This window comes from Alkalicoccus luteus (genome assembly GCF_052061695.1).
Classification (GTDB): Bacteria; Bacillota; Bacilli; order Bacillales; family Salisediminibacteriaceae; genus Alkalicoccus; species Alkalicoccus luteus.
In genome coordinates this window covers 1-94,522 of the sequence record NZ_JBPZEY010000012.1, presented here as the reverse complement: position 1 = coordinate 94,522, position 94,522 = coordinate 1, and the positions used below count along the sequence as shown (strand labels likewise).

Here is a 94,522-nt window from a genome sequence, read left to right as displayed (position 1 = left end):
AGTTCACGGCCATGAGACAGATTCGTTATTGCTTCTCCCAAATAAAACGCTCTCGACGACCCGCCTGGGTCATCGAAAGCGTTTTTTACGTGCTGGAGAAGTATTTTGTCCCAGCCTCTAACACAAATCTGTCCAGCTTCGTATGATTACGGCGAAATGCCCTGGTGCTGGTCAGAGGCTTCATGCTCGATCTCGAATCCGCCTCCTTTTTCTCTCTCCTCATACGAAAACCATCTCATATATATTTCCCGCTGCTTATCAGAAACGTGCTTTAGCGAAAATGTTTTTCCGATTATAGTCGTAAGCACAGATACGTGAAGGGTATGAAGATTATCGAGTCGCTGCAGCGGATTTTGGCTGTACTCCAAATCCTGAATTCGTCGTCTCGGTAAAAACACTTCCATAAGGGAAATGCTTCTGGAGCGGATAAATAAGTAGTCTTTTTCGGAAGAGATTCCAGCGGCTTTGTACTGCAAATAGCCAATAAGTCCCGCTGCTACCGGGAGCAGAAAGGCAATATAGCCGTAAGGGATCAGGTAAGTCGCCGCCCCGGCTGCCAGCATAGCCGGCACTGCCAGTCTTATCATATATCTGCGCATGCTTTCTTTAGGAAGACCTTCATATTCCGGCACAAACGCATACTCCGGTACTATTTCCTGAAGCAGCTTAACAGCTTCTTTTCTCCGGCAAAGCGGGAGCAAAATAGTCGATAAATCCTCATCCTTTGTCCCGCCGCCTGCGCTCTCCACATAAACTGCACAAAATCCCAACGGCTGCCGAAGAAGATTCGTTACAATACGCACGGCATGCACACGATCGGCATGAATCGTAAGCTGCCTGGTCTCAATGACCCCACGAGATATATAGATATCTTTCCCCTGCTTGAAAACGGTGAAAAAACCGTATTTCAGCACGGTAGAAATGATGGTAAACACCCAAGCTACCAGCAGCACGGTTACAATAAATCCACCGATGTAAACGATACTCGACTGAATAATCCAGCCAACTGCTATATTAATAATCCAGTCCGGTAAAAACTGGGGAACCTGTGAAATGACCGCTGCAGCAAAAGTCGCCGCTATTCCGACACCGCTCGATGTAATTGCTGCAATAAGCAGCATGCCTGGCGACAGCTTCCAGTTAAAGTCCGGAGCAGTCTTCGTGTCGCTCCACCCCTCCGATAACGCTTCATCCATCCCTGCACTGATTTCGCCGGCAAAGCTCCGGCTCTGCTTCTTCTTTAACAATTCACCGCGAATTTCTTCAGCTTCGGAGCGTCTCAGCGCAATGAGTCGGAATTCGGGCTCGCTGCCGCCTCCCGCCGTCTCTATTTTCACTTCCACCAGCCCGAAAATCCGTTGAATCGGACCTGCGTTAATATCAATACTTTGCACTCGCTCCCGGCGAATAAACCGGTTTCGTTTAACGATCAGTCCTTGCTTTACCTGAAGCTCATCAGGAAGCAGCATGTATTCAAATTTCCACCATGACACGAAACCCCCGGCTAATGCAAAAAGCAATATGACACCAAATATCCCTGCCAGCACAGGCGCGGGAAGTCCCTGGGCGGACTGACCGAAAACAAATAAAATGATGAGCGTGATCACCAGTTGTTTTAAACTGCCTAAAAAAGAAACGAAAATAGCTGCAGGGTGCTGACGCTTCCAGCTACTCATCCGGGTCAGCCTCCCTGGCCAGTCTGGCAATCCGGTCTCTCAGCTCATCTGCTTTTTCCATTTCCAAGCCTGGTATTTCGTGAATAGTCGCTGCTGTTGAAACGGTGACGCTCGCCAATTTATAGTGGCGCAAAATAGGCCCTTGCCGGGTATCAACGTGCTGGACACGAATCATTGGAATAATAACCCGCTCTACGATAAAGACCCCTCTCATCAATTCAACCTCATTCTCATAAACCTTATAGCGCCAGCGCCTCCATTTTAACGTCTGGATAACGAATATATTTAACACGGCAAGCAGCACGAAAAAACTTGCGATCACATACAGCGGCCACATTGGCAGCTCCCAAATGAAGGTAGCTCCCCAGTACCCGGCAGGGAGTAAAAACAAGAACAGAGATTCTGCTGCAGCACCTATCTTCCAGACACGAAGCGTCTTTCCAGCGAGAGGCTGATCCGGAAGCGGCCTCAACTCGCTGGATGCTGCCGTACTCAATTTTCTTCATCCACGTATATAATTTCGACTCCTTCGCTTTGGAGCACGTTTAACAGCGCCTCGTTCCATTCATCGTTTCGCAGCAACCCTAAAGAAGGCGCTAACTCCAATGCTGTCAAACTTCCTTTTTCAGCATCCTCAATCAGCTCGAGTGCCTCCGTCATGCCTTCCCGTTCCAATGTTTGAACTAGTTCGTCTTTTGTCATCGGTTCCCCTCCTCAGCTCCATTATCAAACGCGTCAGCCATCTGCTTCCATACAGATCCTTTCGCTTCTTCACCTTTTTCAATCCGTGCGAGCGCTATTTTAGCTTGAAGCGCTACTTCAAATTCCGGATCTTCCGTCGCACGTTTCAACGGTTCGGCTGCGCTGTCGTCGCCAAGTTCGTAAAGAAACATAGCGGCTCGCCAGCGCACTAGTCTGCTTTTATCTTCCAGTGCCCTAATCATAGCAGGAATACCTGCCTGACTGCCGATATCCGAAAACCCGTCCGCTGCAGTTCGTCTCACAGTAACAGATTTGTCTTCCATTGCTCTCTCAAGCACAGGAATCACCGATTCATCTTCCAGCATACTGATATAAACAGCTGCAAGTCTGCGGATTGACGACTTTTCATCCTGGAGTGCTTTTTCGAGTACGTCTAAATCTTTCATCTGCGGATCCATCTGTTCAAGCCATGCAAAACGCTGTCTCCAATCTTCATGGTCCAGCATTTCTGCCGTGACTGTAACCCATTCCCGGTCAGCCTTGAACGATTCCGGGTTCAGCGCTTTTTGGACAAGGCGGTCCAGTCGTTCCTGTGAATAAGCGGCTTCCAGCTCCTCCGCTACTGCTTTAGCAGCTTCTTCCCGGTCACCGTACCGGGGCTTTTGCTGCTCCCATGAACGCATCATGACAATGTTATCCTCGGGCAGTGCAGCTTTGCCGGCAGCTTCAGCAAAACGGGCTGGCAGCGCTTCCCGGGCCTCGCCCTCCCCGTCTGCTGCTTTAACCTGCATTGGAATTTCTTTAAAAACTTGTACTTCTATCGTCACTTCCCCGAAATGGTCATCACCTGCAGCTACTGCTTCTTCTTCTGATTCCTGACCAAATACTTCCCGGACTTGTGGAAGTATTTCCTTCCAGTCTGCTTTTGGATGACGATCAACAGCGATAAAGTCGGAAACATGGTAGACGCTTTTAATGCCATCAATTGCGAGCAGAGAGGTGACAAACTCAGGTGCCTCTTTCGTATCACCCTGTTTATAGTTATTCGCACTTCCTTGAGGAAGCGATTCACTCAATGTAAATTTCATTGTATTCGGACTTGGTGTTGGTTCTACAGATCGAATTTTCATTGACTATCAAACTCCTTCATCTATTTTCGTCAACATTCCGATATAGATCCGCTCCATAGCAGAGGAACGTTGTCTCATTATACGCAGCCTGGATACTCAGAAAGATAGCGGCGTGCGTTCCGGCCTTGCCACTGCCTAAACTGGTCGTTCTTCTTCATCCTATCATACCGCAGTCGAACAGCTCAAAAGACTCCCCTCTTATCTGTTTTCATGCCCATGATCTGTTAAAATAGGAAAAAGCGGCATTCCCGTTAAATTCCATTTTAAAGGAAGTGACAGAATGAGAACAGCATTACTTTCAGACGTACATGGTAATGAAGCAGCCCTGGATGCTGTGCTGGAAGATATTCAGTCAAATCGAGTATCTGCTATTGTTATGCTTGGGGATATTTCCTACCGCGGTCCGAAGCCTTCTGAATGCCTCGAAAAAGTACGTACTCACTGTGATTACGTCATTAAAGGAAATGCGGACGAATGGGCAGTCCGCGGCATTCACGCTGGTGAAGTACCGGCAGAAGCGATAGAGTTAATGCGTGCAGAACAAACTTTCACTGCAGGACACCTGTCAGAGGATCAGCGGGCCTACCTGCACCATCTGCCTTCATCGCTTGAGCTGCCCTTGAGCAATAAACGACAGCTTTATGCGGTACATGCAACTCCTGAAAGCTTATTTACCGTCATTCCAAAACATGCTGAAGACGAAGCGTTTCAGGCATTCGGTTCCGCAAATCCTCGTGCTGATTATTATGCATACGGGCATATTCACGATCCTCACTACCGAAGAATAAACGGAAAATCTATTATTAATACGGGCAGTGTTGGATTACCGTTTGACGGGTCGCCGGAAGCGTCCTATGTGCTTTTAGACCGTGATGACGATGTCCACGTACAATTTCGCCGCGTTCCGTATGACATAAATCGCGCCGTTCAGGACTTGTCTGACACCGGATACCCGGCTGAGGCGGTTCCGCTGCTGCGCTATATTTATGAGAACGGTTCCCGTCCTGTATAATTTTCTGTTTAGGCAGCGGACTCGCCGGTGGTTAACCGGCGGTCTCCGCTAACGCTCTCCAGATCTCCTCCGGCGATGCCTGATCTCCTCCGGCGATGCCTGATCTCCCAGAACATGCGTTACCTCTCCCTGCCTGCTAATAAATACTGTAGAAGGTACCCCGTTTAAATTCAAGCGGTCATATAACGCTCTTCCATCATCCTGCAAAGCAGGGATGGATAGACCTGCTTTCTCATAAAAAGCAGCCGGGTCCGCACCAGCTGCTTCTCTGCCAGGTACGTGAACGGTATACATATCAAGCTTATTTGGATCGGCTGATCGGTAAAGTGCCTGCTTCAGCTGCAAATCAGTCTGACTCTCAGGACACCAGGTCGTCCAGAAGGTCAGAATAACTGGTTGATCGCAGTTTGAAAGCACTACCGTTTCTTCACTAACCAGCCTGCGGATAGAGATTGTTTCCATCAAGAGTGCTCCCCCTTTGACTTTTGTATAAATTGAACAACACGAGGGACGTCGCGAAACGCATACATACGATCCTGCGGTTGTCCATCGATTACTTTCATTAAACAAGGGACACTTGTGATTTGCCATTTCTGGGCCAGATCTGGATGTTCGTTAATGTCCAACCGGCTTACTTTTTCGGTTCCGGGAAGCTGTTCTGCAATGTCAACAAACCTCTCCGCAAGTTTACATGTTCCGCAGACTGGCGTATAAAAGTAGGTAAACTCAGTCATACCGACTGCTTCCCTCCCGTTTCCGAAGTGCCGCTCTGACAGGGGAACCGTCTGCTCCGTGTAATTTTAAAGGGAAAGCGACAAGCTCATATAAGCCTGGCTCGATGTGCAGATTCAACCCTTCAAGAATGAGGATATCCTCTTCCAGACAGGCATGATGAGCCGGAAGATCTTTGCTTTCCAGCGGATCTACCGACGGGGCATTCGTTCCGATCAGTTGAACTCCCTGCTCACCCAATGCGTGAATTAAAGCAGGATCCATCACTGGAAAGGATTCATAGCTTCCCGGCTTTGCAGCAGTTTTAAATAACACATGCCGAACACCTGCAGGGAGCTGCTTCTGAAAAGCATTTATCGTCAGAACAGGCCATTCGTCTGTGCCAACGACAAGTGCCGGACCAGAGAATCGATTGATATCGATTTCGCTGATCCCGCTGCCTTCCCGACTGTAATGATAGGGAGCATCGGCGTGCGTTCCAGTATGGACGCTCATGCTTATCTTTGAGACGTTTACGCTGTCTCCTTTTTCCATAGACATTGTACCGCTTTTATGAAAAGGCGCATCTCCAGGCCAGACGTTCATGCCCTCGTGCAGCTCTCTTGATATATCCATCCATTTATTCATATGTATCTCCTTTCGACAAACACACAGGCTGCGCTCCCTCAGGGAAGTCAGCAGCCTGTGTTTGCAGCTCTATTGATTTTTCCCGTGATGCCTGTCATGCTGAATTTCTGACCAGTCAAATAAGACGCGTGCAAGCTCATCGACATCAAGGTCAAGCCCGTACCCGATCTTAAATTCCTGTTTGAGATTGTCATCAAGCCGCATGTACGAGTTTTTAAGCTCCTGGCAGAGATGTGCTACTTCTTCAAGCTGTTTTCTTGCAGATTGTAATTCCATTTTTATCCCTCCTCATAGCCGGTTTACCCGTTATCCGGAGGATGCAATCACGAAGATTCCCCTCTTACTTCCGCACCGAGCGTTTGCTTAAAATGTTCGAGCGCCCACTGATGCCCAGTCGGATTAAAGCTCTCCACAGCATTTGCATGCACGACAATATGAAAGCCTTTATTAAATGCATCTACCGCAGTGTGGAGAATACAAATGTCGGTACACACTCCGGCAAGGTGCAGCGTCGTGATCCCGCGCTCGCGGAGCTTCAATTCTAAGTCTGTTCCCGCGAATGCACTGTAACGAGTTTTATTCATCCAGTAATAACCCCCGTCGAGATTCTCCACATAGTCTCCAAGTATTCCGTACAAATTACGGCCTTTCGTACCTAAAATATTATGAGGCGGAAAGAGAGTTGCCTCCGGGTGAAACGGATCGCCTTCTTCATGAGCGTCTACTGCAAAAACGGTATAAGTTCCGGATTCAATAAACGATCTTGCCAGATTGGTGATGGCCTCCTCAATGCTGCGACCTCGTTCTCCACATGTTAAACGGCCATCCTCTGCAACAAAATCATTTGTATAGTCAACAAGTATCAATGCTTCTTTCATTGTAAAACCGCCTCCCTGAATACCTGCTTTCCTCTTTTAAAAATCGGGTTTATCAGCAACGATGCTCGGCAAAAGCTGTAAAGACTTGTGCAGACAGTTCATGTACTCTGGTATAATAGAACCAGCTGGCATACCCTGCCATCATTCCATGAAACACCCATAGACTTTATTCTATTATACCAGAAAGGGTGAATGAGCATTGAAAATCAAATATAACATTATACCTAAGGACGACGTGATCACCTGTAAAGAGTCTTATTCTGTCGGTCAGGCGCTGGATGTGCTGGAGAAAAGCGGATTTCGTTGTGTTCCCGTCCTATCGGATGACGGCAAACATTTTAAAGGCAATGTGTACGCGCAGGATGTTTATAAAGCTTTACTGTACGGTGAAATAGACAAGCAGGCTCCGTTGGAAACACTTCTGGCAGATCGGGATGTTCACCTGCAGGAATCTGCTTCTTTTTTCAGGATCTTTAAAAATATTAGAAGATACCCTTATATCGCCGTGACAGATCAGGAGAACGTGTTTACCGGTATTTTGACGCACGGCAACGTGATGTCGATTTTGGAAGACTCATGGGGCATCGAGTCCGGTAATTTAACATTTACGGTCTCAACGCATGAATATCAGGGTGCCCTGAGCGGAATTATGACAACTGTTAAAAAATACAGTTCTATTCACAGTCTGATGACTCTGGATACTGACAGTACCTTCTTCAGACGTGTCATTGTCACACTTCCGGCAAGCACCGGCCGGGAAAAGCTGGACAGCCTCCTGCAGGATCTCGAAAGCAATGGATACCGCGTATTTGACGTAGAAGAAATGTAGCAGCAGCTCCCATCTTTCGTTTCCAAGCGGAAGCTGCCTGCCACCTTATGATCAGAATGAAAAGCTTACATGCTGCTATTTTATAGAATCCGATCGCTCTTTTTAAGCCTGTTAAAAAAGGAGTGGATCAAATCATATATAAAACATCGCCAGACGACATTACTGCTGACATGCTTCACGGCTTCTTTGCCGGTTGGCCTGAGACGCTTGATACAAAACGCATTGGCGGCTTTTGCAGGACAGCTGGAAGGTTATCGTGGCATATGATGAGAATCATCAACAGGTTGCAAGCTTTATTAAGGCAGTCAGTGACGGCGTTCTCACTGCTTATATTCCACTGGTTGAAGTTCTTCCGCAATACAAAGGTCAAGGAATTGGAAAAGAGCTCGTTTCGAGAATGTTGAAAGATTGCAGTCAACTGTACATGATCGATTTGTGCTGTGACGATGATCTGACCGGATTTTATGAAGGATGAGGCATGACGAAGACAAATGGAATGATTGTGCGCAACTACGGCGCTCAATCAGAAACATGCCTAGTGCTTAATCCGCACCTTTTCACGCGTACACTTAAAAAGCTGAATAAACAGCATGGAACATAAACGAACAACCGTATGTCTTTGTATCCTTTAGTGATCAACCCGAAAAACCGTGTATTCTTTAAAAAGAATACACGGTTTTTCATCATCTATTTCACGGCGCGCCAGCTGCTATTGTTCCCGCCCTATTGCATCAATTTTAAATTCATCATTCTGCAATTGAAGGTAATAATAGCGTGTTCCTTCACGGCGTTCTTCTTCGCCGCCTCTGTCTGAAACAAACACTCCGGTCACTGCAATCCGCTCTTCTCCAAATTCATTCTCTTCCGCCTGAATCTCACGGATTTCATCGACTCGTTCAATCGTTCGTGATGCTGACAGCTGCTGATGCTGCCGTCTTTCCGTATGGTAACCGTGCGTGTTTAAGATATAGTACGGCTCCATATAAGAAAAGCTTTGGCGTTCCAAGCTTTCTTCCCAGGCTTCCATATATTCTATGACGAACTCGGTTTCTTGATCTTCCGTGTCGCGGTCGGCCGCTTCCCACGTTCCCTCTTCTCCGCATCCCGATAAAAGTATCAGCAGTAAACTGGTAAACAGCGCCATCACCCAGCTTTTCACGTTTGCTCCCCTTCTTTCTTCTGTTGATATTCCACAACGGCCTGTTTCACCATTTCCAGCGTATAATCGATCGATTTAACCTGCTCTCTGAACCGCTTCTTTTTGGTATCCTGCTGAAAACACGTAACAGCTACCATCTCCACATTTTCAGCAAGCTGATCAATTTGCTGGGCATGCACATATGCCGGCTTCGCCATCTCTAAAAATTTCAGCACATCTGGCACCCAGTTCTCTAAATCCTGCATTACTTGCTCAACAAACGGCTTCACGTCATCATAAAAATCTGCAGTTGCTCCGCCAATCCGGTACGTTTGAAAGTGTTCTTCTGCTTGACGATTCCAATCCTTCACTATATCTGTTCTCTTAAGTAACAATTCGAATTCATTCATGCTGCTCACCCCGGTATGATTGTAACAGATGGAGCTGGTCACCCGCCACAGGCACGTAGCATGTGCGTCTAAAATCTGATATCATATATCGATGCCTGTTTTAGCAGGCTCATGTGTTTCGCATAACGATAAGCCATTCAGGAGGCGTCTATTTATGGCCATCCGATATCCAAACGGTAAAAAATTTCAGCCGAAGCGTATCCCGACCGCTAAAAAAAGCGACTATAAGAAGGACAGCAGTTTCAGCAACCGAGGGATGCGGTTTGAAGAGCGCATTGAAGAATCTAATGAGTTTTATCTGTCCAGGGGAATTGCAGTGATTCATAAAAAGCCTACCCCGCTTCAAATTGTGAACGTGCATTATCCAAAGCGGAGTGCTGCAGTTGTGACAGAAGCTTATTTCCAAAAACCTTCAACCACCGATTTTAACGGCGTTTATAAAGGGTTTCATCTCGATTTTGAAGCGAAGGAAACCCGTAATAAGCAGAGCTTTCCGTTGAAAAACTTTCACGAGCACCAGCTCCATCATATGAAAGCCGTGGTAGATCATGGCGGGAAAGCATTTGTGCTTGTACATTTCACTGTTCATGAAGAAATTTATCTCATTCCAGCCGCTGTCTTTATCGCATGGACAAACAATGAAGAAAAACGAAAATCCATTCCGAAATCCTGGATTGAAGAATCAGGATTTCGTGTCAGCCAAGGATTCATGCCGAGCGTGGATTACTTGTCGGCCGTTGATGAATGGCTCAGCCTTTAGAGCTGATAGAAGAAAGGAAGATGCAATATGGCAGAAAATCTGTCACGAAGTCAGCGTAAAAAATCCCGCGGTCCAGAGAAACCTAAAAAGAAAACTTCCGGCCGCGGTTTTTTCAAAAAAGTGTTTATGGTGTTTCTCATTCTGATTATGGTTGGAATAATCGCAGGCGGGATCACCGCATTCGCGATAATCCGCGATGCACCGGAACTGGACCACGAGCAGTTAACGCTGTCACAGAATCCGGAAATTCTCGACATGAATGATGAAATTATTACGACGTTGGAAACCGGTGAAAACCGGCGCTCCGCGGACATCGAAGAAGTTCCTCCTGTAATGATTGATGCTGTGCTCGCTATAGAAGACGCTCGCTTTTACGATCACTTTGGTATCGATGTAAGACGGCTTGGCGGTGCAGTTGTCGCAAACGTCCGCAGCGGTTTTGGCAGCGAGGGTGCAAGTACCATCACTCAGCAGGTTGTGAAGAACCTTTTCTTTGACTTTGATAAGACAATTACAAGAAAACTGCAGGAACAATACCTTGCCCTTCAGCTCGAACAAAGCTATACGAAGGATCAAATACTGGAGATGTATTTGAACGCGATTTACTTTTCAGACGGGCGCTACGGCATTGTAGAAGCTTCCAGCTACTACTTCAACAAAGAGCTTGATGAGCTGGAGCTTGAAGATGCTGCCCTTTTGGCTGGTATTCCGCAGCGACCGAACGCACATAATCCTTATAACAATCCAGACTTAGCAGAAAATCGCCGTAATATCGTGCTCGACCGCATGGCACATTACGGCAAAATTACTGAAGAAGAAGCTGCAGAAGCAAAAAGCATTCCAGTTGAAGAACAGCTTGAGCGCACCGAACGGGAGCCAAATCAATTCCAGTCCTATATCGATCAGGTTTTAGATGAGGTCGAGGAAATTGAAGGTATCGAAGCGAGTGACATTTATACCGGCGGCTTGAAAATTTACACGAACCTGGATCGTGATCTGCAGGAACACGTGGAGCGCGTCATGCAGACTGACGAGTTCGTGCAATTCCCGGATGAACTCATGCAGGCTGGTGTCACGCTGATGGATACTGACACCGGTCAGGTGCATGCAATTGGCGGTATGCGCGAGCAGGCAGAAGGTGTGCGGATGTGGAACTGGGCAACGAGTCCTTCCAGACAAGCCGGTTCTACAAGTAAACCGATCTTCGCCTATGGACCTGTCATTGAACATGAGCAGTGGTCAACCGGCCAGATTATTGAGGATGAAGAATACGAATACACTACCGGCGATCCGGTTCGAAACTTCACCCGGACATTCCGGGGTGATGTTACGATGCGGGAAGCACTCCGCGACTCCTTAAACGTACCTGCGGTAAAAGCCCTGCATGAAGTTGGACTTGATTCTTCCGAGGCATTTGCCGAAGGACTGGGAATTCCGGTAGAAACGATGGTAGAATCAAATGCCCTCGGTGCTAATGAAGTTTCTTCCTTTGAAATGGCCGGCGCGTATGGCGCATTCGGCAACGGCGGCACGTATAATGATCCTCATACAGTGCGTGCAGTTGAATTTCCTGACGGCCAGGTCATCGATCTTGCTCCTGAAGGCACTCAAGCAATGGAAGATTACACTGCATTCATGGTATCTGACATGCTGAAAGATGTGATGACGGACGGCACTGCCGCCCGCCTGCAGATGAACGGTTTTGAAGCAGCCGGAAAAACGGGATCCAGTAACTTTGATGAAGGAGACAGAGAACGCTACGGTATTCCTGAAGGTGCCAACGCGATACCGGATGCGTGGTTTGTCGGTTATTCAACAGAGCTGACCGCATCTGTCTGGACTGGATACCCATCCTCCAACGACGGTTATATAGACCGGAATAACAATGAGCATCACATTTCTCAGGATATATTCCAGGAAGTGATGAACTATGCTCATGAAGGCAGAGATACTGCCGGCTTCAGCCAGCCTGATTCTGTCGTAGAGGTGGATATTGAGCGCGCAACCGGTCTTCTGCCGAGCAGCTTTACCCCTGACAGTGAAATCATCAGCGAGTATTTTGTCAGAGGTACAGAGCCTGGCAGCGTTTCTGATGAATTTGAAATGGAAGAAGCTTCAGGAATCAGCGGCCTTTCCGCCTCCTATAACGAATCCAGCAATACGATTGAAGCGAGCTGGAGCTTCCCGGAAGACGAACTTGAGTTTTTCAGTTTCCGTATTGAGGTTTCCGACTCAGAATCCGATTTCAGCACCGTTGATACGACGAAGAATACGTCCTACTCCTTCTCTAATCCGGCACCAGGTGAGACCTATACCATCCGCATCACGCCGGTTGACGATGAGGATGACTCTGAGGCTGGAGATGCTGCCACGGCAGAAGTAACTGTACCGGAAGAGGATGACGAGGAAGAGGAAGAAAATAATGAAGCAAACAACGACGAAAATAACAACGAAAACAACATGAATGAGAACAATGAAACAAACGAAGAAAACGACAGCAATGAAAATAATGAAACGAATGAGAATAACGAAGCTCCAGATGAGAGCGTAGAAGAAAATAACAGCGCAGGAAACGATAATAACACAGCTCCGGAAACTAACAATACAGAAAATGAATCAGAAACGAATGATGAAAACGAAGAGTCTCAAACGAATGAAGGGACTCCTGCTGAGAACAGTAACAGCAATAACGGTCCTCCTGAAGATACGCCAGGTGAAGGTGACCCTGGCGACGGTAATGAAGAAGAGGTTTCCAGTCAGGAAGCGAACGAACCAGATAGTCCCGAATCAGAAGACGAATAATCGTTTGCGGCAGGGAAAATGGTGTCTCAACCTAGGGACCCCCTGCCAGCCAGCGAGGTCTCTGCCACATATTCGGACCGTTTTCCAGCAACAAATAAGAGTGCCCTCAGAGATCGAGTCTCTGCGGGCACTCTTATTACCTATATACGTATAGTTGTCTAGTAAAGCCGGCCTTCGGCCTATCGCTTCATTCGATGCTTCATTTCCTGAGCCAGCTTGCACACTTCCAGTCTCCCCGTGAAATGTCCGGCTTTTTCTTGTACAAACTGGAAACGCTCCTTAGCATTCACAGGAGCGGCATGCTGATCAAAAACGGAAGCCGCTGCTTTTTCTTCGGCTGCGGTTTCGAGCATTTGCAGCAAGGCAGCTGCAGCTTGTTTGACTTCGTTATCATCTGCTGATTGGCGCATGTAGGGCTCATCCCAGTTTTCATAAAAGGCCTTGTGCATCTGTATCAGCTTATCGTTCATCCTGCCGCGGTTTTTTTCTCCCGCTTTTTGCCTTCCCTGCATAAATAGAGAAGCGGGCATTCCGGACAAGCAGGCTTCTGCGCTTTGCAATGATATCTCCCGAAGAAAATCATACGGTGGTGCGTATCTGACCATTCTGCTTCAGGTATTTTTTTCATAAGTGCCTTTTCCACTTCCAAAACGGAATCTTTCCAACGGCATAAACCGAGTCGTTTGCTGACTCGCTCTACGTGTGTATCAACCGCAATTGCAGGTCTTCCGAATGCCACAGACGTGACCACATTTGCCGTTTTTCGTCCCACTCCGGCCAGCTTAACCAACTCATCCCGTTCCTTGGGTATGTCACCGTCAAAATCATCAATTAAGCTTCGGCAAAGCTTTTGAATGTTTTTCGCTTTGCTTCGAAAAAGACCGATCCGCCGAATATCCTGTTCAAGTTCTTCAAGCGGGACCGCCAGATAATCCTCAGGCGATTTATACTTATCAAAAAGCGCCGGTGTCACTTTATTGACGAGCGCATCCGTTGCCTGTGCAGACAGTAAAACAGCGATCGTCAATTCGAATGAATTAGAGTGCGTCAGTTCACATTCCGCATCCGGATACATCGCTTCCATCGTATCCAATACTTCTCTGATTTGAGTCCGATTCAGCATCAGCTGTTTCCCCCTTCCAGCCAGTTATAGCCGGGATGAGGTCTGGCTGCTTTAACTGGCGGTGCCTGTATTCCTTTTCGCTGATGCCGGACTTCTTCCGACACCCTTCTGACCTGGTCTGGCGTTTTTACGCCTTTACGCTTCCACTCAAACAAAATACGATCAATGTACCGAAAATTGAGCTTTGAAGAGATCACTGCTTCTTTGAGAGCAGATTGAATCAACTCGCAAGAATGCTTATCTTCATCAAGCCACATCGAAATCATTTCCATCTCAATAGAAGAAAGCGGCCGTCCAAATTCTTCTTCAAATCGTTGAAATAAGCGGCCCTCTTCCATTTCCGACTGCTTCCGGCTTTCTGATTCCGCTGGCTGCCCTGCTTGCTCAGCCATTTTTCGATACAGAGGCTGCAGCGTCATTTCCTCCTGAATCATCGATGCACTGCTGCCAGGCTGTTCCTTGATTTCGAGAAGGCCTTTTCGCAAAAGCTGTCGCAAAATGGAGGATATCTCATTTTCATCAGTACTCATTCTGGCAGAGAGCATCGCTGGTGAAGGCAGCTTGATACCTTCTTCTAAAAGCTGATGGATATGAAGGGTCAGCAGAAATTCCTGATCCGTTAACCCGAGTTGTTTATAGGACTTAAAAAAAAGTGCAGGCAAAACAAATGGCTTTTCCTGAAGCAGATTCAGCAGCTTTTCATCCATGACGATCTTCCTTTCGTATTCTTGAAAATTCTCTTGTCACCTGAAAGTCGACGACTCGCTGAACCTGGCGATAAAAAGAAGCCGTCCACATGAATAAGGCGCTGGACGGCTCTTGGTATGAAATCGAACGGCACGGGTTCGTCGTTACGATAGCGCCGCTTTTCGCATCATTACGGATAAAGCCTGTTTAGAAGTCTTGGGAATGGAATCGTTTCCCTGACATGTTCCGTGCCCGAAATCCAGGCTACCGTTCGTTCAAGACCTAAGCCAAAGCCGGAATGAGGAACGGATCCATACTTTCTCAAGTCCATGTACCACTGATAAGCATCTGCAGAAAGACTGTGTTCCTCATAACGCTGCTGCAGAAGTGCTTCATCGTCGATACGCTGGCTGCCGCCGATAATTTCTCCATACCCTTCTGGTGCGATAAGGTCTGCACATAAAACGACATCGTCGCGTTCAGGATGCGGCTTCATGTAAAATGCCTTAATGTCTTTCGGATAGTTTGTGATAAACACCGGTTTGTCGTAAGCTTCGGCGATAGCCGTTTCGTGAGGCGCTCCAAAATCTTCGCCCCATGAAATCTCGTAGCCCTCTTTTTGTAAAAATGCGATAGCATCATCGTAAGAAATTCGCGGGAAAGGAGCCTGAATTTTTTCCAGGACGGCCGTATCTCGCTCTAATACAGCAAGCTCTTCTTTGCAGTTTGCCAGAACCGCCTGAACAATTGCGGTTACATACGTTTCCTGCACCTGCAGACTTTCTTCATGATCCATAAATGCCATTTCAGGCTCGATCATCCAGAACTCAATTAAATGCCTTCTCGTTTTAGATTTCTCTGCCCGGAAAGTCGGGCCGAACGAGAACACTTTGCCAAGCGCCATCGCTGCTGCTTCCATGTACAGCTGGCCGCTCTGGGAAAGGTACGCATCTTCATCGAAGTATTTCGTATGAAACAGCTCCGTAGTCCCCTCTGCTGAGCTTGCTGTTAAAATAGGCGGATCTACCTTCACAAAACCTTCCTGGTTAAAATACTCGTAAGTGGCACGAATAATTTCGTTACGAATCCGCATGATCGCATGCTGTTTTTTTGAACGGAGCCACAGGTGCCTGTGATCCATTAAAAATTCAGTGCCGTGTTCTTTCGGTGTAATCGGATACTCAGACGCTTCATGAATGACCTCTATATCTGTAACTGCTAATTCGTAACCGGAAGGAGCGCGGTCATCTTTTTTTACCGTGCCTGTTACGTAGAGGGAAGATTCCTGAGAAAGCTCCTTCGCCACCTTAAATTTTTCTTCGCCAACCTCGGCTTTAACAAGCACACCCTGGATAAAGCCGGTGCCGTCACGCAGCTGAAGAAAAGCAATTTTACCGCTTGACCGCTTATTTGCAAGCCACGCTCCTAGCGTTACTGATTCATTTTCGTGCTGTCCAATTTGTTTAATAGTCGTTTTCAATACGATAACCTCCGTCAAAAATTACCTCTCGTCTGCTAGAGAACCTATTCAGGATCCGTGTGAAGCTGTAAATGCTTCGATTCTGTTCAGCGCCTCCTCAAACTGGTCCAGGCTTGTCGCATAGCTCAGTCTGATATTATCCGGCGCGCCAAACCCGCTGCCTGGTACAACGGCGACTTTTGCTTTTTCCAGTAGGGCCGTCACCCATTCATCCGTTGTTTTATAAGGACTGGCGTCCACCGCTTCTTTTACGTTTGGAAACAAATAAAAAGCGCCCTGCGGCTTTTGACAGGAGAATCCGGAAATGCTGTTTAACCGGTCAAATACTTTATTGAGCCGCTCTTCAAATGCAGCGCGCATGTTCTCAACCGAACCATCGTCCTTCTCATAGGCTGCGATCGCACCATATTGTGCCATAACGGCCGGATTTGACGTAGTATGGCTGGCCAGATTCGACATCTTTTTGATAATTTCACTATTTCCGGCTGTGTAGCCGATACGCCATCCTGTCATAGAATGCGATTTAGAGACACCATTTACGAGCAGCGTCTGTTCTTTTAATTCCGGCGAAAGCTGGGCGATGGAAACATGCTCCGCTCCGTCATACAGAAGCTTCTCATATATTTCATCTGAAATAATCAGCATGTTGTATTTTAGGCACACATCCCCTATTTCACGCAGTTCGGCAGCACTATACGTCATTCCGGTCGGGTTGGACGGCGAGTTAATAATCACCGCCTTCGTCTTATCCGTTACTGCTTGTTCAATCTGAGAAGCTTCTGCTTTAAAGCCGTTTTCCTCGCGTCCTTCTACAAATACAGGCTTGCCTCCTGCAATTTTCACCTGTTCCGGGTAGCTTACCCAATAAGGTGTGATGATGATAACTTCATCTTCGTCCTGTAAAATCGTTTGAAAAATAGAAGATAACGCATGCTTGGCACCCGTTGACACGATAATTTCGTCTGGACGGTAAGAAAGCCCGTTGTCCTGCTTTAATTTTTCAGCTATGGCTTGCTTCAAAGCAGGAAGGCCCGCAGCAGGAGTATACTTCGTATGTCCTTCCAGCATGGATTTATAGCTGGCTTCAATGATGTACTCCGGTGTATTAAAATCCGGTTCACCTGCCCCGAGTCCAATGACATCATGCCCCTGTTCCCGAAGTTCCTTAGCCTTAGCGGTAATCGCAAGCGTAGATGATGGTGTGATCGATTCTACCTTAGGGGAAAATTGCATTTGTAATACACTCCTCTATTTATAATGAAGTAAGGTTATCTGGAAATACGCGGCGACAGTTCATATCTGCGGAGATAGTCACCATCTTCAAATGAAACGTAATAGTAGCCGAAGCGCCCTTCCGAATCACGATAACGGACCTCGTAAACAGCCGTATCACTGATAAAGCCCGGTTTAACTGAGATAAATCGGCTGATATCCGCGTCAGAAGCAGCGATTGATACAGCCTCGTCCTGCGCAATCCCATCATTCTTATTCAACACGATGATGTCACGTTCTTCTCCCTCAGCCGGTTCTTCCTGTTCCCCAGCCTCGTTGTCAGCTTCATCCAGTTCTTCTGCCGCTTCCTCTTCTTCAGGAAGCGGGTCTTCTACAAACACATAGACATCTTCTCCTGAAGCGTCGACTGCATCAATCACCTGGTAGGAGACTGCTCCATGAAAATACTCGATCTCCCGGATTTCCTGCAGTTCATATTCCTCTTCAGCAGCTTCAGCCGCAAGAGCCTGCCGTTCTTCCAGCGGGTTTAATGCAGAGTTGAGAACAGCGTATACAGTGACGCCTACCGCTGCCGTTCCGGCCAGGCCTAATATCATCAGTAATTTTTTCATGCATTATTCACCCGCAGTATCATATATCGTAAATACCATTCGGCTGCTGTCTTTATCATCCAGCGCAATACCAAACATTAAATCTCTCTCTTTTAACGTGCGATTTAAGGAATCTACCATTTTATACGCGTCCGGACATTTTTCTATCGTGACGCTGTTAAGTAATTTCACCTGATTGCTGCTCACGTTCCGTCCTCCTTTAAAAGCGACGCAGAGTATAGCCGTGTTCTGCTTGCAACGATTTTATTTTATCATACCTGGTCCTGTCAGGACGTTGATTCCGCAATTTTTCTCCACTCTGATTCTGCTTCGGCACGTACCTTCTCTTCATCGATCGTAAGAAGCGTTCCTTCACGCATCAACGCTCGTCCATTACACCAGACGTCTGTCACATCAGAGGATTCAGCTGCATAGAGCAGATGATCCTCAGCACGCTGTTCCAAGTCTGGCGACATGTGCAGCCTGTCTGTCCTTAATAGTACGATGTCTGCGGCCTTCCCCGTTTTTAGTTCGCCTGTATTGGAGAAACCGAGCATGGAAGCTCCCGTTCTCCACGCAGCTCTCAACCAGTCCGCCGGCTGCACTGCCGTGCTGTTTTCTTCTGCACCAGTATGAAGGATTGCTGCAGTCTGCATATCTGATAATACACTTAAACGATTGTTGCTTGCTGCTGAATCAGTGCCGATTCCGATCCGGATGTCTGCTTCCAGCATTCTGCTGACAGGAGCAATCCCCGACCCCAGCTTTAAATTGGAGCGTGGGTTATGTGATATGGAAGCTCCGCTTTCCTGCAACAGAATAGTATCTTCTTCCGTCACATGTACGGCATGAGCAAGCACTGTTTGAGGCGTTAGAAATCCAAGCTCATATAAATGCCGGCAAGGCGTGATACCATGCTTCGCGAGGTGATCGGAGACTTCCGATGCTGTTTCAGACATATGTGTATGCCGAACAACATCATATTGATCAGCCAGCTCAGCTGCCTTGTAAATAAAGTCAGGCGGACAAGTATAAAGGGCATGAGGCGATACCGCAGCCTGAACAAGACCGCTAGTATCAGCTTCAATGGTCTGTATAAGCGTTTCTGACTCCTTCAGCCTCTCTGTCCAGCGCCCATCAAGGGCGATCATTCCTCTGCCCAGTACAGCCTTCATTCCTACTTCTGTAACCCGTTCCGCAAGATGCAGCATATCCAGATGGTACATATCCATAAACATCGTTGTTCCACTGCGGATCATTTCAGCCATAGCAAGGTTGGAGGCCGCACGAACGGTATCACTAGTAAATTGACCTTCCGCCGGCCACATGACATTTTTAAGCCACTCTTGCAGAGGAAGACCTCCGCCTGCACCTCTTAATAACGTGCTGCCTGTATGAGTGTGTGTATTAACAAAACCCGGTGTCACAAGCCTGCCTGCAGCATCTACTACATGATCTTCATCTAACGGCTCTAAGTCCGGTTCAATCCGCGTAATGCTTGTTCCTTCTATCCGAATATCCTTTTTCTCAGCCGGTTGCCCAGGAGTCAGCAGAATACCGTTTTTTATGACTGTTGCCTTCATTCCTGCAGCTCCTTCCTGAACCAGACCTCGGCCCGGCTTTCCAAATCGTATATTGACTCTTCATACACGGCAACGTCTTCCGGAAGCGATTTTAAGAACTTCCGTCCGTATCGCGCTGTGATAATCCTTCTGTCCATAACGACAATGAGGCCCGAATCCTTTTCATTCCGAATCAGTCTGCCAAAGCCTTGTTTGAATCGGAGAACCGCTTTTGGAAGCGACAGCTTCATAAATGGAGACCCACCGCTTTCTTTCAGTTTATCTGCTTTTGCCTGAAAAACTGGGTCTCCCGGAGGCGGAAAAGGTAGTCTTGCCATAACGAGAACCGAAAGATCATCGCCTGGTATATCGACTCCTTCCCAAAAACTGCTCGTGCCAAAGAGAATGCTCCGGTCAAATTGCTGAAACATTTTAACCAGTTTTGTTCTGCTTTTAGACTGGACGCCCTGCCCGATTAGAAGATAGCTTTCGTCGAGCATTGGCTGCAGCAGACGGTAGGCACGGCGGAGCATATCATAAGAGGTGAACAATACCATCATTTTACCTTTAGTGACACTCGAAAGCCTATACACTGTTTCAACAAGTGCTTCAATATACAGCTCTTCTCCATCGTCTTTGATATGAGGCATATCCTCTGGAATCAAAATAGCTGCTTGTTCCTTCCAGCGAAAAGGAGATGCAACTTGCAGAGTCCTGATTTCAAAATCTTCCAACCCCAGCTCATCGATCATGTAGGCGAAGCTTTTATCGACTGTCATGGTGGCGCTCGTCAGCAGCACACTTTTCTTTTTACGAAAGAATCGGTCGGCAAGCAGATGGTCGACTTCAGTCGGGCTTGAATAAACCGTAATGGACTGCTTCGGTCCTTTAGCGGACTTTTCCAGCCAGTAAACATACCCGTCCTGCTGTTGGAGAATAAGCTTTTCCACGAGGTGGAGCTTATCCTCTAGCTCCTGAAAAAACGCTGTCAGTTTCGGCAGATCTTTCTCTGAAGCTTCCTGCTGCAAAAAAACCCATTCATCGAGAATATCCTGCATGACCGCACGAAACCTGGCTGCTGTATCCTGGACCTGCGCCCATCTGCGGTCCATGTGAACCGTTCGTGCTCTTCCGCCGCTTTCAGAGGTTCCTGCTCCATGCGACAAATACTGGTACATCATTAAAAATGTATCATGGTATTCCTGCTTTGCATCCTCAAAAGCAGTCGTTAATCTGCTTAGTTGTGCTGGAAGGTGCTCCAGCGCCCGCTCTAGCAAGCCTTTTTGATCCCTATCTCTGCCAGCGAATTCATTCAGAAGTCTGGCCATATCAGCATATTCAAGTGAAATCCCAAATTGTCTGGAAGCGGCCTCTGATAAATGATGAGCTTCATCAATCACGGCTTTCCGGTATGCCGGAATGACCTGTGTATCATGTGCGATATCTGTCAGAAGCAGCGCATGATTGGTGATAACAAGGTCCGCCTCGCGAGCCTGCTGCTTAGCGCGCTGGTAATAATCACGTGAGAACCAGGGGCAGTCAGGCGAAGAACACGACTCCGGGTCACTCGCAATTTCTTTCATAAAAAGCTGCGAAGCTGCAGCAAGGTTAAGCTCCTCAAGGTCACCTGTCGTCGTTTCCGTCAGCCAGATGAGGAGCTGGGAGCGAGCCAGCATCGTCTCATAGCTTTCATGCAGCTGGTTTTCCAACAGCCTTTCTACTTTCTGCAAGCACGCATAATGATGCCGCCCCTTTAAGAGTGCCGTTTTTGGTCTGAAAGGAAGCAGCTTCTCCAGCAGTGGTATTTCTTTTTTTAGAATCTGTTCCTGCAGCTGGATGGTTTCCGTGCTGATAACGATCCGCTCTTTATTATTCCAAGCATGAACGGCTGCGGGAATTAAATAGGCCAGCGTTTTTCCAGTCCCTGTGCCTGCCTCTGCTAATCCGGTCTCATTCTCAGAAAAAATAGTATCTGTAAATGTCATCATGTCCGCTTGGCCGGAACGGTAAATGTAGCCAGGAAAAATGGCCTCCATGGTTTCCTGCTGTTGAAAGGTAGCGAGTACTTCTTTAAGCTGAACAGGCTCTGTCCGATTTCTCCGCGGAGCTTTAGCTGGCTTTCTTACTGCTATGCCCCGATATGTTTCGGTTTCCGACTCGGCTTCATCTGCCCCGGATGCCGTTTCATAAGCTTCTGCTACGATCGGATACATGTCACTTTTCCAGCTGGTTGAAAGAGAAAGGAGATGCTTTAACGCTGCTGCGGGAAGCTGCTGTAATTTATTATGTATGCGGAGCCATAAATCGGCAGCCGCCTCCGCATCGCTGTCGGCCTGATGCGGATTATCATGAGAGATGCCCAGAGAAGCGGAGAGTTCACCCAGCCGGAAGCTGTCTTCTGAAGGGAAAAATATGCGGCTTAGTTCGACCGTGTCAGCGACCGGTCCTTCAAAAGAAGTGTATCCCGCTTCTTCCAGCGCTTCGTTTAAGAAGGGAAGATCAAAATCAGCATTATGGGCGACAAAACAGGCGTTAGATAAGTCCGTAAGCACTTCAGGGACAACATCCTCGAAAGCAGGCGCTCCCTCCAGATCCTCAAGCGATATGCCAGTGAGCTGCTGCACAAAGTCCGGAATGTATGCCGCACCGCTGATAAAGCTTGAGAAGGACTTTATTTTTTCCCCATTGTCAATCACCACATAGGCAATCTGGATAATCTGATCACCCTCTGCGGGAGACACGCCTGTTGTTTCCAGATCCATAACTACAAATTTAGACAACATCATTCCCTACCTTCTCCATAGTACTGTCAGCCTTTAGCGTATCGTTCCGGCAGGCTCTGTTCCCATTTTTTCTACAATCCGGTTTTCATCATCCAATATGGCGACATTCGGTACGTGTACAGACGCTTCTTCTTCTGTCATCCATTTATAGGAAATGATGATTACACGATCTCCCGGCTGAACAAGCCGAGCAGCTGCCCCGTTTAAACAGACGGTTCCGCTGCCGCGTTCACCAGATATAATATACGTTTCCAGCCTCGCGCCATTGTTATTGTTTACAACCTGAACCTTTTCGTTCTCCAAAAGCCCTACTTCATCCAGCAGATCCTGATCAATGGTAATACTGCCTACGTACTGCAAATTTGCTTCTGTTACGACAGCCTGGTGAAGCTTAGCCCCCATCATTTCACGAAACATGATCTTCTTCCTTTCTGGTCCACATAATATTATCAATCAGACGCGCCTGGTCATATTGAACTGCACAGGCAAGCAGCAGGGTTCCACGATAGTTCTCAGCTGGAAGCTCCAGCCCGGGATACGTTCTTACCTCCGCGTACTCTACCGTTCCCTTTACAAATTTCTGCAGCATCGTTCGACCCGACTCTGGAGAAAATGGTTCTTCTTCATAAACGTTTTTCATCGTTTGCAGAGCATAGTATATGTTAGGAGCATCCTTCCGCTCCTCGGGACGAAGCCGGACATTTCTTGAACTCATCGCAAGCCCATCCGTTTCGCGGACCGTTTGTACAGTGATGATCTTCACTGGCACATGATAATCAGACACCATGTTTTCGATAACAGCTGCCTGCTGTGCGTCTTTACGTCCGAAGTAAGCCCAGTCAGGTGACACGATCTGCAGCAGCTTCATAACGACAGTCGCTACGCCATCAAAATGACCCGGACGATGGGCTCCGCAGAGCACTTCCACCCCTTTGGTAACATGGATAAAGGTCGACATGCCTTCCGGACCAGCAGGGTACAGTTCGTGCAGATCAGGCAGGAACAAATGGGTGACCCCTGCTGCTTCCGCTTGACGGATATCTTCATCAAGCGTGTCGGGATAGCCCTCATAATCCTGCTTATCATTAAACTGCAGCGGATTTACAAAAATGCTCATTACGACTGCCACATGCCCTGATGCCGCTTCTTTGACAAGGGCCAGGTGTCCGTCATGAAGGGCTCCCATCGTTGGCACAAATGCTGTCGGGGAGGCTTCTTGATCAAGCGCTGATCGAAGCTCTTGAATCGTTCTCAGCACCTTCATTTTGATCCACCGTAAAGACTTTCCGGATTTTCCATCGGTTCGAACGTATGCGACGTTTCAGGAAAGGCGCCGGACCTGACTTCCTTGGCATAGCTGCAAAGCGCTGTTTCAATCATTTGGCCTGCATCTGCATATTGTTTAACGAACTTCGCCTGTTTTCCATTAAATTGACCGATAATATCGTGATACACAAGCACCTGCCCATCTGTGCAACGGCCTGCACCGATTCCTATCACGGGAATGTCCAGCTGACGGGCAGCTTCTTCAGCTGTCTCCTCCGTGACACATTCAAGTACGAGCATGAATGCCCCTGCCTGTTCTGCTTCAAACGCTTCCTTCATCAGCTTGTCCTTTTCTGCCTGTGTTCGACCGCGTACGCGGTACCCGCCATCAACGCCTACTGTCTGCGGGGTTAAACCTAAGTGGGCACATACCGGAATGCCGCCTTCCGTCAGCATGCGAATCTTCGAAAAAACTGTCCCTGCCCCCTCGATTTTAACAGCGTCAGCCCCGCCTTCCTGCATAAGCCGAAGTGCTGCATCAAGCGTTCGATCATCGGAGCCTTGAGCAGTTAGAAAAGGCATATCCGTGACGATGAACGTATTGCCGGCCCCTCGTTTGACGGCCCGCGTGTGGTGAATCATATCACTCGTCGTCACATGCGTTGTTGTGTCGTAGCCGAGCACTGTCATGCCGAGTGAATCTCCTACTAAAATCAAGTCTACACCGGCTGCTTCGGCTGCCCGTGCACCTGGCGCATCGTAGGCAGTTACCATGACGCAGCGCTCGTTCTGCTGCTTCAGTTTTTTAAAGCCAAGTGTTGTTTTTTTCATATTTTCCCCTCCGCTCTTAAAAGAGAAGGGCTGCGCAGACTGCGCACCACCTTCTGTCCCCGTCCGCTGAATGGATCGAGGCAGACATGTAAAATTTGTCTGGTCTTCCTGGTACAGCTCCAATTTATCGGATGCTGTCCAATCGTCATTATAGCAGAATCCCCTCTCTGCGTCGAAGTCAGATGCCTTCAATATCTCCGGAAACAATGGAATGGACTGTTCCGTCTTCAGCTTCCAAAAGCAGCGTCCCGTCCGTTTCAATTCCTTTCATTATACCGGTAACCCGCTGCCTGTTTTGCACGACTGTCACTGGCTTTGTATAGGAGAGCGCATGTTTTCCCCATAGAGGCCGGACAGCTTGAAATCCGTCGAGCTGAAACTGAATCATTCTCTCGTACAGCTCCGCTAGTAAATGAAAAGCTGTTTCTTCCCGGCTTACAGGGGCACCGCGCACGATCGCGAGTGACGTAGCGATTTCCTGGAGCTGTTCAGGAAATTGTTCGGTGTTAACATTGATTCCAATCCCCATCACTAATGAAGATACTCGGCTCGCCTCGCCCTGCATTTCCGTTAAAATGCCGCAAACTTTTTTGCCATTCAGCAGAATATCATTCGGCCATTTAATTTGCGGTCTGAAGTTCATCTCTTCCAGTGCTTCTGCGACGGCGGCTGCAGCGGTTAGTGTGGCCGTTGGCGCCTCACGCATGTCCATTTCCGGACGGAAGATAATGCTGATAGCTAATGCTGTACCGAATGGGGTACTCCAGGGCCGGCCGAGCCGCCCTCTTCCGCCGGTCTGTTCATCAGCAGATACCACCGTGTACGCAGGCGCCCCCTCCGCAGCTAATCGCATCGCTTTAGTCTGCGTTGAAGGAAGGGAAGGCGTGTGGTCGATAGTAACAGGCACCCCGGCTTCATCAAGCCGTGCCTGCAGCTTATCCGGAGATAAAACTGCTGTTTCATCCACCAGCAGATAGCCCCGGTTCCGGACCGCTTTAATGTCGTAGCCCATTGCTCGTAAGCTTTGAATATGTTTCCAGACCGCTGTGCGTGATAACTTCAGCGAGCTGCTTATCTTTTCTCCTGACACATATGTGGATGACTGCCTCAGCAGCTTTAATGTTTCCTCTGCTCCCATTCCATTTGTCTCTCCTTTGCATAGCGAAGCAAGCTTTCGCGTTCGTTCTTTCCGCCTTGGAGCACGTATCTTTCACAAGCCTCCAGTACTGCTTTACGATCTGATGCTGCGAAAAGGGAAATATCCTCTCCGTTAAGGGCAAGCTCTCTGCGGTGCTTAATTGGCAGAAGCTGATATCTCCTTTCGGTTAACGCTGCGCCGTTCTTTTCAGGAAGAAGTTCAGCTGCCGCAACTGCCGCTTCCTTTCCATAGTAATATAACGCTTCGTTTGACCAGGGATATGTATTTGCAGCATCGGCAGCTTTACCTGTCATTTTTCTTAAACGGCGCCCGAATCCTAACTCCCGCCCTTTTTTGTCATCCCCATCTGTGAGCATCAGGCTCCAGGCCAATGCGGAGAGTGGATAATCCACGAACTCCCTGTGTTGAGGATTGTAAGAGAAACGAAACGATTCAGGCAGGCTGGCTGCCCGCTGCTCATATGCTCCAAGCAGCTTTGACGATGAGATGCATGCCCGAATTGTATCCAGTTCTTTTTGAATTCGCTCTGGTACAGCAAAAAATGAATGTGCATGTACCTGAAAAGCTCGTTCAAGCAGGTCATCCGCTTTAAATCCAAGACAAATCTCAAAACGGATCATTCGAAGCAACCTGAGTTTGTCCTGTTGAAACATAACGGAAGGATCACCCGGAGCGGCAAGCCGCTTTTCTGTCACCGCACGTTCTGCTCCGAATGGATCAATCAAAGCTCCTTTTGAATCAAATGCTGCCGCGTTGCAGGAGAAATCACGCCTTGAAAGATCCTCTTCAATGGTCGCTCCTTTTAAGGGAGTAACTTCAAACGGGATTCGGCCCGAAAAAACGAGAAAAGTGTTATGGCGACGGCCAACACGAACCGTTCGTCCAAACAGCTTCTGCCACACAGCCTCTCCGGCAGAAGAGACTATATCCACGTCAGCCGGTTCTTTCTTCATGAGCGTATCTCTGACTGCCCCGCCTACTATCCAGGACTCCCAGCCAGCTTCTCTTACAGCGTTTATCATATCAACGGCAGTTGAAACAACCCTGCTCATCGGCTGCACGCCTTTTGATAGACCCTCACATAGTCATCTACGATTGCCTGTTTGTTGAATGCTACCGCAGTCCGTTTTACTGCTTCTTCCCCCATCTTTTTACGAAGCTCCGGGTTGGCCAGCATGTGAAGCGCTCTGCTGGCAGCTGCTTCTGTATCGCCGACTGGTACAACGTATCCTGTTACGCCCTCCTCGATTACTTCCGGAATGCCACCAGCACTGCTTCCAATCACCGGCACGCCGCACGCCATTGCTTCCAGGAGAACCAGTCCGAAACTCTCTTTTGAAGATAACAACAGCTTCACATCACTGATCGAGAGCAGATCCGCTACACGTTTTTGTGTACCTGTAATATGCACCCAGGGTTCAAGGCCTTCCTGTTTAACCATCGCGCGGATGACAGGGAGTTCAGGTCCGTCTCCAATTAACAGAAGGCGCACATCCATTTCCTGGCGGACCCGCATAAACGTTTTAACGACATCTTCGACACGCTTTACTTTTCTGAAATTCGATACATGCGTCATAACCGGCACCTCATCCGGTATGCTAAGCGACTTCTTCAAACCCGAATCCTGCCGCTTATAGTAAACACTGTCATCAACAAAGTTATATACAGGTGTAATTGGCTTGGTTATATCAAGCAATTCGTTCGTTTGACGGATTAAGTCGTTGGAAACCGCAGTAACTTCGTCGGATCGTTCAATTCCAAAACGGATGATGTCGCTTAGGGAAGGATCATACCCGAGCACTGTGATATCAGTACCGTGAAGTGTTGTTACGATCCGAACTGGGTGAGCGGTCATTTCGCTCGCAAGAAAGGCGCTTACAGCATGGGGCACAGCGTAATGTACATGCAGCACATCCAGCTTTTCCTGCTTAATGACATCCGCCATTTTGCTTGCCAGTGCGAGATCGTATGGCGGATATTGAAAAACGGCGTATGAATTCACCTGAACTTCATGAAAATAAATGCCATCCTGAGCTTCATCGAGCCGGTAAGGAATACTGGAAGCAATAAAATGAACCTCATGCCCGTTTCTTGCTAGTGCTTTTCCCAATTCCGTAGCAATCACACCCGACCCTCCAACGGTCGGGTAGCATGTAATACCAATTTTCATATAAAATCAACTCCCGTGCTCAGAAGCGGCAGTTTCTCTGACGTAAATCCTTCAGCAAACTGGACTCCTGCTTCTCTGCCTATCAATCTGTCTCTCGCCTCTACATCTTCCAAATAGCCGTTCGTTAACGGGGTCTTCACGCCCCCCGCTTGTTCAAACTGGGAACGATAGCAGCGCAGCGCCTCGTATTTCCGGTCTGCCCAGTCCGAGATATCGACTGCAATTTGAGGAGAGCCAGGGCCGTTTATTTGATAATAAAATAAATTATCCGGACGAAAAGCAGCCTCGTTTCCATATCGGCGTATGCCGCCCGAAAAGAATGCTTCGCGCACAATGTCCGAGCAGTCACGATGATCCGGATGCCTGTCGTGAACAGAAGGAGCAAAGAGCCAGCGCGGCCGCCATTCTCTGATCAACCTGACGATCTCATCATGGACATTTCGTTCCTGCAGTCGAAGTCCCCTGTCCGAAAAGGAAAGGCTGCTGGAGTTATGAACACCCAGAATATCAGCTGCAGCTGCAGCCTCTCTCTGACGAAGCTCCGGATTCCCGTTTGACGACATCTCTGCCTGGGTCAGATTAACAAAGATTACTTCTGCTCCAGATGCCGCCAGCCTGGCAGCCGTGCCGCCCATTCCAATTTCAATATCATCCGGATGGGCGCCGATACACAGATACGTATCAGTCATGCTGATCGCCTTTCGAACGCTCGGAAATAACGCGGCGCCACTCCAGCTCCCCGCGCTTCAGCGCATTTACGAGTATTTCAGCTGTCGCCATATTGGTAGCAAGCGGAATGCTGTATACATCCGACAGGCGGATCAAAGCGTTAATATCCGGCTCATGCGGCTGCGCGGTAAGCGGGTCCCGAAAAAACAGCACAGCATCCATGCTGTCTTCTGCGATCATCGCTCCGATTTGCTGATCGCCCCCTAGAGGCCCCGATTGGAAAGCATGAAGTTTCAAGCTCGTCGCTTCCATAATCCGTTTACCGGTCGTTCCCGTAGCATAGAGCGTATGCCCAGAAAAAATGTGCTCATATGCTGTCATGAACGCGACTAAATCATCCTTTTTCTTATCATGTGCGATACAGGCGATATTCATTTTTCGTTCCTCCTGTCTAATTTATCAGGCTCGTCAGCCCGTTAGTCAATCAGATTTTCAAGTCCATACACGAGCCCCGCAGCAGCGACCGCATGCTCTACAGCCATTTTTACTCCTGGCATGAACGAAGCTCTGTTCAATGAATCGTGACGAATCGTAAGCGTCTGCCCCTCTCCGCCAAAAATAACTTCCTGGTGTGCGACTCGTCCTGGAAGACGGACGCTGTGTATCTTCATTCCTTCATAGTCTGCGCCTCTTGCACCTTTCCACGCCTCTTCCTCTTCCGGATGTCCTTGAGAAGCTTCGGGCCGAACGTCTGAAATCATCTGTGCTGTCTTCATCGCCGTGCCTGAAGGTGCATCAAGTTTTCGATCATGGTGCTGCTCAATAATTTCCACCTCCGGCATGTATTTTGCAGCCATGACCGACAGCTTCATTAATAAAATTGCCCCTATTGCAAAATTAGGTGCAATCACAGCCCCGAGCTTTTTTTCCTGTGCAAGCACTGACAATGCCTCAATATCCTCATCTGTAAAGCCCGTCGTACCGACTACAGGCCTGATTCCGAGCTCCAGTGCCCTTCGTAAATGCTTTTTACCAGTTTCCGGATTCGTTAAATCGATGAGAACATCCGGCTTATTTTTCGCAGCGTCATCCAGCGTTTCGAAAACGGGAATGTCGAGAGACTCCATGTGACCAGTATCCTGCATGGTCTTCCCGCCAAATTTGTAATCGATCACGCCCGTGAGCTTCATACCCTCTTCCCGCTGCACGAGCTTTACAGCTTCTCTGCCCATATTCCCTCTCGGTCCTGCAATCATAACGGTAATCATGATTCATCATCCACCTTTGTCCATCTGTCTTTGTCTCTCGTTTCAAACTTATGCATAACAAGGTTAAACGCTTCCTCTAAATCAATATCGAGCGAGTTTGCGAGACAAATCAGAACAAACAATATGTCTCCTGTTTCCTGAGTCAGGGTTTTCTCTTCTTCCGATTCTTTTTTAGGCTTTTCTCCGTAGTAGTGATTCACCTCTCGTGCAAGCTCCCCCATCTCTTCGGTGAGCCTTGCCATCATAGCCAGCGGGGAGAAATACCCTTCTTTAAATTGACCTATGTACGCGTCTACTTCCGACTGCATTTGCTCTAATGATTTTTTCTCCATTTTTAACACGCCTTTCATTAAACTCGAAATCAGATTGCCAGCCGTCCGCAACTGTCATATAATTAACGGCGGCGGAGGTGATTGTAAGTGATTGCCAGAGTGCATATCAAAAACATCTTTTTTATTTTACTTGGTACTGCTATTTTATCTTTCGGACTCGTCTATTTTAACATGGAAAACAATCTTGCTGATGGTGGTTTTACCGGTATTACGCTTATTTTGTTTTTCGTATTTGATTTCAACCCTGCATACTCCAATCTGCTTTTAAACATTCCACTGTTTCTATTAGGGTGGAAAGTGCTTGGCCGGAATGCCTTCATGTATACGCTAATCGGCACCTTTGCCCTGTCGCTGTTTTTATGGCTGTTTCAGGCATACCCGATGATGTCGATTCCGCTTCAGGATGATATGACACTTGCAGCGTTATTCGCAGGTGTATTTATTGGAGTCGGGTTGGGAATCGTCTTTCGATTCGGCGGAACCACTGGCGGGGTCGACATTATTGCCAAGCTCGGCTTCAAGTATTACGGCTGGAGCATGGGCCGGACGATGTTCGTCTTTGATGCTGCTGTGATCACCACATCGCTTGTTTATTTAAACTACCGCGAAGCGATGTATACGCTGGTAGCCGTTTTTGTTGCTGCTAAAGTGATCGACTTCATTCAGCAGGGTGCGTATTCAGGAAAAGCAGCTATGATCATCAGCAGCAAAGTACCGGAAATTGCCGCAGCCATTTCAAAGGAAATGGACCGCGGTGCAACGCTCCTGCAAGGAAAAGGCTCCTTTACTGGCGACGCTCGAGAAGTTCTTTACTGCGTCGTCGGCCGCAATGAGATGGTACGTCTCAAAAACTTAATTGCCCGCACCGACCCACACGCATTCGTCACGATGCAGGATGTTCAGGATGTAATGGGCGAAGGGTTTACGCTCGATGAGAAAAAGCGGCCGATAGACATCTCGTAGCAAAAAGAGCCGTTCACACTTAAGCTACAGCTCTTCTCCGGCTGGATGGAAAACCCAGCCAAAGTGAAAAAGCGATGATGATATTTTTATAATTCGCGATGCTGACCAGCAGGGCTGGATTCTCTGTTGGATCAGCCCCTCCTGTTTGGCTGTCGACAAAGCCGTTCTGTTCAATCGACGTCGTTAGATCCGGCTCTGCTTGTGCGAACGCTTTTCAACAGCACCGCGGAAAAACACCTTTATACTGCTAGGCCTGTTCAAATAAGAACAGTCTACGATCCCGTAAGCTGCCATTATCGGAGGGCCACGCCTGCTGGAAGCTCAATACGAAGCGAAGATCCGGCGGCGAGTTCTTTTTCTCTAAAGTGATTGCCAGCAGATACGAAGGCATGCACGAATAAAGACTTTACCACTACGATGAAAGGAGGGACTCTTCCAGCGAAGAGTCCCTCCTTTGCTTACGTTTTTAACTCTGCTTCCGTGATAATCAGTTAATCATTGTTCATGAGTATATACATGTAAACAAAGCGGAGCAGCTCGAGAACGACAACGAGTGCACCAGCTACATAAGTGAGTGCAGCTGCGTTGAGCACTTTTTTCGTTTCGCGCTCTTCATCATTGCGGATAATTCCGCTTGAAACGATCTGATTCATTGCTCTTGAAGAAGCATTAAATTCAACTGGCAATGTGACAAGCTGAAATAAAACCGCAAATGACATTAAAACGATCCCGGCCAGCATCAGCTCGCTGAACTGGAGCAGCATGCCTCCAATGATGAAAAAGATCGCACTGTTTGAACCAAAGCTTGCTACCGGTACGAGGGCTGACCGGAATTTCAAAAACGAATAAGACTCCGCGTCCTGAATCGCATGGCCGACCTCGTGTGCTGCTACAGCCGCACCGGCTACGGAGTTTTTAAAATAATTTTGTTCTGACAGCCGGACTGTTTTTGTACGTGGATCGTAATGGTCGGTAAGCTTCCCTTTAACGGGTTCCACTGTTACATCAAACAAACCGTTGTCGTCAAGTATCTTTCTTGCCGTCTCAGCACCTGTCATGCCAGACGAAGCAGGTACTTGTGAATATTTTTTATAGGCACTCTTCACTCTGGAATTCGCCCAAAGCGGAATCGCAATCAATGCTGCAAAATATAGCAGGAACATCGTCATTGATCCGAACATGAATGAACCCCCTCCTCACATAATATCTAAGGTTAATTTTAGTCAGACTTCAGATGAAAGTCAAAACTTCTGCTCTGATTGGCCCCAAAAAATACAAGCACGATCGCTAGAAGCCCAAGCCAAAACGTGAAAAATCCAATTTGAGCTGAATAAGGCTGCAGAGATGCAGAAATCCATGGATGCATGCCAAATACATAATCGATCATATCATTATGGACAGTCCACACACCGGTTAAAATAAGGTGAATCGGTTTAATCTTATAAAACGGTAAATATAAAATAGCCTGAAGCGCCATTCCGGCATGTGAGAATACAAGCATCCAGTGTAAAATGTTCAGTGAATCTCCAGCTGCTCCGGCAGCCAAATTCATGACAACCGCCCACACCCCGTACTTAATCAGAGTGACCGCCGCCAGTGCTTCCATCAACGGCCACTGTCTGCCAGCGAGATAACAACCAAGCACAATTGTGAAAAAGAGGCTTGCTGTAGGGCTGTCTGGAACGAACGGCAGAAAATACCACGGTGTCTGCATCAGCTGCGCCTCATACCAAATATAACCATAGATCGTTCCCAGAAGGTTCACGATAAACAGCGCCCATAGAAAGCGACGATCTTTCAATATGTAAAATAAGTATTCCTTCACCATAGATCAGCCTCCACGAACAAAAGCGCAAAGCGCCTTCTTGTCAGAACGCATGCCCGAGCCGCTGCAGGATGTATGTACTGCAAACACGATCACTAACCTTGCGAATCAGCTTAGAAACTTGACGTTCCTCTCATTTCAAGTAAAATCATTTTATTGACTAACAGAAAAACATAGAAAAATGCCGGTGACACACACTATCACCGGCATTTTCTTACTTATTCTTCTTCATTATCTCCGGCATCTTCATTCTCTTCGCCGTCGCTATTTTCTTCATCTTCTTCATCGTCACCTTCATCATCGCCGCCGTCACCGTTATCCGGATCCTGGCCGTCATTTGCGATAAATGCAGCAAGTGTCTCAAGCTCTTCGTCAGAGCCTTCGAACTGATCGCCAGGCATTTCGCCAATACCATTTTGAATGATGTCGATTACTTCATCCGTATCATAGTCACTTTCGAAAATATTAGGTCCGGCAGCGCCGCCCATCATATCCCCGCCGTGACAGCCGATACAGGAGTCCTGAGTCTGATAAATCTCATAACCGGCAGCCGATTCGTCAATTTCCATGTCCTCCTGAATCTGCCCCTGCTGTTCTGCAGCTTCCCAGTCGTGCTGGTCAACAGACTCCCAAGTTAGGAAAATGATTGAAATAACACCTAAAATCATAAGTCCAGTACCAATTGGACGCTTATAGAAGCGGCGCTCTTTTCCGCCGTCCAACCATGGCGCGAGAAGCAGTGCCCCAAACGCGACGCCTGGAATAACAACTGCTCCCATTACCGTGTACGGTCCTGCAGCAAATTCATATTTCAGAAGCTGATACAGGAACAGGAAGTACCAGTCCGGCAGAGGAACATAGCCAGTTTCCGTCGGATCAGCAATCGCTTCAAGCGGAGCCGGATGGGCAACCGTCAGAACGAGAAAGCCAATCAGGAAAACGGCACCGACCATCCACTCACGCAGAAGGAAGTTCGGCCAAAAGGCTTCTGTTTTCCCCGGATATTCTGAGTAATCCTTCGGTATATTAGGTTTACGTTCTGCAGGCACTCGAGAGTCGCCTACAAACTTCATCCCTTTTCCGCGATGCATATTGTCCCCTCCTCATCTTTGTTTTTACAATGGTCCGGAAATACCCTGCTTACGGATCATAAAGAAGTGGGCCCCAAGCAGACCGAGCAGTGCTCCCGGAAGGAAGAAGACATGAATCGCAAAGAATCGAGCGAGAGTCTGCGCACCGATGATGTCACCGCCGGCAAGCAGTACCCTGGCAAATTCACCGACAAAAGGTGCTGCCTCCGCGATTTCGAGTCCAACTACTGTTGCAAAGTAAGCCTTCATATCCCATGGCAGCAGGTATCCTGTGAAACCTAGACCGAGAATGACGAAGAACAGAAGCACTCCGACAACCCAGTTCAATTCACGCGGCTTCTTATAAGAGCCGGTAAAGAATACCCGCAATGTATGCAGGAACATCATGACGATAACCAAACTGGCACCCCAGTGATGCATACCCCGGACGATCATACCGTGGGTAACTTCGTTTTGTAAGTAATAAACAGATTCATATGCATGAATAATATCAGGTACATAATACATCGTCAGGAACATTCCAGATAAGATCTGGATGACGACAACAAAAAACGTCAAACCGCCGAAGCAGTAGACAAAAGCTGAGAAATGATGGGCCGGATTAACGTGCTCAGGCACCTCGTGGTCCGCAATATCGCGCCATAGAGGGGTAATATCGAGCCGTTCATCCACCCAGTCGTACACTTTCTGTAACATAGCTGGCCCCCCTTATTTAACCACGCTGATTAATCTGACCTAAATAAATCATTCCGTCCCGAACTTCTACATCATACACGTCAAGCGGTCTTGTAGGAGGTGTCCCCGGAATGTTCGTACCATCCCGTTCAAACCGTCCAAAATGACATGGGCAGAAGAATTCTTCCGGATTGTCTTCGTTCGTGCCCCAGTTTACTGTACAACCTAAATGGGTACAGATTGGTGACAGCGCAAGAATCTCGTCTTCGTACCGGAGCACCCATGCCGATCGGCTTTGTTCCGACGTATACCAGCCGTCATCAAGCTCTACGTTAAAGTCAACACGCTGTGGCTCTTCGGTCACTTCATCTTCGCTGAGGCCGACAGAAACAAACTCTGAATCACCCGCTGCTTCGAGTGCTGGATCCAGGGCCATTCTCACCATGGGAGCGAGCATTCCTGCTGCCATGAAACCGCCTACACCTGTAAGCGTGTAGGTAAGGAACTGGCGTCTAGAGACTCTGTGGTTCTTCTCGCTCACAACCTTCCCTCCTCACTTCCGTTTCTACACACACTTTTATAAAAAATCATACTAAGACATACCAATCATAGCTTATTGGATTAAGCTGTGTCAATAAAATCAATGGATTCATTTTACAAGAATAATATTGTATGAAAGCGCTTTGGACTTCTTGAGCTGTAAAGGCTTTTTCGAGCCTGTTGATCATGCGGTCATCAGCTAGCGTTAGCTGTTATTTCTTCCTGCTGACGCCCATTTATCTGTCATAATTGGGATGATCTGCTGGGCTTGCTGCTCAATAGACTTAAGCTTATCCCTGCCGTCCATTCCTTTAAGCGGAAAAGACGGCACCCACACCATTTCCCCTTTTCCCTGCGTATCAGCTGCCCGCCACTCCATATCTGCTGTCAAATACAGAAAATGAGCGAATCCTTCTTTACTGAATGCCTCCTGCCATCCTAGCAGCCGCTCTGTACGGTCTGCCACTGGCTCAGACATCAGGTACGTAAACGGCGGGAGCAGAAATACTCTGCCGGTGTACTGTTGTTCAACGTATTCGGCTAAATAGTCGGTGAACTCGGCCATGGTCACAGCATCTTTCATTTTTTTCCCCGGCGCTGCCGGAATCAATGGAATCACCGCCGTATCGATATATTCAGCAGCCTGCCTGTATGTATCCATGTCCTTTCCAATCCATTTCATGAGTGAACCCTTCCTTTCGCTTTGTTTTAGTTACTCCAAGTGTTGGTAACGTCTTTATGAATAACTATCTTGGTTTCCGCCTTGGTCTGCGGACACCCGCTTTCCAGAGGAGGCGAATTCGGCTGTCTCTTCCGCTGTATGCCAGACCTTCACCTCATCTTGATCTTCCAGGTCCCGAGTTCCCCGTTTTCGGCAGCTGTCAGCTCGGATGAGACGGCTCACTGTCCCTAACTTATGTAACACCTCTTATATAAATAAGGATATGATTGCTTCGCCGCGGACGCCAAATGCGTAACGCTCGTTTTGAGGATGGCTAGCTGTACTTCGAAAAAAACGTCGTGACGGTCCTTTCCGAGGGGTTACAGGCCTTTGTTTCTTCCCTCTTCTTAATTACATCATATGATTTATGCCCTGAATAAAGGCCCTTAGCTTTCAAGGGCCTTTAATTCAGCATATTTTTTTGACAATCGTTCAAACTGTTCACGGTCTCCTTCAGATAGAGCCCGGTCAATATCCATTTCTAAACGTCCAATCTCCTGCGTTCTGAGCGACTGGTCCAACACAATCTCCGCGAGAAGCGATGTGACAGCATCTTCTTCCTTATTATCCGGCAGGTACGGATTTTCTTCCAGTACGGCGGCATACTCAGGAACGAGCTGCTTCTCCTGAAAATTAAGCTGAATGAAAATCTCTTCGCTGCGGTTCAGCCGGATATCGTGAAATGACTTCTCAGCGTCCATCGTAACGTGCTGATTTTTATGGAAAGCAAAGGGCACCTGGTCTACGTCATTAGCAGAAATCATAAGCGCCTTCGGACAAAATTCGGCTTTCTCGACGAAGTGAACCCTTTCCATCAAAACGTCATCACTCATCAAAAAGTTCAGGAGCCAGGCACACTCTCTCCGCTTCAGCTGATACTTATCTAAAAACCACTTTAAAAAGTCCTTTTTTTCCAATACAGAAATGGAAGCCACTGCATCTCCCTCCTTCGGGCGTAAGCGCTGTCAGCTTATAGTACTTATTCTACAGCGGCATTGAAATTCCTGCAAAAATTTTTGACTGAGGTTCGTGAAAAGGTTCGTCATTCTCGTTCAAACCGCGATCCAGCATACACTACCTGTCAGATCGAAGACGTTCTTCCATGTCCTCTATTTTTGTTTCCAAATCGAGTCTGTCCGGATCAGCCTGAAGCGCCGCTTTAAGCGCAGCAACAGCTTTTTCTGCTCTTCCCGCTGCGAAATATATGTCTGCTGCTTCTTCAAGCATCAAGCTGTCGTCTTGACCCAAACCATCTGAGAAGGCCGCATCCACTGCCTGTGCAGCTCCGGATACATCATCTTCTTCAAACAGCGCCTTAGCCCGAAACCATTCATAAAGCGGATCGAATTCGTTGTATTCATCCAGAAACCGGATCAGATCGAGCACTTCTTCAAAATCTCCGCGCTCCTCATACAAATACAGGGCTTCTTTTACAGCCGAAACATTAGACGGATTCATGGCAATAACACGGGATAAAAAGCTTCGCCCTTCTGTTTCTTCCCCTCTGGACAACTGCAGTCTCGCCATTTGTAAATAAAGCTCCTCATTATATTCGTCACGGGCTATGCCCTGCTTTAAAATGTCAGCTGCCTCATCCCATTTCTTAACCGCTATATAGACTCTGCCGAGCACGCTGTAGGCCGTCGTATAATCGGGATCCTGTTCAATCAGCTTTTCCAGCGCATCTGCAGCTTCCGTATAGCGCTCAAGCTGAAGAGACGTGACGCCAAGCCCGAACAGGCCGTCGGGGGTCTCGTCCTTTTCCATCCCTGACTTATAGTGATCAACCGCTTCTTCAAACTGTCCAGCTGCACTGTACGCTTCAGCCAGACGGACATGCGGATTAATAGGAAGGTCTTCAGGAAGCTTGCCGCCTAATACGGCTTTCCTAAACCAGGAAACAGCCTGCTGATAGTCGCCGCGGTTTAAATAAAACTCTCCAAGTCCCAGCTGCAGAAGCGGTTCTTCCGGCATCACTTCCTTCGCCTCCAGCAGCTTCTGTTCCGCCACTTCCTCCAGCCCCTGGCTTTCATACAAATCTGCCAGAAGCAGTCGCGCCTGCAGATATGCTTTATCTGAGCTGTCAATCTCATTCAGCATATCCAATGCTTCCTGTTCTCGCCCCAGCTCCATGTAGCACTCTGATGCAAAGGCAAAAAGTTCTCCATTCTCTGGATACTTAAACAGCAGCTCTTCGATAATCGGCAGTGAGCGGTCGACGAGCCCCAGCTCAAAATATAGTTCAGCTGCAGTCCGTTTCGTTTCATCATCTGCTTTTACCGTCAGTTGTTCCAGATCCGTTAAAGCTTCTTCATGTTCTCCATTTTCAATCCGGGTAATAATATTCCGGAGTTCTTCATTCATGGTGATCCTCCTCCGTTCAAAAGCAGACAGAAAAAGGCCGTCGAGCAGTTCGACCGCCTTTTTTTCTATCTGCCGTTTATCAATTTCTGCAAATCTTCAAAAAAGCCCGGATATGATACAGCCACAGCGTCCGTATCTTTCACGGTTACTTCACTTTTGGCTGCAAGACCGGCAAGCGCCATCGTCATACCGATACGATGATCATGATAGCTTTCCACCGTTCCGCCTGTCAAGCCGGTACCGCCATGGATACGCATGCCGTCCTCTGTTGCATGGCAGGACGCTCCCAGCTGATTAAGCTGGTGCACGACCGTATCAATGCGGTTTGTTTCTTTCACCTTCAGCTCTGCCGCATCACGGATAATCGTTTCACCTTCAGCAAACACCGCTGCGAGCGCGAGAGCTGGAACTTCATCTATCAGTCTTGGAATATCGCTTCCGAAAACTTCCGTTGCCTGAAGCGGTGCATAATGCACCTCGATATCCGCGACCGGTTCACCGCCTTCAATTCGTTCGTGATGCAGGCGGATATCGGCGCCCATCCGCTGGAGAACATCAATAATTCCTGTGCGGGTAGGGTTGACCCCTGTATTCTCCAGCATGACCCTGCTTCCCGGAATGATGGAGGCTGCCACCATCATAAATGCGGCGGAGGAAATATCGCCCGGAACATGGATGTCTGCGGCTTTTAGCGGCTGTCCGCCTTCAAGCGACACACTTGTTTCACGTCTGTCTATTTTCACGCCGAATGCATTGAGCATCCGTTCTGTATGATCTCGGGAAAGATGAGGTTCTGTCACGGTCGTGCGTCCATCAGCCTGGAGTCCCGCCAGTAAAACAGCTGATTTCACTTGTGCACTTGCGACAGGAGACAAATAATGAATACCAGTTAATCCGCCTCCACGGATAGAAAGCGGCGTCAGTCGGCCTCTGTCTCTCCCATCAATAACAGCGTTCATCATTTTAAGCGGCCCGGTTACTCTCGACATCGGACGCTTTGCGATGGAATCATCGCCTGCCAGCACAGAATAAATCGGCTCACCTGCCAAGATCCCGCTTAGAAGCCGAATGGTGGTCCCGGAATTCCCCACATCAAGCAAGGCTTCCGGCTCTGAGAAGCCACCTTCCGGCTTGCCTCCTACCACGATTTCATCCTGATTTTCTGTTATCGTTACGCCGAGCTGCCTCATGCATCTGATCGTGCTCAGACAGTCCTGTCCCCGTAAAAAACCGGTTATGGTAGTTGTTCCTTCCGCAAGTGAAGCGAACATAACCGCCCGGTGGCTGATTGATTTATCTCCTGGTACCCGGATGGTGCCTGTCAGCGGTCCATTCACGGGACTGATTGTTTCCTGCATCATAGCTGTATCTCCTCTCTACGGGGCTTCGTATGTTTCATACATGTGTTCTGCCAGTACCTGCTTGGCATAAACTAAGTCACTCTCTGAACGGAAAGACAAACGTAAAACTCCCATAATGCCCTCCCGTGCTTCAATAATGCGGATATTGGTAATGCTTATATTTTGCACCGCGAGCAGGCCCGTCACATCTGAGATAACCCCTGGATGGTCCGGGATATCGACAAAGAGGTCATAAAAAGGCAGCATAGCGCCTTTCTGCTTGGATGGAAGCTTATCACGGGATGATTTAGCTCGCTCGAAAAACGAATAAATGCCATCCGCATCATCACTGCGCAAAAGAGCTTCGATCCCTTCTAGGCGATTCTTCCAGCTGTTCAGCATCGGCAGCAGCGTGTCTTTATTGTGCACGAGAATATCCCGCCACATCGTTGGAGAGGCGGATGCAATTCGAGTAATATCTCGAAAACCGCCTGCAGCAAGCTGCTGAATCAACGGCTCCTCCTGTCCCGCTTCTTCGACTTCATGGACGAGTGCAGAAGCAATAATATGCGGCAAGTGGCTGATTAGACCAGCGTAACGGTCATGTTCTGCGGCATCAAGTCGCAAAAATTTTGCTTTCGTCCCGCGAAGCAGGTTTTGCAGCTTAATCAGCATAGAATCCGCTACATCTGGGCCGGGCGTCAATACGTAAAAGGCGTTTTCAAATAACCGCTCTCTCGAAGCTTCCACGCCGGATTTATGGGAACCGGCCATCGGATGACCTCCAATGAACACAACACCGCTGTCCGCAAATGCAGAGGCTTTCTCGACAACCGACTGCTTGGTGCTGCCAACATCCGTAATAACTGCACCTTCTTTCAACGATAAGCCGGCCAGCTCATCCATAACAGCCAGTGAGCTTTCAACGGGGGCCGCAATGATAATAAAATCTGCTTCTTCAGCCCCTTCGGCGAGAGTTTCAGCTGCGCGGTCTATAATTTGCAGACTCGATGCTAGCCGCACCGCTTTTTCATTAATATCAAACCCGATGATCTCAGCTTTTGGGTGGCCTGCTTTTACTGCCAGGGCGAGCGATCCGCCAATAAGCCCGAGACCTGCAATAAATATTTTTTTAGTCAACGCTTGCCTCCTCCTGACGAAGTGCAAGAAGTTCTTCCCGAATCCGGTCATTGTCCTCAGGACGGCCAAAGGTAATTCGTACGTGCTGAGGGAAGCCGAGAGCTTCACCGTTGCGAACGATAAATCCTTTTCGCTGCAGGTGGTTAAACACATCGCCTCCAGGCAAGTCCACGCTCATTAATATAAAGTTTGCCTGGCTTGGATAGTAGTGAAACTGATTTTCCTCGCAAAACTGTTCAAATTTGCGCTTTTCTGCTGAGTTGCTCTTCACACAGTCCGCAAGAAAACGGCTGTCTTTGAGAGCGGCAAGAGCACCCGCCTGTGCCGCACTGTTCGTGTTAAACGGCTCTCTCCCCGGCTCTACTGCAGCAATAAGCGCTTCCTTCCCGACGCCGTATCCAACGCGCAAAGATGCAATGCCGTATGCTTTGGAGAATGTCCGCAGAACGAGAAGATTCGGATACTCATCGATCATAGAAAGTGTATCCGGGTAGTCTTCCGTATCAACGTACTCGTGATAAGCTTCATCACTTACAACAATGACGTCTTTCGGAATCTGGTTCATAAACGCGCGAAACTTTTCTGCTCCTGTATGGGTGCCGGAAGGATTGTTTGGATTGCAGACGAATACAATTTTCGTGCTGCTGTCCACTTCCTCAGCCATCGCGTCTAAATCGTGAAAGCCGTCTTGTAACGGTACTTCCTTTATCTCTGCTCCCTCTATCAGAGCATTGTGGCGGTACTGCGGGAATGTTGGCCACGCGGTAACAATATTGTCTCCCGGTTCAAGCACTGCCCGGCACAGGATCAGGATGACTTCATCCGATCCGTTTCCAAACAGCAGCTGGTCTTCCCTGACGCCAATACGGGCTGCTGTTTCTTTGCGGAGGGCCCGTGCTGCTCCATCGGGATAAACGGCAACATGAGCAAGCGCTTCAGCGACCGCTTCTGAAACAGCCGGTGAAGCACCATAAGGGTTTTCGTTTGAAGCGAGCTTTACAACCCGCTCCAGTCCCAGCTCTTCACGAACTTCTTCAGTTGTTTTTCCGGGCTGGTAAGGTTTCAATCCTCTAATGGATGGTTTTACCTGCATTGTCATTCATCCCTTCTGCTTTGACGTCAGATCGTCAATAAATGCTTCTATTTCGTTGAGCGCTGCCTCCCGAGTATTCTGGTCCTCAAGCCTTTCAGCTCTTTCACTGATACAGCTGACGAGCGCACTGCCGACAATTACACCATCTGCAATGGAGTGGAAAAAGGAAACATGCTCCGGCTTGGAAATGCCAAATCCAGCTAAAACAGGTACGTCTGCAGCTTCTCTCACTTCTTCTATTGAATTCTGAAGGTTTTCTGAGAAATTTTCTCTCGTACCCGTCACACCGAGAGACGTCACGTAATAAATGAACCCGTCTCCTTCCCGGCTGATTTTTTTCATTCTTGTTCTCGAACTTGGCGCTACTAAGCTGATTAGTGAAATTCCTCGTGCCTTTGCTGCTTCGCGCAGCGGACCGCTCTCTTCAAATGGGAGATCCGGGATCAAGATGCCGTCCATTCCAGCATCCTGCATGCGGTCCAGCACCTCATCAGCTCCAGCTGAAAGAACAGGATTAATATACGTAAATAAAATCATTGGTATGGAAAGCCCTCGCGCTCTTGCTTCCTTCGCCCCTTCAAGTGCTTTATGCAGACTGGCTCCTCTCGCACGGGCGTAGTCTCCTGCTGATTGGATGACAGGGCCATCTGCGAGCGGGTCGCTGAACGGCACTCCCCATTCAAGAGCCGCTGCACCTGCCCGCTCCAACATCAGCGCAATTTCTACAGACGATTCGTAATTCGGGTGTCCGCTCATGATATACGGAACAAATCGTTTTTCCGCATGTAAAAATGCATCCTGTTTTAATCTGTTCATGACGGATCCTCCTCGAAAGCTTGTCTGATCGTATTTACGTCTTTATCTCCACGTCCGGAAAGACAGACGAGGATCGTCTCCCCTTTCTCCATTTTCGGAGCCAGTTTTTTAACATAAGCGAGTGCATGAGCAGTTTCTATCGCTGGCAGAATACCCTCAAGCTCACACAGATCTTTAAGTGCTTCCATCGCTTCGTCGTCTGTTGCAGGCACATAGCTGACTCTACCTGTGTCTTTTAGATGTGCATGCTCCGGACCGATTCCGGGATAATCCAGACCCGCGGAAATGGAATATGGCTCGGTAATGTTTCCATGCTCGTCCTGAAGCAGATAGGACATTGAGCCGTGCAGCACGCCTCTTCGTCCGCGTGCAAGCGTAGCCGCATGCTGTTCGGTATCAACTCCCCGGCCGGCAGCTTCAACTCCGGTAAGATGAACATCCGCGTCATTGATGAAGGGATAAAACATTCCCATCGCATTGCTCCCCCCGCCGACACATGCCACTACATGATCTGGAAGCTTGCCGGTATTCTCGATCATTTGACTACGGCTTTCCTCACCAATGACACTTTGAAAATGACGTACCATCTCTGGATAAGGGTGTGGTCCGACAGCACTTCCAATTAAATAAAATGTATCCTCTACGTGGGCGACCCAGTGCTTAATGGCTTCGTTCGTAGCATCTTTCAAGGTCATGCCGCCGGACGTCACTTCGATCACTTCCGCCCCGAGAAGCTTCATTCGAAACACATTCAGCTCCTGACGCTTAATGTCTTCTCTCCCCATAAATACTTTACATGTGAGTCCAAACCTTGCCGCGGCGGTAGCGGAAGCTACCCCATGCTGGCCGGCGCCTGTCTCGGCGATGATCTGTGTCTTCCCCATGCGTTTAGCAAGAAGGGCTTGTGCAATGGCATTATTAATTTTGTGAGCACCTGTATGATTAAGGTCTTCCCGTTTCAGGTATATATCTGCTCCACCGTAGCTTTCAGAGAGACGGGCAGCGTATGTCATTCCGGTAGGTCTGCCGGAATACGAATGCAGCTCTTGATGAAGCTCTTGCAAAAAGCCTTCGTCTACTGCCGTTTTCCGAAAAGCTTCTTCCAGCTGCTCTAAAGCAAACATCAGCGTTTCGGGTACATACCGGCCGCCATAATCTCCAAAACGGCCCAGCTCATCTGGTGCCTGATACTGATTTTTTACAGTTCGAACCATGCTGATCATCTTCCTTTCATCATTCTGTGCATTCGTTTCTATTCCAGAGGAGACGTCGATTCCATGAGGTCTGAAGGCAGCCAGTTCTGCAGCATTTTCCGGAGTAACGCCTCCAGCAATAAATGCCGGAACTCCTTGAGCTTCCGCCTCTTCCACGTAGGCGGGAACAGCATTCCAATCAAACTGGATCCCCGTGCCGCCCCATGCTCCAGACGCTTTCGTATCAATGACATATCCATCTGCTACACCCTTGTACTGCTTCATTTTTGTTAATCCGTCTGCGGCGTGGTGAATCGTCTTCCAAATTTGACAGCCGGTCTTCTCTTTTAATCGGGCCGCCTCATCAACCGATTCAGAACCATGCAGCTGAATAACGGAAAGGCCGGCTGTCTCAGCGGTTTTCGCACAGTTTTCAAGCGTTTCATTAACGAATACTCCGACAGGCCTCGGTGCCGCTCCTGGCAGGGAAGCGATCCATCGGGCTACAGCTTCGGGATCTACGATACGAGGACTGTCGGCGAAAATAAAGCCGACGAAATCCGGTCCTGCGGAAACGGCCTTCTCATAATCCTGCTTATTACGGGTTCCGCAAAACTTCAACATCATCGCAGGTCACCGAACAAGTTTTCAAGAAAGGCGGACCGGTCCTTACTCTTCATCAAGCTTTCCCCAATAAGCAGACCGTCAGCACCAGCTTCATAAAGCCGCTTCACATCGGCAGCTGTATGAATGCCGCTCTCGCTGATAAACATGGTTCCTTCAGGAATCATCGGCTGCAGGCGTTCAGAAACGCCTAAATCTGTGTGGAACGTACGTAAATCTCGATTATTTACTCCTATCATATCAGGATGGCAGGCGCGCAGCACTTTTTCGAGCTCTGCTTCATCATGAACCTCTATTAAAGACTCCATTTTACGTTCCCGGGCATGAAGGGAGAACTCCTGCAGCTCCTTTTCTGTCAGGCAGGCAGCAATGAGCAGAATGGCATCTGCTCCAATTAAATCTGCTTCTTCTATTTGCAAATGATCAATAATAAAATCTTTTCGCAACACAGGCAGGGACGTTTGGCTGCGAATGCTGGTAAGGTACTGGTTAGCACCTTGAAAGAAGTCCCGGTCTGTCAGCACCGAAACCGCCCTGGCTCCTGCTGTTTCATAATCACGTGCAGTACCTTCGGGATCAAAATGTTCAGCGATCAATCCTTTGGAAGGCGAGGCTTTTTTCACTTCAGCAATAACCCCGAGAGGCAGGCTGCCTGAAGCGAGCGATTGGGACATGGAACGTTTAGATCCGTCAATCTGCCTGTCGGGCAGCACAGTTGCTTTTACTTCCTCGTGTTTTTTTGCAACGATCGTATCTAAAATTGTCATACCGTCCCCGCTCCTTTCCTGCGCAGCTGTTCCAACTGCTCGAAAGCTGCATGATGTAATGCAGTTTCAGCCTGCTGCACTCCTTCTTTTATCGTCACAGTTTGTCCGGCGGCGTAAAGTGCTGCCCCTGCGTTCAATAATAGAAGAACCTTGGCATCCTCAGGCCCTTTGTTTTGAAGCAATGCTTCAATTAAAGCCCCGCTTTCACGTGCGTCGCGAACAAGAGCTCCTTCTAAGGGACGTGTACGCAGTCCGGCATCTTCCGGTGTATATACATATTCGTGCAGTTTCCCATTTCGGAGTTCAATAACATCCGTAGCCGCCGCTGCCGAAAATTCGTCCAACCCATCTCTTGCATGCACAAACAGCGCACGGTCAATAGGAAGCTGCAATGCTGCTTCAGCCATTTTCCTTGCAGCTTCCAGACTGTATGCGCCAATCACCCGTACACGGGCTCCAGCCGGGTTTGTTAACGGTCCAAGCACATTGAAAATAGTCCGTTGACCAAGCGCCAGACGAACCGGTGCAACGTGCTTCATTGCCGAATGATAGTGCGGAGCAAAAAAGAAGCTTAATCCGTTTTCAGATAAACGCTGCAGACATTCTTCCGGATTACCCTCAATCGGAACACCTAATATTTCGAGCACGTCCGCGCTTCCTGATTTAGATGAAACGCTGCGATTTCCGTGCTTCGCGACTTTCACCCCGAGGGAACTGACGAGCAGAGCAGAAGCTGTAGAAACGTTATACGTTCCACTCCCGTCTCCTCCCGTACCGCACGTATCAATTACATCAAATTCCGCTGTCACTTTCTGTGATTTTTCAATCATTGCCTCTGCAAATCCTGTAATTTCAGCTACCGTTTCTCCCCGGTACGCCATTATGGAAAGCAGCCCGGCAGTAACTTCCGGTGACAGCTTGCCTTCTATCATTTGAAGGGCCGTATGTCGCGCCTCATCTCTGCTCAACGTTTCTCCTCTAATGACTCTGCTGAACGTCATGATTCATGACCTCCTCTTTCTGCTTTCTCTGCTCTGCAAGCTTCACGGCATACAGCAGCGCGCTGGCCTTGCTGCGTGTCTCTTCCCACTCACTCTCTGGTACAGAATCCTGAACAATGCCGGCTCCGGCCTGCACGTATACGGTTCCCTTTTTCAAAATCATCGTTCGAATAGCAATACACGAATCGATTGCTTTGTTAAATCCATAATAAGCGACTGCGCCTGCATACACGCCACGGCGCTGCTTTTCCAGTTCTTGAATAATTTCCACCGCTCGGACTTTCGGAGCACCTGAAACGGTCCCCGCAGGATGTGTAGCAAGAAGCGCTTCAAACGGATGAACAGTGTCTTTTCGTGTACCGGTGACTCTCGTCGTCATATGCATCACGTGAGAGAAATAAGAGATATTCATCATATCGTGTACCTTTACGCTCCCATAATCACTTACTCTGCCGATATCATTCCGGGCAAGATCAACCAGCATCAGATGCTCTGCACGCTCTTTCTCATCTGCAAGAAGGTCTGCTTCAAGCTCACGGTCTTCAACTGCGTTTTTTCCTCGTTTACGGGTGCCTGCAATCGGATGGATTTCCAGCTCTCTGTTCCTGTCTGCTTTCACAAGCCGCTCCGGCGAGCTTCCGATTACTTCTTGATCGTGAAACCGGATGTAATACAGGTAGGGACTTGGGTTTACTTTGCGAAGTACCCGGTAAAGAGATAGTCCATCTGACTGGACCGGCATTTCAAACCGCTGCGAGAGGACAGTTTGAAATACATCTCCAGCTGCAATATAGTCTTTAATCCTGTTCACATCTGCCTTATATTCCTGCTTCGTATAATTGGAGGCGACGCCGTCAAATAAATCCCCTGTCACTTCTTCTTCAACAGGCAGCAGCGGCAGCTCTGCGGATGAGCTGCCCACGTTTGAAATAACCTGCTTCATTCGCTGAACCGCTTCCTCATAAGCAGCTTCCGGGCAGTCTGAAACATCTGTGAAATGAATGACGGTGAGTGTTTCCTCTTTATGGTGATACGCTAATATCGTTTCACAAAACATGAATTGCACGTCGTGCCCTTCAGCATCCATTTTGTTTATCCCAGGTTCATAGTTTCGGAACCCCTCAAATGAAAGATACCCGACAGCTCCACCTGGAAAGGGAAGATCCGGTAGATCCGGTGATGGATCCAGCTCTGAAAATACTCGCTCCCACGCATTATGAAGCGTCTCTTCTTTCCAAATTTTCCGTCTGTTTCGATCAAGACGGACGAACACTTCTCCTTCATCCTCCAGATAACAGAATGGGTCCAATCCAATAAACGAATAGCTGGACCAGGGTGAAAGCGGATCACGGCTTTCCAACAGGAAAGCGGCGCTGTCATTAAACTGATGGAAAAGCTGTACTGGTGTTTTCGTATCTGCTGTAATCGTTGCAGTCAGGGGGATCGTTCGATTTCTGGAGGCTTTGTCCAGAAACGATTCGCGGTTAAAATTGAACACAAAATCACCTCATCTTAAGTCAGATGAAGCCGGAGAGTAGCATGAAGAACATATCCCCTTATGATCGTATCTCTCCAGGGATATGGAATAGGAGGTTATTCAAACGTTCGGAACTAAACTCATCTCAGCTATACTCTTCGGACTCTACTCCGGCTCTGCTTCAGTCCCTTCGCGTGCGGGACCGCTCATCTCTATTAGCGCTATCCTACGTTATCCTTCATTGTTTGTCAAGGAAAGGTCCGGCCTCAGTGATGCTGCCTTGCCAAGATAGACGTGCTGAATATCCTTTTGCTCCAAATCTGTTTCAGCTGTGACCATCAGTCTGATGCAAAGCGGCATCGATCCCGGTACAGGAATTTCCCTCGAGCACATCACCGGAACGAACTGGTAGCCTTCAATATCTCTCAATGCTCTCGCTGGAAAGGTAGCATTAATATCTTCTGTAACCGTGACGATCACATGTGCGATCTGTTCCGGATCAAGCGCATTGCGGGATTCGATTTCCTTCATTAGCCGTTCAGTATGAAGCAATATCTCTGACTCCGTATTCTCATTAATCGTCGCTGCTCCCCTGATACCTCTAATCATCGGCTGTCACCTCTTTCATTGCCCGCTCCACCATCTCCGGATCCACCGGAACAAGTTTAGGCTCGCCAAGCTCTTTTAACAGTACGAAGCGAAGATTGCCGCCCTCTGTTTTTTTATCATGCATCATGCGTTTAAGCAGCTTCTCATGGTTGAAAGAGCGGGGCAGGGAAGTTTGAAATCCGTGGCTCTTAAGCAGCTGCTCGACTTTTTCGAGCGGAACGTCCGCCTCCAGCTTCATGCGGCTGAGGTGCATGGCAGCGAGCATTCCAAGCGCGACAGCCTCTCCGTGAGTCCATCCCCCGTATCCTGCCTCAGCCTCAACGGCATGTCCCAGCGTGTGCCCAAAGTTTAAATAGGCTCTTACTCCGGCTTCAAACTCATCTTCCTGCACTATATCAGCCTTAACTTGAATCGATCGGTAAAGCAGTTCCTCAAGCGCATCCTCTTGCAAGTCGCTCGGATCTTGTACGTGGGCATACAACCACTCTAACAGGCCGGCGCGGCTGATCAGACTATGCTTGATCACCTCAGCAAACCCTGAGCGCCACTCACGCTCAGGCAAAGTCGCAAGCATCGCCGGATCATATAACACAGCATTCGGCGCATAAAAAGAACCAATCAGGTTTTTACCGGCTTGATGATTAATTCCGGTTTTCCCGCCAACACTGCTGTCATGAGCAAGCAAAGTCGTCGGAATCTGTACGAAGGAAACGCCTCTCAAAAGCACAGCAGCTGCAAAACCGGCCAAATCTCCTGTGACGCCTCCTCCGAGAGCTGCAACAACACTTTTTCGGTCAGCTCCATGTTCCAGCAGCTCTGTTAAAACCCGCTCTAATTCATCAAACGATTTCGAGGATTCGCCCTGCGGAATACGGATGACATGCGGCGCTGCAGAAAAAGAGGATATTACATCATCCAGATGATGAGCTGCAGCTTTTTCATCAGCAAGCAAGAAGATCGTCGTAGCATCCGGGCAGACGCGCCGAATCTCCTCTTCTATGCGAAAGCGCAGACCGTGTTCAATTAAAACGGGATACGTTCCTCCGCTGTTGTTGATGTCAAGCCTTTTGGACATTTAAAATTCCCTCGCTTCTTTCAAGTAATGTTCGTAGGAATGACGAATATCATCCATCGTATCCGCTCCAAATTTATCTAGAAACGCATCTGCAAGTTCCCAGGCGACTGCTGCTTCTGCTACTACCGCTGCTGCCGGCACCGCGCAGCTGTCCGAACGTTCAATCGATGCTGTAAACGGTTCTTTTGAATCAATATCGACACTTTGAAGAGGCTTATACAGGGTAGGAATTGGCTTCATTGCACCATGCACAACAACCGGCATCCCGTTTGTCATACCGCCTTCAAAACCGCCAAGGCGGTTCGTTCTCCGCTGAAATCCGCCTTCCTCAGAATACGTAATTTCATCATGAACCTCGCTGCCTTTCATTCTGGCAGCCTCAAAGCCTAAGCCGATTTCAACACCTTTAAAGGCGTTGATGCTTAATACGGACTGAGCAATTTTCCCGTCCAGCTTACGATCGTAGTGAACATAGCTGCCAAGTCCGATCGGAACATTCTCAGCGATTACTTCTACAATACCGCCGATAGAGTCACCGTTTTGTTTTGCATCATCAATAGCCGCTTTCATTTTTTCGGCAGCTTCCCCATCCATGCAGCGAACTTCAGAAGCTTCCGTCACTTCTTGCAGTGCATCTACACTCTCAAAGGGAAGCTGTTCTGCTTTCACATCTCCTATTTCCAATACGTGGCCTGCAAGCCGGATATTAAATTGTTCTAAAATAACCTGCGCCAGCGCACCAACAGCAACTCTGACAGTTGTTTCTCTTGCACTGGAACGCTCCAGTACATTCCGCATGTCGCGGTGCCGGTACTTTATCGCGCCATTCAAATCAGCATGGCCTGGGCGGGGTCTCGTAATTTTACGCTTTACTTCTTGTTCTTCTTGCTCTGAAATCGGTTCAGCGCCCATTATTTTCGTCCAGTGCGTCCAATCCTTATTTTCGACAACGAGCGTGATCGGAGCGCCTGTTGTTTTTCCGTGTCGGACTCCGCTTAAAATCTGGACCTGATCTTTTTCAATTTGCATTCTGCGGCCTCGTCCATACCCTTTTTGACGACGTGCCAAATGTTTATTAATATCTTCAGCCTGAAGAGGAAGCTGGGAAGGTACTCCTTCTACAATCGCTGTTAGTTGTGGTCCGTGTGATTCGCCTGCTGTTAAAAATCTCATCCATGATCACCTTCCGTTTTCTTTATCGCTTTTATGCGTTAAATTGCCTTAGTGTCTATTCTTGCTGATTTTGCATGCAATTTCAAGAGGATTACACGATTTTTTCTGAAAACATTCTGATTTTACCTTTCAGATTGCTTCCTGCTCGTGCTATTGTAACGTTTTTAAAGCCGTTTATTCTACGCAAGTGCTTATAAATCTCCTTTATCAGATGAATTAATAAAAGAAGAAACCGTCCTGAACAGGAGGGTTTCAAACTTCCGGAAATATACTGAACCTCAACAGAAGCTCTTCCTGCAGATGCAGACTTATGGGAGGCATGCTAACCTCACTCCACCACAATCAGCATCAGCAAAAAACGTTTACTCGTAAAGGTAGCAGATGCCGAACGTAACTTTGTTAACAATAGCAACCCTTCATTTCAAAATAGTGTATACGTTTGGGAATTCGTATTGTTATTAAAAAGCGTAAGAGTCGATAAGGAATCAAAAGCCGTATCTATCAGCTTTTTCGATAAAAAAATGTATCTGCTGATTCCAGACCAAACTTTGCAGGATTGAATATTTGTTCGGTGCTTCCGACAAACAGAATGCCCCCAGTCCTTAATGAATCCGAAAAGCGGTTATAAATGTCTATTTTTGCTTCTTCGGTAAAATAGATCATGACGTTTCGGCACACTATTAAATCGAGTCCCGCAGGATACGTATCTTGAAGCAAGTTGTGTTTTTTAAAGGTTACCGGCTTTTTTATACGTTCTGAGATCTTCCAGCCGGCCAAGTCCTTAGTAAAGAATTGATCCCGCTGGGCTGGCGGGACTTCCTTCAAGGATTTTTCCATGTAAAGACCTGCGCGCGCCCTGTTTAAAATCGATTCGTCCAGATCTGTCGCCAAAATACTCCCCTTGACCTGCAGCAAATGGAGTAAGATTGATAACGAATAAGGTTCCTCTCCTGTCGAGCAGGCAGCACTCCACATTTTTAAGCTCCCTCTTTGCTTTACCAATTCGGGGAGGATGCGCGTTTCTAAAGTGTCCCATCTGCTTCGGTTTCGAAAGAACTCGGACACATTAATTGTCATACGCTCTAAAAATTCCTTGAAAAGCTGTTCGTCACTTCGGAGGGCTTTGTAATAGTCACTAAAGCTGATGAATCCCCGCTTATCTCGTAATGACGTAAGACGCCGTTTCATTTGTGACTCTTTATAAAGCGTTAAATCAATTCCGGTTTTTTTGTAAACAGCTTCCGTAAATGCAATATAGTCTGCGCTCATGCTATCTATCCCTCTTCTCTCGTGACACATTTAAGTACAGCTCTGTCTTTACTATCGGCAGATCCTGCTGCTTTTATTATCCCACAGTCCGGCTATTAATAAATAACCCGTCTTCTATCCTCACTGAAACAGATGTTGATATGGAATTCATTTACAGATAACCGCAGTCTCAAACCTTCGATTGCGTACACGTTTATTAGATTCTAATTTTTTTGAGGCAGGTCCAACCACTTGCTCCAATAAAAAAACGCTGATAACGAAGAAGCGTTATCAGCGCGCAGGCTGTTGAGACCATTCATCAACTTGCCTGTTTAGTCGTATTTCCTCTCTATTTATCTAGATGCCGCGGGCTTCTCATCTGCTATTTCTCCGGCATCCTCTCGTATGAAGGGAAAAAAGGCACGGGAGGAGGGCGCGGCTTTACTTGGACACAGGCTTCTCAAAAGAAGCCTTCAAGCGCCGGTCCGGGTCCGCACTTTGGAGTAAAACATCACGACAAGCAGAGAGGAGTGCGCTTCTGCTTGCAAGGGCAATGAAGCGAAGTGGCATCCCTTTTGGTCATCGAAATGTCGGATAAGGCAGGTTTCATCCGTCTTGAACCAGATCTTGACTCGTATCATCAGGCACTTAAATCGCACTGTCAGGTTCCGAATTCGGAAGACCTCGTCTCAAAAAGAGGCGAAGATCCGCCGGACAGCAGGAGGGAAAGCCGAGCCCCGTTCCCCCTAAAAGCGAGTGTCGGCAGATACAAGCAGATGCAAGGTGACTCCCTTAAAATGACGATATTAACACTCTGAGCGCTGCGAAACAGACCGCTTCTCTTTTAATGATTGATTAGGAAATAGTCTGTGGAGCTTCTACAAGCTCATCTGCTGAGAAAAATAACGCAATTTCCCGCTCTGCGCTTTCCGGAGAATCTGAACCGTGAATAATATTCTCAGATTTTTTTGTCGCATAATCCCCTCGAATCGTACCAGGTGCAGCTTCCAATGGATCTGTTGCACCAATCATTTTTCGGGCTTCAGCGATAACTCCTTCTCCCTCCAGCACCATAGTAAACACAGGACCCGACGTAATAAATGATACGAGTTCGCCGAAAAACGGACGCTCTTTATGCTCCCCATAATGCGTTTCAGCGAGATCGCGTGACATGGTCATCAGCTTTGCTCCCCGGAGAACGTAGCCCTTCTGTTCAAAACGGTTCATAATTGTACTTGCGAGACCGCGGCGAACGCCATCCGGCTTCACCATAACAAATGTTTGTTCCATCATTGATCATCTCCTGCATACATAATATGTAATTCTATCCTACTATAACAAAAACCCCGACATATGACAACGCTTTCAATAAAATAAACTATGCAGCCGGACAGGGGATATTCTGTCCGGCGCTGATCCAGTTAAAACCGACGCCCGCCGATAAAATGTGCAATCCGGATCAAGGAATCCGTATCCGCACTTGCGAAAGGTTTCAGCATCATGACTGCTTTATTCACATAGGAGTCTGCCAGCTGACGCGACTTGAAGATGGCATTTGTTTGCCGAAGGCGTCTGATAACATCGTCCATCGGCAGGTGCACTCGTTCCGGATCGTTCGTATAGTCACGGATCATCCGGTTAAGCTCGGCATCCTCCTCCATGGCGTAAAGCGCAGGAATCGTAATATTCCCTTGGATTAAGTCACTGCCGGCAGGTTTTCCGAGCTCCTTTTCACTTCCAGTAAAATCTAAAATATCGTCTGTTACCTGGAAAGCCATGCCTGCATAATAGCCATACCATTTTAGTGCTCTCCGCAGGTCATCATCCGCTCCGCTGACGACGGCTCCCAGCTCACAGCTGACTGAAATCAGGAGTGCTGTCTTTCGGCGAATGCGGCGCAGGTAATCCTTAAGCGACTGATCTGCATGATACTGATCCTGCAGCTGTTCGATCTCGCCAATACACATTTCTCTCATCGCCCGGGACAAGATCGGATGAACGTCCAGAAATTTGCTCTCCGCTGCTTTTTGAATGGCTTTGGCAAATAAAAAATCGCCAGTATACATCGCCGTCCGGTTGTCCCATCGTGATTTAATGGTTTCCCGGCCCCGTCGTGTGTCAGCATCGTCAATGACATCATCGTGCACGAGAGAAGCCATGTGTATCAATTCAAGCGGCACTGCTACTTTTTTAATCTCATCAAACTCGTACGAACTGCACTTGGCACTAAGAAGCACAAAAACAGGCCTGATTCGCTTTCCGCCTGCCTGCAGGATGTGTGCGGACGTCTGTTCCAATACGTCATGATCGGACGTTATAGCGGCTTCAATTTCCTTTTCCAGCTTGGCAGCCTCTGGTTTAACGTGTCTGTATAATTCTGCTAGCTTCATCGTAATCCCATCCTGTATCTGTCAGATGCCCAGACTTCAATTTTCGGCTTTTCCGGGATATAGTGCTCTTCATAAAGCATTCGGCAGAAAAGGCTGAGACCCGCAAATTCCTCTTCATTTAGCTCGTAGCGCAGGTTTTGAAAGTAGGATTCCCAAAACGATCTAGTAAGCCCGTGCTCAGCAGCAGATTTTTCGGTTAAAGCTTTAAAGCCAGTCGTTTGACATAGATGCAGACTGTCTGTCAGCTGCCGATGCAGTTTTTCTGTTCGCTGCGGATCCTGATCCGCTTTTTCTCTCCGCACCGCGAGCAGCGCATACGTCATCGGAAGACCTGTCCATTCAAACCAAAGACGGCCAAGGTCATACTGATAGCTTTCTTCCGCGGAATCTGCCGCTTTTATTGCATCATCACCAATTAGCAGACATGCATCATGACGAGCGAGCATCTGTTTGTAATCAGGTTCTTCTACTGTATAAACAGGCTGAACACCTTCCCGCCTCTCCAGTAAGAGCTTTAGCAGGTGTACAGAGGTAGCCGAACTCGAGGTCAGTGCTACCGAAGCATTGTCGAGCTCTTCAATTGGACGCTTCGAAAACAGAAAAATAGATCGTACGCTGCCTTTGGATGAAACAGACAGATCTCGTAAAATATAATATGCTCCTGGATTGGAAGCATATTCAAATGAGCTTATACCGCCAGCATCAACCACGCCGTTCCGCATTCGTTTGTTCAGTTCGGCAGGGATCGCTTTTTGAAACGTGAATCCTTGCTGCCTCATCGTAGCCCTATCCAAGAAATGAAACATCGGCTGAATATTTGTATAGGTAATTTCACCAATTGTAAAAGACATGTTACCGTCATCCTTTCAAGGGGTCGTCAGGCAAGAATCAGCAGATCTCCAATCGTAAACACAAGCATGAGCAGGCTGATGATCCCATTCATTGTGAAAAATGCTTTATTTACGTTTGAGAGATCATCTGCTGATACGAGTGAATGCTCATACACCATGACTCCGCCCGCTGCTAATGCTCCGACGATAAAGATCCACCCTAACGGTGTTACGAAGGCAAGCAGGATCAGTGCTGTAAAGCTTATGACGTGAAAGCTGCGGGAAAAAATCAGCGCTCGTGCAATGCCAAATCGGCTGGGAATGGAATGCAGGCCGGCATGCCGGTCATAGTCTGCATCCTGCGTGGCATAAATGATATCGAAGCCAGCTGTCCAGAAGGCGACTGCTGCAAACAGCACCACGGCCTCCCACGATAGAACGCCCGTAGCTGCTACCCATCCGCCTAAAGGTGCCAGAGCAATAGTTATACCGAGGATCACGTGGCAAAGCCATGTGAATCGCTTTGTATACGAATAAAACACAAGAAAAAACACTGCCAGCGGCAGCAGGTAAACAGCCAGCATATTCAGCTGGAATGCTGCAAAAAACAACACAAAAAAAGAAACTCCTATAAATACCCACGTTTCCACCTTTGAAATAAGTCCGGCCGGTATGGCTCGATCTGCTGTACGGGGGTTGGCTTTATCGATCGAGGCATCGATTACTCGGTTTAACGACATAGCAGCACTTCTGGCACCAACCATGGCGAGGGTTATCCACACCCAGTCAATAAAGGATGGGAAATGCCCTAAAACATAATAGCTCCCGAGCAGTGCCCCCAGAAAGGCAAACGGAAGAGCAAAAATAGTATGCTCAAATTTAATCATTTCCAAGATAACTTTAAGCTTTTTCATGTTCGGCTCCCCTTTCTGCCTTATAAGCGAAATGGGAGGCAGCTGTGCCGCCTGAGTACGACCGTACATCAACACTGGAAAAGCCAGCGTTCCGGAACATCTGTTTCAGCTTCTGCTTCGACGGGAAGTGCTTAGTCGATTCCTGAAGCCAGGAGTACTCATCGTACTTACCGGCAAACAAACGACCGAAAACCGGCATCACTTTAGAGAAATAAAACCAGTAGGCTCCGCTGATCAGCGGTTTTTCCGGCTGGGACGTTTCTAAGCATACGGCTGTTCCGCCCGGCTTCAATACCCGGTACATCTCTGCAAGAACGGTGTCATAGTCCGGAACGTTCCGCAGCCCGAAGCCGATAGTGACGAAATCAAATGCTTCATCATCAAACGGCAGTTCCATTGCATTCCCCTGAATAAGTTCGAGAGCCGGTATCGCAGCCGTTTTCTTTCTGCCGATATCAAGCATATTCTCACTAAAGTCGAGACCGCAGACGTAGCCTTCAGGACCCGCAGCCTTTGCTAGCTGAATCGTCCAGTCTGCTGTTCCGCAGCATAGATCAAGCGCATGCGCCCCTTTGAAAACCTGCATCCTGCGTCCAGTATCTCTTCTCCATGCACGGTGCAGCTGAAAACTAATAATCGCGTTCATTTTATCGTAATTGCCTGAAATAGATTGAAATACGTCATGTACCTTTTCTTCTTTTGTCCGGGTCATTCAAATCTCTCCTAATAAGGCATCATCATGAGCCTGCGCGCTTCCTGACGCAGAAATGTCTGCGTCTGGCCATCAGCTGCAGGCAGCTCCTTCAATCGCAAAAAGGCCCTTCCCGCAAGCTCGGACCGATCAGATCGTGGGAGTCTGCAGGAAAAAAACATTTCCTTATCCACATGCTCCTCTTTTAATAGCTGCAGGATAAACAGCTGCTTAAAAGCAGGAATCAGCTCGCTGCGTCCGATGTGAGCTGCAGCTGCGGCAGGGATACACGATGCTGCTTCTGCGAGCAGAGACAGTGTGCTCCACTCATCTTCTGCTTCGAGGGCCGCCATTTTATGCTCATTTATCTTTTGAACCGCTCCTGAAAATAAACTAATATAGGCAATCAGCTTGCGTTCAGCCAGAATGGAATAATACAGACTGCTGTAATAATCTCCTGATAAAACTGTAAGCTGACGTTCCTTGCGATGTTTTTCCGAGTGAACAGGTGTGCTGTCGATGCGGTCATGCGTATCCATCGCAGACTGCACCAGCGAAGCTGCAAGAGCTACAGCGTGCTTCTCCTCTGCGTGAAGCGCTGTATCTTCCAGCAGCAGCAATATCAGCTCGGCCTGCATCACGTTCATGACAGCATCAGGAAGGAATTTCTGAACATAGGAATACGATGCTTCCCTGTAAAAATCCTCAGTGAGTTTATGTAAATTGTTTACGTGATCATACGTTGCTGTCATGCTCAGAGCCCCCAGATTCGTCATCCGATTGGAAGACGGCGCTTCCATATCTGCTAGTCTAGTATAGCACATACGTTTCTAAACGAGAAAGGATGAGCAATAAGTTTTACCGCAATAATAATTGAGGTTCGTTCAACTAGAGTTCTACTAGATGAACCCTTCGAGCTGATGTAACTGAAACGAGAAAAGGCTGCAAGACCGCATATTCCTGCAGCCTAGCAGCCCGCTCAGAAGCAGGATCAGTCTTCTCCGCTCGTCATTTCGCCGTGTGCAGTCTGTACCTTCGCCCGGCCTCTGATTTTTATCGCAGATGTATGCTCTGTAAACTGTGCAATCATCATCTCATCTTTATCAAGCTTCTCAGAATGATGAAAGCGGGTATCCGTACCTCGGGTGAGCCCAATCACGTTTACCCCGTTTTCTTCTGCTTTGATGACAATATAATCATTCGACTGTGCCATGAAACCGCCTCCTTCCCAGTGGATGTTTTACTGTTTGATCAGCGCCATCACTTCAGAACGAGCAGCCGCATCGTCACGGAATGCCCCCCGGACTGCGGAAGTAACAGTCATGGAACCAGGCTTCTTCACACCGCGCATCGTCATACACATATGTTCTGCTTCAACGATGACAATGACGCCGCGCGGATTCAGCGTATCCACCATGGAATCTGCTATTGTTGATGTAATCCGTTCCTGCAGCTGCGGACGCTTTGTCACAGCTTCAACTGCACGGGCAAGCTTGCTCAAACCGGTAACCTGCCCGCCTTGGGGCAAATAGCCGATATGCGCTTTTCCGAAGAATGGAACAAGATGATGTTCGCACATCGAATAAAATGGTATGTCCTTTACCAGGACCAGCTCCTCATGATCTTCTCCAAACACCGTTTTAAAGTGCTCTTTTGGATCCTGATGCAATCCCTGGAAAACTTCTTCATACATTCTTGCTACGCGTTTCGGAGTATCTTCAAGACCTTCTCTGTCCGGGTCTTCACCGATGGCTTCAAGTATTAACGTCACTGCCTGTTCAATTTTTGCATGATCTACCTGGCTCATTTATAACAGCCTCCATTTCCTGTTGTCATCAGCCCTGTGTCCAGCCTGCATCTGCTTCTTTGATGAATAGATCGACGGACACCCTGCATATACAAGGTGTATATGCAGCTGAATGTGTTGATAATAGCACAGGGCCGTTCTACCTACAAGAAAACTGTTCCGATACAAAAAAGAATACCCGTTAAGCCCAGGGCCTGACGGGTATTCTCTCATTACATAAGGCTGTTACTATGCTTATGTAATCTATTACTTGACTGCATCTTTAAGCGCCTTACCAGGCTTAAATGCAGGCACGTTGCTGGCCGGGATTTCAATCTCTTCGCCTGTCTGAGGGTTACGGCCTTTACGGGCAGCACGCTCACGCACTTCGAAGTTACCAAATCCGATCAGCTGTACCTTCTCTTGCTTTTCCAGTGCACCAGTGATGATGTCGAAAACGGCATCTACAGCACCAGTAGCGTCCTTTTTAGAAAGGTCTGCTTTTTCAGCAACCGCATTGATCAGTTCTGTTTTGTTCATGGTATTCACCTCCCTGTAAGGTATACTTACCATTGCTTTAAAACGTAAAACATGTGTTAACCCTTATTGCGAAGGGGATAACAAGGCTTATGTTAAACGAAAAACCCTGTGAATTCAACAACTTTCGTGTATTTCATTGTTTTTTTTATTATTATTTTGCTAAATATGTAAAATATTTGACAAAAAGACCGGAACCCTTCATACTGCAAGGTTTCCGGTCTCACTTTCAGCTTAACTCTCCATCGATAAATTCAATCGAGCCATCTTCGGTTAGTGTGGTCGGTACAGAGTATGCAGGTACAAACGGAGCATGATCTGTCAGTAAATCGCGCATGTCTTCGCCATATTCATACCCTTCCAGCCCATATTCCTCTGCATAGTGCTGAATATCAAGTGAAAAATCAATGACGACGTCTCCTTGTGTCGTATACAGAAGAGGAAGCCGGTGATCAGGATGGAACGGACTGGCTACAGTTGGTTCTTCCTCATAGCCCAATGCTTCATAATCAAGCCTGATCAGCTCATTGCCGACGATTTCATCAACTGGCGCGTACTGATTGGAGCTTCGATAGCTGAAAACCTGTGTTTCCACCTCTTGAATCGTACGGACGGTGCGAAGGTCGATCAGCTTCACTTCCGGTGTCTCCTCAACGTTAGTAAGGACGTACTGATACGTTCCGCCATTTTCAAATGCATTAGCCGGCGGTTCGCTCAAATAGGATGGGATTAACTGCGTAAATTGCACCGGATACCTTCTGTACTGAGGTGTGTCCGCATCACGCGTTGCAATTGGCAGAACACCTGTGTTTTCCTGAAATTGCGCGACAGCGGTCTGCACTCTTTCAAGCTGCTCCTCGTTTGGTCCGTGCTGGGCATCACGCTGATCCTGCGGATACAGACAGCCGGTGAGCAGCGCCAGTGCCGCCAGGAGAATAACTGCTTTCATAACCATTCCCGCCTTTAACTAGAAATTATTCCGGTACGGGGCCGCTGAATGTTACTAAGAAAACGATCAGACCAGATACGATAATGCAAATAAAGCTTATTGTCAGCAAAGAATACCGGAGGACCCCCCTCAGCTTCTCTTTTGTAAAAATAGTAATGATTACAGAAACAAACATAAGTCCCATTGCAATAAAAGATACCCACATTTTCATTAAGGGATCCTCAAACATTCTCATTCCCCCTCTTGGTTCCATTCTGCATCATTATAGCACAATACTGCCCTCTCTGCCTTTGCAGGCAACTGGTTCGCGGTCAGGGATAATCACGTGTTCAGCAGATTGTCACATTTTCTCATGCTCGCTTTTTAAGATGAGGCAATCAGCTCGCCGTCCTAAAGAAATTCTGCAAAAAGACAGCCTGGAGAAAGCAATGCTTTCTCCAGGCTGTCTATAAGTCCGATAAGCTTTTTTTATGGCCATCAAGGCTCGAGGTGATCGAGCGGGTCTTTGCCGCCTTCCGGCAGTGTTCCGCTCATAATCCCTTCCACTTCCTTCTTTTTCACGCGGCCCATGAGTGCTTCCACCGCTTCTTTTACATCCTTCTCTTCAAACAAAACTGCATACAGCTCTGACGTGATCGGCATATCGATATCCAGCTTATTTGAGAGCTGATAAGCAGCTTTTGCGGTTCGCATCCCTTCTACGACCATCCCCATCTCACTCTCAACCTCATCAGCAGTTTTGCCTTTCCCAATCATGTTCCCCGCCCGCCAGTTGCGGCTGTGATGAGACGTACAGGTAACAATTAAATCGCCAAGACCTGAAAGTCCGGAGAACGTCAGCGGGTTGCCTCCCAGCTTAACACCAAGCCGGGAAATTTCTGCGAGGCCTCTCGTCATTAAAGCAGCACGGGCGTTATCACCAAAACCAAGTCCGCTCGTCATGCCGGAACCGATTGCAATGATATTTTTAAGCGATCCGCCAATCTCAACTCCAATCAGATCAGGGTTTGTATACACGCGGAAGAACTGATTCATAAATAAATCCTGCGCTTCTTCTGCGAGTTCCATATGTATAGAGCTGCACGTAACCGTAGTCGGCTGCCTTCTGCAAACTTCCTCTGCATGAGAAGGTCCGCTTAAACAAACGACGTCAGTGCGATCAAGCTCTTCTGCGATAATTTCAGAAACGCGAAGATGGGTTTCAGGCTCAATTCCTTTGCTCGCATGGACGAGCAATGTTTCTTCCTGTAAATGCGGACGAATATCCTGCAGGACAGCACGCATTGCTTTAGTCGGTACGACCAGAATGACGGCATCTGCGTGTTCTACAGCTCTTCTCATATCTGTAACTGCTTTAATGGTCTCAGGCAAGCTGATGTCTGGCAAATATTTGCTGTTCGTCGCATGTGTATTAATTTCTTCAGCAATTTCTGTTTTCCGTGCCCAAATCGTCACGTCGTGACCATTATCAGCCAGAACACCAGCTAATGCTGTCCCCCAGCTGCCTGCTCCTATAACGGCTGTTTTCTTCATACAAGCGCCCCCTTACGAACTGGATTCTGCTTTTTGACCGAGCCTGCTCTCTGTTCCGTCTTTCAAACGTTTTATATTCGTTCGATGCCTCCAAATCGATAAAGCTGTTAAACCTGCAAGGAAGTACAAATAAACTGGCGGATAGTCAAAGACTGGCAGCAGCGCCGCCGTGAGCAGCGTCGTTCCAAACATGAACAAGAGAGAGCCGAGCGACACGTATCTTGTCACCGCTATGGAGATGATCGCTGCAGTACCGGCAATCAGCGCGGGCCAGAAGACGAGCACCGCCATGACCCCTATCGTCGTTGCTACACCTTTACCGCCTCGAAAACCGAAGTATACCGGCCAATTATGACCGATTACAGCCGCAGTACCAGCCATGGCAGCAAAAAGCGGATCTCCCCCGCTCCAGCTGAAGCCTAGCCATACTGCAGCTATCCCTTTAGCTGTATCCAGCAGCAGAACAGCAATGGCGGGACCAATGCCTAAGACACGCAGCGTATTCGTAGCTCCTGCGTTTCCACTTCCGTGATCTCTGATATCCAGCTTCTTTAAAAGCTGCCCCATTAAATAGCTGAAGCTTACAGCGCCGATCAAATAAGATAAGATGACAGCTGCAATTGCCATCAAAATTCCTCCTTTCCACTGCAGGCAGACCAGAGTCGAGCAGCGCGCGACTGATTACCTGCAGGCGTTTTGTTTCTGAAGCGAATCTACGAATGGTTTAGTCACTTTTCTTTCTCGCTAAGATACGAATCGGTGTGCCCGCAAATCCAAACGCTCTGCGGATGTTGTTTTCCAAATACCGCTTGTAGGAGAAATGCAGCAGTTCCGGATCGTTAACAAACAGCACGAACGTCGGCGGTGCAACAGAAACCTGGGTCGCGTAATTAATTCGCAGTCGTTTGCCTCCGTGGTCGGTAGGCGTCGGATTAGATGTAACCGCATCGACGATGACATCATTAAGCACGTTTGTTTTGATTCGCAGATTATGGGCTTCACTAACTTCATTTACAACCGGAAGAAGGTTTTGAATCTTCTGCTTCGTCAACGCTGATAAAAACACGATTGGCGCATAGTCCAAATATTGAAACTCCTGCCGGATTTTATCTTCAAAACGCTGCATGGTTTTATCATCTTTCTTAACGGCATCCCATTTATTAACGACGATCACAATGGCTCTTCCTGCCTCATGCGCATACCCGGCTATCTTTTTATCTTGTTCAATAATGCCCTCTTCTCCGTCCAATACGACTAATACAACGTCTGAACGTTCAATAGCACGCAGCGCGCGCAGCACACTGTATTTTTCCGTCGATTCGTACACTTTGCCTTTTTTACGCATGCCGGCTGTATCGATAATAACGTAGTCGCGATCATCCTTTGTAAAAGGCGTATCGATGGCATCCCGTGTTGTTCCCGGAATATTGCTGACTATGACACGCTCCTCACCGAGAACAGCATTAACGAGCGACGATTTTCCAACGTTTGGACGGCCGATCAAGCTCATCCGGATTGTATCATCCTCGTAGCCATCCCCTTCATCTGCCGGAAAATGGGACGCTGCAGAATCCAGAAGATCACCGAGACCCAAACCGTGAGATCCAGATACAGGAAAAACATCTCCTACGCCAAGGCTGTAAAACTCATAGAGTTTATCATGCATAGTAGGATCGTCAAGCTTATTAACGGCAATAACGACCGGCTTGTTTGAGCGCTGCAGCAGCCGGGCTACTTCTTCATCTGCACCTGTAATGCCGTCTCTTCCATTTACGACAAAGCAGATCACATCTGCTTCATCAATAGCCAGTTCGGCCTGGGCGCGCATTTGTTCCATGAGTGGCTCGTTCGTGATTTCAATTCCACCGGTATCAATGATAAAGAACTGGTGATGGAGCCAGTCAGCCGAGCTGTAAATTCTATCACGAGTTACTCCTGGTTTATCTTCTACAATTGCCAGACGTTCTCCTATTAATCTATTAAAAATAGTAGATTTTCCAACGTTTGGTCTTCCAACGATTGCTAATACTGGTTTTGACACTTCTATCCCTGCTTTCTGATCCCGTTCCTAGCTTTGGAATCATTATATCATAGACGGCCCGTCATTTTAGACAAGGTTTTAGGAGCTGATGCTAGTTATCAGCCATGCGTCTGGCAAAAGCTGATGTGCTGATTCCCCGCTCTTCCAGCCAGTGTCCGGTGTTTCCGGAAATAAGAATCGGGGACTGGGTTAGATTTCGTACATGCCTCTTTCCAAGTGCCGTCATTCCGAGCCTTATATATTCTATCATATCGTTCATTTCCTGAGCGGTTTTTTCAAGACCTTTTTCCTGAAGGCTTTTTAAAACGGCGCCGGCCATTCCGCACGCTGCAGCTCCGCAAGAAAGTGATTTCAATACATCATCCACCGTACGAATACCGCCTGAAGCGATCACTGGAACGTTAACAGCATGCAGGCTTTCAATCAGTGAAACGGCAGTAGAAATTCCCCAGCTGTCAAACATTGTTAATGCCTGCTGTCGCCGGCTGTTCTCTACCGCAGAAAAGTTGGTGCCGCCGCGGCCGCCGGTATCAATGATGTCTGCTCCTGCTTCGACTGCAAGTTCCGCTGCCTCCATAGACATGCCAAATCCAACTTCTTTTACGATTACAGGCAGCTCCAGCTCTTGCTTGATCGCCGCAATTTTCGTTAACACGCCAGTAAAGTGGCGGTCCCCCTCCGGCATCACCAATTCCTGAATTGGATTAATATGAACCTGCAAAGCGTCTGCTTGAATCATTTCAACTGCCGCCTCTGCATCAGCAACGTCCGCTTCGGCACCGATGTTTGCAAACAGCGTGCCCCGAGGACTTCGGTCCCGCATCACGGAAAACGTAGTACGCTGTGAAGGGTCCTTGACAGCGGCCATTTGCGAGCCGCATGCAGCAGGAATTCCTAATGTGCCTGCCAATTCAGCGATAGCCCCATTTATTTCTTTTGTTTTATCACCGCCGCCGCCTGTCATCGCGTTGACCATGAAAGGCGCAGCTGATGAAATCGGACCGATGGCTGACGTTAAATCCGTTTGATCTACATCCAGTTCAGGAAAGCTCTGGTGAATGAACTGTATATCATCAAAGCCGTTTCCTGAGGTTTCTGCTGTGGTTAGCGCATGTTTAATATGATCCAGCTTTCGTTGTTCACGTGTCATAACGGCCTCCTTTATCAAAGCCGCTCTTCGTAAATGAGCAGAGCGGACAGTTCAAAAAAACCGGCATGAGCTGGAAGCCCACACCGGAACCTTGTTCTCTTATTAGTTTTTATACTTTTTCAGCTGATCCCCGATCATGTCACCGAGTGAGAATCCGCCGTCATCTTCTTTCTTATACTCCTGCTTTCGCGCACTTTCTTCTTTTTCCTGCTTATCCTCATCAAGTACGCGAATACTGAGGGAGATTCGTTTTTCGCCAACGTTCACATCGAGAACTTTTGCCTGCACCGTATCGCCTTCCGTAAGCACTTCACCTGGAGTAGCGATGTGACGGTTTGCGATTTGAGAAATGTGAACAAGGCCTTCCACTCCTGGGGCGACTTCAATAAAGGCACCAAATGAAACGAGTCGCTTGACCGTGCCTTCGATGACATCATCCTGCTTAATCTCATTTGCAATGGACTCCCACGGTCCCGGCAGCGTATCTTTAATGGAAAGAGAGATTCGCTCATTGTCCGGGTCGACAGACAGCACTTTAACGTTTACTTGATCGCCTTCTGAAACGACATCAGACGGCTTTTCAACATGCTGATGCGCCATTTGTGAAATGTGAACCAGTCCATCCACTCCGCCGACATCGACAAAAGCGCCGAAATCAGTCAGCCTCTGAACAGTACCTGCAATCACATCGCCTTCCTTAATCTGTTCGAGTGTGTCTTTCTTACGTTCACTTGCTTCTTCATCCAGTACTGCTCGTTGGGAAAGAATCAGCTTATTGCGCTCGCGGTCCATTTCAACCGCTTTCAATCGAAGTGTACGTCCCTTGTAGTCAGAAAAGTCTTCTACATAGTGACGCTCTACCAGAGATGCGGGAATAAATCCGCGGACGCCTACATCCACGACAAGTCCGCCTTTTACGACATCTGCAACTTCAGCCTCAAAGATCTCTCCGCTTTCGAGGCGGCGTTCCATTTCTTCCCAAGCTTTTTCAGCTACGACTGCTTTTTTGGAAAGGACAAGTTCATCCTCTGTAAGCTTCGTTACTTTAAATTCGTACTCTTCACCCTCTTGGAGCACGTCTCCGACTTTCTCGACGTGGAGACTGGACAATTCGCTGATAGGCAGAACACCGTCCATCTTGTAGCCGACGTTTACATACGCCTGCTTGTCTTCCACTTTGGCGACAGTACCTTTGACAAGATCTCCGACCGATAACGACCGGAAATCTGTCATTTCATTGTTCATTTCTTCTACCATTGACAATTACCTCCCTATATCCCGTCAGAAAATCCGGGCCCTAAAACTTCTTCGTTACTAGCACTTCTCTGTCTCCGGTATAGATTCCTGCTTATTTTTTATTTTTATCTAAAAGTTCTTGAATAGATGCCATAATTTCTGCTGTTGCTTCTTCAGGTGATGCCTTTCGATCCCGAAGCGGCTGCATATCAATCGGCTTTCCATAAACCAGCTTGATTTTTGAAAACGGCTTATACGACCCGATAACCGCACATGGAACAATTGCTGCATCAGAGCGGAGAGCAAAGAATCCTACACCTGCGAGACCTTTCCCGAGCGTACCAGTCTTGCTCCGGGTACCTTCCGGAAATACACCTACCAATTCCCCTTCCTTCAGGAGCTTTAAACCTGCACGCATTGCCTGACGGTCGCTTGTCCCGCGTTTAATGGGGAATGCACCAAGGGCCGGAAGCAGTTTTTTTAATATTGGAAGCTGAAACAGCTCATACTTCGCCATAAACCGCGTCTGACGCTTTAAAAACGCCCCGACAAGCGGAGGATCAAGGTTGTTGATATGATTACTGCACATCAACACCCCTTTCTTCTTAGGAATATGTTCTCTCCCGACAATTTCCGGGCGGTAAAACAGCCTGAAAAACGTTCGGCAGACGAATTGGCCTGTCGCATACAGTTTACTCATTCGGTTCCACTCCCTTTACTCTGTCGAGCAGAAAAGCTACAACCTGATCGATCGTCATCGCAGTTGTATCCACTTCGATAGCGTCATCTGCTTTCTTAAGCGGAGCTGTCTCACGCTCTGAGTCAATCCTGTCCCTTTCAGCGATTTCATATCGGAGCTTTGTCAAGTCAGAGTCCATCCCTTTTGACAGCTGCTCAGCATGCCTTCTTTTTGCCCGTTCTTCTACAGTAGCATTAAGAAAAAATTTGTAGGAGGCATCGGGAAGTACAGCCGTCCCAATATCTCTGCCATCCATCACCGTTCCTCCAGATGCGGCAAGCTCTTTTTGTTTTTCCACCATTTCCGTTCGGATCCGGGCATGCCTTGCCGTGTAGGATACGAGGGAAGTTACATCCTGTTCACGAATCGCGTCGGTCACGTCCACACGATCAACCGTTACGAAAACGCTGCTGTTTTTCATATCCAGTCCCAGCTGCATATTTTGAAGAATATCCAGCACAGCCTGCTCATTTTCCGGGTCCGCCTGTTCTTGGAGCACTTTCCATGTAAGAGCTCTGTACATAGCCCCTGTATCGATATACGTGAAGCCTAACTCGGCTGCAAGCTTTTTCGCTACTGTACTTTTGCCAGCACCAGCTGGTCCATCAATTGCAATATTTGCTCTCGTCATCGTCCAAACCTCTTCCAGCACAAAATTTTATACGACGTTATTTTAACATATGCACCGATAAAGGAGAATGTTTCTTATTGTGAACCTGAGAAAGCTGGCCGCTTGACTGCCTCAGTCCAATCCACGCTCCCTCGCTTCCTGCTGCTGTTCAAAAATAAAGCGGATGAGCAGTTCGCGCAGGGTCTCCGGGGGTTCATGAAACTCGAACGACGCTTTTGTCTGGAAGTCAGAAGGGATAATGCGAACCGTTCTGACATGTGCCTCTACGTATTTAGTTTCCCCATTTTTAAATGGCAGCGAAATACAAATGTTAGATCGTGCGTTTTCTTTTAACGGATGCTTTGCTGGCAGCACACAGGACATTCCTCCTCCAGAAATATCCAGCGTCATCGTAGTAAACGGCTCGAATTCTTTTTCATCGCTCCAAAAAGCGCAGTCTAACGAACAATCGATTCGTACATACTGCCTCCGTTGAATTCTCCGGTACTCATCAGCAGGGGGATGTTTCAGGATTAGCATCGGAAGTGTCCGCTTTACCCGTCCTGCCACCGACGAATCAAACATATATACCGCTTCATCATGCCCGACAAACGACACGGTAAATTCCGTTCCCTCCAGAAAAAACTTAGGACGACCCGTCTCGATCGAAACTGGATAGTCGATAAAAATGTATCCTTTTTGCAGGTCCAGCACCTTGCTTCTTAGCTTACTGACATCTTCTGAAGCGGATCTCAGTTCCATTTCAACCGGCGTTCCCGCTTTGATCATGGTCCCATCTCCCTGGTTAAATAGTTTTATTTATTATACCAGAATATCCCTCAATCTCCTACTGCCATTCCTGTCAGGCGTAAGCTCGATGGAGAGCTTTTCTTATATGCGTGCAAGTTCAGCATTAAAAAACACTGGAAAGGCGAGGATCACCATTACCAGTGTTCTATCAAGGTTATTCTCATTCAGCTGCATAACGCTAAACAAAACGATATTAACAAACGCCAGCTTTCAGCCTGTCTTTATTCCGGTGCTACGTCTATATCAAAGCGGTATTCATTTCCACAGACACACCGTTTAAACCCGGTGTCAAATCCTCCATTTTCATTAGGACGTCCTCGGAGGATATACTTTTCACCACAATCCTGACAACGAATCACGACTTTAAAGCGTTGTTTTGTATCAGGCAAAAAAACACGTCCCTTCCATCTCGGTTTAAGGTTCGACCATATCTGCTCCCTACTATACAATGCACGCGCTGTTTATTCAAGAAATGTGCAAAGCTGAATGCTGAAGCCGGTTTGCCTTTTTCACCTTCCAGATTGCAAGAATCCAAAGTCCGATCATAAATGGAACTGCTGCAAAAGCAGCTGTATCCCTGGAAATAACGAGGAAATTATAGCTGAAGTGTAGCAGAACCGGAATAAGCAAAGCGAGAAAAAGGTTGAGGTTCCTGTGTCCGCCAAACTTTGCTCTGCCAATATAATAGCCCATTACAACAGCAAACAACGCATGACCGGAGACGGGGAACACTGCTCGAATAAACGCATAATCCAGTCCATACTCCAGTAAGTAAAAGACGTTTTCTACGGAAGCAAAACCTAGTCCGACTGCGCAGGCATAAACAATTCCGTCATACCGCTGATTAAAGTGAATATGCGTATATACAGCAGCCATTACCGTAAACCATTTAAACAGTTCCTCAAGGAGTGCCGGAACTGCTGCAGTTCCGGCAAGTGTAGTAGTCCAAGCTGTTTCTGCACCGATGATGTACTGGGCAAACATGACAGGAAGGACTAAAAAAGCTCCAAAAAGGAAACAGCGGATGACCATGTGAACAGGCTCCTGCTCAAATTCATCTTTCAAATAAAAATAAAATAACAGCGCCAGTGCCGGAGCCACCGCAGCCGCCAGTAAACTGAGCATTTCCGACACCTCCTGCTTGTATCACGGTACCTGCTGCAGCTGTCAGAGCGCCGGATGATCAATTGGACCGAAATAATCGGCCGGGTTAAGTCCGGCTTTCAGGCAGGCAGTTAAGCGAATTCGGGCTTTTTTACTGTCGGCATCCCTTCCAAGAAGCACACCTTTCTTCACCAAGTCATACGCGCTTCCTTCATAGTCATACGTCGTATAGACGTGGCCTTCTTCAGAAGCTGTCGTAAGCACGATTGGTATCCCTGCTTTTACAGCACGTCCGCATGCTGAAGCCATCTTTTTTGTTACCTGACCTCTGCCAAGCCCTTCTAAAATGATGCCGTCTACCCCAGTATCGATACAGGCTTGCAGCAGCAGATCATCTGCCTCCAAGTGTGCTTTTATTAATATGACTCGCGGGGAAACATGGGGCTTCACCTTGAAATGCTCTCTGCGAAGCGGACGCTGATACACGTGCACCACATCGTTATCGATGATGCCAAGATATCCAAACCCAAATGCATTGAAGCCTTGAATGTTAGAGGCATGTTCTTTTTTTACGTATTCAGCAGAGAAAATTCTCTCATTAAAAACAACAACCGTTCCAACACCGGTTAGCTGAGAGGAAGCAGCGGTATAAACTGCATGCCGGAGGTTGATAAAGGCATCACTCCCCAGCTGATCCGGTGACCGCTGCGAGCCGGTAAATACGATCGGTCGTTCACCTTTATAAGTCAAATCAATGTAATAAGCGGACTCTTCCAATGTATCCGTTCCGTGGGTCACTACAAAGCCATCTGCCCACGAGTCTTCTTCCATGTGTTTTCTCAGCTGATCCATATCAGTGAGCGTCATATGTATACTTGCTTTTTGCAAGACAGAAACAACCCTTACTTCTATATCTTCCGGAAGCCTCAGCTTAACTGCCAGCTCTTCGCCGGTATATATTCCTGCTTCCAGTTTCCCTCTTTCATTACGACTGCTCGCGATCGTTCCGCCTGTCGTCAGTACCGTAACTTTTTTCAATCACATCAGCTCCATTTCCACCTGTAATCCAAGAAACGTTTCCATGATTCTTTGTATGGATGCAGCCGTCCCTAACCGCTATTCTGAACCCATCAGCGGCGTGCATGAAGGTGTTAGAAATCAGCAGCATCGCGAACAAGCTGCCCGCAGGCTATTAAAAAATCATTTTTCTTGCTTGTTAAGTCGTTTACATGACGTTGTTCTTCATTTAGCTGGTTTTTTGGGTCTGTCTTCCGCTATTACTTAGATTCCCCTGCGTTTATTGAAGCAGCGCCCGAGAGCGGGGCAGGGCTTCATTTAAACTCAGGCTTCTTTTGCGAAGCCTGCCAGACCCGGTCCGGCTCCGCACATCCATTTATAACGTTCACCGTTCCGAAAGCATAGCATTTTCAGACTGTTTATTGTGTTCCTCACGTATAGGGCCAAGCACTGGCATTACCGTTTGTAAAGGAGAGGTCTCACAAAGAAGATTAATCGGCAGTTCCAAGCTCATGTTAAACGTAACCGAACGTTCCACTGCTCCTGTCCCAACAGCCAGATGTGGAGGGGGCTCAAAACGTGGCAAATATCCGGCGCACAGCAGGAGGAAAGCATATGTCGCCCTCCCCCCCCCTCTGCAAACACAGGCAGATGCATGTATCTGCATCTATGAAGACACAAGTAGCACGTTGAGGAAAGCGAAAATCTTTTCCGGCTAGCGACTCGGCTGCGCTTCTTTTTCAAGAACTGCTTTTGCTATGAGCTGCCCGTGCCAGCGACCGTTTTCAATAAATATTTCGTTTGCATTATTCCCTGCCGCTATGACTCCTGCAATATAAATGTCTGCTGCGTTTGTTTCCATCGTATCCGGATCATAGAAGGGTCTGCCAGTATCGTCATCAACGTTAACCCCCATATTGCGCAAAAAGCGATGATCCGGATGATAGCCTGTCATCGCAAAGACCGCATCGCTTGCAAGATGGCTCTTTACGCCGTCTTTTTGATATACAATGCTGTCTGAATCAATTTGACAGACCTCTGCCTCAAATATCATCTTTATTTTACCGTGTCGAACCAAACTCTCAAACTCGGGGAGAATCCATGGTTTTATACTTGTGGAATAATCACTGCCTCTGTAAAGCACTGTAACCTCCGCCCCGGCTTTCTCTAATTCCAGCGCTGCATCTACAGCAGAGTTTTTACCACCGATAATCGTTACTTTTTGTTTGAAGTACGGGTGTGCTTCATGAAAATAATGATGCACGTGCGCTTGATCTTCCCCCGGAATATGCATGAAATTAGGAGATCCGTAGTATCCGGTTGCAGCTATTACATACCGGCAGTGATAATGCTTTTTTCTTCCTTTATGCACGGAAGTCAGCGTAAAACCGTTTTTCGTTTTTTCTACTGATGTAACCTCTTCATATGGGCTAATTCGTAAATTAAACTCGTCTGCTGCTCTTCTGTAGTAAACAAGCGCCTCGTTTCGCTTCGGTTTCCGCTCAGTACTGTAAAAAGGCACTTGACCAATTTCCAATTTCTCGCTTGTACTGAAGAACTGCTGATGGGTAGGGTACTGGTAAATGGCATGAACGAGGTTTCCCTTCTCAATAATGAGCGCATCTATGCCCCGTTTCTGGAGCTCGATTGCTGCAGAAAGCCCGCATGGCCCCGCTCCGATAATGATGACTGTTTCGCTTTTCAAGCCGATCGGCTCCTTTCCTGCGTATGAACTGTTCCTTATTTTATATGATCCTGACGAGAAACTCAAAAATACGGCCGTATTCCATATAAAAAAGCTTCAGGACAAGTCCTGAAGCCTCCTCTTTTTATATCCAGCCCCTAAACCGGCTAGCCTCAGCCATTTTGCGAACGCCCACCATGTAGGCGGCCAGTCTCATATCTACATTGCGCATCTGCGCAACGCGATAGACATTATCAAAGCCTTTAATCATTACTTTCTCCAATCGATCCTCAACCTCTTCTTCCGTCCAGTAATAGCCTTGGTTATTCTGCACCCATTCAAAATAGGAAACAGTTACTCCGCCAGCACTTGCAAGTACATCTGGAACGAGCAGAATTCCTCTGTTATACAGGATTTCTGTCGCAGCCATCGTGGTTGGCCCGTTTGCAGCCTCAACAATAATACTTGCCTTAATGCGATTGGCGTTTGCTTCGGTTATTTGATTTTCAATCGCTGCGGGTACAAGAATATCACATTCAAGCTCCAGCAGTTCGTCATTCGTTATCGTATTTTTAAACAAATTGGAAACTGTACCAAAGCTGTCACGGCGGTCAAGTAAATAATCGATGTCCAGCCCTTCAGGGTCATAAAGGGCGCCTTGTACATCTGAGATACCCACAACCTTGGCACCTGCTTCATGCATAAATTTTGCGAGAAAGCTTCCTGCGTTCCCGAAACCTTGAATAACAATTCTTGCGCCTTCAAGATTGATTCCACGCCGTTTTGCGGCCTCTCGAATACAGATTGTCACGCCTTTAGCTGTGGCGGATTCTCTTCCCTGCGATCCTCCAAGCACGAGCGGTTTACCTGTAATAAACCCAGGGGAATCAAACTCTTTCATTCGGCTGTATTCGTCCATCATCCAGGCCATGATTTGAGAATTTGTCTGCACATCCGGCGCAGGGATGTCCTTTGTTGGACCTACAATTTGAGAAATCGCCCTGACATACCCTCGGCTCAACCTCTCTACTTCTGGAAAGGACATTTTACGCGGATCGCAAACGATCCCGCCTTTGCCGCCTCCATATGGCAGATCAACAATACCAGCTTTGAGACTCATCCAAATTGACAGCGCTTTCACTTCTGTCTCTGTAACATCCGGATGGAAACGTACTCCCCCCTTTGTCGGTCCGACAGCATCATTGTGCTGTGCCCGAAAGCCGGTGAAAATTTGAATCGATCCATCATCCATGCGTACCGGTATTCGAACTGTCATCATGCGCATCGGTTCTTTAAGCAATTCAAAAACTTCTTCTGAGTAGCCAAGCTTCCCAAGTGCTTTGTGAATAACGGTCTGGGTCGAGTCCAGTACATTATCTTTTTTGTCAGCTGCTACTGGAGCTTTAGCTTTTTCATCCATTCATTTCACCCCTGCGTGTCGTCTCTAATACTATCTGCCTTCACTACCTACTATAAAGAAGTGCACTCCATTTTTCCACACTCTTTTTCCCTATTAGCGATATATTCCATTTTGCACGCTGAAGGACAAATTTAAAAACAGCTGTGCGCTTTTCATAATCAGTCTGAACTCTTTTCCAGATGAGGCGCATGCCGCGTCATTTTGCGTATATGCATCATTCTGATGCGGTAAACATTCATTCACTCTGTTACATAAAATAATCCGGACCTGCCTGCAAATGGCGGGGTCCGGATATCCATGCTAAACGGTAATGAAATCGATGATTAGTTCTCCTTAAGCCATTCACGCCATTCCGGTTCCGAACTGCCAATCAAGTAATCTCTGCACTTCATTTTCTCTTCACGGCTCATTTGATCAACCGCGTGACCGCCAAGCCCTACTTTAATGAGGTTCGACTGATGAATATCCTCAGCCAGTTTAACAGCTTTTTCCCGATGTGCCGGGATCGTGGATGCGATAACAACCATTTTAGCATCTACTTCGGCAACCACCTTTTTAACATCTTCTCCTGGAATGCCGGCACCTAAGTAAATCGTTTCGTATCCTCTCTGCTTGAGGAAGTAAGTAAAAATTAAAAGTCCGATTTCATGCGAATCGTCGGGACCGCACACACAGATAACTTTTGGCAGAAATCCATTAACCGGAAGTGAATGGAACACCATCCCGATTCTCGTTCTCAAAAGCGAGGTCACAAAGTGTTCGTGCGCTGTGAGAATCTCGCCGCGCTCCCACTTCAAGCCCACTTCCTGCATAATTCCGCCAAGGATATGGATCAATACTTTTTCTGTAGAGAACATACTGAAGGCCCGGTCGATTAATTCATTCGACTTGCTCTCGTGAAATTTTAGGAGCTCGAATAAAAGCTGTTCCTTCAATAAGTCCATCTGATTGGAATAACGGGGATCGTGTTCAATAAAAGCCGGTTCCTCCTGCTTGTTCAAAAGGTCAACAGCCTGGCCGATTGTGAAGCCGTTTTCGACTTTATTGACGATCCACTTTAAAATTCTTACGTGCTCATCCGTATAAAGTCTGTGGCCTGCATCGTTACGCACTGGCTCAATCATGTTGTAACGCCGCTCCCAGGCCCTGAGAGTCCCCGCGTGAATGCCTAGTAGGTTGGATACAGCTTTAATGTTATATTTGCCTTGCGGTTCACCCATACCTGCGTCACCTGCTTTTTCTATATTCGTTGTATACGTCATTAAGATTATAGCACTTTCCGACTGTTTTCAAGCAGAGCTATCGATGATTAATCATATTTAATAAGTGAACGTGGGGCGCCGCCCCAAGTCGAAACGGTATTTTTCTCGTTCCATATCCGTTTGAAATCAGCAGTGTCGAGTTAAACCGCTCTTTGATGCCCCCTGCCTCGTCGAGACCAAATGATCCTAATCGAATTTGCCCTCCATGCGTGTGACCGCTTAAAATGAGATCCGGTCTGCGGTTAACGTGCACTGTTTCCGGAGTTCTTGGATTATGACAAATCCAGACAAACGGACCGGAGGACTCACGCGGGACCGAAAGAATATGATCCGGACAGCCAGCAAGCTCATCATCACTTCCTGCCAATATTAAGCCGTTATCCAGCTGTACCCACTCATTAATGAGCAGTGTTGCCTTATATTTTTTATAAAGGCTTTCCACAAGCGGAAGCCGTCTGAAATCATGATTACCTCTCACTGCAAACAACGGTCCGAACCGGTTCAGCAGCGCCAGATTATGATCGATGACAGAAACCGGCGTTCCCAATTCAGCTAAATCACCGCCAATAATTACTGCATCAACTTTTTCCGGAAATGATTGAAGATCCGTCTCCTGAAGCTTACGTGAGTGAAGATCGCTTATAAAAAGAAGCTGGCATTCCCTGCCGGCACCAGGAACAGACACCGAATGCTCCATCGCTTTCGTAGCTTCCGCTCTCCAGCGCATGTACATTAAGCCTGCAGCCGCCGCCGCAGCTCCGCATATCCGATTCATGATGCCCTCCCGAAGGTTTATACATTTGTTAGTCACATTTTATCATATACTTGTGCATAAAGGAAAAAAGAACACTTTCTTTTCGGTTCCCGTTACTTTTCATCTATATGTTTTCATTTAGATTAAGTTGTAAACAACATGCCTTTTTGCGAAAAAAAGCTGTCAATCTTTTATGATACCAGCCTGTATAACAGAAAAACTGCACTGGTATATGTACCCATCCAGTGCAGTTGCTGTTCTGCTTTAAAACAATCCCAGTGCCCTGCCATCAGAAGTTACATCCATATCTTCCGCACCAGGACGTGCCGGCAGACCGGGCATGGTCATAACATTTCCTGTCAATACAACGACGAAGCCTGCACCGGCGGAGATGCGCAGCTCACGGACCGTCACAGTAAAGTTTTTCGGCCTTCCTAAAGCAGAAGGATCATCCGAAAGAGAATATTGCGTTTTTGCCATACAAATCGGCAGATCATCCCACCCGTTATCTTTGAAAAGGGTTAACTGCTTTTGGGCATTATTAGAGAAGACAACACCCTCGCCCCCATATACTCTTTTCACAATCGTGTCTATTTTCTGCTCTAACGAATCTCCAGATTTATACAGAGGGGTAAAGGCGGATGGTTTTTCTTCAATCAGTGTAGCAGCCCGATTTGCGAGATCACGCCCGCCTTCTCCGCCTTTCTCCCAAACTTCTGCCGTTTCGACCGGAATATGGTGATCGGAGCAAATTTGTTTCAGTGCTTCCATTTCCTCATCGGTATCATGTACAAATCGATTCACTGCAACAAGAATAGGAAGTCCAAATGACCGCAGGGTCTCTGCGTGCTTCAGCAAGTTTGCACTTCCTGAACGCAGCGCTTCGACGTTCTCTTTTTTTAGATCATTTTTATTTACGCCGCCATGCATTTTAAGCGCTCTGATCGTAGCAACTACCACTACGAGGTCGGGTTTTATTCCAGAGGAAGCGGCTTTAATATGCAAAAATTTCTCTGCCCCGAGATCTGCACCAAATCCTGCTTCCGTTACAACATAATCACCGAGAGATGCAGCCATTTTTGTCGCTATCACACTGTTGCAGCCATGCGCGATGTTAGCAAACGGCCCTCCGTGAATTAAGGCGGGAGTGTTTTCGAGTGTTTGCACCAGGTTCGGCTTGATCGCGTCCTTCAACAGAAGTGTCAACGCACCTTCCACTTTAAGATCCCCGCATGTAACAGGTTTATTCTCATAGTTATAGCCAACAACCATCTGGGACAATCGGTTTTTCAGATCATCCAGACTGTCTGCAAGGCAAAGAATCGCCATTATTTCTGACGCTACTGTAATATCAAAGCCGCTCTCATGAGGGGTTCCTTGAAGCGGTCCGCCAAGTCCTGCAACAATATTTCTGAGTGAGCGGTCGTTCATATCCATCACACGTTTCCAAGTCAGCTTCCGCACATCAATATTCAGCTCGTTGCCGCGGTGAATATGGTTATCCATAATTGCCGTCAGTGCGTTATGTGCAGTCGTGATAGCATGAATATCGCCAGTAAAATGCAGGTTAATGTCTTCCATTGGAATAACCTGAGAATACCCGCCACCGCAAGCGCCACCCTTCATCCCCATTGTAGGACCAAGCGACGGTTCTCTAAGTGCTACAACTGCTTTTTTGCCTATCTTGTTTAATGCCTGTCCAAGCCCGACAGTGACCGTCGATTTTCCCTCTCCAGCCGGAGTAGGATTGACAGCTGTTACGAGGATGGTCTTTGCTTCGGGTTTGTCACTGATCAAGTCCAACGGCAGTTTTGCCTTATAATGACCGAAAGGCTCCAGTTTTTCTTCCGAAATTCCAAGCTCCTCTGCTATTTGTGTGACACGCTTGATTGACGCTTGCTGTGCTATTTCAATATCTGACGGTATTTTACTCATAACATCACCTCTTCTGGTAATTGACAGCGCACGTTTGACACTGTCCTTCCCATCATATCCTACTTGAATCAACGTCTGCAATCCACAAAATGAAAGCGTTGTCATTTTAGCTTTTAAATTTTTTTAGCCGGTGGCAGTAAAACGTCTTTCGTTACGCCAAAAGGAGTGCTATCACAGAGGCTAAATGTGCAAAGTGACTGATGAACTGAACCGAGCCGCTTCTAAACGGGCTCATGCAAGGGGATACCGTCGCAATGCGGCCTCTCCCGTCTCGCAAGTATCAGCTTAAAGCAAATAGAATAGTAAAAAACCGCTGACACGTTGTCAGCGGATTTGCTCGATCCAGACAGGATAAGTGAACATCGCTGCTACAATCGTAAAAAACAGGACGAGCCAGATACGGACCAGCGGAAACTGCACATTTCCGGTCTTTTTTTTCTTTTTCTTTCGTTTGCGCGGAGCGCTCCTGCTGCTGTGCCTATCTCTTCTGGAAGGAAGCGGAGTTTCCTCCTGTTCTTCCGTCAGCGCTTCTGCCCTCTGTTCACTCATGTTCCCACCACCTTTTTTATACCTGCCTATACCTTACCACCTAATGACAGGAAAAACTATAGTCCCTTATCGAATTACGTTTATTTTGAGGGAAAGCCTGATGCCTGGTTTCCGCTTTATGTTAATATCCGGTAGCGGATTAACAGACCAAGAATAAAATCGATGAGAAAGTGTGCAATGATGACGCTCACCAAGGTACCAGTCCACTCATATACAACTCCGAGACCAACGCTCATAAGTACAACAAAGGAAAATAAAAACATGTTTTTTAAATACCGTACATGAATCAGAGCAAACAATATAGAAGCCGCAAGGAGCCCGAAATGCTCCTGTATGACACCTCTGAACAGTACCTCTTCACAGATTGCTACGACAAGGCTTACAACAGCTATGTGCGCAGGATGCATATGCTGAAAAATACGCTCGTTAACACCCCCGTCATCAAACCAGCTGGAAGGTACTGCCTTGTAAAGGATTATTTCCAATACGATAACGGCTGCTGCAAATATAATTCCTGCATTCACAGCCGCAGATGACCAGTCCAGACCGAGAAAGGGCGTAAAGACAGATCCGCTGAGAAAATAAGAAACGATCAAGGCAGCGGCGAGCATAAATCCTTGCGTTGCATACAAATTGGCATAGAGTTCCCTATCCGTAAACTGATCCAGCACCTCACGTTTCATTCTGCTCTGCTCCTACGTGCAGCTTTTGCTTCAAAAGCGCTTGCCAGCCGACAGTCGATTCAAGCTTTACAAGTGCTGATGACAGCATAGGGACAGGATGACAGTTGGAGCAGCACCATTTGTCAGCGGCAAACGGCTCTTCTTCAAAATAAGCCAATACTTGTTTTCGAAAGCATGAGGGTGCATGAACAAAATCAGTCATTTTTTGAATCTGCTGTGACCGCTCACGGCGGCGTTGTTCAAAATGTGTCATCAGACGTTCTATCCGCTTTCGTTCAGACCCCTTTGCCTTCGCTTTAATCAAATGGCTGCGTAACAACGAAGTCGTGTGTTCGGCAAACGGAGCTCCTTCTATTAGCTCTTCCAGTTTGCCTGGAGTCTCTGATGCGGGAAGAAGTTCTTCCTGAAGCCATTTTTGACCTGGTATCTCCATCTCAACAAAATGCCAGGGCAGGACGAAGTCACTTTCAGCAAGCACTGCATAAGCAATGGCCCTTTCCCCGTCCCTTCCCGCTCTGCCAATTTCCTGTACATATTGCTCAATAGATGGCGGCATATAGCCGTGAATGACCGAACGGACGTCCGGCTTGTTGATTCCCATCCCGAACGCACTGGTTGCAAAAAGCACATCGATCTCATTATACAGAAACTGCCCTTGAATGCTGTTTCTGTCTTCGGCGTGCATGCCGCCGTGATAGTAAGCAGACGCACCCTTATAAAGGCTGCTCCACACTTCCGCGTCTCTTCTAGTACCCGTATAAATAATGCATGGTTTGGCAGCGGATGTCACCAGCTCCATTAATCGTTGCTGACGGCTTTGTGGATCATGCTGTGTCTCTATAGCAAGAAAGATATTCTCTCTGTTTACTGAATGCGCTTCAATAACAGGGTTTTGCAGATTAAGGGATGACATGATATCAGATCTCACACGTTCCGACGCTGTAGCTGTTAAGGCCAGCAGTACCGGCTCTCCCAGCTCCTTCCTGAATCGTCCGAGATTTTGATAGTCAGGCCGAAATTCGTGCCCCCATTGCGAAATGCAGTGCGCTTCATCGACAACAAGCAGGGGCACGTTTATTTTCTTAAACTGACTGCGTATTTTTTCAACGGCAAGCATTTCCGGGGAAACATATAAGAGCTTCAACAAATGGAGCTCCTGCCAGATCCGCTTTTTTTCAGCTGGCGGTTTATTTCCGTGTAAAGCAGCGACTCGTTGAAATCCGTTCATTTTCAACTGGGTCACTTGATCATCCATCAGGGAGACGAGCGGAGATACGACAATAGTCAGGCCAGGCATGATTCCTGCCGGCAGCTGATAGCATAATGTTTTCCCGGAACCGGTTGGCAGTACTGCGAGCGTATCCCGGCCGCTAAGAATTGCTGAAATCACTTCTTCCTGTCCTGGGCGAAACGTATCAAAAGGAGTATCCTGCAGTAAATTAGTAACTGTCACGATTCTGCCCCCTTGCGATTCTTTAATAACGCTCCTGCGAGCCGAATATCAAAATAGCTTCCCTTATCGCCGGCTTTTTCTTTTAACTCTTTTAAGGTCTCTTGCTGATCGGATGATTGAAGAATAATCGAGAGATCCTTCAGCCTTTTTTCAGAGATGTAGTTATGTGCAGGAAAATCCGGGTCGAACATAGCGAGCTCGACAAGGTGGTCTTCTACTGTACTGGATTTCAGTCCCCGCAAAGCAGCGATCTCAGCTTTTGTCTTTCCTTCATACACGAAACGTTTTGTTTTTTCTGCACTGTTTGTCAAGCGGGACTTTTGTTTTTCAATGTGCGAAATGAGCGGCTGGAGTTCAGCCGGCCATTCCGATTTCATCAGCCAATGAAGTACGCTGCGCCAACGCAGAAAAACCTCTTCTTCCGATAATCTGCCGGCAAGCTGTTTTACCGTTTTACCCTGGGAGGCGTTGCCTGCGAGTCTGGAAACGAAAATATCGGCGCTTCGCTCAGACAGGAGACTCAATTCGCCTTCCAGCTTGTTGTAAAGCAGCCGGTTTACATGTCTGCTTCCAGCGCTTTTTATAATCTTACGTACTGCGTCACGTTCCTCCGCCTCTGCATAAACAGGTAAAAATCCTTTATTTTTAGATGCGAGTGATCCTGCCGCCTGCACGGTTAAATTCAGCTTCCTCCAAAACGCTTCGGCAAATCCATTCCATTCATATTCCCGCCCCTGAAAATACAATTGCTGCAGCCATTCAGCTTGCTTCAGCTGCTCAAATCCCTTGTTTGTAAGGGCCGCGCGGCGCCCGGCGCCAGTAATCAACTGCTGGTTGAAAAGCTCTTCTGCCAGCGCAGACGGATCGGTTCCTTTCCAAAATCTTGCGGCACCAGCCCATTTGCTCAAGTGAAACAGCTGAATATCCTGAATCGTCTGCGCAGACCGCTTGCCTTTTATAATATGCACCGCTCCAGAGGCAGACCTGCTCTCCTGCAATTCTGAAAGTACGTGCAGCAGTATCGTTTTCATGATGTCCCTCTCTTTCTGCCGGTGATATAGATTAGTAGCTTCGGCTTCTATTCTAAAGAAAAATAGCATGCTGCGCCAGCCACCTGGTGCAGTGTATTCTCTTTGCCTGTTGAAATCTTCATGGAGAACCTTTACAATTAAACATCGTAGGAAGTACGAATCGTTATGAATTCCAGCCGACACGGCTTTTGGAAGATACTTATATAGGAGGTAGGAAAATGGCTAAATACACGATTGTCGATAAAGACACCTGTATTGCATGTGGCGCCTGCGGTGCAGCCGCTCCAGATATTTACGATTATGATGATGAAGGAATCGCTTACGTTATCCTCGATGATAACCAGGGTACAGAAGCTGTGCCTGAAGATCTCTACGAAGATCTTGAGGACGCGTTTGATGGCTGTCCAACTGATTCCATTAAGATTGCCGATGAACCGTTTGACGGCGATGCGCTGAAATTTGAATAGATGTTCGTTCCCCCTGTATCTGTTTATGATGCAGGGGGTTTTCTTTGGCTTGCTAAAGAACATGCTTACTCAGCCGCTGTAAACTGTGAATTATTACTTTACATGTTCATGAACGTTTCAGCCTGATCTTTTTGCCAAAAGATGGCCCTCTGCATATGATAGCGCTACCATTGGTCCGACTTCTCGTCTTCCCCGAAAAAACTTTTGTTTTTTGAGCGTGAACGTCCAAATTATCAGAATTTCATGTTAGTATAAGACAATCAGTTGAGTACCTTAAATGGAGGATGATGTGCAGTGAACGTGAAACAAGCAATTAAGCTGGACCAAAACTTGTATACAGTTCTGGTTTCAGACACAATGAGCGAGGACGGTCTCCGCCCGATCCTGGACAGCAGTTCTGTTAATGTGGTACAGGAAAACGTACTCGAAACAGAAATTCCGCTGGATCAGGTAGACGCTCTTCTCATACGCAGTGCTACAAAAGTGACAGCCGACCTGCTTCGCAGCATGCCGAACTTGAAAATAATCGGCCGCGCCGGGGTTGGCGTTGATAACGTGGATCTCGATGCCGCAACAAATCACGGGGTCGTTGTCGTCAACGCTCCGGACGGCAATACGATTTCAACGGCTGAACATACATTTGCGATGATGGCTTCACTTGTTCGCAATATACCGCAAGCAAACCGTTCTATGGAGGAAGGCCGCTGGGACCGTAAAAAGTATCAGGGGGCTGAGCTTTACGGCAAAACGCTCGGCATTATCGGCTTTGGCCGCATCGGAGCAGAACTCGCTCAGCGTGCCCGTGCTTTCCGCATGAACGTACTGGCCTATGATCCATTTCTGACAAAATCCCGGGCAGAAAAAAATCATGTGACGGCGGTTACGCTTGAAGAAGCACTCAGCCAAAGTGATATTTTAACCGTGCATACCCCGCTCACAAAAGAGACACGCCATCTGCTAAACGATGAGACGCTCGCTTCGACAAAACCAGGAGTCTTCATTTTAAACTGTGCGCGCGGAGGCATTATCGACGAGGAAGCACTTTACAGAGCTGTCTCAAGCGGTCACGTTCGCGGTGCGGCAGTAGATGTTTTCGCTGAAGAACCAGCTATTAGTCACCCTCTCTCCTCCCTTGAACAGGTGATAACGACACCGCACATTGCCGCTTCCACGACAGAAGCCCAGCAGAATGTAGCAGAGTCGGTTTCTCAGGAAGTTCTTGGATATCTGGAAGGGAGACCTGCTCCTCACGCACTTAATCTGCCATACTTGGATCAGGACGCATTTGAAAAGTTTTCACCTTTCACAAAACTAACAAAAACAGTCGGCGAAACGGCTTCTCAGTTGTTTAAAGAGCCTGTAAAACAAATTAATATCAGCTACGCAGGAGAGATTTCACATCAGGAAACCGGACTGTTCAGCCGCAGCTTTTTGGCTGGTTTTTTCCGCCACCGTATGGATGACTATGTAAACGAAGTGAATGCTTCTGTGATAGCCAAGGAGCGGGAGGTGGAGGTTTCCGAAATACACGAGAATGATGCTAACGGCTATAAGAATTTCTTTAAAGCCGAGGTTTTGGGTGAAACGAACAAGCTGATCATTCACGGCACTCACAGCTCCGAAATTGGACCTCGGATCGTGCAGCTGGACCAATTCCAACTCGACTTTCAGCCGGCAAAGCACACGCTCTATGTCCGCCACAACGACCGTCCAGGCGTTATCGGAAAAGTAGGTCAGCTGCTCGGCACCCACGATGTTAACATTGCAACGATGCAGGTGGGCCGGAAGGAAGAAGGCGGACAGGCCATTATGCTTCTGACGACAGATAAAGAATGCCAGGAAGACGTTCTTGAGGCATTTTCACGTATTGAAGAAATTCAGTTTGTCACTTCGATTGAATTATAGTACAGGCTGCCGTCCGCCTTACCGGGCGGCTTTTTTATGCCGATTCGTTTCGTCTGAAACAATCAGGTTGCCCCCCTTTTTTAACAGTTGCTTCGCATTGTCAAGAGCTGATCGTCGGTCAGCCGGAACAATTCGTTATTTTTATAGAATCGCTAAATTGCCTCTTATCTTTTATTTATGATACAGTTGTTGTAGCAATGGGACATATACAGAAAGGTTGATTAATCAAATGAAAAAGACAACTAGAAACGGCATGCTTGCACTCTCTCTTTCCACACTGCTATTTGCGGCAGCCTGCGGGAATGAAAATAATGCTGACAATGCTGAGAACAATGGAAATGCTGAAAACAACATTGAAGAGTCGATTGATAACGAAGACGATAACGCTGACGCACCAGATGACCAGAATGGCATGAATGATGCGATGAACGGCGAAGAAAACGGCATGGATGAAGAGGCCGTCGAAGACATGGACCCGGAAGAGGCTGCTGAATTCATGGACCGTGATCCGGAAGAACCGGTTGCAGTTGTGAATGGTGAAGAAATTCAAAGCGGCGAACTCCAGGCTCAGCTGGCCCAGTTTGAACAGATCTTTGCGGAGCAGGAAATGGAAGATGAAGAATCTTCCATGATGATGATGCAGTTCCAGCAGCAGTTCCTGGACCAGCTCATTAATCAGCGCGTTATGGCACAGGAAGCAGAAGAGCAGGGTCTTGAAGCAGACGAAGATGCTGTTGAGTCTGAGTATGAAGAAATTCAAAGCGCATTCGGGTCCGATGAAGAATTTCAGGAAGCACTCGAATCACAGGGGTATACAGAAGAAGAGCTTGAAAATGAGATTCGTGAAATGAACCTCGTTGAACAGCTTCTTTCAATGGACCATGTGGAAGAAGAGTACGAAGTAGACGAAGAAGAAGCGCGTGAAGCGTTTGAAATGCAGGCTATGAGCGATCCACAGATGGCTGAGGCTGAATTTGAAGATGTGCAGGAAGAAATTGAAATGCAGATTCGTCAAAATCAGTATGTTCAGGATCTCCGCGATCAGGCTGACATCGAGATTTTACTTTAATTAAGGCATAAAGAGAGACCTGCTCCGGATTGGGGCAGGTCTCTTTCCTCTTGAACGGGCCTACGATTCTGTTCCGTCAGCACATATTTATCTTCCGGTTCAAGCGTACAGCCTTATTTAAATACTGTTTTACCTCTTGCATAAGCAATATCCGGGACGTCGTTACGATGATTGACCGCTCTCGCTGCTGCAAAGAAATAATCCGACAGCCGATTTAAATACGGCAGGGCTTCAGGCGGCATTGGATCGTCATCGCTAATTGCAGCAGTCATCCGCTCTGCCCGGCGCGCGACCGTTCGGCAAACGTGCATATCGGCAGCAGCTTTCGTGCCACCTGGCAAAATAAATGTTTTAATCTCAGGCGCTTCTTCCCAGTACCGGTCAATAGCACCTTCCAGTCTTGTTACGGCTTTAGCAGACAAAGCCCAATCGCTTCGTCCGGTCACATTCGCTAAATCTCCGCCAATATCAAACAGCTCATGCTGAATCTCAAGGAGTTCCTGTTGAATGTCCTTACAGTTCTCCGGCAGAGAAGCCGCTGCAACCCCGATAAAGCTGTTTAGTTCGTCTACAGTGCCGTATGCATTTACTCGTTCATTTGTTTTAGGGACTTTGCGGCCGATCAGCTGCGTTTCGCCTTTATCCCCTTTTTTCGTATATATTTTCATGTCTCTTCTCCTCCTTCTCCTGATGGCAGCTCCACCCTGAATGTCGTTCCTTCATTTAATTTACTTCTAGCCGTTACTTTCCCACCGTGAGCGTCCACAATATTCTTGACGATCGCAAGACCAAGTCCAGTTCCGGCTCTTCCCCTCGTCCTCGCTTTGTCAGCCTTATAAAACCGCTCAAAAATGAACGGAAGATCCTCCTCGGGAATTCCTCCTCCGGTATCGTTCACTTCCATAACAATATCGTGATGATCCTTAAAAACGGTGACCGCTACGCTTCCCCTCTCTGAGGTATGCCGAATAGCATTATCAATTAAATTCGTCAATACCTGCTCAATTCGGTCCGGGTCTGCATATACTTGAGCATACTCCGTTTGAATCGAGGCAGACAGCGACAGCTGCTGCTCATTTGCAACCACCTGGAATTTACGAATCATTTTCTCAGCAATCATCCCGATATCGACTATTTCGCGCTGAAGCGACAAATATCCTGCCTCCATTCGTGCAAGATCAAGAAGTTCATTTACCAGCCGCCCGATTCGAAGCGATTCATCATAGATAATTCCGGCCATTTCCTTTTTTTCTTCAGCACTCTCAGCAATGTCATCAACGATCGCTTCACTATAGCCTTGCAGCATTGAAATAGGGGTGCGGAGCTCATGAGAAACATTGGCGATAAAATCCTTTCGCAGCTTATCGTGCTGTCTTTCTTCGGTCATATCTCTTAAAACAGCAACTGCTCCGCGAATCGTATCATCATCATAAAGGGGCGTCATAAGAATGACCCAGCTTCTGCCTTGAACTGTAAACTCTGCATCGACCTCTTTTTCTTCCGTCACTACTCTTCTGAACAAACGGTACAGTTCGATCGGCTGACCGTCCCCGGCAATCTGCTGCTCATATTTCCATGTTTCCATGAAGGAGGAAGCGGGCGGATTCATCACCACGACTTGCCCTTCTTTATTAAGCGTAAGGACTCCGTCTGCCATCGAAGCTAAAATGCGGGATAACTGCTCCTTTTCCCTGTTCAAAGCGGTTAAGTTCGTGTTGAGTGCTCTGCCCATCCGATTAAATGCCATTGCAAGCAGACCGATCTCATCCTTTGTTTGAATGGGAATTTTCGTGTCAAAATTCCCTTTAGCCACCTCAAGTGATGCTGTACGCATTTGTCTGAGCGGGGCGGTGATACGCGATGAGAGAAAAAAGGCAAACACGGTAGTCAGAATAATTGCGATAGCGGCAGAGAAGAAGATAATCTGTTTTGTCTGATCTGATGCCTCATCAATAACATCCAGAGGCTGATACAGATAAAGACTGCCGTCTTCCCCGTCTTCAAATGCAAACGGAACGCCGACAATCATAATTTCTCTTTCATCCTCCGGCGTGTTCATGAACTCCCCTTGTGTCACAACAGTTTCATCCGACTCTAATACCCTCGCAAGCGTTCCGTCTTCGGAAAACAGTGCTATCGGGAGCGTCTCTTCTTCTGCCGTATACCAGTAGTCCGATTCACCAAACACTACGGCCTGAGCGGCGTACGAAGAAGAAATCGTACTGGTCAATTCTACCGCCTCTTCGCCGCTTTCCGATTCCTCAAGAAACTCAACGATCAAATTGGCGTGATTAAGCAGCTCCTGTTCAGCCTGCTCTGTATGAAAGCGCTCAAAATATTCAAGCAGCAGAACCGTTAATACCAGGAGAACGACTGAAACCAAGAGAAGAATAGTAAACCAGAGCTTCCCTACGACGCTTCTCCAAAACATCAGCCGGCGTCTCCTGCTTCGAACTTATACCCGACGCCCCAGACTGTTTTGATCATGTCTGCAGCTTTTGGTTCAACCTGGCTGAGCTTCTCACGCAGCCGCTTCACATGTGTATCCACCGTTCGAAGATCCCCGAAAAACTCATAATTCCAAACATCCTTTAACAGCTGTTCTCTGGCAAATACTTTATCCGGCGCTTGAGCTAGATAAAGCAGCAGCTCGTACTCTTTCGGCGTCAGGCTGATCAGCTCTCCTTCAACCGTGACGCGGTGCGCATCGTCGTCAATCGTCAAGTAAGGAAATTCAAACAGTTCTTTCGTTTTCGTTTCAGTTTGCAGAAACTTTGTCGAAGAAGCTCTGCGCAGCAGTGCTTTAACACGCAGCACTACTTCACGGGGACTAAATGGCTTTACAATGTAATCATCCGTACCTGCTTCAAAGCCTTGAACCCGGTTCACTTCTTCCCCTTTTGCAGTCAGCATAATAATCGGGGTCGCCTTTTGCTTACGAATTTCCTCGCAGACTTCAATGCCGTCCATCCCGGGCATCATCAGGTCGAGCACAATCAAATCATAGTCAGTTTCAAGCGCCATCGTGAGAGCGCTTTCTCCATTCTCCGCATCTTCTACTGTATATGCCTCCTTTTCCAAATACATTCTGAGCAGTCTGCGGATGCGTTCTTCATCGTCTACAATTAATATTTTCGTATGTTCTGCAGTTTCCATAGCACTGACCTCCATTTAAAGGGCTGTCCGTATCCGCGGACAGCCCTTTGATCCTGTATTCACATTGTATCGAAGTTACGCGTAAGAGTGAAGTCCGGCGATTACGAGGTTGACAAAGATCAGATTAAACATGATCAGCGCAAATCCGATCACGCACAACCAGGCACTCTTCTCCCCATGCCACCCTCTGGAAAGTCTTAAATGCAGATATGCAGCATAAAAGAGGAACGTAATCAGCGCCCAAACTTCTTTCGGATCCCATCCCCAGAATCTCGTCCAAGCGATCTGCGCCCAAATCATCGCAAAGATAAGTCCGCCTAGCGTAAAGATCGGAAAGCCGATTGCAATGGCGCGGTAGCTGATTTCATCAACAGTTTGCAGATTGACCCGGCTGACCAGCGGCTGGATCGTACCAGCAACCGGCTTGCGGAAGCCTGCACGTAGTCCGCCATATAACACGATCCCTCCGAGGAACGACCAGAGAAGCGTGTTTACATCGTCACTGCGTAAATAATCAGGTAGATTAACGACAGGACTGAAGCCTTGCTCGGAAATCAGTTCTCCTTCATTCGGTCCAACAATCGGCGGCAGATAATATTCCATCGTAGCTTCGTCTCCAAATTCATTTACGTAGGAAAACTCCGCTGTGTAATCAGCGGCACCGAATCCAGTACCAATCGCAATGTAGGCGACTGTAGCCAGAAGTCCGAACATGATGAATTCAATTGCTTTTACTTTCTTGGATGCTCTCGTAAAATCAATCGAACGAATGAGATACAATACACCGGCGGCAAATCCGATCGCCAGAATTCCCTGACCGATAGCAGTTGTGATGACGTGAATAAACAGCCAGTTGGTCTGCAATGCCGGAATAAGCGGCTGCGCCTCTCCAGGAAACATCGAAGCATAGGCGATGATCAGCATAACAATTGGCATCGTAATAAATCCTAAGTACCTGTTGTGATAAATTGGATAAATAATCACAAACGCGAGTGCCATTGCAATTCCAAGAGCGGTCGTGTACTCAAACATATTGCTGACCGGCGCATAACCGACAGCAATCCAGCGCAGCGCGAAGTAGGCTATCGAAGCACAAAGAGCCAAAATGGCAGATACATACCCTAACAGGGCTGACTTATTTTTTTCTTCCCCGCTGCGGTTTTTAAATTTCCTGCCGGTGATCGACACGGCAAAAAAGACAGTTGCGGCCAGGTACAAACCAAAGGCGACGTAAAGCATATTACTGCTGAGCTCGAACATGACTGGAAGTCCCTCCTTCTTCCGTTTCAGCTGCTTTTTCTTCTTCCAGCTGATCTCTTATTTCAGGAAGATCCGAATAGTCATTTAGATACTCGAGATCTTTCTTTAGCGCATGCCAGTTTTTATTAGCGTGTCCGGCAACATAAAGCTTGCCGTCTTTCTGCTGCACCCAGATGCGGCGATGATGCCAGTAAGAACCTTGAACAAGTCCGACCATAAAGATGGCACCGCCGACCATAATAATTGGAAGCGTGTGATCGCGGCGGATAACCAGACCGGTCACATTCACCATATCTGCATCCAGCATGCGGATGGTATGATCATTTTCTCCGTTCAATTCTTCGTTCACCTGAATTCCGATCAAGCTTATCTCCCCCTGATCGGATTCAGGGTCTGCATCTGGTGGGAACAACTCAAAAATAATCCGCGGATTGTCCGGTACCCGGTTCTCCGTAGTCGGCTCCCCGGCATCGTTTACGTAAAAATTAGGAAAGTATTCGATGATTTCAATCTGATAACCATTATCGAACTCATAAAACATCTGTGGATCATTCAAATCGACCGTGAACACGACATCCTCTAATGCTTCTGTTTCCCCGCCTTCATCTGTCTCGACCCCAAACGTGAAACTGGAAAGCTCATTCATCTTATAGTCTGTTTGATAAAGGGAGATTCCTTCGAACGTCAGCGGGTCATTCACAATAATTTCATGATCCTTAACGTGTTCAAGCTCTGTTCCGCTACCGATCGAGCCTTCCGTAGACCTTTTATATAAGGAAGCGCTTGTTTGATAGTTTGATACTACCGGAGCATCAGCGCGCATGAGGGCCGGCTGCAAAATATCGTCCTCTTCTTCATCGTAGAGTTCTACGACGAACTGATTGTTCTCAACGAAGTATTCTCCGTCTGTGCCGCTGATAACTTCCGTTTCTCCTTCTCGAATCCAGACGTAATCATCCAAATACATTCCCGGGAAAAACCGGAGCATACCGCCGATCAAAAAGATGATTAGGCCGACATGGTTGACATATGGACCCCACCTTGCAAAACGTCCTTTTTCAGCCAACAGGTTCCCATTTTCTTCTCTGACTTTGTAGCGACGTTTGACTAAAGCTGTTTTCAGCTGGTCGATATCTGCTTCGCTTGTCTCTTTTTCTCCATAAAGCCGCTGTTTTTTCATGAAGGCTGTATGACGGGTAACGCGCTGCTTTTTAAGTGCTCTGTACAGCGGCACGAAACGGTCGAGACTTGCGATAACGAGTGAGATCCCAAGTGCTGCAACAAGCAGCATATACCACCATGAACTGTAGAGATTATGAAAGCCTAAGTCGTAATAAAGCTGTCCTGCCAATCCGTATTCAGCCGCATAATACTCAGTCGGACTTTCTCCGGGCGGAATGTACATTTCCTGAGGGAAAAGCGTTCCTATAGAGGAAGTAACGAGCAAAAGCACGATTATCCAAATTCCGACCTTGACCGACGAGAAGAAATTCCAGACTTTATCAACAGGTGACTTTTTATAAGTCTGTGATCGTCTTGCCACTCCTTCATACCGCATGTTCGCGAGACGGCCTTCATCCTGAAGCGGCTTCCCGCATGATTCACATAAGTACGTCCCGTACGGATTTTCATGTCCGCACTCACATGTTACTTTGTTCATGTAAATCCCCCGTTACTGAGCAGGCACAAGTGAATCAAGTGCTGCAAGAACCTGCTCTTCAGTTTTTCCACCGACTTGTCTCTCGACCACATCTCCGTGTTCATCGATTAAAAAGACCGACGGCAGCACACCTACACCGTAAGCATTGCTTACCAGCATATTGCGGTCGATATACAAGTCATAGGCAAGGTTAAACCGCTGTTTATGTCGCTCAACCTGAAGTGTCGTTTCGTCCACGTTTACATTGACGACACGTACGCCTTTATCTTCGTACTCTTCATAATGCTCCTGCAAGTATCCCATTTTTGAGCGGCAGTAAGTGCAGTATGTAGCCCAAAAGTTGAGATACACGCCCTCTCCCCTCAATTCAGAAAGCTCGATCGGTTCACCTTCCAAGTCTTCCAGCACAAAGTTCGGTGCCGGATCTCCGGCGTCCACCAGGCCGCGTTCCTCGGAAAAATGATTAAAGAACGTATAGCCGATAGCCGCAATCATCACAAAAAGGATTGCCGACCTCATCCAGAGCCGCTTTTTTTTCATGGCCATCCTTCCTTTACTGAAAACATTTTCACATCTCTATCTTATCATGCAGTGCCTTTATTATCATGAAATGCACGAAAGTCTTTTTCGAACGTTATGTGACAGCCGAATCACGCAGCTTTTTCACCTCGTGCGGCTTTAACTCTCTATATTCACCTGCATTAAGTCCAGAAGTGTCCAATACGCCGTACCGCTCACGGCGCAGTTTAAGAACAGGGTGCCCTATTGCATCAAACATTTTACGGACCTGGCGGTTGCGCCCCTCATGGATGACGATTTCAACAAGCGACGTCCCCTTGCGCTGATCGGTTTTACGAACCTTAACGAAGGCCGGCGCCGTCTTTTTTCCTTCAATAGGAATACCGTTCTGAAGTTTTTTTATCAGCTGCCTGGAAGGAATCCCTTCTACTTTAGCCAAATAGGCTTTTTCAATCTGATATTTTGGATGCATGAGCGCATTAGCAAATTCCCCATCATTCGTCAGGATAATGATGCCGGAAGTATCGTAATCAAGACGACCGACGGGATAGATGCGTTTATCCGTATCGATGTAATCGACAACCGTTTTCCTGCCAGCTTCATCTTTTGCGCTCGAAATCACGCCCGAAGGCTTGTAAAGAACATAATAGACCGGAGATTCTTTTTGCAGAGGTACTCCGTCTACAAGAATCGTATCTCTCGCTGCATCTGCCTTTCGCCCGAGCTCGGTAACCGTTTCTCCATTTACCTGTACTTTCCCATCCTCGATCAGTTTTTCTGCTTTCCTTCGCGACGAAATTCCTGCTGCCGCAATAATCTTCTGTAATCGTTCCATATTTACACCTTTCCTTTCCGTTGTCATCCCGACAGCGGTTCATGATACAATTTATCTGCCAGTACTCTATTGTACTCTGAAACGCACGGTTTCGCAAAAGAAGAGAGGTGTTGGGCTTTTGCTTCAAACTGGAATGCTTTTTACCATCCTTTGCGGTCAGCTGCTGCTGCTGATCCTTTTTTATCGAACAAACCGTTCAAGGTCTCCTCATTCTGCAGAGAGCTTCAAAAGTACCTCAGATGAGGAGAAAAAGCGACTTGTCGAGCTCCAGCTTCTGGCTATGCATAATGCCTGTGCCAGGCAGCGCGATAAACTTCACATGCTTGAGATTCAAGTCACGGATCCCAAACTTCCCTTTGCCCTTTCAAAAGTTCCGCTCCATCCGCTGCAGCTTCGTGCCGCTGAAGAAAGTTACCAGCTTTATGCGGAATATGTACATACATACTGGAAAACAGAGCAAGGAAACTGGAAGACAGCTTTCCGGGGACGCTTTGATGAACCTGATACAGAGGCGGGAAACGTTCGGGCAGCCTCTATTCAACTCGAAGATCAGCTGCAAAAGCGGCTTCAGATTTGGTATGAAGAAGAAAGGAACGATCGTGGATGAAAGGAATATTTGCAGCAATAGCTGGTGTATGCCTGCTGTTTTACGGACTTCATTTTTATCAGGCAATTGTGAACCAGGAAGATAATTTGTTTCAGGGAGCTACTCTTTCAGAAGAACGAGTAAACCAGGTAAATGAGGCGTTCCCTTCATCAGAGGAAATTAGAATCGAGGCGGACGGAGCTGAACTGCACGGATGGTTTTTGCCCTCCTCTCTCGATGGACAGGCCCCTCTGTTTATCTACTTTGGTGGGAACGCTGAGGAGGCTTCCCGGGCAATGGAATCCCTTCCTCTACCGGATGAGTGGCACGGTTTATTTGTCAATTACCGCGGCTATGGAAAAAGTACCGGCGAGCCATCTCAGGAAGCTTTTTATTCTGATGCCGAAGCGCTCTTTGACTTCGGAGCTTCCCATCATGCAGTAGATGAATCGATGATCGTATCAGCTGGAAGAAGTATGGGCACTGGCACCGCAGCGTATCTGGCTGCTGAAAAGCCGGTGGCCGCATCCATTTTAATTTCGCCTTATGATTCCAGAAAAGAGCTTCAGCAGCATCGGCACCCTTGGCTTCCCGTAGGGACGTTTATCCGTCATCCTTTTCCGGTTAGTACGATGGCCGAAACGGTAGAAACCCCGCTGCTCGTCTTCACAGGGTCGGAAGATATGGTCATTCCGCCGGAGCACTCACTTGTAACTGCAGATGCATGGGCCGGCGAGACCGACCATATACAGCTCTCCGGCTACGACCACAACAACTTAACACAGGCGGAAGATTTTCACTCTGCGTTTTCGAGCTATCTGCAAGATCTCCGTGAAGACAACGGTTAGTTTCATCCTTATCCCTCAGGGGTATCTGAATGATGTACATAGCTGCCTGCTGCAGATGTGACAAGATACGAGAGGGGATGGCATCGTGAAAATAAAATACCCTGTACCGAAAGCAAAAGGGCTCGATAATACATTAAACCTGTTAAATGAGGGATTTATGTTTATTACGTCCCGCCGGCGTGAGCTGGAGTCTGATGTATTCGAGACTAGACTCCTGGGCAAAAAAGCGGTGTGCATGGCAGGTGAAGAGGCTGTTGAAAAGTTTTACGACAATGAGCTGTTCGTCCGAAAAAATGCCGTACCCGGAGTGATAGCTAAATCACTGTTGGGAGAGGGCGTACACGGAATGGACGGTGAAGCTCACCGGCACCGCAAGCGCATGTTTCTTTCGATGATGACACCAGAGCGCATTGAAGATATGAAAGATATTGCGCTGCAGGAGCTTGATAAGAAAGCGAAGCTTTGGGAAAAACGGAGCAGAACCGTTATTTATGATGATATTCGGGAAGTTCTCGTTCGAAGCGGCTGCCGCTGGGCCGGCGTACCGCTCAAGGAGGAAGAAGCCTCACAGCGTACACGTGAAATGGGCATGATGGTCGATTCATTCGGTTCGCTCTCACGAATGAAAGAGGGGAAAAAAGCTAGAAAAAGTCAGGAAGAATGGCTAGCGGGCATTGTCCGCCAGGTCCGCAAAGGAAAGCTCCAGCCTGCAGAACATACAGCCCTTTATATTATCTCCCATTTCCGTGATGAGAACGGAAAGCGACTATCTGCTTCGGAAGCAGCCGTAGAAGTCAACAATGCTGTGCGTCCGCTGCTAGCTACTGGATACTTCATCGTTTTCGGATGTCTTGCTCTGCATGAGTTCCCCGAGATTCGGGAGAAACTGGCTGCCGACGAGAACGGTTTCAGCCAAATGTTCGCACAGGAAGTCCGCCGCTATTACCCGTTCGCCCCTGCAATGGCAGCTAAGGTTAAAAAACCTTTTACGTGGCACGATTATCATTTCAAAAAGGATCAGCTTGTCGTGTTGGATTTCTTCGGCACAAATCGTCATCCAGACAGCTGGAGCAACCCGGATACATTTTATCCGGAACGATTTATAGACTGGAAAGGGAGCCCGTTTTCCTTCGTTCCTCAAGGTGGAGGCGATCACTACGCTGGACACCGGTGTGCCGGAGAATGGCTGACCGTCATCGTGATGCGGGCTTTTTTCAAATACTTTACAACCCATCTTTCGTATGAAGTACCTGAACAAAATTTAGCCTGGTCACTCTCCAGAGTTCCGACTATTCCAAAAAGCGGTTTTGTCATCACAAATGTAAAACGGCTCCACGCTTCTCCAGAGAAGCTGGAAAAGGATGAAGCCAGCCAGACCGTTATTAAATCGTAATAAAGTGAATCGCAAGGGGCTGTCTAAAAAGCTCTTCTTGAAACAAAAAGCGGTGCCGGATATGTCCGGTACCGCTTTTTTTTGGAATGAAATGAGAAAAAGACAAAAAAATAGCAGAAATCCGAGCGGCCT

The 94,522-nt window shown here is 47.7% G+C and carries 99 protein-coding genes; 12 read left to right on the top strand and 87 right to left on the bottom strand.

The window, feature by feature from the left end; all coding sequences use genetic code 11:
* Positions 1 to 146: 146 nt before the first annotated feature.
* Genes ACSZLD_RS14920 through ACSZLD_RS14905 form a run of 4 tightly spaced genes read right to left on the bottom strand, consistent with a single transcriptional unit; the run spans position 147 to position 3,508 of the window.
* Positions 147 to 1,676 carry a PH domain-containing protein gene (locus ACSZLD_RS14920; RefSeq protein ID WP_444685649.1) on the bottom strand — a complete coding sequence of 510 codons (1,530 nt, stop codon included), beginning with the start codon at positions 1,674 to 1,676 and terminating at the stop codon, positions 147 to 149.
* Positions 1,669 to 2,172, bottom strand: coding sequence for a PH domain-containing protein (locus ACSZLD_RS14915; protein WP_377908480.1), 504 nt, complete (start codon positions 2,170 to 2,172; stop codon positions 1,669 to 1,671). Before ACSZLD_RS14915 ends, ACSZLD_RS14920 begins: the two co-directional genes overlap by 8 nt.
* Positions 2,169 to 2,378: a hypothetical protein gene (locus ACSZLD_RS14910; RefSeq protein WP_444685648.1), complete on the bottom strand. Its 210-nt coding sequence runs from the start codon at positions 2,376 to 2,378 to the stop codon at positions 2,169 to 2,171. The genes ACSZLD_RS14915 and ACSZLD_RS14910 overlap by 4 nt, the downstream gene beginning before the upstream one ends.
* On the bottom strand, positions 2,375 to 3,508 hold the full coding sequence (locus ACSZLD_RS14905) for a conserved virulence factor C family protein (protein WP_377908483.1): 1,134 nt from the start codon (positions 3,506 to 3,508) through the stop codon (positions 2,375 to 2,377). The genes ACSZLD_RS14910 and ACSZLD_RS14905 overlap by 4 nt, the downstream gene beginning before the upstream one ends.
* Before the next feature lie 280 nt (positions 3,509 to 3,788).
* Between ACSZLD_RS14905 and ACSZLD_RS14900 the strand changes: the two genes are divergently transcribed.
* A complete protein-coding gene (locus ACSZLD_RS14900; protein ID WP_444685647.1) occupies positions 3,789 to 4,520 on the top strand; it encodes a metallophosphoesterase family protein in 732 nt (243 codons plus the stop codon).
* Positions 4,521 to 4,568: 48 nt separating this feature from the next.
* Here ACSZLD_RS14900 and ACSZLD_RS14895 read toward each other — a convergent pair whose 3' ends face one another.
* The 5 genes from ACSZLD_RS14895 to ACSZLD_RS14875 all read right to left on the bottom strand — a co-directional run bounded on the left by ACSZLD_RS14895 (position 4,569) and on the right by ACSZLD_RS14875 (position 6,757).
* A complete protein-coding gene (locus ACSZLD_RS14895) occupies positions 4,569 to 4,982 on the bottom strand; it encodes a TlpA disulfide reductase family protein (protein WP_444685652.1) in 414 nt (137 codons plus the stop codon).
* The gene (locus ACSZLD_RS14890) at positions 4,982 to 5,254 is read right to left on the bottom strand and encodes a thioredoxin family protein (RefSeq protein WP_444685646.1); all 273 of its coding nucleotides are present in this window, start codon (positions 5,252 to 5,254) and stop codon (positions 4,982 to 4,984) included. The genes ACSZLD_RS14895 and ACSZLD_RS14890 overlap by 1 nt, the downstream gene beginning before the upstream one ends.
* Positions 5,247 to 5,879 carry a cyclase family protein gene (locus ACSZLD_RS14885; protein WP_444685645.1) on the bottom strand — a complete coding sequence of 211 codons (633 nt, stop codon included), beginning with the start codon at positions 5,877 to 5,879 and terminating at the stop codon, positions 5,247 to 5,249. The genes ACSZLD_RS14890 and ACSZLD_RS14885 overlap by 8 nt, the downstream gene beginning before the upstream one ends.
* Before the next feature lie 69 nt (positions 5,880 to 5,948).
* The gene (locus ACSZLD_RS14880) at positions 5,949 to 6,155 is read right to left on the bottom strand and encodes a hypothetical protein (RefSeq protein WP_168008799.1); all 207 of its coding nucleotides are present in this window, start codon (positions 6,153 to 6,155) and stop codon (positions 5,949 to 5,951) included.
* Between the two features lie 47 nt (positions 6,156 to 6,202).
* Complete coding sequence (locus tag ACSZLD_RS14875) at positions 6,203 to 6,757, bottom strand: cysteine hydrolase family protein (protein WP_444685644.1); 555 nt, start codon at positions 6,755 to 6,757, stop codon at positions 6,203 to 6,205.
* Positions 6,758 to 6,956: 199 nt separating this feature from the next.
* Between ACSZLD_RS14875 and cbpA the strand changes: the two genes are divergently transcribed.
* Complete coding sequence (gene cbpA / locus ACSZLD_RS14870) at positions 6,957 to 7,586, top strand: cyclic di-AMP binding protein CbpA (RefSeq protein WP_444685643.1); 630 nt, start codon at positions 6,957 to 6,959, stop codon at positions 7,584 to 7,586.
* Between the two features lie 256 nt (positions 7,587 to 7,842).
* Complete coding sequence (locus tag ACSZLD_RS14865; protein WP_444685642.1) at positions 7,843 to 8,061, top strand: GNAT family N-acetyltransferase; 219 nt, start codon at positions 7,843 to 7,845, stop codon at positions 8,059 to 8,061.
* Positions 8,062 to 8,295: 234 nt separating this feature from the next.
* On the opposite strand, the gene ACSZLD_RS14860 is transcribed toward ACSZLD_RS14865, so the two are convergent.
* Positions 8,296 to 8,745 (bottom strand): hypothetical protein, encoded by a 450-nt coding sequence (locus ACSZLD_RS14860; protein ID WP_444685641.1) that lies wholly within the window; start codon positions 8,743 to 8,745, stop codon positions 8,296 to 8,298.
* Positions 8,742 to 9,095: a YppE family protein gene (locus ACSZLD_RS14855; RefSeq protein WP_444685640.1), complete on the bottom strand. Its 354-nt coding sequence runs from the start codon at positions 9,093 to 9,095 to the stop codon at positions 8,742 to 8,744. Before ACSZLD_RS14855 ends, ACSZLD_RS14860 begins: the two co-directional genes overlap by 4 nt.
* Positions 9,096 to 9,288: 193 nt before the next feature.
* Between ACSZLD_RS14855 and recU the strand changes: the two genes are divergently transcribed.
* Together recU and ACSZLD_RS14845 are read left to right on the top strand one after the other, a co-directional pair.
* A complete protein-coding gene (gene recU / locus ACSZLD_RS14850; RefSeq protein ID WP_444685639.1) occupies positions 9,289 to 9,894 on the top strand; it encodes a Holliday junction resolvase RecU in 606 nt (201 codons plus the stop codon).
* A gap of 27 nt (positions 9,895 to 9,921) precedes the next feature.
* Positions 9,922 to 12,696 carry a PBP1A family penicillin-binding protein gene (locus ACSZLD_RS14845; protein WP_444685638.1) on the top strand — a complete coding sequence of 925 codons (2,775 nt, stop codon included), beginning with the start codon at positions 9,922 to 9,924 and terminating at the stop codon, positions 12,694 to 12,696.
* 179 nt (positions 12,697 to 12,875) lie between these two features.
* On the opposite strand, the gene ACSZLD_RS14840 is transcribed toward ACSZLD_RS14845, so the two are convergent.
* The 19 genes from ACSZLD_RS14840 to ACSZLD_RS14750 all read right to left on the bottom strand — a co-directional run bounded on the left by ACSZLD_RS14840 (position 12,876) and on the right by ACSZLD_RS14750 (position 29,849).
* Positions 12,876 to 13,106 (bottom strand): YpoC family protein, encoded by a 231-nt coding sequence (locus tag ACSZLD_RS14840; protein WP_444685637.1) that lies wholly within the window; start codon positions 13,104 to 13,106, stop codon positions 12,876 to 12,878.
* 56 nt (positions 13,107 to 13,162) lie between these two features.
* Positions 13,163 to 13,819, bottom strand: coding sequence for an endonuclease III (gene nth, locus ACSZLD_RS14835; protein ID WP_377908495.1), 657 nt, complete (start codon positions 13,817 to 13,819; stop codon positions 13,163 to 13,165).
* Positions 13,819 to 14,526, bottom strand: coding sequence for a DnaD domain protein (locus tag ACSZLD_RS14830; RefSeq protein WP_444685636.1), 708 nt, complete (start codon positions 14,524 to 14,526; stop codon positions 13,819 to 13,821). The genes nth and ACSZLD_RS14830 overlap by 1 nt, the downstream gene beginning before the upstream one ends.
* A 170-nt stretch (positions 14,527 to 14,696) precedes the next feature.
* Positions 14,697 to 15,986 carry an asparagine--tRNA ligase gene (gene asnS, locus ACSZLD_RS14825; protein ID WP_377908497.1) on the bottom strand — a complete coding sequence of 430 codons (1,290 nt, stop codon included), beginning with the start codon at positions 15,984 to 15,986 and terminating at the stop codon, positions 14,697 to 14,699.
* Positions 15,987 to 16,034: 48 nt separating this feature from the next.
* Positions 16,035 to 17,219 carry a pyridoxal phosphate-dependent aminotransferase gene (locus ACSZLD_RS14820; RefSeq protein ID WP_377908498.1) on the bottom strand — a complete coding sequence of 395 codons (1,185 nt, stop codon included), beginning with the start codon at positions 17,217 to 17,219 and terminating at the stop codon, positions 16,035 to 16,037.
* Between the two features lie 35 nt (positions 17,220 to 17,254).
* A complete protein-coding gene (locus ACSZLD_RS14815; RefSeq protein ID WP_377908499.1) occupies positions 17,255 to 17,830 on the bottom strand; it encodes a cell wall elongation regulator TseB-like domain-containing protein in 576 nt (191 codons plus the stop codon).
* Positions 17,831 to 17,833: 3 nt separating this feature from the next.
* Positions 17,834 to 18,001 (bottom strand): YpmA family protein, encoded by a 168-nt coding sequence (locus tag ACSZLD_RS14810; protein ID WP_377908571.1) that lies wholly within the window; start codon positions 17,999 to 18,001, stop codon positions 17,834 to 17,836.
* Between the two features lie 95 nt (positions 18,002 to 18,096).
* Complete coding sequence (locus tag ACSZLD_RS14805) at positions 18,097 to 19,392, bottom strand: amidohydrolase (protein WP_444685635.1); 1,296 nt, start codon at positions 19,390 to 19,392, stop codon at positions 18,097 to 18,099.
* Positions 19,389 to 22,157 carry an ATP-dependent DNA helicase DinG gene (gene dinG / locus ACSZLD_RS14800; protein WP_444685634.1) on the bottom strand — a complete coding sequence of 923 codons (2,769 nt, stop codon included), beginning with the start codon at positions 22,155 to 22,157 and terminating at the stop codon, positions 19,389 to 19,391. Before dinG ends, ACSZLD_RS14805 begins: the two co-directional genes overlap by 4 nt.
* A gap of 30 nt (positions 22,158 to 22,187) precedes the next feature.
* Positions 22,188 to 22,571 carry an aspartate 1-decarboxylase gene (gene panD / locus ACSZLD_RS14795; protein WP_444685633.1) on the bottom strand — a complete coding sequence of 128 codons (384 nt, stop codon included), beginning with the start codon at positions 22,569 to 22,571 and terminating at the stop codon, positions 22,188 to 22,190.
* Positions 22,561 to 23,418, bottom strand: coding sequence for a pantoate--beta-alanine ligase (gene panC, locus ACSZLD_RS14790; RefSeq protein ID WP_377908503.1), 858 nt, complete (start codon positions 23,416 to 23,418; stop codon positions 22,561 to 22,563). Before panC ends, panD begins: the two co-directional genes overlap by 11 nt.
* The gene (gene panB / locus ACSZLD_RS14785; protein ID WP_444685632.1) at positions 23,415 to 24,251 is read right to left on the bottom strand and encodes a 3-methyl-2-oxobutanoate hydroxymethyltransferase; all 837 of its coding nucleotides are present in this window, start codon (positions 24,249 to 24,251) and stop codon (positions 23,415 to 23,417) included. The genes panC and panB overlap by 4 nt, the downstream gene beginning before the upstream one ends.
* Positions 24,252 to 24,429: 178 nt before the next feature.
* Positions 24,430 to 25,389 carry a biotin--[acetyl-CoA-carboxylase] ligase gene (locus tag ACSZLD_RS14780; RefSeq protein ID WP_444685631.1) on the bottom strand — a complete coding sequence of 320 codons (960 nt, stop codon included), beginning with the start codon at positions 25,387 to 25,389 and terminating at the stop codon, positions 24,430 to 24,432.
* On the bottom strand, positions 25,368 to 26,462 hold the full coding sequence (locus ACSZLD_RS14775; RefSeq protein ID WP_444685630.1) for a hypothetical protein: 1,095 nt from the start codon (positions 26,460 to 26,462) through the stop codon (positions 25,368 to 25,370). Before ACSZLD_RS14775 ends, ACSZLD_RS14780 begins: the two co-directional genes overlap by 22 nt.
* Positions 26,459 to 27,580 carry an N-acetyl-alpha-D-glucosaminyl L-malate synthase BshA gene (gene bshA / locus ACSZLD_RS14770; protein WP_444685629.1) on the bottom strand — a complete coding sequence of 374 codons (1,122 nt, stop codon included), beginning with the start codon at positions 27,578 to 27,580 and terminating at the stop codon, positions 26,459 to 26,461. The genes ACSZLD_RS14775 and bshA overlap by 4 nt, the downstream gene beginning before the upstream one ends.
* The gene (gene bshB1 / locus ACSZLD_RS14765) at positions 27,577 to 28,269 is read right to left on the bottom strand and encodes a bacillithiol biosynthesis deacetylase BshB1 (RefSeq protein ID WP_444685628.1); all 693 of its coding nucleotides are present in this window, start codon (positions 28,267 to 28,269) and stop codon (positions 27,577 to 27,579) included. Before bshB1 ends, bshA begins: the two co-directional genes overlap by 4 nt.
* Positions 28,262 to 28,684, bottom strand: coding sequence for a methylglyoxal synthase (gene mgsA / locus ACSZLD_RS14760; RefSeq protein WP_377908509.1), 423 nt, complete (start codon positions 28,682 to 28,684; stop codon positions 28,262 to 28,264). The genes bshB1 and mgsA overlap by 8 nt, the downstream gene beginning before the upstream one ends.
* Positions 28,685 to 28,725: 41 nt before the next feature.
* On the bottom strand, positions 28,726 to 29,517 hold the full coding sequence (gene dapB, locus ACSZLD_RS14755; protein ID WP_377908510.1) for a 4-hydroxy-tetrahydrodipicolinate reductase: 792 nt from the start codon (positions 29,515 to 29,517) through the stop codon (positions 28,726 to 28,728).
* Positions 29,514 to 29,849 (bottom strand): nucleotide pyrophosphohydrolase, encoded by a 336-nt coding sequence (locus tag ACSZLD_RS14750; protein ID WP_444685627.1) that lies wholly within the window; start codon positions 29,847 to 29,849, stop codon positions 29,514 to 29,516. Before ACSZLD_RS14750 ends, dapB begins: the two co-directional genes overlap by 4 nt.
* A gap of 87 nt (positions 29,850 to 29,936) precedes the next feature.
* Between ACSZLD_RS14750 and ACSZLD_RS14745 the strand changes: the two genes are divergently transcribed.
* Positions 29,937 to 30,812: a YitT family protein gene (locus ACSZLD_RS14745; protein ID WP_377908512.1), complete on the top strand. Its 876-nt coding sequence runs from the start codon at positions 29,937 to 29,939 to the stop codon at positions 30,810 to 30,812.
* A gap of 491 nt (positions 30,813 to 31,303) precedes the next feature.
* On the opposite strand, the gene ACSZLD_RS14740 is transcribed toward ACSZLD_RS14745, so the two are convergent.
* From ACSZLD_RS14740 to ACSZLD_RS14495, 50 genes are all read right to left on the bottom strand, one after another.
* Positions 31,304 to 31,993 carry a zinc metallopeptidase gene (locus ACSZLD_RS14740; RefSeq protein WP_377908513.1) on the bottom strand — a complete coding sequence of 230 codons (690 nt, stop codon included), beginning with the start codon at positions 31,991 to 31,993 and terminating at the stop codon, positions 31,304 to 31,306.
* Positions 31,994 to 32,031: 38 nt separating this feature from the next.
* Complete coding sequence (gene lhaT, locus ACSZLD_RS14735; RefSeq protein WP_444685626.1) at positions 32,032 to 32,640, bottom strand: lipoprotein heptaprenylglyceryl N-acetyltransferase LhaT; 609 nt, start codon at positions 32,638 to 32,640, stop codon at positions 32,032 to 32,034.
* 215 nt (positions 32,641 to 32,855) lie between these two features.
* On the bottom strand, positions 32,856 to 33,728 hold the full coding sequence (locus tag ACSZLD_RS14730; protein WP_377908515.1) for a menaquinol-cytochrome c reductase cytochrome b/c subunit: 873 nt from the start codon (positions 33,726 to 33,728) through the stop codon (positions 32,856 to 32,858).
* 24 nt (positions 33,729 to 33,752) lie between these two features.
* The gene (gene qcrB, locus ACSZLD_RS14725; RefSeq protein WP_168007458.1) at positions 33,753 to 34,424 is read right to left on the bottom strand and encodes a menaquinol-cytochrome c reductase cytochrome b subunit; all 672 of its coding nucleotides are present in this window, start codon (positions 34,422 to 34,424) and stop codon (positions 33,753 to 33,755) included.
* 16 nt (positions 34,425 to 34,440) lie between these two features.
* Positions 34,441 to 34,944, bottom strand: coding sequence for a QcrA and Rieske domain-containing protein (locus ACSZLD_RS14720; RefSeq protein ID WP_377908516.1), 504 nt, complete (start codon positions 34,942 to 34,944; stop codon positions 34,441 to 34,443).
* A 204-nt stretch (positions 34,945 to 35,148) separates the two neighbouring features.
* Positions 35,149 to 35,625, bottom strand: a complete 477-nt coding sequence (locus ACSZLD_RS14715; protein WP_377908518.1) for a YpiF family protein — start codon at positions 35,623 to 35,625, stop codon at positions 35,149 to 35,151.
* A gap of 425 nt (positions 35,626 to 36,050) precedes the next feature.
* Positions 36,051 to 36,599, bottom strand: a complete 549-nt coding sequence (locus ACSZLD_RS14710; RefSeq protein ID WP_377908519.1) for a ReoY family proteolytic degradation factor — start codon at positions 36,597 to 36,599, stop codon at positions 36,051 to 36,053.
* Positions 36,600 to 36,738: 139 nt separating this feature from the next.
* The gene (locus tag ACSZLD_RS14705) at positions 36,739 to 38,028 is read right to left on the bottom strand and encodes a tetratricopeptide repeat protein (RefSeq protein ID WP_444685625.1); all 1,290 of its coding nucleotides are present in this window, start codon (positions 38,026 to 38,028) and stop codon (positions 36,739 to 36,741) included.
* A gap of 65 nt (positions 38,029 to 38,093) precedes the next feature.
* Positions 38,094 to 39,389 (bottom strand): 3-phosphoshikimate 1-carboxyvinyltransferase, encoded by a 1,296-nt coding sequence (gene aroA, locus ACSZLD_RS14700; RefSeq protein ID WP_377908521.1) that lies wholly within the window; start codon positions 39,387 to 39,389, stop codon positions 38,094 to 38,096.
* Positions 39,390 to 39,404: 15 nt separating this feature from the next.
* Positions 39,405 to 40,508 (bottom strand): prephenate dehydrogenase, encoded by a 1,104-nt coding sequence (locus ACSZLD_RS14695; protein ID WP_377908522.1) that lies wholly within the window; start codon positions 40,506 to 40,508, stop codon positions 39,405 to 39,407.
* A complete protein-coding gene (gene hisC / locus ACSZLD_RS14690; protein WP_444685624.1) occupies positions 40,501 to 41,601 on the bottom strand; it encodes a histidinol-phosphate transaminase in 1,101 nt (366 codons plus the stop codon). The genes ACSZLD_RS14695 and hisC overlap by 8 nt, the downstream gene beginning before the upstream one ends.
* Positions 41,602 to 41,607: 6 nt before the next feature.
* Positions 41,608 to 42,417, bottom strand: a complete 810-nt coding sequence (trpA, locus tag ACSZLD_RS14685; protein WP_444685623.1) for a tryptophan synthase subunit alpha — start codon at positions 42,415 to 42,417, stop codon at positions 41,608 to 41,610.
* Positions 42,414 to 44,237, bottom strand: a complete 1,824-nt coding sequence (gene trpB, locus ACSZLD_RS14680; protein ID WP_444685622.1) for a tryptophan synthase subunit beta — start codon at positions 44,235 to 44,237, stop codon at positions 42,414 to 42,416. Before trpB ends, trpA begins: the two co-directional genes overlap by 4 nt.
* Positions 44,234 to 45,001, bottom strand: coding sequence for an indole-3-glycerol phosphate synthase TrpC (gene trpC / locus ACSZLD_RS14675; RefSeq protein WP_444685621.1), 768 nt, complete (start codon positions 44,999 to 45,001; stop codon positions 44,234 to 44,236). Before trpC ends, trpB begins: the two co-directional genes overlap by 4 nt.
* A complete protein-coding gene (trpD, locus tag ACSZLD_RS14670) occupies positions 44,998 to 46,002 on the bottom strand; it encodes an anthranilate phosphoribosyltransferase (protein ID WP_444685620.1) in 1,005 nt (334 codons plus the stop codon). Before trpD ends, trpC begins: the two co-directional genes overlap by 4 nt.
* A complete protein-coding gene (locus tag ACSZLD_RS14665) occupies positions 45,980 to 47,500 on the bottom strand; it encodes an anthranilate synthase component I family protein (RefSeq protein ID WP_444685619.1) in 1,521 nt (506 codons plus the stop codon). The genes trpD and ACSZLD_RS14665 overlap by 23 nt, the downstream gene beginning before the upstream one ends.
* A gap of 210 nt (positions 47,501 to 47,710) precedes the next feature.
* Positions 47,711 to 48,088, bottom strand: coding sequence for a chorismate mutase (aroH, locus tag ACSZLD_RS14660; protein WP_444685618.1), 378 nt, complete (start codon positions 48,086 to 48,088; stop codon positions 47,711 to 47,713).
* Positions 48,081 to 49,163 (bottom strand): 3-dehydroquinate synthase, encoded by a 1,083-nt coding sequence (gene aroB, locus ACSZLD_RS14655; protein ID WP_444685617.1) that lies wholly within the window; start codon positions 49,161 to 49,163, stop codon positions 48,081 to 48,083. Before aroB ends, aroH begins: the two co-directional genes overlap by 8 nt.
* Positions 49,164 to 50,336 (bottom strand): chorismate synthase, encoded by a 1,173-nt coding sequence (gene aroC, locus ACSZLD_RS14650; RefSeq protein ID WP_377908530.1) that lies wholly within the window; start codon positions 50,334 to 50,336, stop codon positions 49,164 to 49,166.
* 501 nt (positions 50,337 to 50,837) lie between these two features.
* Positions 50,838 to 51,605 carry a CheR family methyltransferase gene (locus ACSZLD_RS14645; protein ID WP_444685616.1) on the bottom strand — a complete coding sequence of 256 codons (768 nt, stop codon included), beginning with the start codon at positions 51,603 to 51,605 and terminating at the stop codon, positions 50,838 to 50,840.
* 834 nt (positions 51,606 to 52,439) lie between these two features.
* On the bottom strand, positions 52,440 to 52,874 hold the full coding sequence (gene ndk / locus ACSZLD_RS14640; RefSeq protein ID WP_444685651.1) for a nucleoside-diphosphate kinase: 435 nt from the start codon (positions 52,872 to 52,874) through the stop codon (positions 52,440 to 52,442).
* A gap of 131 nt (positions 52,875 to 53,005) precedes the next feature.
* Complete coding sequence (locus ACSZLD_RS14635) at positions 53,006 to 53,974, bottom strand: polyprenyl synthetase family protein (protein WP_444685615.1); 969 nt, start codon at positions 53,972 to 53,974, stop codon at positions 53,006 to 53,008.
* Positions 53,971 to 54,825, bottom strand: coding sequence for a menaquinone biosynthetic enzyme MqnA/MqnD family protein (locus tag ACSZLD_RS14630; protein WP_444685614.1), 855 nt, complete (start codon positions 54,823 to 54,825; stop codon positions 53,971 to 53,973). Before ACSZLD_RS14630 ends, ACSZLD_RS14635 begins: the two co-directional genes overlap by 4 nt.
* 26 nt (positions 54,826 to 54,851) lie before the next feature.
* Complete coding sequence (locus ACSZLD_RS14625; protein WP_377908535.1) at positions 54,852 to 55,718, bottom strand: UbiA-like polyprenyltransferase; 867 nt, start codon at positions 55,716 to 55,718, stop codon at positions 54,852 to 54,854.
* Positions 55,705 to 56,430 carry a demethylmenaquinone methyltransferase gene (locus tag ACSZLD_RS14620; protein ID WP_444685613.1) on the bottom strand — a complete coding sequence of 242 codons (726 nt, stop codon included), beginning with the start codon at positions 56,428 to 56,430 and terminating at the stop codon, positions 55,705 to 55,707. The genes ACSZLD_RS14625 and ACSZLD_RS14620 overlap by 14 nt, the downstream gene beginning before the upstream one ends.
* Before the next feature lie 11 nt (positions 56,431 to 56,441).
* Positions 56,442 to 57,161 carry a heptaprenyl diphosphate synthase component 1 gene (locus tag ACSZLD_RS14615; protein WP_444685612.1) on the bottom strand — a complete coding sequence of 240 codons (720 nt, stop codon included), beginning with the start codon at positions 57,159 to 57,161 and terminating at the stop codon, positions 56,442 to 56,444.
* A gap of 239 nt (positions 57,162 to 57,400) precedes the next feature.
* Entirely contained in the window at positions 57,401 to 57,622 is a 222-nt protein-coding gene (mtrB, locus tag ACSZLD_RS14610) for a trp RNA-binding attenuation protein MtrB (RefSeq protein WP_377908538.1), read from the bottom strand.
* 27 nt (positions 57,623 to 57,649) lie between these two features.
* Complete coding sequence (gene folE, locus ACSZLD_RS14605) at positions 57,650 to 58,216, bottom strand: GTP cyclohydrolase I FolE (protein ID WP_377908539.1); 567 nt, start codon at positions 58,214 to 58,216, stop codon at positions 57,650 to 57,652.
* A gap of 246 nt (positions 58,217 to 58,462) precedes the next feature.
* Positions 58,463 to 58,735 carry a non-specific DNA-binding protein Hbs gene (gene hbs, locus ACSZLD_RS14600; RefSeq protein ID WP_168007413.1) on the bottom strand — a complete coding sequence of 91 codons (273 nt, stop codon included), beginning with the start codon at positions 58,733 to 58,735 and terminating at the stop codon, positions 58,463 to 58,465.
* 226 nt (positions 58,736 to 58,961) lie between these two features.
* Complete coding sequence (locus ACSZLD_RS14595) at positions 58,962 to 59,681, bottom strand: YphF family lipoprotein (protein ID WP_377908541.1); 720 nt, start codon at positions 59,679 to 59,681, stop codon at positions 58,962 to 58,964.
* 25 nt (positions 59,682 to 59,706) lie between these two features.
* On the bottom strand, positions 59,707 to 59,886 hold the full coding sequence (locus ACSZLD_RS14590; protein ID WP_343033721.1) for a DUF2768 domain-containing protein: 180 nt from the start codon (positions 59,884 to 59,886) through the stop codon (positions 59,707 to 59,709).
* 272 nt (positions 59,887 to 60,158) lie between these two features.
* The gene (locus ACSZLD_RS14585) at positions 60,159 to 61,214 is read right to left on the bottom strand and encodes an NAD(P)H-dependent glycerol-3-phosphate dehydrogenase (protein ID WP_444685611.1); all 1,056 of its coding nucleotides are present in this window, start codon (positions 61,212 to 61,214) and stop codon (positions 60,159 to 60,161) included.
* A 12-nt stretch (positions 61,215 to 61,226) separates the two neighbouring features.
* Positions 61,227 to 61,841, bottom strand: a complete 615-nt coding sequence (gene plsY, locus ACSZLD_RS14580; protein ID WP_444685610.1) for a glycerol-3-phosphate 1-O-acyltransferase PlsY — start codon at positions 61,839 to 61,841, stop codon at positions 61,227 to 61,229.
* A 97-nt stretch (positions 61,842 to 61,938) separates the two neighbouring features.
* Entirely contained in the window at positions 61,939 to 63,255 is a 1,317-nt protein-coding gene (gene der / locus ACSZLD_RS14575; protein WP_444685609.1) for a ribosome biogenesis GTPase Der, read from the bottom strand.
* Between the two features lie 91 nt (positions 63,256 to 63,346).
* Positions 63,347 to 64,405 (bottom strand): type 2 isopentenyl-diphosphate Delta-isomerase, encoded by a 1,059-nt coding sequence (gene fni / locus ACSZLD_RS14570; protein WP_444685608.1) that lies wholly within the window; start codon positions 64,403 to 64,405, stop codon positions 63,347 to 63,349.
* A gap of 102 nt (positions 64,406 to 64,507) precedes the next feature.
* Positions 64,508 to 65,662 carry a 30S ribosomal protein S1 gene (gene rpsA, locus ACSZLD_RS14565; RefSeq protein ID WP_168007399.1) on the bottom strand — a complete coding sequence of 385 codons (1,155 nt, stop codon included), beginning with the start codon at positions 65,660 to 65,662 and terminating at the stop codon, positions 64,508 to 64,510.
* Positions 65,663 to 65,753: 91 nt separating this feature from the next.
* Entirely contained in the window at positions 65,754 to 66,341 is a 588-nt protein-coding gene (locus ACSZLD_RS14560) for a lysophospholipid acyltransferase family protein (RefSeq protein ID WP_377910575.1), read from the bottom strand.
* Positions 66,334 to 67,011 (bottom strand): (d)CMP kinase, encoded by a 678-nt coding sequence (gene cmk, locus ACSZLD_RS14555; protein WP_377910576.1) that lies wholly within the window; start codon positions 67,009 to 67,011, stop codon positions 66,334 to 66,336. The genes ACSZLD_RS14560 and cmk overlap by 8 nt, the downstream gene beginning before the upstream one ends.
* 111 nt (positions 67,012 to 67,122) lie before the next feature.
* Entirely contained in the window at positions 67,123 to 67,779 is a 657-nt protein-coding gene (locus ACSZLD_RS14550; RefSeq protein ID WP_377910577.1) for a flagellar brake protein, read from the bottom strand.
* 486 nt (positions 67,780 to 68,265) lie between these two features.
* Complete coding sequence (gene prsW, locus ACSZLD_RS14545; protein ID WP_444685607.1) at positions 68,266 to 68,925, bottom strand: glutamic-type intramembrane protease PrsW; 660 nt, start codon at positions 68,923 to 68,925, stop codon at positions 68,266 to 68,268.
* A gap of 42 nt (positions 68,926 to 68,967) precedes the next feature.
* On the bottom strand, positions 68,968 to 69,942 hold the full coding sequence (locus ACSZLD_RS14540) for an asparaginase (protein ID WP_377910579.1): 975 nt from the start codon (positions 69,940 to 69,942) through the stop codon (positions 68,968 to 68,970).
* Between the two features lie 694 nt (positions 69,943 to 70,636).
* Positions 70,637 to 71,626: a YpdA family putative bacillithiol disulfide reductase gene (locus ACSZLD_RS14535; RefSeq protein WP_444685606.1), complete on the bottom strand. Its 990-nt coding sequence runs from the start codon at positions 71,624 to 71,626 to the stop codon at positions 70,637 to 70,639.
* Positions 71,627 to 71,750: 124 nt separating this feature from the next.
* Positions 71,751 to 73,025: a Glu/Leu/Phe/Val family dehydrogenase gene (locus ACSZLD_RS14530; RefSeq protein WP_377910582.1), complete on the bottom strand. Its 1,275-nt coding sequence runs from the start codon at positions 73,023 to 73,025 to the stop codon at positions 71,751 to 71,753.
* Between the two features lie 323 nt (positions 73,026 to 73,348).
* The gene (locus ACSZLD_RS14525; RefSeq protein WP_377910583.1) at positions 73,349 to 74,245 is read right to left on the bottom strand and encodes a MerR family transcriptional regulator; all 897 of its coding nucleotides are present in this window, start codon (positions 74,243 to 74,245) and stop codon (positions 73,349 to 73,351) included.
* Positions 74,246 to 74,324: 79 nt separating this feature from the next.
* Positions 74,325 to 75,062 carry a metallophosphoesterase gene (locus tag ACSZLD_RS14520; protein WP_444685605.1) on the bottom strand — a complete coding sequence of 246 codons (738 nt, stop codon included), beginning with the start codon at positions 75,060 to 75,062 and terminating at the stop codon, positions 74,325 to 74,327.
* A 243-nt stretch (positions 75,063 to 75,305) separates the two neighbouring features.
* On the bottom strand, positions 75,306 to 76,976 hold the full coding sequence (locus ACSZLD_RS14515; protein ID WP_377910585.1) for a formate--tetrahydrofolate ligase: 1,671 nt from the start codon (positions 76,974 to 76,976) through the stop codon (positions 75,306 to 75,308).
* 324 nt (positions 76,977 to 77,300) lie between these two features.
* Positions 77,301 to 77,525 (bottom strand): hypothetical protein, encoded by a 225-nt coding sequence (locus tag ACSZLD_RS14510; RefSeq protein ID WP_377910586.1) that lies wholly within the window; start codon positions 77,523 to 77,525, stop codon positions 77,301 to 77,303.
* Positions 77,526 to 77,641: 116 nt separating this feature from the next.
* Positions 77,642 to 78,208: a CPBP family intramembrane glutamic endopeptidase gene (locus ACSZLD_RS14505; protein WP_444685604.1), complete on the bottom strand. Its 567-nt coding sequence runs from the start codon at positions 78,206 to 78,208 to the stop codon at positions 77,642 to 77,644.
* On the bottom strand, positions 78,198 to 79,661 hold the full coding sequence (locus ACSZLD_RS14500; RefSeq protein WP_444685603.1) for a RecQ family ATP-dependent DNA helicase: 1,464 nt from the start codon (positions 79,659 to 79,661) through the stop codon (positions 78,198 to 78,200). The genes ACSZLD_RS14505 and ACSZLD_RS14500 overlap by 11 nt, the downstream gene beginning before the upstream one ends.
* A complete protein-coding gene (locus tag ACSZLD_RS14495) occupies positions 79,658 to 80,692 on the bottom strand; it encodes a helix-turn-helix domain-containing protein (protein WP_377910589.1) in 1,035 nt (344 codons plus the stop codon). Before ACSZLD_RS14495 ends, ACSZLD_RS14500 begins: the two co-directional genes overlap by 4 nt.
* Positions 80,693 to 80,910: 218 nt before the next feature.
* On the opposite strand from ACSZLD_RS14495, the gene ACSZLD_RS14490 reads away from it, so the two are divergent.
* The 3 genes from ACSZLD_RS14490 (at position 80,911) to ACSZLD_RS14480 (ending at position 84,133) form a co-directional block, all read left to right on the top strand.
* Positions 80,911 to 81,159 (top strand): ferredoxin, encoded by a 249-nt coding sequence (locus ACSZLD_RS14490; protein WP_168007373.1) that lies wholly within the window; start codon positions 80,911 to 80,913, stop codon positions 81,157 to 81,159.
* A gap of 300 nt (positions 81,160 to 81,459) precedes the next feature.
* The gene (serA, locus tag ACSZLD_RS14485) at positions 81,460 to 83,064 is read left to right on the top strand and encodes a phosphoglycerate dehydrogenase (RefSeq protein WP_444685650.1); all 1,605 of its coding nucleotides are present in this window, start codon (positions 81,460 to 81,462) and stop codon (positions 83,062 to 83,064) included.
* 229 nt (positions 83,065 to 83,293) lie between these two features.
* Entirely contained in the window at positions 83,294 to 84,133 is an 840-nt protein-coding gene (locus ACSZLD_RS14480; RefSeq protein ID WP_444685602.1) for a SurA N-terminal domain-containing protein, read from the top strand.
* Positions 84,134 to 84,246: 113 nt separating this feature from the next.
* On the opposite strand, the gene ACSZLD_RS14475 is transcribed toward ACSZLD_RS14480, so the two are convergent.
* The 7 genes from ACSZLD_RS14475 to ACSZLD_RS14445 all read right to left on the bottom strand — a co-directional run bounded on the left by ACSZLD_RS14475 (position 84,247) and on the right by ACSZLD_RS14445 (position 91,563).
* Complete coding sequence (locus tag ACSZLD_RS14475) at positions 84,247 to 84,801, bottom strand: cob(I)yrinic acid a,c-diamide adenosyltransferase (protein ID WP_444685601.1); 555 nt, start codon at positions 84,799 to 84,801, stop codon at positions 84,247 to 84,249.
* Entirely contained in the window at positions 84,798 to 86,564 is a 1,767-nt protein-coding gene (locus ACSZLD_RS14470) for an ATP-binding protein (RefSeq protein WP_444685600.1), read from the bottom strand. The genes ACSZLD_RS14475 and ACSZLD_RS14470 overlap by 4 nt, the downstream gene beginning before the upstream one ends.
* Positions 86,564 to 87,289 (bottom strand): response regulator transcription factor, encoded by a 726-nt coding sequence (locus ACSZLD_RS14465; RefSeq protein ID WP_377910593.1) that lies wholly within the window; start codon positions 87,287 to 87,289, stop codon positions 86,564 to 86,566. The genes ACSZLD_RS14470 and ACSZLD_RS14465 overlap by 1 nt, the downstream gene beginning before the upstream one ends.
* A gap of 75 nt (positions 87,290 to 87,364) precedes the next feature.
* Positions 87,365 to 88,549, bottom strand: coding sequence for a c-type cytochrome biogenesis protein CcsB (gene ccsB / locus ACSZLD_RS14460; RefSeq protein WP_444685599.1), 1,185 nt, complete (start codon positions 88,547 to 88,549; stop codon positions 87,365 to 87,367).
* Positions 88,530 to 90,209 (bottom strand): cytochrome c biogenesis protein ResB, encoded by a 1,680-nt coding sequence (resB, locus tag ACSZLD_RS14455; protein WP_444685598.1) that lies wholly within the window; start codon positions 90,207 to 90,209, stop codon positions 88,530 to 88,532. The genes ccsB and resB overlap by 20 nt, the downstream gene beginning before the upstream one ends.
* A gap of 12 nt (positions 90,210 to 90,221) precedes the next feature.
* Positions 90,222 to 90,749, bottom strand: a complete 528-nt coding sequence (gene resA, locus ACSZLD_RS14450) for a thiol-disulfide oxidoreductase ResA (protein ID WP_444685597.1) — start codon at positions 90,747 to 90,749, stop codon at positions 90,222 to 90,224.
* A gap of 94 nt (positions 90,750 to 90,843) precedes the next feature.
* A complete protein-coding gene (locus ACSZLD_RS14445; RefSeq protein ID WP_444685596.1) occupies positions 90,844 to 91,563 on the bottom strand; it encodes a pseudouridine synthase in 720 nt (239 codons plus the stop codon).
* A gap of 118 nt (positions 91,564 to 91,681) precedes the next feature.
* On the opposite strand from ACSZLD_RS14445, the gene ACSZLD_RS14440 reads away from it, so the two are divergent.
* The 3 genes from ACSZLD_RS14440 (at position 91,682) to ACSZLD_RS14430 (ending at position 94,390) form a co-directional block, all read left to right on the top strand.
* Complete coding sequence (locus tag ACSZLD_RS14440; RefSeq protein WP_444685595.1) at positions 91,682 to 92,170, top strand: hypothetical protein; 489 nt, start codon at positions 91,682 to 91,684, stop codon at positions 92,168 to 92,170.
* On the top strand, positions 92,167 to 92,997 hold the full coding sequence (locus ACSZLD_RS14435; RefSeq protein ID WP_444685594.1) for an alpha/beta hydrolase: 831 nt from the start codon (positions 92,167 to 92,169) through the stop codon (positions 92,995 to 92,997). Before ACSZLD_RS14440 ends, ACSZLD_RS14435 begins: the two co-directional genes overlap by 4 nt.
* A gap of 85 nt (positions 92,998 to 93,082) precedes the next feature.
* The gene (locus ACSZLD_RS14430) at positions 93,083 to 94,390 is read left to right on the top strand and encodes a cytochrome P450 (RefSeq protein WP_444685593.1); all 1,308 of its coding nucleotides are present in this window, start codon (positions 93,083 to 93,085) and stop codon (positions 94,388 to 94,390) included.
* Positions 94,391 to 94,522: the final 132 nt, after the last annotated feature.

Excerpts from the sequence above, each read along its gene's own strand:
- ACSZLD_RS14920 (WP_444685649.1), bottom strand. The coding sequence starts at position 1,676 with ATGAGTAGCTGGAAGCGTCAGCACCCTGCAGCTATTTTCGTTTCTTTT.
- ACSZLD_RS14910 (WP_444685648.1), bottom strand. The coding sequence starts at position 2,378 with ATGACAAAAGACGAACTAGTTCAAACATTGGAACGGGAAGGCATGACG.
- ACSZLD_RS14905 (WP_377908483.1), bottom strand. The coding sequence starts at position 3,508 with ATGAAAATTCGATCTGTAGAACCAACACCAAGTCCGAATACAATGAAA.
- ACSZLD_RS14900 (WP_444685647.1), top strand. The coding sequence starts at position 3,789 with ATGAGAACAGCATTACTTTCAGACGTACATGGTAATGAAGCAGCCCTG.
- ACSZLD_RS14895 (WP_444685652.1), bottom strand. The coding sequence starts at position 4,982 with ATGGAAACAATCTCTATCCGCAGGCTGGTTAGTGAAGAAACGGTAGTG.
- ACSZLD_RS14890 (WP_444685646.1), bottom strand. The coding sequence starts at position 5,254 with ATGACTGAGTTTACCTACTTTTATACGCCAGTCTGCGGAACATGTAAA.
- ACSZLD_RS14885 (WP_444685645.1), bottom strand. The coding sequence starts at position 5,879 with ATGAATAAATGGATGGATATATCAAGAGAGCTGCACGAGGGCATGAAC.
- ACSZLD_RS14880 (WP_168008799.1), bottom strand. The coding sequence starts at position 6,155 with ATGGAATTACAATCTGCAAGAAAACAGCTTGAAGAAGTAGCACATCTC.
- ACSZLD_RS14875 (WP_444685644.1), bottom strand. The coding sequence starts at position 6,757 with ATGAAAGAAGCATTGATACTTGTTGACTATACAAATGATTTTGTTGCA.
- recU (WP_444685639.1), top strand. The coding sequence starts at position 9,289 with ATGGCCATCCGATATCCAAACGGTAAAAAATTTCAGCCGAAGCGTATC.
- ACSZLD_RS14845 (WP_444685638.1), top strand. The coding sequence starts at position 9,922 with ATGGCAGAAAATCTGTCACGAAGTCAGCGTAAAAAATCCCGCGGTCCA.
- ACSZLD_RS14840 (WP_444685637.1), bottom strand. The coding sequence starts at position 13,106 with ATGCGCCAATCAGCAGATGATAACGAAGTCAAACAAGCTGCAGCTGCC.
- nth (WP_377908495.1), bottom strand. The coding sequence starts at position 13,819 with ATGCTGAATCGGACTCAAATCAGAGAAGTATTGGATACGATGGAAGCG.
- ACSZLD_RS14830 (WP_444685636.1), bottom strand. The coding sequence starts at position 14,526 with ATGGATGAAAAGCTGCTGAATCTGCTTCAGGAAAAGCCATTTGTTTTG.
- ACSZLD_RS14820 (WP_377908498.1), bottom strand. The coding sequence starts at position 17,219 with ATGCAATTTTCCCCTAAGGTAGAATCGATCACACCATCATCTACGCTT.
- ACSZLD_RS14815 (WP_377908499.1), bottom strand. The coding sequence starts at position 17,830 with ATGAAAAAATTACTGATGATATTAGGCCTGGCCGGAACGGCAGCGGTA.
- ACSZLD_RS14805 (WP_444685635.1), bottom strand. The coding sequence starts at position 19,392 with ATGAAGGCAACAGTCATAAAAAACGGTATTCTGCTGACTCCTGGGCAA.
- dinG (WP_444685634.1), bottom strand. The coding sequence starts at position 22,157 with ATGATGTTGTCTAAATTTGTAGTTATGGATCTGGAAACAACAGGCGTG.
- panD (WP_444685633.1), bottom strand. The coding sequence starts at position 22,571 with ATGTTTCGTGAAATGATGGGGGCTAAGCTTCACCAGGCTGTCGTAACA.
- panC (WP_377908503.1), bottom strand. The coding sequence starts at position 23,418 with ATGAAGGTGCTGAGAACGATTCAAGAGCTTCGATCAGCGCTTGATCAA.
- panB (WP_444685632.1), bottom strand. The coding sequence starts at position 24,251 with ATGAAAAAAACAACACTTGGCTTTAAAAAACTGAAGCAGCAGAACGAG.
- ACSZLD_RS14780 (WP_444685631.1), bottom strand. The coding sequence starts at position 25,389 with ATGGGAGCAGAGGAAACATTAAAGCTGCTGAGGCAGTCATCCACATAT.
- ACSZLD_RS14775 (WP_444685630.1), bottom strand. The coding sequence starts at position 26,462 with ATGAGCAGGGTTGTTTCAACTGCCGTTGATATGATAAACGCTGTAAGA.
- bshA (WP_444685629.1), bottom strand. The coding sequence starts at position 27,580 with ATGAAAATTGGTATTACATGCTACCCGACCGTTGGAGGGTCGGGTGTG.
- bshB1 (WP_444685628.1), bottom strand. The coding sequence starts at position 28,269 with ATGACTGATACGTATCTGTGTATCGGCGCCCATCCGGATGATATTGAA.
- mgsA (WP_377908509.1), bottom strand. The coding sequence starts at position 28,684 with ATGAATATCGCCTGTATCGCACATGATAAGAAAAAGGATGATTTAGTC.
- dapB (WP_377908510.1), bottom strand. The coding sequence starts at position 29,517 with ATGATTACCGTTATGATTGCAGGACCGAGAGGGAATATGGGCAGAGAA.
- ACSZLD_RS14750 (WP_444685627.1), bottom strand. The coding sequence starts at position 29,849 with ATGGAGAAAAAATCATTAGAGCAAATGCAGTCGGAAGTAGACGCGTAC.
- ACSZLD_RS14740 (WP_377908513.1), bottom strand. The coding sequence starts at position 31,993 with ATGTTCGGATCAATGACGATGTTCCTGCTATATTTTGCAGCATTGATT.
- lhaT (WP_444685626.1), bottom strand. The coding sequence starts at position 32,640 with ATGGTGAAGGAATACTTATTTTACATATTGAAAGATCGTCGCTTTCTA.
- ACSZLD_RS14730 (WP_377908515.1), bottom strand. The coding sequence starts at position 33,728 with ATGCATCGCGGAAAAGGGATGAAGTTTGTAGGCGACTCTCGAGTGCCT.
- qcrB (WP_168007458.1), bottom strand. The coding sequence starts at position 34,424 with ATGTTACAGAAAGTGTACGACTGGGTGGATGAACGGCTCGATATTACC.
- ACSZLD_RS14715 (WP_377908518.1), bottom strand. The coding sequence starts at position 35,625 with ATGAAATGGATTGGAAAGGACATGGATACATACAGGCAGGCTGCTGAA.
- ACSZLD_RS14705 (WP_444685625.1), bottom strand. The coding sequence starts at position 38,028 with ATGAATGAAGAACTCCGGAATATTATTACCCGGATTGAAAATGGAGAA.
- aroA (WP_377908521.1), bottom strand. The coding sequence starts at position 39,389 with ATGATGCAGGAAACAATCAGTCCCGTGAATGGACCGCTGACAGGCACC.
- hisC (WP_444685624.1), bottom strand. The coding sequence starts at position 41,601 with ATGCAGGTAAAACCATCCATTAGAGGATTGAAACCTTACCAGCCCGGA.
- trpA (WP_444685623.1), bottom strand. The coding sequence starts at position 42,417 with ATGAACAGATTAAAACAGGATGCATTTTTACATGCGGAAAAACGATTT.
- trpB (WP_444685622.1), bottom strand. The coding sequence starts at position 44,237 with ATGATGTTGAAGTTTTGCGGAACCCGTAATAAGCAGGATTATGAGAAG.
- trpC (WP_444685621.1), bottom strand. The coding sequence starts at position 45,001 with ATGACAATTTTAGATACGATCGTTGCAAAAAAACACGAGGAAGTAAAA.
- trpD (WP_444685620.1), bottom strand. The coding sequence starts at position 46,002 with ATGACGTTCAGCAGAGTCATTAGAGGAGAAACGTTGAGCAGAGATGAG.
- aroH (WP_444685618.1), bottom strand. The coding sequence starts at position 48,088 with ATGATTAGAGGTATCAGGGGAGCAGCGACGATTAATGAGAATACGGAG.
- aroB (WP_444685617.1), bottom strand. The coding sequence starts at position 49,163 with ATGTCCAAAAGGCTTGACATCAACAACAGCGGAGGAACGTATCCCGTT.
- aroC (WP_377908530.1), bottom strand. The coding sequence starts at position 50,336 with ATGAGATTTTTAACAGCAGGCGAATCACACGGACCACAACTAACAGCG.
- ACSZLD_RS14645 (WP_444685616.1), bottom strand. The coding sequence starts at position 51,605 with ATGAGCGCAGACTATATTGCATTTACGGAAGCTGTTTACAAAAAAACC.
- ndk (WP_444685651.1), bottom strand. The coding sequence starts at position 52,874 with ATGGAACAAACATTTGTTATGGTGAAGCCGGATGGCGTTCGCCGCGGT.
- ACSZLD_RS14635 (WP_444685615.1), bottom strand. The coding sequence starts at position 53,974 with ATGAAGCTAGCAGAATTATACAGACACGTTAAACCAGAGGCTGCCAAG.
- ACSZLD_RS14630 (WP_444685614.1), bottom strand. The coding sequence starts at position 54,825 with ATGTCTTTTACAATTGGTGAAATTACCTATACAAATATTCAGCCGATG.
- ACSZLD_RS14625 (WP_377908535.1), bottom strand. The coding sequence starts at position 55,718 with ATGAAAAAGCTTAAAGTTATCTTGGAAATGATTAAATTTGAGCATACT.
- ACSZLD_RS14620 (WP_444685613.1), bottom strand. The coding sequence starts at position 56,430 with ATGACCCGGACAAAAGAAGAAAAGGTACATGACGTATTTCAATCTATT.
- ACSZLD_RS14615 (WP_444685612.1), bottom strand. The coding sequence starts at position 57,161 with ATGACAGCAACGTATGATCACGTAAACAATTTACATAAACTCACTGAG.
- mtrB (WP_377908538.1), bottom strand. The coding sequence starts at position 57,622 with ATGGCACAGTCGAATGATTATATTGTCATCAAAGCAGAAGAAAACGGG.
- folE (WP_377908539.1), bottom strand. The coding sequence starts at position 58,216 with ATGAGCCAGGTAGATCATGCAAAAATTGAACAGGCAGTGACGTTAATA.
- hbs (WP_168007413.1), bottom strand. The coding sequence starts at position 58,735 with ATGAACAAAACAGAACTGATCAATGCGGTTGCTGAAAAAGCAGACCTT.
- ACSZLD_RS14595 (WP_377908541.1), bottom strand. The coding sequence starts at position 59,681 with ATGAAAGCAGTTATTCTCCTGGCGGCACTGGCGCTGCTCACCGGCTGT.
- ACSZLD_RS14590 (WP_343033721.1), bottom strand. The coding sequence starts at position 59,886 with ATGTGGGTATCTTTTATTGCAATGGGACTTATGTTTGTTTCTGTAATC.
- ACSZLD_RS14585 (WP_444685611.1), bottom strand. The coding sequence starts at position 61,214 with ATGAAGAAAACAGCCGTTATAGGAGCAGGCAGCTGGGGGACAGCATTA.
- plsY (WP_444685610.1), bottom strand. The coding sequence starts at position 61,841 with ATGGCAATTGCAGCTGTCATCTTATCTTATTTGATCGGCGCTGTAAGC.
- fni (WP_444685608.1), bottom strand. The coding sequence starts at position 64,405 with ATGACACGTGAACAACGAAAGCTGGATCATATTAAACATGCGCTAACC.
- rpsA (WP_168007399.1), bottom strand. The coding sequence starts at position 65,662 with ATGGTAGAAGAAATGAACAATGAAATGACAGATTTCCGGTCGTTATCG.
- ACSZLD_RS14560 (WP_377910575.1), bottom strand. The coding sequence starts at position 66,341 with ATGAGTAAACTGTATGCGACAGGCCAATTCGTCTGCCGAACGTTTTTC.
- cmk (WP_377910576.1), bottom strand. The coding sequence starts at position 67,011 with ATGACGAGAGCAAATATTGCAATTGATGGACCAGCTGGTGCTGGCAAA.
- ACSZLD_RS14550 (WP_377910577.1), bottom strand. The coding sequence starts at position 67,779 with ATGATCAAAGCGGGAACGCCGGTTGAAATGGAACTGAGATCCGCTTCA.
- prsW (WP_444685607.1), bottom strand. The coding sequence starts at position 68,925 with ATGCTCAGTTTACTGGCGGCTGCGGTGGCTCCGGCACTGGCGCTGTTA.
- ACSZLD_RS14530 (WP_377910582.1), bottom strand. The coding sequence starts at position 73,025 with ATGGATGAAAAAGCTAAAGCTCCAGTAGCAGCTGACAAAAAAGATAAT.
- ACSZLD_RS14525 (WP_377910583.1), bottom strand. The coding sequence starts at position 74,245 with ATGGGTGAACCGCAAGGCAAATATAACATTAAAGCTGTATCCAACCTA.
- ACSZLD_RS14520 (WP_444685605.1), bottom strand. The coding sequence starts at position 75,062 with ATGAATCGGATATGCGGAGCTGCGGCGGCGGCTGCAGGCTTAATGTAC.
- ACSZLD_RS14515 (WP_377910585.1), bottom strand. The coding sequence starts at position 76,976 with ATGAGTAAAATACCGTCAGATATTGAAATAGCACAGCAAGCGTCAATC.
- ACSZLD_RS14510 (WP_377910586.1), bottom strand. The coding sequence starts at position 77,525 with ATGAGTGAACAGAGGGCAGAAGCGCTGACGGAAGAACAGGAGGAAACT.
- ACSZLD_RS14505 (WP_444685604.1), bottom strand. The coding sequence starts at position 78,208 with ATGAAACGTGAGGTGCTGGATCAGTTTACGGATAGGGAACTCTATGCC.
- ACSZLD_RS14495 (WP_377910589.1), bottom strand. The coding sequence starts at position 80,692 with ATGAAAACGATACTGCTGCACGTACTTTCAGAATTGCAGGAGAGCAGG.
- ACSZLD_RS14490 (WP_168007373.1), top strand. The coding sequence starts at position 80,911 with ATGGCTAAATACACGATTGTCGATAAAGACACCTGTATTGCATGTGGC.
- ACSZLD_RS14480 (WP_444685602.1), top strand. The coding sequence starts at position 83,294 with ATGAAAAAGACAACTAGAAACGGCATGCTTGCACTCTCTCTTTCCACA.
- ACSZLD_RS14475 (WP_444685601.1), bottom strand. The coding sequence starts at position 84,801 with ATGAAAATATATACGAAAAAAGGGGATAAAGGCGAAACGCAGCTGATC.
- ACSZLD_RS14470 (WP_444685600.1), bottom strand. The coding sequence starts at position 86,564 with ATGTTTTGGAGAAGCGTCGTAGGGAAGCTCTGGTTTACTATTCTTCTC.
- ACSZLD_RS14465 (WP_377910593.1), bottom strand. The coding sequence starts at position 87,289 with ATGGAAACTGCAGAACATACGAAAATATTAATTGTAGACGATGAAGAA.
- ccsB (WP_444685599.1), bottom strand. The coding sequence starts at position 88,549 with ATGTTCGAGCTCAGCAGTAATATGCTTTACGTCGCCTTTGGTTTGTAC.
- resB (WP_444685598.1), bottom strand. The coding sequence starts at position 90,209 with ATGAACAAAGTAACATGTGAGTGCGGACATGAAAATCCGTACGGGACG.
- resA (WP_444685597.1), bottom strand. The coding sequence starts at position 90,749 with ATGAAAAAAAAGCGGCTCTGGATGAGGTCGGCAATCCTTTTTGTGATG.
- ACSZLD_RS14445 (WP_444685596.1), bottom strand. The coding sequence starts at position 91,563 with ATGGAACGATTACAGAAGATTATTGCGGCAGCAGGAATTTCGTCGCGA.
- ACSZLD_RS14435 (WP_444685594.1), top strand. The coding sequence starts at position 92,167 with ATGAAAGGAATATTTGCAGCAATAGCTGGTGTATGCCTGCTGTTTTAC.